At 72.6% G+C, this 111506-nt stretch carries 110 protein-coding genes, 1 tRNA gene, 1 other RNA gene and 1 riboswitch (2 of these 113 cut by a window edge); of the genes, 54 read left to right on the forward strand and 58 right to left on the reverse strand.

What is annotated here, in order from left to right; genetic code table 11:
* Positions 1–1497, reverse strand: the 5' portion of a protein-coding gene (gene aceE / locus CG740_RS20875; RefSeq protein WP_100576723.1) for a pyruvate dehydrogenase (acetyl-transferring), homodimeric type. 1236 nt of this gene lie to the left of the window's left edge; only the first 1497 of its 2733 coding nucleotides appear in the window; the start codon lies at positions 1495–1497; the stop codon falls past the left edge of the window.
* Between the two features lie 439 nt (positions 1498–1936).
* Here aceE and CG740_RS20880 point away from each other — a divergent pair, with 439 nt between their 5' ends.
* The 6 genes from CG740_RS20880 to CG740_RS20905 all read left to right on the forward strand — a co-directional run bounded on the left by CG740_RS20880 (position 1937) and on the right by CG740_RS20905 (position 6543).
* Positions 1937–2359 (forward strand): DUF3052 domain-containing protein, encoded by a 423-nt coding sequence (locus CG740_RS20880; RefSeq protein WP_100576724.1) that lies wholly within the window; start codon positions 1937–1939, stop codon positions 2357–2359.
* A 115-nt stretch (positions 2360–2474) separates the two neighbouring features.
* A complete protein-coding gene (locus tag CG740_RS20885) occupies positions 2475–2933 on the forward strand; it encodes a peroxiredoxin (RefSeq protein ID WP_100576725.1) in 459 nt (152 codons plus the stop codon).
* 173 nt (positions 2934–3106) lie between these two features.
* A complete protein-coding gene (locus CG740_RS20890) occupies positions 3107–3682 on the forward strand; it encodes a TerD family protein (protein WP_100576726.1) in 576 nt (191 codons plus the stop codon).
* A gap of 91 nt (positions 3683–3773) precedes the next feature.
* A complete protein-coding gene (locus tag CG740_RS20895) occupies positions 3774–4349 on the forward strand; it encodes a TerD family protein (RefSeq protein ID WP_053727176.1) in 576 nt (191 codons plus the stop codon).
* Between the two features lie 160 nt (positions 4350–4509).
* Positions 4510–5652, forward strand: coding sequence for a DUF475 domain-containing protein (locus CG740_RS20900; RefSeq protein WP_100576727.1), 1143 nt, complete (start codon positions 4510–4512; stop codon positions 5650–5652).
* Between the two features lie 153 nt (positions 5653–5805).
* Positions 5806–6543: a TerD family protein gene (locus CG740_RS20905; RefSeq protein WP_100576728.1), complete on the forward strand. Its 738-nt coding sequence runs from the start codon at positions 5806–5808 to the stop codon at positions 6541–6543.
* A 37-nt stretch (positions 6544–6580) separates the two neighbouring features.
* Here CG740_RS20905 and CG740_RS20910 read toward each other — a convergent pair whose 3' ends face one another.
* A complete protein-coding gene (locus tag CG740_RS20910; protein ID WP_100576900.1) occupies positions 6581–7384 on the reverse strand; it encodes a TerD family protein in 804 nt (267 codons plus the stop codon).
* Positions 7385–7593: 209 nt separating this feature from the next.
* Here CG740_RS20910 and CG740_RS20915 point away from each other — a divergent pair, with 209 nt between their 5' ends.
* The 4 genes from CG740_RS20915 to CG740_RS20930 all read left to right on the forward strand — a co-directional run bounded on the left by CG740_RS20915 (position 7594) and on the right by CG740_RS20930 (position 12991).
* A complete protein-coding gene (locus CG740_RS20915; protein ID WP_100576729.1) occupies positions 7594–8757 on the forward strand; it encodes an HpcH/HpaI aldolase/citrate lyase family protein in 1164 nt (387 codons plus the stop codon).
* 87 nt (positions 8758–8844) lie between these two features.
* Complete coding sequence (locus CG740_RS20920; protein WP_100576730.1) at positions 8845–11334, forward strand: phosphoribosyltransferase; 2490 nt, start codon at positions 8845–8847, stop codon at positions 11332–11334.
* A gap of 158 nt (positions 11335–11492) precedes the next feature.
* On the forward strand, positions 11493–12290 hold the full coding sequence (locus CG740_RS20925) for an HAD family hydrolase (protein ID WP_100576901.1): 798 nt from the start codon (positions 11493–11495) through the stop codon (positions 12288–12290).
* A 41-nt stretch (positions 12291–12331) separates the two neighbouring features.
* A complete protein-coding gene (locus CG740_RS20930; RefSeq protein WP_100576731.1) occupies positions 12332–12991 on the forward strand; it encodes an O-methyltransferase in 660 nt (219 codons plus the stop codon).
* A 239-nt stretch (positions 12992–13230) separates the two neighbouring features.
* On the opposite strand, the gene CG740_RS20935 is transcribed toward CG740_RS20930, so the two are convergent.
* From CG740_RS20935 to CG740_RS20955, 5 genes are all read right to left on the reverse strand, one after another.
* Entirely contained in the window at positions 13231–13449 is a 219-nt protein-coding gene (locus CG740_RS20935; protein ID WP_100576732.1) for an FmdB family zinc ribbon protein, read from the reverse strand.
* A 115-nt stretch (positions 13450–13564) separates the two neighbouring features.
* Positions 13565–14494: a sugar kinase gene (locus CG740_RS20940; RefSeq protein WP_100576733.1), complete on the reverse strand. Its 930-nt coding sequence runs from the start codon at positions 14492–14494 to the stop codon at positions 13565–13567.
* Positions 14491–15186 carry a FadR/GntR family transcriptional regulator gene (locus CG740_RS20945; RefSeq protein ID WP_100576734.1) on the reverse strand — a complete coding sequence of 232 codons (696 nt, stop codon included), beginning with the start codon at positions 15184–15186 and terminating at the stop codon, positions 14491–14493. Before CG740_RS20945 ends, CG740_RS20940 begins: the two co-directional genes overlap by 4 nt.
* A 184-nt stretch (positions 15187–15370) precedes the next feature.
* Complete coding sequence (locus tag CG740_RS20950) at positions 15371–15889, reverse strand: DUF4383 domain-containing protein (protein WP_100576735.1); 519 nt, start codon at positions 15887–15889, stop codon at positions 15371–15373.
* 100 nt (positions 15890–15989) lie between these two features.
* On the reverse strand, positions 15990–17351 hold the full coding sequence (locus tag CG740_RS20955) for a hypothetical protein (RefSeq protein WP_100576736.1): 1362 nt from the start codon (positions 17349–17351) through the stop codon (positions 15990–15992).
* Positions 17352–17533: 182 nt separating this feature from the next.
* Between CG740_RS20955 and CG740_RS20960 the strand changes: the two genes are divergently transcribed.
* A tRNA-Val gene (locus CG740_RS20960) sits at positions 17534–17605 on the forward strand.
* Between the two features lie 71 nt (positions 17606–17676).
* Here the strand turns inward: CG740_RS20960 and CG740_RS20965 are convergent.
* Positions 17677–18201 (reverse strand): MarR family winged helix-turn-helix transcriptional regulator, encoded by a 525-nt coding sequence (locus CG740_RS20965; protein ID WP_100576737.1) that lies wholly within the window; start codon positions 18199–18201, stop codon positions 17677–17679.
* Positions 18202–18320: 119 nt separating this feature from the next.
* Here CG740_RS20965 and CG740_RS20970 point away from each other — a divergent pair, with 119 nt between their 5' ends.
* The 4 genes from CG740_RS20970 (at position 18321) to CG740_RS20985 (ending at position 22484) form a co-directional block, all read left to right on the forward strand.
* Positions 18321–19820: an MFS transporter gene (locus CG740_RS20970; protein WP_442802843.1), complete on the forward strand. Its 1500-nt coding sequence runs from the start codon at positions 18321–18323 to the stop codon at positions 19818–19820.
* 195 nt (positions 19821–20015) lie between these two features.
* Entirely contained in the window at positions 20016–20465 is a 450-nt protein-coding gene (locus tag CG740_RS20975) for a hypothetical protein (protein ID WP_100576739.1), read from the forward strand.
* Positions 20466–20728: 263 nt separating this feature from the next.
* Positions 20729–21313 (forward strand): DUF1990 family protein, encoded by a 585-nt coding sequence (locus tag CG740_RS20980; RefSeq protein ID WP_234376407.1) that lies wholly within the window; start codon positions 20729–20731, stop codon positions 21311–21313.
* Between the two features lie 85 nt (positions 21314–21398).
* Positions 21399–22484 (forward strand): magnesium and cobalt transport protein CorA, encoded by a 1086-nt coding sequence (locus CG740_RS20985; RefSeq protein WP_100576903.1) that lies wholly within the window; start codon positions 21399–21401, stop codon positions 22482–22484.
* 18 nt (positions 22485–22502) lie between these two features.
* Here the strand turns inward: CG740_RS20985 and CG740_RS20990 are convergent, their stop codons facing one another.
* Positions 22503–23039: an RNA-binding S4 domain-containing protein gene (locus CG740_RS20990; protein ID WP_442802844.1), complete on the reverse strand. Its 537-nt coding sequence runs from the start codon at positions 23037–23039 to the stop codon at positions 22503–22505.
* A 9-nt stretch (positions 23040–23048) separates the two neighbouring features.
* Here CG740_RS20990 and CG740_RS20995 point away from each other — a divergent pair, with 9 nt between their 5' ends.
* Positions 23049–23279 (forward strand): DUF2277 domain-containing protein, encoded by a 231-nt coding sequence (locus CG740_RS20995; protein ID WP_100576741.1) that lies wholly within the window; start codon positions 23049–23051, stop codon positions 23277–23279.
* 40 nt (positions 23280–23319) lie between these two features.
* Here the strand turns inward: CG740_RS20995 and CG740_RS21000 are convergent, their stop codons facing one another.
* The 4 genes from CG740_RS21000 to CG740_RS21015 form a co-directional block, all read right to left on the reverse strand.
* On the reverse strand, positions 23320–23958 hold the full coding sequence (locus CG740_RS21000; RefSeq protein ID WP_100576742.1) for a DedA family protein: 639 nt from the start codon (positions 23956–23958) through the stop codon (positions 23320–23322).
* Between the two features lie 229 nt (positions 23959–24187).
* Positions 24188–24646 (reverse strand): DoxX family protein, encoded by a 459-nt coding sequence (locus tag CG740_RS21005; protein ID WP_100576743.1) that lies wholly within the window; start codon positions 24644–24646, stop codon positions 24188–24190.
* A gap of 81 nt (positions 24647–24727) precedes the next feature.
* The gene (locus CG740_RS21010) at positions 24728–26404 is read right to left on the reverse strand and encodes an alkaline phosphatase D family protein (RefSeq protein ID WP_100576744.1); all 1677 of its coding nucleotides are present in this window, start codon (positions 26402–26404) and stop codon (positions 24728–24730) included.
* Positions 26405–26512: 108 nt separating this feature from the next.
* Positions 26513–27181 carry an HNH endonuclease family protein gene (locus CG740_RS21015; RefSeq protein ID WP_100576745.1) on the reverse strand — a complete coding sequence of 223 codons (669 nt, stop codon included), beginning with the start codon at positions 27179–27181 and terminating at the stop codon, positions 26513–26515.
* Positions 27182–27814: 633 nt separating this feature from the next.
* Here CG740_RS21015 and CG740_RS21020 point away from each other — a divergent pair.
* Together CG740_RS21020 and CG740_RS21025 are read left to right on the forward strand one after the other, a co-directional pair.
* Positions 27815–28567: an ABC transporter permease gene (locus CG740_RS21020; RefSeq protein WP_100576746.1), complete on the forward strand. Its 753-nt coding sequence runs from the start codon at positions 27815–27817 to the stop codon at positions 28565–28567.
* Positions 28568–28822: 255 nt separating this feature from the next.
* A complete protein-coding gene (locus CG740_RS21025) occupies positions 28823–29404 on the forward strand; it encodes a TMEM165/GDT1 family protein (protein WP_100576747.1) in 582 nt (193 codons plus the stop codon).
* A 114-nt stretch (positions 29405–29518) separates the two neighbouring features.
* Here the strand turns inward: CG740_RS21025 and CG740_RS21030 are convergent, their stop codons facing one another.
* Both CG740_RS21030 and CG740_RS21035 read right to left on the reverse strand, forming a co-directional pair.
* Positions 29519–30193 (reverse strand): HAD-IA family hydrolase, encoded by a 675-nt coding sequence (locus tag CG740_RS21030; RefSeq protein ID WP_100576748.1) that lies wholly within the window; start codon positions 30191–30193, stop codon positions 29519–29521.
* 224 nt (positions 30194–30417) lie between these two features.
* Complete coding sequence (locus CG740_RS21035; protein WP_234376408.1) at positions 30418–31284, reverse strand: peptidoglycan-binding domain-containing protein; 867 nt, start codon at positions 31282–31284, stop codon at positions 30418–30420.
* A gap of 194 nt (positions 31285–31478) precedes the next feature.
* On the opposite strand from CG740_RS21035, the gene CG740_RS21040 reads away from it, so the two are divergent.
* Together CG740_RS21040 and CG740_RS21045 are read left to right on the forward strand one after the other, a co-directional pair.
* Positions 31479–33539 carry an MFS transporter gene (locus CG740_RS21040; protein ID WP_100576750.1) on the forward strand — a complete coding sequence of 687 codons (2061 nt, stop codon included), beginning with the start codon at positions 31479–31481 and terminating at the stop codon, positions 33537–33539.
* Positions 33540–33592: 53 nt separating this feature from the next.
* Positions 33593–34096, forward strand: a complete 504-nt coding sequence (locus CG740_RS21045) for a GNAT family N-acetyltransferase (RefSeq protein ID WP_100576751.1) — start codon at positions 33593–33595, stop codon at positions 34094–34096.
* Positions 34097–34389: 293 nt separating this feature from the next.
* Here the strand turns inward: CG740_RS21045 and CG740_RS21050 are convergent, their stop codons facing one another.
* From CG740_RS21050 to CG740_RS21060, 3 genes are all read right to left on the reverse strand, one after another.
* Positions 34390–35100 carry a pyridoxamine 5'-phosphate oxidase family protein gene (locus tag CG740_RS21050; RefSeq protein WP_100576752.1) on the reverse strand — a complete coding sequence of 237 codons (711 nt, stop codon included), beginning with the start codon at positions 35098–35100 and terminating at the stop codon, positions 34390–34392.
* Positions 35101–35222: 122 nt separating this feature from the next.
* Positions 35223–36158: a phosphotransferase family protein gene (locus CG740_RS21055; protein WP_100576904.1), complete on the reverse strand. Its 936-nt coding sequence runs from the start codon at positions 36156–36158 to the stop codon at positions 35223–35225.
* 123 nt (positions 36159–36281) lie between these two features.
* Positions 36282–37529, reverse strand: coding sequence for a cytochrome P450 (locus CG740_RS21060; RefSeq protein ID WP_100576753.1), 1248 nt, complete (start codon positions 37527–37529; stop codon positions 36282–36284).
* 236 nt (positions 37530–37765) lie between these two features.
* Here CG740_RS21060 and CG740_RS21065 point away from each other — a divergent pair, with 236 nt between their 5' ends.
* Together CG740_RS21065 and CG740_RS39785 are read left to right on the forward strand one after the other, a co-directional pair.
* Entirely contained in the window at positions 37766–38935 is a 1170-nt protein-coding gene (locus CG740_RS21065) for a steroid 3-ketoacyl-CoA thiolase (RefSeq protein ID WP_100576754.1), read from the forward strand.
* 531 nt (positions 38936–39466) lie between these two features.
* Positions 39467–39643 carry a hypothetical protein gene (locus CG740_RS39785; RefSeq protein WP_159030373.1) on the forward strand — a complete coding sequence of 59 codons (177 nt, stop codon included), beginning with the start codon at positions 39467–39469 and terminating at the stop codon, positions 39641–39643.
* Here CG740_RS39785 and CG740_RS21070 read toward each other — a convergent pair.
* The 7 genes from CG740_RS21070 to CG740_RS21100 form a co-directional block, all read right to left on the reverse strand.
* Positions 39589–40011: a lytic transglycosylase domain-containing protein gene (locus CG740_RS21070; RefSeq protein ID WP_100576755.1), complete on the reverse strand. Its 423-nt coding sequence runs from the start codon at positions 40009–40011 to the stop codon at positions 39589–39591. The two genes, CG740_RS39785 and CG740_RS21070, sit on opposite strands and share 55 nt — an antisense overlap.
* Positions 40012–40317: 306 nt before the next feature.
* On the reverse strand, positions 40318–41154 hold the full coding sequence (locus CG740_RS21075; RefSeq protein WP_100576756.1) for an ECF transporter S component: 837 nt from the start codon (positions 41152–41154) through the stop codon (positions 40318–40320).
* On the reverse strand, positions 41151–42845 hold the full coding sequence (locus CG740_RS21080; RefSeq protein ID WP_100576757.1) for an ABC transporter ATP-binding protein: 1695 nt from the start codon (positions 42843–42845) through the stop codon (positions 41151–41153). The genes CG740_RS21075 and CG740_RS21080 overlap by 4 nt, the downstream gene beginning before the upstream one ends.
* Positions 42842–44113, reverse strand: coding sequence for an energy-coupling factor transporter transmembrane component T (locus CG740_RS21085; RefSeq protein WP_107488370.1), 1272 nt, complete (start codon positions 44111–44113; stop codon positions 42842–42844). Before CG740_RS21085 ends, CG740_RS21080 begins: the two co-directional genes overlap by 4 nt.
* A 7-nt stretch (positions 44114–44120) precedes the next feature.
* Positions 44121–44768: an SCO2322 family protein gene (locus CG740_RS21090; protein WP_100576759.1), complete on the reverse strand. Its 648-nt coding sequence runs from the start codon at positions 44766–44768 to the stop codon at positions 44121–44123.
* Complete coding sequence (locus tag CG740_RS21095) at positions 44768–46036, reverse strand: prenyltransferase/squalene oxidase repeat-containing protein (RefSeq protein ID WP_100576760.1); 1269 nt, start codon at positions 46034–46036, stop codon at positions 44768–44770. The genes CG740_RS21090 and CG740_RS21095 overlap by 1 nt, the downstream gene beginning before the upstream one ends.
* A gap of 131 nt (positions 46037–46167) precedes the next feature.
* A riboswitch (cobalamin riboswitch) is annotated at positions 46168–46237 on the reverse strand.
* A gap of 418 nt (positions 46238–46655) precedes the next feature.
* Entirely contained in the window at positions 46656–47840 is a 1185-nt protein-coding gene (locus CG740_RS21100; RefSeq protein WP_100576761.1) for an MBL fold metallo-hydrolase, read from the reverse strand.
* A 262-nt stretch (positions 47841–48102) separates the two neighbouring features.
* Here CG740_RS21100 and CG740_RS21105 point away from each other — a divergent pair, with 262 nt between their 5' ends.
* Positions 48103–49563, forward strand: a complete 1461-nt coding sequence (locus tag CG740_RS21105; RefSeq protein ID WP_100576762.1) for an aldehyde dehydrogenase — start codon at positions 48103–48105, stop codon at positions 49561–49563.
* Positions 49563–49796, forward strand: coding sequence for a ferredoxin (locus CG740_RS21110; RefSeq protein WP_100576763.1), 234 nt, complete (start codon positions 49563–49565; stop codon positions 49794–49796). Before CG740_RS21105 ends, CG740_RS21110 begins: the two co-directional genes overlap by 1 nt.
* Before the next feature lie 258 nt (positions 49797–50054).
* Here the strand turns inward: CG740_RS21110 and CG740_RS21115 are convergent, their stop codons facing one another.
* Positions 50055–50681: a TetR family transcriptional regulator gene (locus tag CG740_RS21115; RefSeq protein ID WP_100576764.1), complete on the reverse strand. Its 627-nt coding sequence runs from the start codon at positions 50679–50681 to the stop codon at positions 50055–50057.
* 235 nt (positions 50682–50916) lie between these two features.
* On the opposite strand from CG740_RS21115, the gene CG740_RS21120 reads away from it, so the two are divergent.
* The 4 genes from CG740_RS21120 to CG740_RS21135 all read left to right on the forward strand — a co-directional run bounded on the left by CG740_RS21120 (position 50917) and on the right by CG740_RS21135 (position 54894).
* Positions 50917–52239 carry a glycosyltransferase family 4 protein gene (locus CG740_RS21120; protein ID WP_100576765.1) on the forward strand — a complete coding sequence of 441 codons (1323 nt, stop codon included), beginning with the start codon at positions 50917–50919 and terminating at the stop codon, positions 52237–52239.
* Positions 52240–52312: 73 nt separating this feature from the next.
* On the forward strand, positions 52313–53056 hold the full coding sequence (locus CG740_RS21125; protein ID WP_100576766.1) for a class I SAM-dependent methyltransferase: 744 nt from the start codon (positions 52313–52315) through the stop codon (positions 53054–53056).
* Complete coding sequence (locus tag CG740_RS21130) at positions 53053–54129, forward strand: prenyltransferase (RefSeq protein ID WP_100576767.1); 1077 nt, start codon at positions 53053–53055, stop codon at positions 54127–54129. The genes CG740_RS21125 and CG740_RS21130 overlap by 4 nt, the downstream gene beginning before the upstream one ends.
* Positions 54130–54324: 195 nt before the next feature.
* Positions 54325–54894: a hypothetical protein gene (locus CG740_RS21135; RefSeq protein WP_100576768.1), complete on the forward strand. Its 570-nt coding sequence runs from the start codon at positions 54325–54327 to the stop codon at positions 54892–54894.
* A 7-nt stretch (positions 54895–54901) separates the two neighbouring features.
* Here the strand turns inward: CG740_RS21135 and CG740_RS21140 are convergent, their stop codons facing one another.
* The 5 genes from CG740_RS21140 to CG740_RS21160 form a co-directional block, all read right to left on the reverse strand.
* Positions 54902–55912 (reverse strand): LLM class F420-dependent oxidoreductase, encoded by a 1011-nt coding sequence (locus CG740_RS21140; protein WP_100576769.1) that lies wholly within the window; start codon positions 55910–55912, stop codon positions 54902–54904.
* Between the two features lie 100 nt (positions 55913–56012).
* Positions 56013–56882, reverse strand: a complete 870-nt coding sequence (locus tag CG740_RS21145) for a DUF5336 domain-containing protein (RefSeq protein ID WP_100576770.1) — start codon at positions 56880–56882, stop codon at positions 56013–56015.
* Between the two features lie 144 nt (positions 56883–57026).
* Positions 57027–57995: an N-acetylmuramoyl-L-alanine amidase gene (locus tag CG740_RS21150; RefSeq protein WP_376214740.1), complete on the reverse strand. Its 969-nt coding sequence runs from the start codon at positions 57993–57995 to the stop codon at positions 57027–57029.
* A gap of 56 nt (positions 57996–58051) precedes the next feature.
* Positions 58052–58645 carry a class I SAM-dependent methyltransferase gene (locus CG740_RS21155; RefSeq protein ID WP_100576906.1) on the reverse strand — a complete coding sequence of 198 codons (594 nt, stop codon included), beginning with the start codon at positions 58643–58645 and terminating at the stop codon, positions 58052–58054.
* A gap of 319 nt (positions 58646–58964) precedes the next feature.
* Entirely contained in the window at positions 58965–59375 is a 411-nt protein-coding gene (locus CG740_RS21160) for an Imm10 family immunity protein (protein ID WP_100576771.1), read from the reverse strand.
* Positions 59376–59652: 277 nt separating this feature from the next.
* On the opposite strand from CG740_RS21160, the gene CG740_RS21165 reads away from it, so the two are divergent.
* The 3 genes from CG740_RS21165 (at position 59653) to CG740_RS21175 (ending at position 64829) form a co-directional block, all read left to right on the forward strand.
* A complete protein-coding gene (locus CG740_RS21165; protein ID WP_100576772.1) occupies positions 59653–61809 on the forward strand; it encodes an acyl-CoA dehydrogenase in 2157 nt (718 codons plus the stop codon).
* Positions 61810–61835: 26 nt separating this feature from the next.
* Positions 61836–63023, forward strand: coding sequence for a lipid-transfer protein (locus CG740_RS21170; protein ID WP_100576773.1), 1188 nt, complete (start codon positions 61836–61838; stop codon positions 63021–63023).
* 366 nt (positions 63024–63389) lie between these two features.
* Complete coding sequence (locus CG740_RS21175; protein ID WP_100576774.1) at positions 63390–64829, forward strand: MFS transporter; 1440 nt, start codon at positions 63390–63392, stop codon at positions 64827–64829.
* Positions 64830–64844: 15 nt separating this feature from the next.
* Here CG740_RS21175 and CG740_RS21180 read toward each other — a convergent pair whose 3' ends face one another.
* The 4 genes from CG740_RS21180 to CG740_RS21195 form a co-directional block, all read right to left on the reverse strand.
* Entirely contained in the window at positions 64845–65477 is a 633-nt protein-coding gene (locus CG740_RS21180; RefSeq protein WP_100576907.1) for a response regulator transcription factor, read from the reverse strand.
* A 48-nt stretch (positions 65478–65525) separates the two neighbouring features.
* Complete coding sequence (locus tag CG740_RS21185; RefSeq protein WP_100576908.1) at positions 65526–66728, reverse strand: sensor histidine kinase; 1203 nt, start codon at positions 66726–66728, stop codon at positions 65526–65528.
* Positions 66729–66835: 107 nt separating this feature from the next.
* Positions 66836–67558 (reverse strand): ABC transporter permease, encoded by a 723-nt coding sequence (locus CG740_RS21190; protein ID WP_100576775.1) that lies wholly within the window; start codon positions 67556–67558, stop codon positions 66836–66838.
* The gene (locus CG740_RS21195) at positions 67558–68529 is read right to left on the reverse strand and encodes an ABC transporter ATP-binding protein (protein ID WP_442802845.1); all 972 of its coding nucleotides are present in this window, start codon (positions 68527–68529) and stop codon (positions 67558–67560) included. The genes CG740_RS21190 and CG740_RS21195 overlap by 1 nt, the downstream gene beginning before the upstream one ends.
* A gap of 315 nt (positions 68530–68844) precedes the next feature.
* On the opposite strand from CG740_RS21195, the gene CG740_RS21200 reads away from it, so the two are divergent.
* The 3 genes from CG740_RS21200 (at position 68845) to CG740_RS21210 (ending at position 71831) form a co-directional block, all read left to right on the forward strand.
* Complete coding sequence (locus CG740_RS21200) at positions 68845–69699, forward strand: MaoC/PaaZ C-terminal domain-containing protein (protein WP_100576777.1); 855 nt, start codon at positions 68845–68847, stop codon at positions 69697–69699.
* A gap of 67 nt (positions 69700–69766) precedes the next feature.
* Positions 69767–70843, forward strand: a complete 1077-nt coding sequence (locus tag CG740_RS21205; protein WP_100576778.1) for a Zn-dependent alcohol dehydrogenase — start codon at positions 69767–69769, stop codon at positions 70841–70843.
* Between the two features lie 43 nt (positions 70844–70886).
* Complete coding sequence (locus CG740_RS21210; RefSeq protein WP_100576779.1) at positions 70887–71831, forward strand: 3-oxoacyl-ACP reductase; 945 nt, start codon at positions 70887–70889, stop codon at positions 71829–71831.
* Positions 71832–71895: 64 nt separating this feature from the next.
* On the opposite strand, the gene CG740_RS40410 is transcribed toward CG740_RS21210, so the two are convergent.
* The gene (locus CG740_RS40410; protein ID WP_199846530.1) at positions 71896–72042 is read right to left on the reverse strand and encodes a hypothetical protein; all 147 of its coding nucleotides are present in this window, start codon (positions 72040–72042) and stop codon (positions 71896–71898) included.
* A gap of 54 nt (positions 72043–72096) precedes the next feature.
* On the reverse strand, positions 72097–73230 hold the full coding sequence (locus tag CG740_RS21215) for a hypothetical protein (protein ID WP_100576780.1): 1134 nt from the start codon (positions 73228–73230) through the stop codon (positions 72097–72099).
* A gap of 263 nt (positions 73231–73493) precedes the next feature.
* Here CG740_RS21215 and CG740_RS21220 point away from each other — a divergent pair, with 263 nt between their 5' ends.
* The 4 genes from CG740_RS21220 to CG740_RS21235 all read left to right on the forward strand — a co-directional run bounded on the left by CG740_RS21220 (position 73494) and on the right by CG740_RS21235 (position 77591).
* Positions 73494–74546: an ABC transporter substrate-binding protein gene (locus CG740_RS21220; protein WP_100576781.1), complete on the forward strand. Its 1053-nt coding sequence runs from the start codon at positions 73494–73496 to the stop codon at positions 74544–74546.
* A 91-nt stretch (positions 74547–74637) separates the two neighbouring features.
* Positions 74638–75486 (forward strand): Nif3-like dinuclear metal center hexameric protein, encoded by an 849-nt coding sequence (locus CG740_RS21225; RefSeq protein ID WP_100576782.1) that lies wholly within the window; start codon positions 74638–74640, stop codon positions 75484–75486.
* Positions 75483–76226 carry a zinc ribbon domain-containing protein gene (locus CG740_RS21230; RefSeq protein WP_100576783.1) on the forward strand — a complete coding sequence of 248 codons (744 nt, stop codon included), beginning with the start codon at positions 75483–75485 and terminating at the stop codon, positions 76224–76226. Before CG740_RS21225 ends, CG740_RS21230 begins: the two co-directional genes overlap by 4 nt.
* On the forward strand, positions 76227–77591 hold the full coding sequence (locus CG740_RS21235; RefSeq protein WP_234376410.1) for a bifunctional RNase H/acid phosphatase: 1365 nt from the start codon (positions 76227–76229) through the stop codon (positions 77589–77591).
* A 139-nt stretch (positions 77592–77730) separates the two neighbouring features.
* On the opposite strand, the gene eda is transcribed toward CG740_RS21235, so the two are convergent.
* Together eda and yaaA are read right to left on the reverse strand one after the other, a co-directional pair.
* A complete protein-coding gene (gene eda, locus CG740_RS21240; RefSeq protein WP_100576785.1) occupies positions 77731–78381 on the reverse strand; it encodes a bifunctional 4-hydroxy-2-oxoglutarate aldolase/2-dehydro-3-deoxy-phosphogluconate aldolase in 651 nt (216 codons plus the stop codon).
* Positions 78382–78452: 71 nt separating this feature from the next.
* Positions 78453–79253 (reverse strand): peroxide stress protein YaaA, encoded by an 801-nt coding sequence (gene yaaA, locus CG740_RS21245; RefSeq protein ID WP_100576786.1) that lies wholly within the window; start codon positions 79251–79253, stop codon positions 78453–78455.
* A gap of 259 nt (positions 79254–79512) precedes the next feature.
* Here yaaA and CG740_RS21250 point away from each other — a divergent pair, with 259 nt between their 5' ends.
* Positions 79513–80952 carry an RNB domain-containing ribonuclease gene (locus CG740_RS21250; protein ID WP_100576787.1) on the forward strand — a complete coding sequence of 480 codons (1440 nt, stop codon included), beginning with the start codon at positions 79513–79515 and terminating at the stop codon, positions 80950–80952.
* Positions 80953–80963: 11 nt separating this feature from the next.
* Here the strand turns inward: CG740_RS21250 and CG740_RS21255 are convergent, their stop codons facing one another.
* Positions 80964–81572 carry a hypothetical protein gene (locus CG740_RS21255; protein ID WP_100576788.1) on the reverse strand — a complete coding sequence of 203 codons (609 nt, stop codon included), beginning with the start codon at positions 81570–81572 and terminating at the stop codon, positions 80964–80966.
* Positions 81569–82345 (reverse strand): MerR family transcriptional regulator, encoded by a 777-nt coding sequence (locus CG740_RS21260; protein WP_100576789.1) that lies wholly within the window; start codon positions 82343–82345, stop codon positions 81569–81571. Before CG740_RS21260 ends, CG740_RS21255 begins: the two co-directional genes overlap by 4 nt.
* A 107-nt stretch (positions 82346–82452) precedes the next feature.
* Here CG740_RS21260 and rnpB point away from each other — a divergent pair.
* The 4 genes from rnpB (at position 82453) to CG740_RS21275 (ending at position 85300) form a co-directional block, all read left to right on the forward strand.
* Positions 82453–82850: RNase P RNA component class A (gene rnpB, locus CG740_RS21265), an RNA gene on the forward strand.
* 260 nt (positions 82851–83110) lie between these two features.
* Positions 83111–83305 (forward strand): hypothetical protein, encoded by a 195-nt coding sequence (locus CG740_RS39790; protein WP_159030374.1) that lies wholly within the window; start codon positions 83111–83113, stop codon positions 83303–83305.
* Positions 83298–84044, forward strand: coding sequence for a hypothetical protein (locus CG740_RS21270; protein WP_199846531.1), 747 nt, complete (start codon positions 83298–83300; stop codon positions 84042–84044). Before CG740_RS39790 ends, CG740_RS21270 begins: the two co-directional genes overlap by 8 nt.
* Positions 84041–85300: a sensor histidine kinase gene (locus tag CG740_RS21275; RefSeq protein ID WP_324901138.1), complete on the forward strand. Its 1260-nt coding sequence runs from the start codon at positions 84041–84043 to the stop codon at positions 85298–85300. The genes CG740_RS21270 and CG740_RS21275 overlap by 4 nt, the downstream gene beginning before the upstream one ends.
* Here the strand turns inward: CG740_RS21275 and CG740_RS21280 are convergent.
* The gene (locus CG740_RS21280) at positions 85297–85695 is read right to left on the reverse strand and encodes a MazG-like family protein (RefSeq protein ID WP_100576790.1); all 399 of its coding nucleotides are present in this window, start codon (positions 85693–85695) and stop codon (positions 85297–85299) included. The genes CG740_RS21275 and CG740_RS21280 overlap by 4 nt on opposite strands.
* A 108-nt stretch (positions 85696–85803) precedes the next feature.
* On the opposite strand from CG740_RS21280, the gene CG740_RS21285 reads away from it, so the two are divergent.
* The gene (locus CG740_RS21285; protein ID WP_100576910.1) at positions 85804–86127 is read left to right on the forward strand and encodes a hypothetical protein; all 324 of its coding nucleotides are present in this window, start codon (positions 85804–85806) and stop codon (positions 86125–86127) included.
* A 60-nt stretch (positions 86128–86187) separates the two neighbouring features.
* Here CG740_RS21285 and CG740_RS21290 read toward each other — a convergent pair whose 3' ends face one another.
* Together CG740_RS21290 and CG740_RS21295 are read right to left on the reverse strand one after the other, a co-directional pair.
* Entirely contained in the window at positions 86188–87066 is an 879-nt protein-coding gene (locus CG740_RS21290) for a PhzF family phenazine biosynthesis protein (RefSeq protein ID WP_376214709.1), read from the reverse strand.
* A gap of 182 nt (positions 87067–87248) precedes the next feature.
* Entirely contained in the window at positions 87249–88010 is a 762-nt protein-coding gene (locus CG740_RS21295) for an SDR family oxidoreductase (protein WP_100576912.1), read from the reverse strand.
* A 168-nt stretch (positions 88011–88178) separates the two neighbouring features.
* Between CG740_RS21295 and CG740_RS21300 the strand changes: the two genes are divergently transcribed.
* Together CG740_RS21300 and CG740_RS21305 are read left to right on the forward strand one after the other, a co-directional pair.
* Positions 88179–89531 carry a Bcr/CflA family multidrug efflux MFS transporter gene (locus tag CG740_RS21300; RefSeq protein ID WP_100576791.1) on the forward strand — a complete coding sequence of 451 codons (1353 nt, stop codon included), beginning with the start codon at positions 88179–88181 and terminating at the stop codon, positions 89529–89531.
* A gap of 10 nt (positions 89532–89541) precedes the next feature.
* Positions 89542–90561 (forward strand): small ribosomal subunit Rsm22 family protein, encoded by a 1020-nt coding sequence (locus tag CG740_RS21305; RefSeq protein WP_100576792.1) that lies wholly within the window; start codon positions 89542–89544, stop codon positions 90559–90561.
* A 277-nt stretch (positions 90562–90838) separates the two neighbouring features.
* On the opposite strand, the gene ddaH is transcribed toward CG740_RS21305, so the two are convergent.
* Both ddaH and CG740_RS21320 read right to left on the reverse strand, forming a co-directional pair.
* Positions 90839–91738, reverse strand: coding sequence for a dimethylargininase (gene ddaH, locus CG740_RS21315; protein WP_442802846.1), 900 nt, complete (start codon positions 91736–91738; stop codon positions 90839–90841).
* A 76-nt stretch (positions 91739–91814) separates the two neighbouring features.
* On the reverse strand, positions 91815–92000 hold the full coding sequence (locus CG740_RS21320) for a DUF6243 family protein (protein WP_100576795.1): 186 nt from the start codon (positions 91998–92000) through the stop codon (positions 91815–91817).
* Between the two features lie 123 nt (positions 92001–92123).
* Between CG740_RS21320 and CG740_RS21325 the strand changes: the two genes are divergently transcribed.
* Both CG740_RS21325 and CG740_RS21330 read left to right on the forward strand, forming a co-directional pair.
* A complete protein-coding gene (locus CG740_RS21325) occupies positions 92124–92834 on the forward strand; it encodes a TetR/AcrR family transcriptional regulator (protein WP_100576796.1) in 711 nt (236 codons plus the stop codon).
* A gap of 210 nt (positions 92835–93044) precedes the next feature.
* Complete coding sequence (locus tag CG740_RS21330; protein WP_100576797.1) at positions 93045–93782, forward strand: bifunctional DNA primase/polymerase; 738 nt, start codon at positions 93045–93047, stop codon at positions 93780–93782.
* Positions 93783–94269: 487 nt separating this feature from the next.
* Here the strand turns inward: CG740_RS21330 and CG740_RS40415 are convergent, their stop codons facing one another.
* From CG740_RS40415 to CG740_RS21365, 7 genes are all read right to left on the reverse strand, one after another.
* Positions 94270–95241, reverse strand: a complete 972-nt coding sequence (locus tag CG740_RS40415; RefSeq protein WP_199846535.1) for a hypothetical protein — start codon at positions 95239–95241, stop codon at positions 94270–94272.
* On the reverse strand, positions 95129–96103 hold the full coding sequence (gene efeU, locus CG740_RS21340; protein WP_100576799.1) for an iron uptake transporter permease EfeU: 975 nt from the start codon (positions 96101–96103) through the stop codon (positions 95129–95131). The genes CG740_RS40415 and efeU overlap by 113 nt, the downstream gene beginning before the upstream one ends.
* Positions 96104–96112: 9 nt before the next feature.
* Entirely contained in the window at positions 96113–97378 is a 1266-nt protein-coding gene (gene efeB, locus CG740_RS21345) for an iron uptake transporter deferrochelatase/peroxidase subunit (RefSeq protein ID WP_100576800.1), read from the reverse strand.
* 25 nt (positions 97379–97403) lie between these two features.
* Positions 97404–98549, reverse strand: coding sequence for an iron uptake system protein EfeO (gene efeO, locus CG740_RS21350; RefSeq protein ID WP_100576801.1), 1146 nt, complete (start codon positions 98547–98549; stop codon positions 97404–97406).
* 125 nt (positions 98550–98674) lie between these two features.
* Entirely contained in the window at positions 98675–99574 is a 900-nt protein-coding gene (locus CG740_RS21355) for a heme ABC transporter ATP-binding protein (RefSeq protein ID WP_100576802.1), read from the reverse strand.
* Entirely contained in the window at positions 99571–100662 is a 1092-nt protein-coding gene (locus CG740_RS21360) for a FecCD family ABC transporter permease (protein ID WP_100576803.1), read from the reverse strand. The genes CG740_RS21355 and CG740_RS21360 overlap by 4 nt, the downstream gene beginning before the upstream one ends.
* Positions 100659–101672 carry a heme/hemin ABC transporter substrate-binding protein gene (locus CG740_RS21365; protein ID WP_442802847.1) on the reverse strand — a complete coding sequence of 338 codons (1014 nt, stop codon included), beginning with the start codon at positions 101670–101672 and terminating at the stop codon, positions 100659–100661. The genes CG740_RS21360 and CG740_RS21365 overlap by 4 nt, the downstream gene beginning before the upstream one ends.
* Positions 101673–101870: 198 nt before the next feature.
* Between CG740_RS21365 and CG740_RS21370 the strand changes: the two genes are divergently transcribed.
* From CG740_RS21370 to CG740_RS21380, 3 genes are all read left to right on the forward strand, one after another.
* Positions 101871–103304: an HtaA domain-containing protein gene (locus CG740_RS21370; RefSeq protein WP_100576805.1), complete on the forward strand. Its 1434-nt coding sequence runs from the start codon at positions 101871–101873 to the stop codon at positions 103302–103304.
* Between the two features lie 49 nt (positions 103305–103353).
* Entirely contained in the window at positions 103354–104877 is a 1524-nt protein-coding gene (locus CG740_RS21375) for an HtaA domain-containing protein (protein WP_100576806.1), read from the forward strand.
* A 66-nt stretch (positions 104878–104943) separates the two neighbouring features.
* A complete protein-coding gene (locus tag CG740_RS21380; RefSeq protein WP_442802848.1) occupies positions 104944–105699 on the forward strand; it encodes a PhzF family phenazine biosynthesis protein in 756 nt (251 codons plus the stop codon).
* Between the two features lie 83 nt (positions 105700–105782).
* Here the strand turns inward: CG740_RS21380 and CG740_RS21385 are convergent, their stop codons facing one another.
* The gene (locus tag CG740_RS21385; RefSeq protein ID WP_100576808.1) at positions 105783–106445 is read right to left on the reverse strand and encodes a biliverdin-producing heme oxygenase; all 663 of its coding nucleotides are present in this window, start codon (positions 106443–106445) and stop codon (positions 105783–105785) included.
* A 152-nt stretch (positions 106446–106597) separates the two neighbouring features.
* The gene (gene map / locus CG740_RS21390; protein WP_100576809.1) at positions 106598–107467 is read right to left on the reverse strand and encodes a type I methionyl aminopeptidase; all 870 of its coding nucleotides are present in this window, start codon (positions 107465–107467) and stop codon (positions 106598–106600) included.
* An 80-nt stretch (positions 107468–107547) separates the two neighbouring features.
* On the opposite strand from map, the gene CG740_RS21395 reads away from it, so the two are divergent.
* Positions 107548–107778 carry a hypothetical protein gene (locus tag CG740_RS21395; protein WP_100576810.1) on the forward strand — a complete coding sequence of 77 codons (231 nt, stop codon included), beginning with the start codon at positions 107548–107550 and terminating at the stop codon, positions 107776–107778.
* A 93-nt stretch (positions 107779–107871) separates the two neighbouring features.
* On the opposite strand, the gene CG740_RS21400 is transcribed toward CG740_RS21395, so the two are convergent.
* Both CG740_RS21400 and CG740_RS21405 read right to left on the reverse strand, forming a co-directional pair.
* Positions 107872–109170 (reverse strand): MFS transporter, encoded by a 1299-nt coding sequence (locus tag CG740_RS21400; protein WP_100576811.1) that lies wholly within the window; start codon positions 109168–109170, stop codon positions 107872–107874.
* A 116-nt stretch (positions 109171–109286) separates the two neighbouring features.
* Positions 109287–109889 (reverse strand): hypothetical protein, encoded by a 603-nt coding sequence (locus tag CG740_RS21405; protein WP_100576913.1) that lies wholly within the window; start codon positions 109887–109889, stop codon positions 109287–109289.
* 95 nt (positions 109890–109984) lie between these two features.
* On the opposite strand from CG740_RS21405, the gene npdG reads away from it, so the two are divergent.
* Complete coding sequence (npdG, locus tag CG740_RS21410; protein ID WP_100576812.1) at positions 109985–110698, forward strand: NADPH-dependent F420 reductase; 714 nt, start codon at positions 109985–109987, stop codon at positions 110696–110698.
* Between the two features lie 175 nt (positions 110699–110873).
* Positions 110874–111062: a hypothetical protein gene (locus tag CG740_RS21415; protein ID WP_100576813.1), complete on the forward strand. Its 189-nt coding sequence runs from the start codon at positions 110874–110876 to the stop codon at positions 111060–111062.
* Positions 111063–111104: 42 nt separating this feature from the next.
* Here CG740_RS21415 and CG740_RS21420 read toward each other — a convergent pair whose 3' ends face one another.
* Positions 111105–111506 carry the end of a site-2 protease family protein gene (locus CG740_RS21420; protein WP_100576814.1) on the reverse strand. Its footprint extends 402 nt past the window's final position, so the window shows 402 of its 804 coding nt (coding positions 403–804); its start codon lies off the right edge, out of view; the stop codon is at positions 111105–111107.

The raw sequence follows: 111506 nt of genomic DNA on the forward strand, positions 1-111506 counted from the left end.
CACCGCGTACGTCTTGTCCTCGGGCAGGGCCAGCGGCTTCGAACGCACCACACGGGTCGGCACGTAGCCGCCGAGCCCGCGCCGGCGGTCGTGCATGTACTGGATCTCCTCGGACTTGCGTCCGGGGTGGTAGTACGGCGGCGCGCCGGACTCCAGCTCCTGGTCCGTGATCGGGATGTGCAGCCGGTCCCGGAAGCCCTTGAGGTCGTCGACCGTCAGCTTCTTCATCTGGTGGGTCGCGTTGCGGCCCTCGAAGTTCGGGCCGAGCGTCCAGCCCTTGACGGTGTGCGCCAGGATCACGGTCGGCTGGCCCTTGTGCGCCTTGGCCGCCGCGAACGCCGCGAAGATCTTCTTGTGGTCGTGGCCGCCGCGCCCGAGGTGCAGGATCTGCTGGTCGGTCATGCCCTCGACCATGGCGCGCAGCCGCTGGTCGTCGCCGAAGAAGTGGTCCCGGATGTACCCGCCGGTCTCGGTGGCGTAGGTCTGGAACTGGCCGTCCGGCGTGGTGTTCATCCGGTTGACCAGGATGCCGTCCCGGTCCTGAGCCAGCAGCGGGTCCCAACTGCGGTCCCAGATCAGCTTGATGACGTTCCATCCGGCGCCGCGGAACTGCGACTCCAGCTCCTGGATGATCTTGCCGTTGCCGCGCACCGGGCCGTCGAGGCGCTGGAGGTTGCAGTTGACGACGAAGGTCAGGTTGTCCAGGTTCTCGCGGGCCGCGATGGACAGCTGGCCGAGCGACTCGGGCTCGTCCATCTCGCCGTCGCCGAGGAACGCCCACACGTGCGACTTGGAGGTGTCGGCGATGTCGCGCGCCTGCATGTAGCGGTTCATCCGCGCCTGGTAGATCGCGCCGAGCGGGCCGAGGCCCATCGAGACGGTCGGGAACTCCCAGAAGTCCGGCATCAGCCGCGGGTGCGGGTAGGACGAAAGCCCGTACGGGGCCTTCGACTTCTCCTGGCGGAACGCGTCCAGCTGCTGCTCGCTGAGCCGGTCGAGCAGGAAGGCGCGGGCGTAGATGCCGGGCGAGGCGTGGCCCTGGAAGAAGATCTGGTCGCCGCCGTCGCCCTCGTCCTTGCCCCGGAAGAAGTGGTTGAAGCCCACGTCGTACAGGGAGGCGGAGGAGGCGAAGGTGGCGATGTGACCGCCGACGCCGATGCCCGGGCGCTGCGCCCGCGACACCATCACGGCCGCGTTCCAGCGGGTCGCGTTGAGGATCTTGCGCTCGATCTCCTCGTTGCCGGGGAAGAACGGCTCGTCCTTGGTGGCGATCGTGTTGACATAGTCCGAGCTGCGCATCTCGGGCACGGCCACGCGCTTCTCGCGGGCCCGCTCGATCAGCCGGAGCATCAGATAGCGGGCTCGTTCCCGGCCGCGCTCGTCGACGGCGGCGTCCAGGGAGTCGAGCCACTCCTGGGTCTCTTCGGGATCGAAGTCCGGGACCTGGCTCGGCAGGCCGCCAATGATGATCGGGTTGCGATCGGATCCGGAAGCCACGCTGTTCCTTCACTGTCGGGGGATGCGGAAGACAGCCAATTCTGCGCCGCATCCCATCGTGTACCGCTGGGGCGCAAACGTCATCTCTACTGAGAGGTAACTGAGAGGTAACCGTCACCGGAGCAGGAAGTAGGCTCAGGGCCTGGACGGGTCGGGCCAAATCGCAACCTTACGCTCAACCCGGCCACCAGTTCCCGAAGGGTGTTCGGCCCCGATTGGAGTACCCAAAGGAACACAACGGTGCAAACAGTCACCAATCGTGTGGGATGAATCACCGGCGGGGATGCGGATGTCCCTGAACACGGCCACACTGGCCCCCAAAGGGCGGGTTCGGGGGCCGGGTACTTGCGAGATTCGTCCCGCCCGTGTGGACTACGCCCAATGCCACGCGCCTGCGCGCGGCTGCAGAACTTACCGAATCAAGATCAGGAGGCAAGCCGTGAGCGCGACCGCGGACCACGCGGAGGAGCGGACCAACCCGGCCGGAAGGCTGGGGTTCGAGCCCGGACAGGTGGTCCAGGAGATCGGTTACGACGACGACGTCGACCAGGATCTCCGCGAGGGCATCGAGTCCCTGATTGGCCAGGATCTCGTCGATGAGGACTACGACGACGTCGCCGACGTCGTACTGCTGTGGTTCCGTGACGAGGACGGCGACCTTACGGACGCCCTGGTGGACGCCATCGGCCTCTTGGAGGACGCCGGTACGATCTGGCTGCTGAGCCCCAAGACCGGCCGGGACGGATACATCGAGCCCAGCGACATCCAGGACGCCGCGCAGACCGCCGGCCTGTCGCCGGCCAAGAGCGTCAGCGTCGCCAAGGACTGGTCGGGCACCCGCCTGAAGTCCGGCAAGCGCTGATCCACCCCTCACGCCCCACAGGGCCCCCTCAGGCACAGCCTGAGGGGGCCCTGTGCTTACAGGGGTGCGTAGGGTGGGTGTCACCAGATCGGCCCATTGAAGGGAAGGCGTTTCCATGGCTATCGAGGTCGGCACCAAGGCCCCGGAGTTCGAGCTCAAGGACAACCACGGCCGGACCGTGAAGCTCAGCGACTTCCGCGGCGAGAAGAACGTGGTGCTGCTCTTCTACCCGTTCGCCTTCACCGGCGTGTGCACGGGCGAGCTGTGCGAACTGCGCGACAACCTGCCGAAGTTCGTCAACGACGACACCCAGCTGCTCGCCGTGTCCAACGACTCCATCCACACCCTGCGCGTCTTCGCCGAGCAGGAGGGCCTGGAGTACCCGCTGGTCTCCGACTTCTGGCCGCACGGCGAGGTCAGCCGCGCCTACGGCGTCTTCGACGAGGACAAGGGCTGCGCGGTGCGCGGCACTTTCATCATCGACAAGGAGGGCGTGGTCCGCTGGACCGTCGTGAACGGCCTTCCGGACGCGCGCGACCTGAACGAGTACCTCAAGGCGCTCGACACCATCTGAGCAGCTCGACCCGGGTGCACCACCGGCCGGTGACCGGCCGACACCGCGTGATCATTCGGCCGAATCGTCTGTTTGACCCGGGAACCGGTTACTAGGATCCATTCGTTGATCCGATGCCAACGCACGACGGGGACGCTGACCAAGCCGGCCCCCTCACACCATTGGGAGGACTCGTGGGAGTCAGCCTCAGCAAGGGCGGCAACGTCTCGCTGACCAAGGCCGCCCCCAACCTGACCGCGGTCATCGTCGGTCTGGGCTGGGACGCACGCACCACCACCGGGGGTGACTTCGACCTGGACGCCAGCGCCCTGCTGACCAACGAACAGGGCAAGGTCACCAACGACTCGAACTTCGTGTTCTTCAACAACCTCAAGAGCCCCGACGGCTCCGTCGAGCACCAGGGGGACAACCTCACCGGTGAGGGCGAGGGCGACGACGAGGTCATCAAGGTGAACCTGGCCGCGGTTCCGGCCGATGTCGCCAAGGTCGTCTTCCCGGTCTCGATCTACGAGGCCGAGAGCCGCCAGCAGTCCTTCGGCCAGGTCCGCAACGCGTACATCCGCGTGGTGAACCAGGCGGACAACAGCGAGCTGGCCCGCTACGACCTGAGCGAGGACGCCTCGACGGAGACGGCGATGGTCTTCGGCGAGCTGTACCGCAACGGCGCGGAGTGGAAGTTCCGCGCCATCGGCCAGGGTTACGCCTCGGGCCTGCGCGGCATCGCGCAGGACTTCGGCGTCAACGTCTGAGCCGATCCGCTCCTCCGTCCGGCGCCGCACCCCTGTGGTGCGGCGCCGGACGCGCTCACCACCTGTTCCACTTCTCGGGGAGGACACGATCATGGGCGTCACGCTCGCCAAGGGAGGCAATGTCTCCCTCTCCAAGGCCGCACCGAACCTCACCCAGGTGCTCGTCGGTCTCGGCTGGGACGCGCGCTCCACCACCGGAGCCGACTTCGACCTCGACGCCAGCGCCCTGCTGTGCGCGAACGGGCGGGTGCTCGGCGACGAGTACTTCGTCTTCTACAACAACCTCAAGAGCCCCGAGGGCTCGGTCGAGCACACCGGCGACAACCTGACCGGCGAGGGCGAGGGCGACGACGAGTCGCTCATCGTCGACCTGACGAAGGTGCCCGCCGCCTGCGACAAGATCGTCTTCCCCGTCTCGATCCACGACGCGGACAACCGCGGCCAGACCTTCGGGCAGGTCGCCAACGCCTTCATCCGCGTCGTCAACCAGGCCGACGGCCAGGAGCTCGCGCGCTACGACCTGAGCGAGGACGCCTCGACCGAGACGGCGATGATCTTCGGCGAGCTGTACCGGTACGGCGGCGAGTGGAAGTTCCGTGCGGTTGGTCAGGGGTACGCATCGGGTCTGCGGGGCATCGCTCTAGACTTCGGGGTCAACGTCTCCTAAAGAGATCGCCCGGTTGCGTTCAAATCGAGTGCAGGCCGGGGCGTTCCCTTCCGGGGGCCTGGGGGTCATCCCCCGGGAGACAGCAGCGCAAAGCCGTGCGCGGTGCGGGGGGACCTCCGCTCTACGTGGGGTCGGCCCGCTCTACACGATGGGGAAGTCAGTGCTTCTGAAAACCTTCGGCTGGTCATTCGTGATCACCGCGATCGGCCTGGCCCTGGCCGTCCTTTACGACGGGTGGGCGGCCCTCGGCGTCGTCGCCATCCTGGCCGTGCTCGAAATCTCGCTGTCCTTCGACAACGCGGTGGTCAACGCCGGAATCCTGAAGAAGATGAATGCCTTCTGGCAGAAGATCTTCCTCACCATCGGCGTCCTCATCGCCGTCTTCGGCATGCGACTGCTCTTCCCCGTCGTCATCGTCGCGATCAGCGCCAAGGTCGGCCCGATCGACGCGGTCGACCTGGCGCTGAACGACGCCGACCGCTACCAGCAGCTGGTGACCGACGCGCATCCGTCGATCGCCGCCTTCGGTGGCATGTTCCTGTTGATGATCTTCCTGGACTTCATCTTCGAGGACCGGGACATCAAGTGGCTGGCCTGGCTGGAGCGCCCGCTGGCGAAGCTCGGCAAGATCGACATGCTGTCCGTCTGCATCGCGATGATCGTCCTGCTCGTCGCCTCGATGACCTTCGCCACCCACGCCCACCAGCACGGCGGAGCCCACGTCGACAAGGCGCAGACGGTGCTGATCTCCGGCATCGCCGGCCTCATCACGTACCTGGTCGTCGGCGGCCTCTCCGGCTACTTCGAGAACCGTCTGGAAGAGGACGAGGAGCGCGAGCACGAGGCCGAGGAGGAGGCCAAGCGCACCGGCAGCAAGGTTTCTGCGGTGGCCATGGCCGGCAAGGCCGCGTTCTTCATGTTCCTCTACCTGGAGGTCCTGGACGCGTCATTCTCCTTCGACGGTGTCATCGGCGCCTTCGCCATCACCAACGACATCGTCCTGATGGCGCTCGGCCTCGGCATCGGCGCGATGTACGTACGGTCCCTCACCGTCTACCTGGTCCGCCAGGGAACCCTTGACGACTACGTCTACCTGGAGCACGGGGCGCACTACGCGATCGGTGCGCTGGCCGTGATTCTGCTCGTCACCATCCAGTACGAGATCAACGAGGTCATCACCGGCCTGGTCGGCGTCGTCCTCATCGCCTGGTCCTTCTTCTCCTCCGTGCGCCGCAACCGGCGTCTGGCGGCGGCCGGCCAAGGCGGCGCGGGCGAACCGGCGGAAGTCGGCTCCGGGGTGTGACCCCGGTGCTTCCGGAGCGCACGCCCAGGCGCGTGTGATCCGGCCCGGATTGAGGAACGCTCTCTGCGGGGCGGTCACGAGGCTCCGGCCTCGCCGGCCGCCCCGCAGTGCATGGTGTGCGGGGACGGTTCACGGACCTATGGGGTGGGGGCAATGGCGTTCTGGGACGGCCTGTGGCGAGGCAGGGCCTCACAGTTCGACTCGGGCAGCGCGGCGACCAACACGATCGAGCTGACCCGACGGCACAACACGGTCTCCCTCGGCAAGCAGGGGGCCAACACCGGCAGTCTGCGGGTCAACCTGTCCTGGCGGATGCGGACCTCCGACTTCGGCGGAAAGCCGGAGCAGGGCGGGCGGCTGCTGCGCCATCCGCTCCAGTTCTTCAAGCCGGAGATGGTCCAGGGCCACACCCAGTCCATGGTCAACGTCGACCTGGACCTCGGCTGCCTGTACGAGCTCCAGGACGGCACCAAGGGCGTGGTCCAGCCGCTCGGCAACTTCTTCGGCGCCACCAACAAGCCGCCCTACGTGGAGTGCAGCGGCGACGACCGGTTCGGCTCGGCCTCGGGCGAGACGATCTTCGTCAACCTCGACCACCGCGACGAGATAAAGCGGCTGCTCGTCTTCGTCTACATCTACGACCAGACCCCGGCCTTCGACCGCACCCACGCCAAGGTGACGCTCTACCCGAGCAACGGCCCGCGCATCGAGATCGAGCTGGACGAGCGCGCCCCCGAGGCCCGCTCCTGCGCGGTGGTCTCCATCGAGAACGTCAAGGGCGACATGGTGGTGCGGCGCGAGGTGAAGTTCGTCTACGGCTTCCAGGCGGAGCTGGACCGGCTGTACGGCTGGGGGCTCCAGTGGGGCCGCGGCTACAAGACCAAGGCCTGAGCCGCGCCTCCCGGCCCACTGGCGGCTGACTCCCGGCCTACTGGCGGATGAACTGCGGCCCCATCGGCGGCAGGACGAACGTCGGATCGGGCGCCGGCACCGGCACCGGGGCGGGCTGGGGGTAGCCGTACGCGGGCTGCGGCGAGGCCGGCTGCGGATAGCCGTAGGACGGCTGTACGACCGGCGGGTGCGCCGGGGGAGCGGGATGCGGGTAGCCGTACGCGGGCTGGGCCATGTGCTGCGGCAGCGGCTGGGGCACGGACGAGGCGCCGGGCGTGCTCGGCGCGCTGTCGTCGTCACCGTCGTCCACCGAGATGCCGTAGTCGGTGGCGAGGCCCACCAGGCCGGTCGGATAGCCCTGGCCCACCGCGCGGAACTTCCAGCCCTCGCCGCGGCGGTACAGCTCGCCGCAGATGATCGCCGTCTCCTCGCCGGTCTCCGGCCTCACATCGAACAGGGCGACCGGATCGCCGCCCGACACCGCCGCGTCGAACAGCAGGATCCGCAGGTCGCGTACGGCACGGAAGGTGGCGCCGTCGGACGAGGCGGTGATCAGCACCCGGTCGACGGACCGGTCGAGCGCGGCAAGATCGGCCTCGACGGTGTCGGTGAGCCCCTCCGCGACGCGCTTCTTGGGCAGCCTGCGCACCAGGCCCGAGGGGTGGCGCGGCTGGTTGTAGAAGACGAAGTCCTCGTCCGAACGCACCCGGCCGTCGGTACCGAGCAGCAGTGCGGAGGCGTCCACGTCCGGGACGTCGGCGCCCGGCGACCAGCGGAGCACCGCGCGTACGGCCGGGGCCTCCAGCGGGACGTTCGATCCCTTCAGCATCGCGTGCGTCATGCCCGTCATCCTGCCTTCCCGCAGGCCCCCCGGACAACGCGGGGCCCGGCCGGATAGGGCTCGTGGCGTGGCGGCGGAGCCCGTACGGGGCGGTTGATGCAGACGAGTTACCTGAATTTCACGCACTTGGGGAACTCTTGACACGTGTTCCTACGTACTATTACCGGCCACCCAAAATCTCGGCCGTCCAGGCAGTACGGGGGATGTATATGCGGCATTTCGGGCACCTCCCGCCGGCTGAGCGGAAGCGCCTCTTTCATCAGGAGCCCTGCGAGTTCACCGCGGGCTCCCCGGCGCGCACGCTGTCGGCAGCCCTCGGCGCCACCCTCTACAGCCCGGCGACGCGCCCCGCGCTCGCCGACGACGTCCTGAAGCAGGCCCGCCGCGGTGTCGTGTCCATGGTGCTCTGCCTGGAGGACTCGATAGACGACGCCGAGGTGGTGGCCGCCGAGGCCAACCTGGTGCGCCAGTTCGCCGAGCTCGACGCCCGTGGCGAGGAGGTCCCGCTCCTGTTCGTACGGGTCCGCGCCCCGCTCCAGATACCCGACCTGGTGCACCGCCTCGGCTCCTCGGCCCGACTGCTGTGCGGCTTCGTCCTGCCGAAGTTCACCGAGGACCGCGGCATCGGCTTCCTGGAGGCGCTCACCGCGGCCGAGTCCGCGAGCGGCCGCCGGCTCTTCGCGATGCCCGTCCTGGAATCGCCCGAGCTGCTCCACCTGGAGACCCGCCCCGAGACCCTGGCCGGAATCGCTCGTACGGTGGAGAAGTACCGCGAGCGCATCCTGGCCCTGCGCCTCGGCGTCACCGACTTCTGCTCCGGCTACGGACTGCGCCGCTCGCCCGACATGACCGCCTACGACGTCCAGATCGTGGCCGGCGTCATCGCGGACGTGGTGAACGTCCTGGGCCGGGCCGACGGCACCGGCTTCACCATCACCGGCCCCGTATGGGAGTACTTCCGGCTCCAGGAGCGGATGTTCAAGCCCCAGCTGCGCCGCAGCCCCTTCCTGGAGGGCCGCGCCGAGGAGCTGCGCACCGCCTTGATCGAGCACGACCTGGACGGCCTGCTCCGCGAGATCGAGCTCGACCGCGCCAACGGCCTGCTCGGCAAGACCTGCATCCACCCCTCGCACGTGATGCCCGTGCACGCCCTGTCGGTGGTCAGCCACGAGGAGTTCACCGACGCGGCGGACATCCTGCGGCCCGAACGGGACGGCGGCGGGGTGCTGCGCTCGGCGTACACCAACAAGATGAACGAGGTGAAGCCGCACCGGGCCTGGGCCGAGCGCACGCTGCTGCGGGCCGAGGTGTTCGGGGTCGCCGCCGCGGACGTGGGCTTCGTCGACCTCCTCACGGCCGGTCTGGCCCTTTGACGAACCGGACGGACCGACGGGCGGTCCGGCCTCCGGCGTACCAGCAGGACGTACCAGCAGAACGCACCAACAGAAGGACACAGCAACGTGGTTGAGTGGTCGGGAACGTGGGTCGCCGAGCGGCTCGGGGTCGAGCTGGTCGGGGACGAGCGGCTGAGCGCCCTGCTGGGCCTCGCCCTGCGCCGCAACCCGAAGCGCGCCCATCTGCTGGTCTCCAACGTCCTGGGCAAGCACGTGCCGCAGCGCCCCTCGGTGGTGTGGGGTGCCGGTTATGAACTGGGCGTACGCGCACGGCAGTTGCTCGGCGACGAGGCGGCCGCGCGGGCCGTGGTGCTCGGGTACGCCGAGACCGCGACCGGGCTCGGCCACTCGGTCGCCGACGGCCTGGGCCTGGCCCCGTATCTGCACTCCACCCGCCGCCCGGTCCCGGGCGTGGCCGCGGCCGGCGGTTTCGAGGAGGCCCACTCCCACGCCACCTCCCACCTCCTGCTCCCCGAAGACCCCCGACTCCTCGCGGGACAGGGCCCGTTGGTCCTGGTCGACGACGAGTTCTCCACCGGCAACACGGTCCTCAACACCATCCGCGACCTGCACGCCCGCCACCCCCGCGGCCACTACGTGATCGTCGCCCTCGTCGACATGCGCTCCCCGCGGGACCGCGACCGCCTCACCGCCTTCGCGGCGGAGATCGGCGCCCGCGTCGACCTGATCGCCTCGGCGTCGGGCACGGTACGGCTGCCGGAGGGGGTGCTTGAGAAGGGGCGGGCGCTGGTCGAGGAGTACGAGACGGCGGCCGCCCCGGGCCCGCTTTCGCCGGGAGGCGCCCAGGACGGGGTGGGCGAGGAGGCGGCGGGCCAAGGACCTCTGCTGTGTGAGAACGGCGCTCGGCCCGTGGGCCATGCCCGCCGCGTCGACCTCCGCTGGCCCTCCGGCCTTCCCGACGGCGGGCGGCACGGGTTCACCCCGGCCCACCGGTCCGTCCTGGAGGCGGCGCTGCCGGACCTGGCGGGCGGGCTGGCCGAGGCGCTCGGGGCCGGGGGCGACACCCCGCGCCGCGTGCTCGTCCTCGGATTCGAGGAGCTGATGTACGCCCCGCTGCGGCTGGCCGTCGCCCTCGAAGAGCGCGGCGACGCCGAGGTGCGCTACTCCACCACCACCCGCTCGCCCGTGCTCGCCCTGGACGACCCCGGGTACGCCATCCGCACCAGGCTCGCCTTCCCCGCCCACGACGACCCGGCCGACGGTCCCGGCGAGCGGTACGCGTACAACGTCGCGGACGGCGGCTTCGACGCGGTGGTCGCCGTCGTCGACTCGGCCGCCGACACCCCCCAACTGCACGCCCCCGACGGCCTGTTGGCCCAGCTCGCCGCCCACATCCCGCACGTCGTGCTCGCCGTGCTGCCCTCGTACGTACCCGAAGGTGCCCCCATGCCCGAGCCGCTGCGCGGTCCCGCCTTCTCCTCCTACGCCCCCGACGAGGTGGGCTGGCTGCTCAAGGACCTGTCCGGGGTCGAGCTGGAGGCCCCCACCGAGGAGCGCGAGGAGGCCATCCAGAGCGGCGGCGCGCACTACGCGGAGTCGCTGCCGGTCGAGTACCAGCCGAGCCCCCAGTACCAGGAGCTGTTCCGCGCCGCGCTCGACGCCTCGGCCGACCGGATCGCGCGGGCCGTCGGCGTGGTCACCGAAACGGTCCTGGCCGAGCGCTCGCCCCGCCCGGTGCTCGTCTCGCTGGCCCGCGCGGGCACGCCCGTCGGTGTGCTGATGCGCCGCTGGGCCCAGTACCGGCACGGCCTGGACCTGCCGCACTACGCGGTGTCCATCGTGCGCGGCCGGGGCATCGACCCCAACGCGCTGCGCTGGCTCGCCGCCCACCACGACCCCGCCGACGTCGTGTTCGTCGACGGCTGGACGGGCAAGGGCGCCATCACCCGCGAACTGGCCGCTGCCATCAGGGAGTTCCCCGAGTTCGCGGGGTTCGACCCGGAGATCGCCGTGCTCGCCGACCCCGGCTCCTGTGTCCGCACGTACGGCACCCGCGAGGACTTCCTGATCCCGTCGGCCTGCCTCAACTCGACCGTTTCCGGGCTCATTTCGCGCACCGTCCTGCGCCGGGACCTCATCGGTCCCGGCGACTTCCACGGCGGCAAGTTCTACCGCGAGCTGGCCGGCGCCGATGTGTCGGGCGACTTCCTCGACGCCGTGGCCGCCCGCTTCGACGCGGTCGCCGACGCGGTGGACCGCGAGGCCAAGGCGCTGCGGGACACCGACCGGACCCCGAGCTGGGGGGGCTGGGCGGCCGTCGAGCGGATCAGCGAGGAGTACGGCATCCACGACGTCAACCTGGTCAAGCCCGGCGTCGGCGAGACCACCCGGGTGCTGCTGCGCCGGGTCCCCTGGAAGATCCTGGCCGGGCGCGGCGCCGGGGCCGACCTCGACCACGTACGGCTGCTCGCCGAGCAGCGCGGGGTGCCCGTCGAGGAGGTGGACGGCCTGCCGTACAGCTGCGTCGGCCTGATCCACCCCCAGTACACCCGGGGCGCCACCGGCGCCGACGGCAAGGCGGTGGCCGCCAAGTGAGCACCCCGCCCGTCCCGGCCGCCGGCGCCCCCGATCGCACCCCGCCCGTCCCGGCCGCCGGCGCCCTCGACCGCACCCCGCCCGTCCCGGCCGCCGGCGACCCCGATCGCACCCCGCCCGTCCCGGCTGCCGGCGCCCTCGACCGCACCCCGCCCGTCCTGGTCGCCAGCGACCTCGACCGCACCCTGATCTACTCGGCCGCGGCTCTCGCCCTCACCATGCCCGACCACCGGGCGCCCCGGCTCCTGTGCGTCGAGGTGCACGAGCACAAGCCCCTGTCGTACGTCACCGAACACGCGGCCCGGCTGCTCGCAGAGCTGAAGTCGGCGACCGTGTTCGTGCCCACCACGACCCGTACGCGCAAGCAGTACCAGCGCGTCCAACTCCCGGGACCGCCCTCGCCGTTCGCGATCTGCGCCAATGGCGGGCACCTGCTGGTGGACGGGGTGTCGGACCCGGACTGGGCGCGTTCGGTGACCGACCGGATCGCCGCGGAGTGCGTCTCCCTCGACGAGGTGCGGGCCCATCTGCGGGCCGTCGCGGACCCGGTCTGGCTGCGCAAGGAGCGGATCGCGGAGGACCTCTTCGCCTACCTGGTGGTCGAGCGGGAGCTGCTCCCCGAGGGCTGGATCAAGGAGCTGGCGCTCTGGGCCGAGCCGCGCGGCTGGACCGTCTCCCTCCAGGGTCGCAAGATCTACGCCGTACCGAAGCCGCTCACCAAGAGCGCGGCGGTCCGCGAGGTCGCCCGCCGCACCGGCGCCGAACTCACCCTGGCCGCCGGGGACTCGCTCCTCGACGCCGACCTGCTGCTCGCCGCCGACCAGGGCTGGCGCCCCGGCCACGGCGAGCTGGCCGAGGCCGGCTGGCAGGCGCCGGGCACCGAGGCGCTGGCCGAACGCGGGGTGCTCGCGGGCGAGGAGATCCTGCGCCGTTTCCTGGCCCGCGCGGCTTCCTGAGGGGCGTGCCGTAGCGGTGCGGTATTGGGTACGGTCGCCGCATGACCAAGGGAAACAGCACCAAAATCACCGATGAGCTGTACGCCTACATGCTGGCCCACAATCCGCCGCTCGACGCGATCCAGCGGGATCTGGTGGAGACGACGTACGCCCGGCTCCCGGAGCAGGCGGGCATGCAGTCGGCCGAGGAGCAGGCCCCGCTCCTGGCCTTCCTGGTACGGCTGGTGAATGCCCGTCATGTCGTGGAGGTCGGCACCTTCACCGGGTTCTCGGCCCTGGCCATGGCGCAGGCGCTGCCGGCCGACGGAAAGCTGATCGCCTGCGACGTCTCCGAGGAGTGGACGGCGTACGGCAAGGAGGCGTGGGCGAAGGCGGGTGTCGCGGACCGCATCGAGCTGCGGATCGCGCCGGCGCTCGACACGCTGCGGGCGATGCCGGCCGAGCCGCACATCGACTTCGCGTATCTCGACGCGGACAAGGGCAACTACATCGCGTACTGGGAGGAGTTGGTGCCCCGGCTGCGGCCCGGGGGCCTCATCGCCACGGACAACGTGCTGTTCCACGGGCGCGTTCTGGACCCCGACGCGACGGGGGCGCCGGCGGCGATCCGGGCGTTCAACGACCATGTCGCAGCGGACGAGCGGATGGACAGCGTGCTGCTGACCGTGGCGGACGGGCTGACGCTGTCCCGGCGGCGGTAGCCCCCCGGGGCTGGGGCGCGGGCCTGTTCCTCGGGCCGCGGGTGGTTTGTTGCGCAGGTCCCCGCGCCCCTGGGGTCGGTGTGGTCGGTTGTCCGCGGATCGTGGGTGACTGGGCGCGCAGTTCCCCGCACCCCTGAGGGGGTTGGGGCTGGTCGCGTTCGTGTGGGGGAGCCGCAGTGGGTGGCAGCCCTCGCCCGTGTCGTGGGCCCGTCGTGTTGGAGCTCGCCCTGCCCGGAGGGCTAGCCGCAGCAGCCGCCTCCGCAGCAGCCACCGCCACCACCACCGGAGGGAGCCGCCGGGCCCTGCTTGGCGGAGCCGCCCACGGCCACAGTGGACAGCAGCTTCACCGTGTCGTCGTGGCCCACCGGGCATGTCGCGGGGGCGGCGGACTCGGCCATCGGGCGGCTGAGTTCGAACGTGTCGCCGCAGGCGCGGCAGCGGTATTCGTAGCGAGGCATGGGGCAAGACTAGGGGAGACCTGGGGCCGGGGGTCCGTCCACCTCCGGCCCCAGGGGCGGGCCTCCGGGCGGGCCACCGCCGTAGCCCGGCCCGGAGGGGTTCGAGGGGCGCGGCTCAGCCCGTCGGCAAGGCGAGTTCGGCACGGGTCGGTGTGCCCTCCCAGCCGCCGGGTGAGGCGGTCGCGAAGGCCTCCGCCGCCGTCGCGCGCTCCAGGCGGGCGGCCGTCGGGACGCCGTCGAGCAGCCCCGAGAGGTAGCCCGCCACGAAGGCGTCGCCCGCACCGGCCGCGCCCGGGGCCCGTGGTGTGCGGGCGGGGCGGTGGAGCCGGCCCTGCGCCGCGTACACGGTTGCCCCGGCCGCGCCCCGCTTCACCACGATCTCGCCCACGCCCAGCGCGAGCAGCTCCTTGGCCCGCTGCTCGGTGTCGTCCGGGGCGCTTTCGGGCAGGCAGAGCGCCAGCTCGTCCTCGGTGGCGACGAGGACGTCGGCCTTGGGCGCCCACTGCCGGAGCACCTCGGCCGCCTCCTGTGAACTCCACAGCTCCGGGCGGTGGTTGACGTCCAGGCAGACCATCGCCGAGTGCTCGGCGGCGAGTTGGAGTGCGAGGCAGGCCGCCGACTGCGCCGAGCGGCCGAGCGCCGGGGTGATGCCGGTCAGGTGGAGCAGGGCGGGCGGGGCGGCGGCGAAGGCCTCGGCGATGGCGCAGCCACGGATGCGGGGTGCGGCCGAGCCCGCTCGGTAGGGGTGCGCCCGGGTGGGGCCGGGCAGCCGGGGCGCCAGGAGGACGAGGCCGGTGGGCGCTCCCTCGTCGCGCGAGGCCGCCGACACGTCGACGCCTTCGGCCTCCAGCGTACGCAGCACGAGTTCGCCCGCCTCGTCGGCGCCGACCGCGCCCGCCCAGCGCACCTGGTGCCCGAGCCGGGCGAGGCCCGTGGCCACGGTGGACTCGGCGCCGGTGATCGTGACGTCCATGGCGCCGCCGAGCCTGAGCGGCCCGCTGCCGCGCAGCGCGAGCACCGTCTCGCCGAAGGTGAACACGCTCATGCGCCGGCCCCCTGGCCGCCCGCGGGAAGGTCGAGCAGTTCGAGCACGGCCATGTAGGCGCCGTCCCCGTCGCCCTCCCGTACGGACCGGACGACCTCGGCATGCGCCGGGACCGGGCCGGGCCGGCCGTCCGAGCGGCCGTGGCCGCCCCGCGCCACCAGCGCGGGCACGATCACCCGGCGCAGCTGGAGGAAGAAGCGGTTGTGCGAGGCGGTGAGCAGGGCGCTGTGGAACGAGGTGTCCGCCCGCACCGCGAGCACGGGGTCGCTCCCGGCGGCCCGCATGGCGGCCAGCGAGCCGTCCAGGGCGGCCAGGTCCTCGTCCGTGCGCTGCTCGGCTGCCAGCGAGGCGGCGGCCGGCTCGATCGCGCGGCGCAGTTCCAGGACGTCGGCGAAGAAGTCCGGCGGCGCACCGGCCGCCAGCTTCCAGCGCAGTACGTCGCTGTCGAGCAGGTTCCAGTCCGCGCGCGGCCGGACGAAGGTGCCGCGCTTCTGCCGGGCGTCGAGCAGCCCCTTCGCCGTGAGCACCTTGACGGCCTCGCGCAGCACGGTCTGGCTGACGCCCAACTCGGCCATCAGCGCGGGCAGTTCAAGGGTGTCGCCCTCGTCGTACGTCCCGTCGAAGATCCGCCGGGCCAGGCCCTCGACGGCGGTCCGGTGGACCCCGCGCCCGACGTAGGCGGCCTCGCTCACGTGGTGGCTCCTCTGCGCTCGCCGGGACCGGCTTGGGTCAACGATTCCTCCAGGTCGGGTAAAGCGTTGCACAAGTACTGGTTAATTAGCAATTAATCGGTACTCCCTGCGCACGGCCCGGCCCGGGAGCCTCAGGGCGTCCCGGGCCGGGCCGTGCACGCGAGCGGAGTGGGGCAGGGGTGGGTCAGCGGTGTTCGTCGGCCTGCTCGTGGCGAGCGCGCCAGTACGGGTTGTCGTGCGGCAGGAAACCGGTGACGCGGCCGTACATCCCGAAGACCATCAGGAGCAGCCCGGCCACGAAGCTGAAAAGGACGTTCTGCATCCGGAACGCCAGGATGTTGTGCGAGGTGTCGAGCAGCGCGAGGTTCACGAACCCGCTGATCAGGAACAGCACGCCGAGGGCGATGTTGAGCGTGGAGGCGAAGTTGCCGCCGCGGAAGGCCCCGTACAGGAGCAGCAGGCCGGCGACGATGGAGATGACGCTCAGCGCGCCGTTGGTGTTGAGCCCGGCGACGGTGTCCCCGCCGGTGTCGAAGAAGCCGATCCGGTGGATGAGGCCGAGGATGCCGAAGACCAGCAGGATGACCCCCATGGCTCCGGCGCCGTAGCGGTAGACGCGGTTCAGGCGGTGGTCGACCGGCAGATGCTCGTTGAGCGAGACGCGGCTGTGGTTGAAGCGCTGCGAGATCGTATGGGTGGCCATAGCGGGGGCCCTCCTCATTCCTGGGCACGCAGGCGTACGTACTCAAGGATCCGCCCGGGCGGGGCCCGCAACAACTCAGCGGCGGTCGGTCGCTCGCGGATCAGGCGCCGTGGCCCAGCTCCTCGCGGATGCGGGCCACCACGTCGGCCACCGTGCGCCGCACCGCCTCGGTCTCGGTCAGGAAGTGCCAGTAGTCGGGGTGGCGGCCTTCGAGCGTGCCGATCGCCCGCTCCAGGCGCGCCACCGACTCGTCCAGCGGCCCGGCGTGCCGGGGGTCGGGAGTGTTGCGGCCGGACATCGCCAGGCGCTGGGCGTCGCGGATCGCGAACCGGGTGCGCTGGATCTCCTGCTGCGGGTCCTTCGCGACCGCGTTGAGCCGCTGGAGCCGGTCGCCCGCCGCCGACACGGCCTCGTCCGTGGAGTTGAGCAGCGCCCGTACCGTGCCGAGCAGCGACGTGGCGTCCGGCCAGCGCTGCTCCTCGCGCGCCCTGGCCGCCTCCTTGAGCTTGTCCTCCGCCTGCCGTACGGAGGCGGCGGCCTGCTCGGGGACCTGCTGGAGGTCCTGCCAGCAGGCGGCGGAGAAGCGCCGGCGCAGCTCGCTGAGCACCGGGTCGACCCCGCCCGCCCGGGTGGTGAGCGCCTGGGCGCGGGTGCGGAGCGAGACCAGCCTGCGGTCGATCTCGGCGGCCTTCTCGGGCAGCTGCTCGGCCTCGGCCCGCAGCGCCTCGGCGTCGCGCAGCACCCGGTCGGCGCGCTGGAGCGTCTCGGCCACGCCGTGCCGCCCCGCGCCCTGGTTCAGCTTGGTCAGCTCGGGCCCGAGGGCGGCGAGCCGGGCCGCGAGGTCGTCGGCGCGCAGCCCCGTGCCGCGCACCGCGTCCAGGGCCGTGCTCGCGCCGAGCAGCGCGTGCCGGGCCCGCTCGATGGCGGGGGCGAGCCGGGCGAGCTGGGTCTCGGCGGTGTCGAGCAGTGGCCGCAGGTTCTGCTCGTAGCGGTCCAACTCGCCCTTGACGCGGACGAGTTCGTCCTTGGCGGCGGTCAGCTCGGTCCGGGCCCGGGCGGCGACCGAGGCGTCCAGGTCGTCCCGGTCCAGATCGTGGGCGTCGACCGCGGTGATGTACTGGTTGGAGACCTCGTCGATGCGGCGGCCGAGGGCGGCGAACTCGTCGACGGCACGCTGGGCGGCCGGCGAGCTGTCCACGGCCGTGATGGTCTCGATGGAGATCCGCAGATCGCGCTGGGCGGTGTCGAGCTCGTAGAACGCCGCGGCCGCCGCGTCCTTGGCCGCCTGCGCGTCCGCCCGCACGCTCTCGCCGCGCCCGCCGAACCAGCGCCGCGTACCGCCGCCGGCGAAGGAGCCCGGCAGCGCCGCGGCGCCGAGCACCACGGGGAACGCGATCAGCGCCAGCACGTCCCGGACGGTGGCACCCGCTCTGCTGTACGGCCGCGCGTGTGTCCCCGTCACATCCCTCTCCCGTGCTGTCCGGCCCTGCCCGGTCCATTCTCCCACCCGGTAGGGACGAACACACGGCCCGGTCAGTTCACGCTTCCGAGCCCCTTCCCCGCCGCCTCCCCGCCGCTGCTCCCGCCCGGGATTCGGGTTTGCGGCGGCACCCCCGGGGCCATGTACGCTGTTCCCTCATCCACGGGTGTGTAGCTCAGGGGTAGAGCGCTGCTCTTACAAAGCAGATGTCGGCGGTTCGAAACCGTCCACGCCCACCGTGCCGATCAGGCACCCAGTAGGTGAAAGGCCCTCCGGACGCGGTCCGGGGGGCCTTTTTGATGCCCGGTCAGCGAGTGCCGCTCCCGGGGGCCCCGGGGGAGTGCTGCGGAGGGGCGCTCTCTTCCTTCAGGTGGGTTTCCATGGTGCCGTTCAGGTCGGCCAGGAACGCCTCGAACTGCTCCAGGAGCCGGGGCGGGTAGTGGGACATCGCGGTGTCCATGCGGTGGGCGAGCGGGCCGAAGAACTCGTCCGCCCGTTCCTGGATGTGTCCGCCGCTGCGCAGGGTGACCACGCGCCGGTCCGAGTGTTCACGGGCGCGGGTGATGTGCCCCGCCGCTTCGAGGCGGTTCAGCAGTGCGGTGGTGGCTCCCGTAGACAGGGAGATCCGCTCGCTCAGGCGCGCCGGCGACAGGGGGGTGCCGCGCTCCTCGGCGGCGGCGATCTCCAGGACCGCGGTCGCGTCGGTGGAGTGCAGGCCGAGCCAGGCGGCGAAGCGGCGGCCGAACTCGGTGTAGTGGCCGCCGTAGACCCGCAGCGACTCCATCAGCCGCTCACGCCGCTGTGCGACACCGTCCCGCACGGCTTCCTCCATGGCCGACCCTCCACCCTTCTGCCCTGCTCGTGCGGTCCGCCCGGAGCCGCCGTTTTTGACAACCTACCGCCATCACTTTACCTTCACCGTAAAGATACTTCACCGTGGAGGTAATTGGCGTGAGCACTCCTTCCCCCGGCCCGGACGGGGCGGCCGGGCCCCATCGCCGGCGATGGCTGATCCTGGTGGCGATGCTCGTCGCGGAGATCATGGACCTTCTCGACGCCTCGATCGTCAACGTCGCCGGCCCGGATCTGGAGCGGTCCCTCGGGGCCGGTTCCGTCGGCCTGCAATGGGTGATCGGCGGCTACGCCCTGACCCTGGGGGCCGGTCTGGTCCTCGGGGGCCGGCTCGGTGACCGCTACGGCCGGCGCCGGATGTTCCTGATCGGCCTGGCGTCCTTCACCGCGAGCTCGCTGCTGTGCGCCGTCGCGCCGGGCATCGGGTCGCTGATCGCCTTCCGGCTGCTCCAGGGCATCGCCGGGGCGATGCTCCTGCCCCAGGGCCTGGGCCTGCTCCGGGAGAACTTCTCCGGCTCCGAACTCACCAAGGTCTTCGCGGTCTTCGGGCCCGTCCTGGGCCTGGGCGGCATCGTCGGCCCCGTACTCGGCGGCTTCCTCATCGAGGGCGACTTCTTCGGCCTGGGCTGGCGGTCGGTGTTCCTCGTCAACCTGCCCATCGGCATCGCCGCACTGATCGTCGCCGCCAAGTTCGTGCCGAGGAGGGCGGGCGACCGCACGGTGCGGGTCGACACGACCGGGGCGGCCCTGGTGGTGGCGGCCTGCGCCCTGCTCGTGCTGCCGCTGAACCAGGGCCAGGAGGACGGCTGGCCGCTGTGGACCTGGCTGTGCATGGCGGCGTCGGCGGCCGGGTTCGCCCTGTTCGCCGTGCAGCAGCGCCGAACGGCGGCCGCCGGCCGCGAACCGCTGGTGACCCCGGGCCTGCTGCGCAAACCCGCGTTCACCGTCGGACTCGGCGGCATCGCCCTGTTCTTCGGGGGACTGATCGGCACCCAGCTCGTGCTGACCCTCTACCTCCAGATCGGCCGGCACTTCACCGCAGGCGACGCGGGACTCGGCAACCTGCCGCTCGCCGTGGGAACCGCGGTCGGCGGTGCCGTCAGCGGGGCGTTCCTCGCGGACCGGATCGGCCGCAAGGTGCTCCAGATCGGGCCGCTGGTCCAGCTGGCGGGCGCGGCCCTGCTGTGGTTCGAACTCGACGGGCTCGACGCCACCTCGTTCTCGATCCGGGACATCGCCCCCGGCGTGGCGGTGGCCGGCATCGGCGCGGGCATGGTGATCGCCGCCCTGTTCGGGTTCATCCTCGCCGCGGTCGACGACGACGAGATCGGGTCCGCCTCGGGCGTCCTGTCGGCGGTCCAGGCGGTCGGCGGCTCCATCGGCGTCGCGGTCTTCGGCTCGGTGTTCTTCGCCCGGGCCAGGACCGGGGACTTCATCACCGGTTTCCAGCACGCGCTGATCGTCCAGGCCTGCCTGCTGGCGGCCTTCCTCGCGATCACCTTCCTGCTGCCCGGGCAGGCCCGCCCCGAGGAGGAGCAGCACGGCACCGCTCCCGAGGCCGCCGCCGGCGACTCCGACCGCCGGCACCTCGCCGTCTGAAACCCGGCCCGCGCCCCGCGGGCGCCCGCGCGGCGCGCGGGGCAGCGGGCTCGGCCCGCACGCGGAGTACCTGGCTCCCGCCCGCCCCCGCCGCGCGGTCGCGCCGCGCGGCGGGATGCGGACAATGGGAACTGCGCCGCCCCCGGCACTCGCGCGGCGCGACCCGCTTCGAGCTGGAGTGTCCGAGGAGCAGACATGGGTCGGCAGAAGGTCAAGTCAGCGGTCCTCATCGGCGCGGTCGCGGCCCTGGTCGCGGCGGTCGGGCCGGCCGGCCCCGCCGTCGCCACGGGTGGGGCGGGGGAGCCCCACACCGTCGTGGTCGACTGCTCCGGGCAGCCCCAGGTGCGGCCGAGCAGCTATCTGATCGCCTGCGGTGACGGAAACAACGGGCTCGTCTCCCTGGAGTGGACGCAGTGGGGAGCGGCGTCGGCCGAAGGCCGTGGCTCGGACGTGGTGAACGACTGCATCCCCTACTGCGCGGCCGGCCGCTTCCACACGTACCCCGTGACGGTCCGCCTCGACACCGTCCGCCCGAGGCCCGGCCAGTCCGGTCAGCCGTACTTCACCGTGCTGCATGTGCACTACACGGCCGACACCCCCGCCCGGACGCCGCGCGACGCGACGTATTCGATCGTCGGAGTGTGACGGCGGGAAGCCCCGTCAGGGTGCGGACGGGGCTTCTCGGCCGGCACCGCCGCGTGCTCGGGGGTCAACGCGCGGCGCCGGGATCCGGCGGGTCAGGAGCGGGGAGGACACCGCCGGATGGCTGAGATTACGCCCGTACTTGGCTGAAACGTAACCCCTGTGCATGATGAGGGCCCGACGGAGCCGCGAGGCCCCGGGGGCTTGGTGGTTCCGGTGTGGTGGTGTGCGGTTCCCGCGCCGGAGCCGGGGGAGAGGGGGCGGTTGTGAGGACGGTCGGCGGGGGACTGCGGGCGGCCTACCTACGGGCCTGCGCGGCGCAGCCCGGATACCCGGAGGTCGGCGCGACCGACCGGCCGGTGCTGCCCGGCGCCGAGGCCGGATACCGCGTGTTCCGGCACCGGGTCCGCATCGGGTACGGCCAGGAGGCCTTCGAGCGGGCCGGGGACTGCGTCATGGGGTGGGGCGTGCAGCGCGGCGCCGGGTTCGGGGTGTACCCGGGCGCGCCCGCCGTGCCCGGCGCGACCGCGCTGGTCGTCCTGCGGCTGCCCGGGCTGCCGTTCCCGCGCGTTGTCATCCCGTGCCGCGTGGTGTGGACCGTACGCGCCGCCGAACGCGTCGGATTCGCCTACGGCACGCTCCCCGGCCACCCCGAGCGCGGCGAGGAGTCCTTCGTGGTGGGGCGCGAGGCGGACGGGCTCGTGTGGTTCGAGGTCGCCGCGTTCTCCCGGCCCGCCCGCTGGTACGCCCGGCTCGGCGGGCCCCTCACCCGGCTGTGCCAGGACCTGGCCACCCGCCGCTACCTCCGGGCCGTGTCCCGGGCCGCCCGCGGGGGAACGCGGCAGCGGTGAGGCGCGTCTCCCAGGGGGCGCGTGGACGTACAGGAGGCGGTGGCACACTGGCCGCTCATTCGGTGAAGGGAAGCTGGTCGTGGCGATGATGCGGAACCTGCGGAGGGCGGTGCGCCGCGCCTACCGGCGGACCGTCGACCTCAGCCATCCGGCGCGCTCGCCCCTGGGGAGCGCGGTCGTCAACTGTGCCGTGTACGTCGACGGGGTGCGGCAGAAGGGCGACTGCCCGGTCGAGGAGTCGCTGCGCCGGGTGCGCGGGCTCGGGGAGGGGGCCTTCGTCTGGATCGGGCTGCACGAGCCGACCGAGGAGGAATTCGCCGGCCTGGCCCGGCTGTTCGGGCTGCACCCGCTGGCCGTCGAGGACGCCGTCACCGCCCACCAGCGCCCCAAGGTGGTGCCGTACGACGACACCCTGTTCTCGGTGTTCAAGACGTGCCGGTACGTCGAGCACGAGGAACTGACCGCCAGCAGCGAGGTGGTGGACACCGGCGAGCTGATGGTGTTCACCGGAGCCGACTTCGTCATCACCGTGCGGCACGGCAGGCACGGCTCGCTGGGGCCGCTGCGCGAGGAACTGGAGCGGGAGCGCGAGCAGTTGGCCAAGGGACCCGCCGCGGTGCTGCACGCCATCGCCGACCATGTCGTCGACGAGTACCTCGCCGTGGTCGACGCCATGCAGAGCGACATGGACGCGGTCGAGACCGCGGTGTTCGCCGAGAACGCGGGGCGCGGCGACGCGGGCCGCATCTATCAGCTCAAGCGCGAACTCCTCGAACTCAAGCGGGCGGTCGGGCCCCTGGACCGGCCTCTCCAGAAGCTCGCCGGTGAGCCGGTGCCCTCCATCGACCCGCAGGTCAGGCCGTACTTCCGGGACGTGGCCGACCACCTGCTGCGCACCACCGAACAGATCGCCGCCTTCGACGGGCTGCTCGACTCCATTCTCCAGGCCCACCTCGCCCAGGTCACGGTGGCCCAGAACGAGGACATGCGGAAGATCACGGCGTGGGCGGCGATCGTCGCCGTGCCGACCATGGTCTGCGGGATCTACGGCATGAACTTCGAGAACATGCCCGAACTGCACTGGCGCTACGGCTACTTCATGGCACTCGGGCTCATGGCGGCGGCCTGCTTCGTCATCCACCGCGGCTTCCGGCGCAACGGCTGGCTGTAGCCGGGTCCTGGACGGGCCTCAGCCCGCGCTGCGCCGGCTCTCCGAGAGGCCGCGCAGGCGTTCCATCTCGCGGCGGTCGCGCTTGGTGGGCCGGCCGAGGCCCCGGTCCCGTACGCCGGCCGCGAGGATGTCGGCGCGGGCGGGCGGCGGCGGGCTCTTGTCGATGTAGGCCTCGACGGCTACGGGGGCGCCGACCCGCTTGCGCAGCAGCGTGACGACCTTGACGATCCGCTCCCGGCCGTCCGTGCGCAGCCGCACCTCGTCGCCGACCTTGACCTGGTGGGCCGCCTTGACCCGCTCGCCGTTGACCTGGACGTGCCCGGCCCGGCAGGCCGTGCCCGCCTGGGAGCGCGTCTTGGTGAGCCGGACCGACCAGATCCAGCTGTCGACGCGTACGGGGCCGGTGCTGGTGCCGTTCGCTGCTTCCGCCATGCCGTCGACTCTAATCCGCGGACGCGCCGGAGCCTCGCGCTTTTCCGACCCGGAGGGGGATCGGGGACCGGTCCGGGGGCCCGGCCGGAAGGGCCCGGGGCCGTTGTCAGTGGTGTCGGTCACACTGGAGGCATGTGCAGAAGCATCAAGACCCTGAGGCCCCCGGCCATGCCGGAGGAGGCCACCGAGGACGACATGAGGGCCGCCGCCCTCCAGTACGTGCGGAAGGTGTCCGGTTTCCGGGCGCCCGCCGAGCACAACAGGGAAGTGTTCGAGCGTGCGGTGGACGAGATAGCCGAAGCCACCCGCGCGCTGCTCGACGGCCTTGAGGTGCGGGGGGCCGCGGCGCGGAAGCCGGCGTAGCCGACGAGCGAAAGGCCGGGGGTGCTCGGCCCGCGCCCGCTCAGGCCGCCGGTGCAGCCGTCGCCGGGCCCGGGCGCTTCACGACGTACGCCGCGAGGCCGCCCGCCGCGAACAGGGCGAGCAGGGACACGCCCGTGCCCAGCCAGGTCGCGCCGAGCCACTGCCCGCCGAAGTAGCCGAGCCCCACGCTGTAGGTGGCCCAGGCCACGCCCGCGAGCGCCGACCAGGGCAGGAACTCGCGGACCTTGCGGTGGGCCGCACCCGCGCCGAGGGAGACCACGGAACGCCCGGCGGGCGCGAAGCGCGCGATGACGACGAGGCTGCCGCCGCCCCGGCTGAGCGCCATGCCGAGTCGTTCCTGCGCGCGGGTCAGCCGGCGGGAGCGGGCGATCGCGCGCTCCAGGCGGGCACCGCCGCGCAGGGCCAGGCGGTAGGCGACCAGATCGCCGAGGACGGAGGCGGTGGCGGCGCAGGCGGCCAGGGCCAGCAGATCGGCGTGGCCGGCCTGGGTCGCGGAACCGGCGCCGGCCGCGGTGGCGGAGCCGGCGGCCGTGGTCGCCGCGGTGATCACCAGGACGCCGCTGGGCAGCACGGGAAGGAAGACGTCGAGGAGGACGCAGAGGGTCACGACGGCGTAGATCCAGGGGCTGGACGTCAACGCCCCCACACTCTCCAGCACGTTCGCTCCTCTGCGGCTTGTCGGTTCCCCGGGACTGAATACCGCGGTGTCGCGGGGAAGCGGCAGGGGCGGCGGTACAGCCGTACAGCGTACGCCCGGCCGTGCAGAAGTTTTCTGCCAGGGGTGGTGCCGCGGTGCGACGGCGCGTCGCGACACGCCGCTGCCCGGAGTTCGGGGACCGAACTCCGGGCAGCGGCAGGCGCGTTGAGTGCCGGGACGGTGCGTCCGCTCAGGCGGCGACGGTCTCGCGCTGGGTGTCGGAGGCCGGCCGGGCGGTCCGGCGGGCGCCGAGGAGCTGGTCGAGCGCGAGCGCCCCGGGGCCGGTGAAGACCAGCAGCAGGAACGCCCAGCAGTACATCGCGGAGGCCTCGCCGCCGTTCTGCAGCGGCAGCAGCGCGTTCGACTGGTGGACGCTGAAGTAGGCGTACGCCATCGAGCCGGAGGAGACCAGGGCCGCGGCGCGGGTGAACAGACCGGTCAGCACCAGGATGCCGCCGACGAGCTGGATCACGGCCGCGTACCAGCCGGGCCAGGTGCCCGCGGGGATCGAGCCGCCGCCCATCGCGCCGCCGAAGACGCCGAAGAGGGAGGCCGCGCCGTGGCACGCGAACAGGAGGCCGATGACTATGCGGAAGAGGGCGAGCGCATAGGGGCGCGCGCGCTCGGCGTCGAGCGTGGGGGAAGCCATGGGGGCTCCTTCGGTTGGGGACGTGACCGATGGGGTCCACAGGTTAGGCAGCCCTCATTTGTGCTTGCAAGTTCAACATTCTTAATGTCTTGTTTCGGCTGGGTGAATTGAGCCAGGTGTGCCGTCGGGCGCGATCGGCCGGTCCATGACGGTCCTTAGTTGGACTGGACCACTGCGCAGAGGGCCGGTGCGGCGCGCCCGATCCAGCCGCAGCCGTGCGGAACGGCCGTGCAGCGTAAGGGTCATGAGCTGGTTGCCGAACCACGGCCCGCCGGTCTTGCGCCAGTCGAACACCGGCCGAACCACGCGCGCGTGCCGCGCGAGGGCGTGGCCGAGACCCCGCCCCAGACGGCTCCAGCCGAAGCGGAATCCGGCCTGCACCGGGGCCGGAACCGAGTTGTGGACCGGCGAACACGTGAACTGGCAGACACGGGCAGTGGGTTGGGGCACGGAATTTGGCCAGAAGGGCTGGGCCACGTATGCGTGGTGTACGTCACCCGACAGGACGCTGATGGTGGCGGGCGCGCCCGGACCCGAGCCGGTGCGGGCGATCAGTGCGGTGAGGCGCTCGAACGAGGCCGGGAACGCGGCCCAGTGCTCCAGGTCGGCCCGCCGGCGCAGCCGCTCGCCGAAGCGTGCCCAGCGCCGGCCGCGCGAGCCCGCGCACAACGCCGCGTCCCACTGCTCCGCGTCATGGACGAGCGGCGGCAGCAGCCATGGCAGGGACGTCCCGATCAGGAGGTGGTCGCACTCGTCGGGGCCCGGCATCTGCTCGCCCAGCCAGCGCTCCTCGCCCTCGTCGAGCATGGCCCGCCGCCCCTCCTCCAGGACCCGGGCGGCCCGGCTGTCCACCATCACGAGCCGGGTGCGGCCGAAGTCGCGCCGATAGCTCCAGCGCACCGTCGCCGGGTCCCGGTCGGCCAGGGCCGCGAACGCGCGCAGCGCCTCGGTGCCGTCCGGCGTGCCCCGTACCGCCGTATACAACGGATCGTCGGCGAGCTCGGCGGGGGAGAGGTTACCGAGGTGCTGGTGGACCCAGTACGACATCAGGCCGCTGAGCACCCGCTCCTGCCACCAGGGCGTCGCACGCATCTCGGCGAGCCAGGCGGCGCTGGTGTTCCAGTCGTCGATCACGTCGTGGTCGTCGAAGATGTGGCAGCTCGGCACGGTGGAGAGGAACCAGCGCACCTCGGGGTCCAGCCAGGTCTCGTAGTACAGCCGGGTGTACTCCTCGTAGTCCGCCACCTCGGCGCCCGGCGCGTCGCGCAGGTCCCGGCGGGCGGCCAGCCAGCGGCGGGTGTCCGGCGAGACGTTGTCCGCGTACACCTGGTCGCCGAGGAGCAGCAGCAGATCGGGCCGCTCGGCGTCGGGGTCGGCGGCGATGCCGGTGGCGAGTGCGTCGAGCGCGTCCGTGGCGGTCGGATCGGGCGCGCGCCGGCAGGAGCCGAAGGCGACGCGGAGCGGGGCGTCGGCCGCCGGGACGCGGATGGTGCTCGGCGGGAAGCGCGAGTCGGGCGGCGGCCACACCGGATGCCCGTCGAGCAGCACCTCGTACGGGGTGGCGGTGCCCGGCGTCAGGCCGGCCAGTGCGATCAGGGCGTAGTGGTGCCCCGCGATCTGGAAGGTGCCGGACTCGCCCTCGGTGCCGTCGGCGCAGCGCACCCGGGCGGTGCAGGGCCGGTCGGCCTCGACCCACACCGTGGCGGCCCCGTGCGGGTCCAGATGTCGCAGCAGCGGCCCCAGGCGCAGCCCGGCCATGTGATGCCCCCTCCGTCGCCGGTCCGTTCGTACGGTACGGAACGACGGAGGGGTACGACAGGTTTCAACGGCCTTGTGACGTAAGCCTGTTGTCCACCCGCTCCGATGTCAGCAGCCGTTGAGGATGCCCTGGAGCGCGTTCTTCTCGGCGGAGTCGACGGTCAGGCTGTAGTAGTGCTTCACATCGACCCACATCCGGGCGTACGTGCAGCGGTAGGAGGTCAGCGACGGCAGCCACTTGGCGGGGTCCTTGTCGCCCTTGGCCTGGTTGACGTTGTCGGTGACCGCGATCAGCTGGGGACGGGTCAGGTCATTGGCGAAGCCCTGGCGCTGGGCGGTGGTCCAGGTGTTCGCCCCGGAACGCCAGGCCTCGGCGAGCGGCACGATGTGGTCGATGTCCACGTCGGAGGCGGCGGACCAGGTGGCGCCGTCGTACTCGGAGTACCAACTGCCGCTGGTCGCAGCACAGTTGGAGTCGGTGGTGACGTTCGTACCGTCGCGCTTGAGCACGACCTCGCGGGTGTTGCAGGTGCCCGACTGGGTGATCCAGTGCGGGAACTTGTCCCGGCTGTAGCCGGTCAACGAGCCCTCGGCCTGCACGGTGAGCTGGCCCAGATAGGTACGGGCGGTGGCGGCGCTCACCGGGGTGGGCGGCGAGGCCTCGGCGGCCGGGGCGGTGATCAGGGCGGCGCCCGCGGCGAGTGCGGCAGCGGCGGCGAGGACGGCGGAGCGACGCGCGTAGACGCGGGGCGTACGCGTTCCTATGGCGGCTGACATGCGAACTCCCTTGAGATGGGGGGTATGTGACCGGCCGCGGGATGGGCGGCCCGGCCAGCGTGACGGCGCCGGGTTGCCTGGGGATGGGCGCCAGGTAACAGCGTGGCGACATGGGCACGTCAGATCAAGAGTCCGGACGCCCCGGAGGAACAAGGGAGTTGACGCACCGTCGGCGCGGGACCGGCATCCGTCGGCGCGTACGCCGGACCGACGCCACGGGCGCACGACGGGAGCGACGGGCCGCCCCGAAGGGGCCCGCGGTGGGAGCGACAGCCGCCTCCACGCGGCACGCCGGGCGGGCGCGGCCCGAGCCGTTCGACGCCCGCCGGGCCGGATGCCGGGCCGGCTTGGCCCGAGCCGTTCGACAGCGGCTGGCCCGGATGCGGCCCGAGCGGTTCTGCACCCGCCGGGCCGGATGCCGGGCCGGCTTGGCCCGAGCCGTTCGACAGCGGCTGGCCCGGATGCGGCCCGAGCGGTTCTGCACCCGCCGGGCCGGGAGCCGGGCCGGCTTGGCCCGAGCCGTTCGATGCCGGCGCCCCCGGACGTCGGGCGGGCGCCGCCGCAGCCGTTCGACACCGGCTCGCGCTGGGAGCGTCTGCCCTCGCCGGGGGCCGTGCGTCGTACGGTGGGCGCGTGCTGCTGCCCGTGAACGTCACGCTCGGGGCCGTTCTGGTCGTCCTGCTCCTCGCCGCCGCCGGTGTCGCCGCGGCCGCGCACCTGGGGCGCCACCGCGAGATCCTGATCGCCGGGGTGCGGGCGGCGGTTCAGCTCACCGTGGTCGCCCTCGCGATCCACTGGGTGGTCGGCTCGGTGCCGCTGCTGCTCGGGTTCCTGGCGCTGATGTTCGCCGTCGCCGTGCGCACCGCGGGCCGCCGGATGACCGCGAACGCCACCTGGTGGTGGGCGGCCGCCCCCATCGCGGCCGGGGTCGCGCCCGTGGTGGCGGCGCTGCTGCTCACCGGGCTCGTCCCGGTCAAGGGCATCGCGCTGATCCCGGTCACCGGCATCCTCATCGGCGGCGCGCTCACCGCGACCGTGCTCGGCGGGCGGCGCGCGCTGGACGAGCTGACCGCGCGGCGCGGCGAGGTGGAGGCCGGGATGGCGCTCGGCCTGCTCGACCGGGACGCCCGCCTGGAGATCGCCCGGCCCGCCGCGTCCGACGCGCTCCTTCCCGGCCTCGACCAGACCAGGACGGTGGGCCTGGTCACCCTGCCCGGCGCCTTCGTCGGCATGCTGCTCGGCGGCGCCTCCCCGGTCCAGGCGGGCGCGGTCCAGCTGTTCGTGCTGGTCGCGCTCATGTGCGTCCAGGCGATCGCGGTGTCGGTGGTGCTCGAACTCGTGGCGCGCGGCAAGGTGCACCGCGAGGTCCGGGACCTTGGTCCCTGATGGGGCGCGCGCGGCATGCCGTACCCTTGAGGGCGCAGAAGGGGAGTAGCTCTTCGCCGGAACGTCGACATACTGCCGAGTCCCTCAGGGGTTCTTGGCCGGCGCCCGGAGGCGAGTGCCCGCAAGGGACCCGCCAGCGAGACCTTCGGCCGCAGTGACATGACCATTCATGGCGCTGCCGTGCCGAAGCGACCCCGAATCCAGCTCGGAACTGCTCTCGGTGCGGCCCGCCCGACCGATTGAGGAACTCCTTCCGTGCTCAGCCTTACGATCATGGCGATCACCTTCGGTGTGATCTTCCTCGCCGAACTCCCCGACAAGACCGCGCTCGCGGGACTGATGCTCGGCACCCGCTACAAGGCCTCCTACGTCTTCGTCGGCGTCGCCGCCGCCTTCGCCGTCCACGTCGTCCTCGCCATCGCGGCGGGCAGCGTGCTGACCCTGCTGCCGCAGCGGCTGCTCCAGGCGATCGTCGGCGTCCTCTTCCTCGCGGGCGCGGCGATGCTGCTCTTCAAGAAGGGCGAGGACGACGAGGACGTGAAGCCGCCCGCCGACCAGTCGTTCTGGAAGGTCTCCGGAGCGGGCTTCATGCTGATCCTGGTCGCCGAGTTCGGTGACCTCACCCAGATCATGACGGCCAACCTGGCCGCCCGTTACGACAACCCGCTGTCCGTCGGCATCGGCGCGGTGCTCGGCCTGTGGGCCGTCGCGGGCCTCGGCATCCTGGGCGGACGGACCCTGATGAAGCGCGTGCCGCTGCGCCTGATCACCAAGGTCGCGGCCTGTCTGATGCTGGCCCTGGCCGGCTTCAGCCTCTTCGAGGCGATCGCGGGCTGACCTCCTCTGCCCCCCCGGCTGATCCCCGCCGCCCGTACGCGGATGACGAAAACGGCCCCCGTGGTAGGACGGGGGCCGTTCGTTCTCGGGGCGGGTGCCTTGGAGGGCGCCCGCTCAGCCGGTGATCTCCAGGCGCAGGGTGCCGTCCGCCTCGGCGGTGACGGTGAGGTGCGTGAGGTCGGGAACGTGCGCGGTGGGCTCGTGGGCACCGGCCCGGGGGCCCACGCCGATGACCCGCATGCCGGCGGCCCGGCCGGCCGCGATGCCGGCCTCGGAGTCCTCGAAGACCACGCAGTCCGCCGGGTCGAAGCCCAGCTCGGCGGCGCCCTTGAGGAAGCCCTCCGGGTCCGGCTTGCTCGCGCCGACGCTCTCGGCGGTGACCCGCACCTCGGGCATCGGCAGTCCGGCGGCCGTCATGCGGGCCCGGGCGAGTGCCGCGTCGGCCGAGGTGACCAGGGCGTGCGGAAGGCCGGCGATGGCGGCCATGAAGGCGGGGGCTCCGGCGACCGGGACGACACCGTCGGTGTCGGCGGTCTCCTCGGCGAGCATCACCTTGTTGTCCGCGTAGTTCTGTTCCATCGGCCGCTCCGGAAGCAGCACGGCCATGGTGGCGTAGCCCTGGCGGCCGTGCACGACCTTGAGGGCGGCCTCCGGGTCGAGGCCGTTGCGCTCGGCCCAGCGGCGCCAGCAGCGCTCCACGACGGCGTCGGAGTTCACGATCGTCCCGTCCATGTCGAGCAGGAGGGCGCGGGCGGTCAGGACGGTGGTGGTCGTGGTGCTGGCCGACATCGGCGGACTCCAGGGCACGGGAGCGGGTGGCACGGGAAAACAGACGGGCGGCTCGGAAACAGCCGGGTGGCTCGGAAAGACAAAGGTGACCCCCGCCCGCCGGTCAGGGAGTACAGGCAGGGATCACTTTGTTCCTCCACGATACAAAACGCGAGGGGGGTTGTGCCACCCGGCCCCCTTGTGCTTGGCGGACGGGTGCCCCGGCGGGCGCGAGCACCGCGTTCTCAGGGTCGCCGGGTGACCGACTCCAGGGCCTGGCGGGTAGCCGGTCCGTAGACCCCCGCCGGGTCGCCGTCGACGCCCAGGTACGACTGGAAGGCACGCACGGCGCGCTCGGTCCGGGAGCCGAAGCCGCCGTCGATGCTGCCGGAGTAGAGCCCCAACTGGGCCAGCCGCTGCTGGAGTTCGAGTACCCCCGGGCCCTTGTCGCCGCGCCGCAGCGGGCCGCTCGCGGGCGGTACGAGCGGTTCGGGTGCGGGGGAGTGCGAGGGCTGCGCGGACGGGGAGGCGGAGGGCGTCGGGGCCGGCTTGGACGGGGTCGGCGAGGCCGGCCCGGACGCGGACGGCGGCGCCGAGGGCCGCGCGGAGGCCGGCCGGCTCGGGCTCGGCCTCCTCGTACGGGATGCGGCGGGCGAGGGCGCCTCGGCGGACGGCGAGTCGTCGCCGCTGTACGGGGCGACGGTCCCGGCGGCATCCGGCACTGCCCGCTTCGGGGTCGCGTCATTGGCGAACAGCGTGCTCGCGAACGCCGCCGTGGCGACCACGACCACCGCGACGGCGCCGACGGTCACCGCGGCCAGCCGGCGCCCGCGGGGAGCCCGCCCGGCGCCCGGGGGCGCGGAACGCTCCGCCGGACCGGGCGCGGGCTCCGCCGGGGGAACCACCGCCCCCAGCCGCATCGTCCGCTCGGCGGGCGCCTCCGGCACGGCCCGGGCCCCCTCCTCAGGCTCGGCCGAGGCGTTCGGCAGCAGCACGTACGGCCGGATCCGCAGCGGGTCGAAGTCCTCCGAGGCGGCCGCCTCGGCCGAGCATTCGGCGTGCAGTGTCCCGGCGGCGCGCTCGGCGCAGACGCAGCCGGGTCTGCCGTCCACCCCGCGTTCCGCACCGCATGCGGGACAGCCCTGTCGGGTCATCGTCGGGTCCCCTCCCCAAGAAACTCCGAGCGATTATGCCGGGCGGGGCGCGGGCGCCGGGGGCCGTGTGGCCGGTCCGGCAGGCCATTTCCGTACATTCCGATCAAGATGGTGGGAGCGAGTCGGAGCACACACACGGATGGGACGTGGCCATGGCTCAGGGAACCGCTCCCGCCACCGTCGCCCCCGGTGCGGGGCAGGAACGGCGGACCGTACTGGTCGCCATCGGCGCGCTGCTGCTCGGCATGCTGATCGCCGCGCTCGACCAGACCATCGTCTCGACCGCGCTGCCGACCATCGTCAGCGACCTGGGCGGCATGGAACACCTGTCGTGGGTCGTGACGGCGTACATGCTGGCCTCGACCGCGGCGACGCCCCTGTGGGGCAAGCTCGGCGACCAGTACGGTCGCAAGAAGCTGTTCCAGGTCGCGATCGTCATCTTCCTCGTCGGCTCGGCGCTGTGCGGCATCGCGCAGAACATGGGCCAGCTGATCGGCTTCCGCGCGCTCCAGGGCCTGGGCGGCGGCGGACTGATGGTGCTGTCCATGGCGATCGTCGGCGACCTCGTCTCGCCCCGCGAACGCGGCAAGTACCAGGGCCTGTTCGGCGCCGTCTTCGGCGCCACCAGTGTGCTCGGGCCGCTGCTCGGCGGGTTCTTCACCGAACAGCTCAGCTGGCGCTGGGTGTTCTACATCAACCTGCCCATCGGCGTGATCGCGCTGCTCGTCATCGCCGCCGTCCTGCACATCCCGGCGCGCGGCACCCGGCACACCATCGACTACCTGGGCACCTTCCTCATCGCCTCCGTCGCGACCTGCCTGGTCCTGGTCGCCTCCCTCGGCGGCACCACCTGGCCCTGGGCCTCGGCGCAGATCATCGGGCTCGCGGTGCTCGGCGTGGTGCTGCTGGTGGCGTTCGTCGCGGTGGAGCGCAGGGCCGTGGAGCCGGTGCTCCCGCTCAAGCTGTTCCGCATCCGCACGTTCACCCTCGTCGCGGTCATCAGCTTCATCGTGGGCTTCGCGATGTTCGGCGCGATGACGTACCTGCCCACCTTCCTCCAGGTCGTGCAGGGCATCTCGCCGACGATGTCCGGCGTGCACATGCTGCCGATGGTCCTCGGCCTGCTGCTGACCTCCACGGCATCCGGCCAGATCGTGTCCCGCACCGGGCGCTGGAAGGTCTTCCCCATCCTGGGCACGGCGATCACGGCGATCGGCCTGCTGTTCCTGCACCGGCTCGACGAGACGAGCTCCACCTGGGAGATGAGCGCCTACTTCTTCGTCTTCGGCGCCGGGCTCGGCCTCGTCATGCAGGTCCTGGTCCTGGTCGTCCAGAACGCGGTCGACTACGCCGACCTGGGCGTGGCGACCTCGGGAGCCACCTTCTTCCGCTCCATCGGCGCCTCGTTCGGCGTGGCCATCTTCGGCACGATCTTCACCAACCGGCTCACCGGCAAGCTCTCCGACGCCCTGGCCGGGCAGTCGCTGCCGCCCGGCGTCGGCCCCTCCACCATCTCCGCCGACCCGCACGCCATCGCCCAACTCCCGCCCGCCGCAAGGCCGCCGGTGCTGCACGCCTACTCCTCGTCCATCACCGACGTGTTCCTCTACGCGGCCCCGGTCGTCCTCCTCGCCTTCGTGACGGCGTGGTTCCTCAAGGAGGACAAGCTGCGCGGCGCGGTCACCGCGCCCGACGCCAGCCAGACCCTCGCCTCCAACCCCGTCGAACGGTCCTCCCACGACGAGTGCGCGCGGGCCCTCTCGGTGCTCGGCACGCGCGAGGGACGCCGGGAGATCTACCGCACGATCACCGAGAAGGCGGACCTGGACCTGCTCCCGGCGGCGAGCTGGCTGCTGCTGCGCATCAGGAAGTACGGCTCCGCCGACCCCGCGGTGCTCGCCGAGCGCGCCCCCGTGCCGCTGCACGTCATCACCGAGGCGGCCCGCCAGGTGGAGGGGCGCGGGCTCGCCCGGCGCGACGGGCTGCCGCTGGTGCTGACCGATGAGGGCCGCGAGATCGCGGTGCGCCTGTTCGCGGCCCGCGAGGAGTCACTGGCCGAGCTGCTCGGCGACTGGTGGGGGCCCGAACGCCCCCGGGACCTGGTGAAACTGATCGAGGAGCTGTCCTCGGAGCTGTCCGGCTCCGAGTCGGAACGGCCGACGGGCCCGGCCGCCCCGCGCGACCACGCCGCGGGACGCGACCATGCGTCGTGAGCCGCCCGTTAATTGGGTGGCAGGGTCGGTGCTGCCCGGGATAGGCAGTGGCCATGAGTTGGATCATGGCCACCGAGCGGCCCGACACCCCCGACGCGAGCCTGCTGCGGCGCGACTACTACGACGAGGTCGCGAGCCGGTGGTACGGCAGACCCGCCACCGACGCGGAGATCGAGCAGGGCCTCACCGACGACGGCTCCTCCCAACTCCGGTTTCCCACAGGGGACTTCGTGGTCGGCCGGTACGGGGGGCGGCCCGCCGCGTGCGGGGGCGTGCTGCTGTGCGCCGAGGCTCCCGTGATCGACGGTACGGCCCCGGCGACGGCCGAGCTCACCCGCGTCTACGTCCGCCCCTTCGCGCGCGGAACCGGCGGCGGCGGGGCGCTCCTCATGGCCCTGGAGGACGCGGCTCGGCGTCTGGGCGCGCGGCGGGTCGCGCTGGATACGCGCCACGATCTGGTCGAGGCGCGCGGCCTCTACGCGAAGCACGGCTTTCGCGAGGTGGCGCCGTACCGCCAGGGCCCGTACAGCGAACGCTGGTTCGCCAAGGAACTGTGAGGACCACCCTCCGACCCCGCTCTCGACCCCGGGCCGTGGGGGCCGTTCGCGCAGTTCCCCGCGCCCCCCGTCCGTACCGGTGCGGGCCGGTACGGGCATTTCCAGCCCGTCATGGGGGAGTGCGAGGACGAGCGCGCTCAAGGCGCGAACGGGGTCGGGGGCGGAGACCCAGGAAGGGGGTATCAGAGGCCGAGACCCCGAGTCCGTGGTCGACTGCCGGGAGCTACGGCGGCGTCGCGGGGCGGATGGTTCCGCCGTACGCCCCGCGCCGGGCCGGATCGCTGCGGACGCGTTCAGCTGTCGGGCCTGCCGCCGCCCAGCGCCTGGATGTGGACCGGCGTCGAGATGCCGGCGGGCAGTGCCGGATCCGCCTCGGGCGCCCCGAAAGAGGTGTGCAGCGGCACCACCCCCGCCCACAGGCCGAGCTTCCCGTCGGGCCCGTCCCCGTCCTCGGGCGGCCCGGAAGCCGTCTTCACGGACGCCTCGTCGAGGGGCAGGGCGAGCAGGGAAGTGGCCGCCAGTTCCTTGGAGTTGGGGCTGCGGGCGTAGTCCCACTGGCCGGGTGCGCAGTGCTCGGTCAGCACCCGCAGCCCGTGCAGCAGCTCGTCCCCGTCGGTGATGAGCCGGGGTACGCCGTAGACCATCGCGCTGCGGTAGTTGACCCCGTGCTCGAACACCGAGCGGGCGAGCACGAGCCCGTCGATGTGCGTCACGGTCACACAGACCTCGGCCTCGGGCGCCCGCACGATGCTGCGGCTGGCGACCGACCCGTGCACGTACAGGGTGCGTGTGCCGAAGTCCACGCCGTACACGGTCGGCACCACCATCGGGGTGCCGTCGACGAGGACCCCGAGGTGGCACACGAAGCCGCCGCGCAGGATCGCGTCCAGATCGGCGGTCCGCGTACTGCCCTGCTCGCGCAGGCGCCGATGCCGGGTCCGCTCGGTGACGGCCAGCTCCGCCGAACCCTGTCCGGGGTGCTGATCCGGTTGCTTTACGTCCATGTTCCTGCCGATTCGGTCGCCGAGTGGGGGCTCTGGCAACTGTTTCAGTAGGAGGGGTGGTGCATCAAGGGCTATTGGCCCCGGGCGGGCGAGCGGGGCGTCGGGCGAGCGGGCGGGGCGGATCAGAGGGTGAGGTCGAGCACGGCCTGGAGGTAGTCCTCCAGGCGCTCCCCGACGAGGCCCGGCGCGAGGTCGGTGCGGCCGAGCGTGCGCCAGGGGACGGCGACCTTCTCGGCGTCGGGGGCGAAGGCCAGCGCGTCCAGGAGCAGCCAGTGGGCGAGGTCGTGCGGGTCGGCGGAGAGCCGCCCGCCGGCGGCGGTGTACTGCCCGGGGAAGGCGAGGCCCGCCGGGACGCCGTAGAGCAGGGCGAGGTTGGTCGAGCAGTGGGCCACGTCGAGGTCGGCCGGACCCCAGGACGTCTCGACCCAGTCGACGACGCCGCTGACGCGCGGCTCGGCCGCGTCGCCGGTGAACAGGACGTTGCCTGGATGGAAGTCGCGGTGCAGGAAGACCGGCCGGTGGGCGGGCGGATCGTTCCGGATGACGTCGACGGCACGCCGCCAGAGCGCGGGCCGGCGGGTGCCTTCGGGGATCCGTACGCCGTCGGGGGAGGTCCAGGGCTCGTAGGTGCGCGGCCGGTCCGCCTCGTTCACCTCGACGCGGTGGATGTCGAGGAGCTGCCGGGCGAGCAGCGGTGTGCGCCGGTCGGCGCCGGACGGGTCGATGCGCACCTCGCCCGGCAGCAGCGACATGAGCAGCGAGGGGTGCTCGCAGTGCGCGCCCTCGGGATCGACGGCGATGAGCTCGGCGGCGGGCACGTCGGTGCGGGCAAGGAGTGTCAGCACGTCGGCCTCGCGCCGGAGCAGTCCGGGGGCGTGCCTGAGGTAGAACTCCTTGACGAAGGAGCGGAGCACCACGGAGCGCGGCCGCTCGCCGCCCACGGACAGGCGCCGCATCTGGGAGGTCCAGCCGCCGTGCAGCGCGACCGTCCCCTCCACGGGCGCGCCCACGTTCTTCTCGACCCAGCGCAGGGTCGCGTTCCGGTCCTGATCACTCATGCGGCGAGCGTAGTTGTCGCGCAGTTGTCGCCCCACAGCCTCGCCCTGGAGTTCCGCCGGGGAGGAGACAGGGGCGGGGCGTAGGGGGGATGGCCCCTGCCTCCCGGTTCCGGGCCGGGCGGGTCAGCCGTGTGTCACCTGGAGGCCCTTGATGCCGTTCAGCCAGGCCGACCGCAGCCGGCGGGGGTCGCCCGCGAGGCGCAGGTCGGGCAGGACGTCGGCGATCGCGTTGAAGATCAGGTTGATTTCGAGCACGGCCAGGGACTTCCCGAGGCAGAAGTGCGGGCCGCCGCCACCGAAGCCGAGATGGGGGTTGGGGTCGCGGGTGATGTCGAAGCGGTGCGGCTCCTCGAAGACCTCGGGGTCGTTGTTGGCCGAGGAGTAGAAGATGCCGACGCGGTCGCCCGCCTTGATCTTCTGGCCGCCCAGTTCGGTGTCCTGGGTCGCCGTGCGCTGGAAGGCGACGACGGGGGTCGCCCAGCGCACGATCTCCTCGGCGGCGGTCGCGGGGCGCTCGCGCTTGTAGAGCTCCCACTGCTCGGGGTTGGTCAGGAAGGCGTGCATGCCGTGGCTGATCGCGTTGCGGGTCGTCTCGTTCCCGGCCACCGCGAGCAGGATGACGAAGAAGCCGAACTCGTCGGAGAGCAGATTGCCCTCGCCCTCGGCCGCCACCAGCTGCGAGACGATGTCCTTGGCCGGGCACTCCTTGCGGGCCGCCGCGAGGTTCATCGCGTAGGAGACCAGCTCCATCGCGGCCTCGGCGCCGATCTCCTCGGTGATCGCGTACTCCGGATCGTCGTACGCCGCCATCTTGTTGGACCAGTCGAAGATCTTGGTCCGGTCCTCCTGGGGGACGCCGATCAGCTCGGCGATGGCCTGGAGGGGGAGTTCGACGGCGATGTGGGTGACGAAGTCGAAGGTGCCGTTGTTCCTGTCGGCCTCCGCGAGCGCCGCGTCCACGATGGAGCGGGCGCGGTCGCGCAGGGCGCCCTCCAGGGAGCGGATCGCACGCGGGGTGAAGCCGCGCTGGACGATCTGGCGGACCCGGGTGTGCTCGGGCGGGTCCATGTTCAGCATGATCAGCTTCTGTACGTCGATCTGCTCGCGGCTGATCGACTCGTTGAAGCGGATCACCGCGGTGTTGGTGGTGGAGGAGAACAACTCCGGGTGCGTGGACACGTACTTGACGTCGGCGTGCCGCGTCACCGCCCAGTAGCCGTCGTCCTGGAAGCCGGAGATGCCGGTCGGCTGGGCGCACCACCACACCGGGGCGGTCCCGCGCAGCTCGGCGAACTCCGGGTGCGGTACGCGGGATTGGAGCAGGTCCGGGTCGGTGAAGTCGAACCCGTCGGGCAGGTGGGGGCAACGCATCGGTCACTCCATGTCTGACGGTCCATCAGAAGTTGTCCGAAAGGTAGTAACGGGTTCTACAACAAGCAAGGCTCGCGGCAGCATCTGTTGCCACTGAACTCCCCATGCGGGGCGTGCACAACCCTTGCGTACCCGGGGTAGCTCTCATAAGACTGCACTCAGAACTAGAACGCGTATCAGTTCGTGGCCGTGCGGTGCCGGGACACCCAGCGGCTGTGTCAGGAGAGGACGAGCTCATGGCCGCGGAACCCGTCATCGTCGAAGCCGTACGCACGCCCATCGGCAAGCGCTCGGGCGCGCTCGCCAATCTGCACCCCGCCTATCTGCTCGGCGAGACCTACCGCGAACTCCTCGGCCGCACCGGCATCCACGCCGACTGCGTCGAGCAGGTCGTCGGCGGTACGGTCACCCATGCCGGCGAGCAGTCCATGAACCCGGCGCGCACGGCCTGGCTCGCGGTCGGGCTGCCGTACGAGACCGCCGCGACCACCGTCGACTGCCAGTGCGGATCCTCCCAGCAGGCCAGCCACATGGTCGCGAACATGATCGCGGCGGGGGTCATCGACGTCGGCATCAGCTGCGGTGTCGAGGCGATGTCACGGGTGCCGCTCGGCTCCGGCTCCAAGCACGGCCCGGGCAAGCCGTGGCCCGACGAGTGGAACGTGGACCTGCCCAACCAGTTCGAGGCGGCCGAGCGGATCGCCCGCAAACGGGGGCTGACCCGGGAGCGCGTCGACTCCCTCGGCCTCCTGTCGCAGGAGCGGGCGGCCACGGCCTGGAGCGAGGAGCGCTTCAAACGGGAGACGTTCGCCGTGCAGGTGCCCACGACGGAGGAGGAGCAGGCCGCCGGGCAGGGCATGTGGCGGTTGGTCGACCGTGATGAGGGGCTGCGCGACACGTCCATGGAGGCGCTCGGGCGCCTCAAGCCGGTCATGCCGACGGCGGTGCACACGGCGGGCAACTCCTCGCAGATTTCGGACGGTTCGGCCGCCATTATGTGGGCCTCCAAGCGGATGGCCCGCGCGCTGAAGCTCAAGCCCCGGGCGCGGATCGTGGCGCAGGCGCTGGTCGGATCCGACCCGCACTTCCATCTCGACGGGCCGATCGACGCGACGCGGGCGGTGCTCGGCAAGGCGGGCATGTCCCTGCGGGACATCGACCTCGTCGAGATCAACGAGGCGTTCGCTTCGGTGGTGTTGAGCTGGGCGCAGGTCTTCGAGCAGGACCTGGAGAAGGTGAACGTCAACGGGGGTGCGATCGCGCTCGGGCATCCGGTCGGGGCGACCGGGGCTCGTCTCATCGCGACGGCGTTGCACGAGCTGGAGCGGCGGGACAAGGAGTTCGCGCTGGTCACGATGTGTGCGGGTGGGGCGTTGGCTACGGCCACGATTTTGCAGCGCCTGTAGGGGGGTTGCCCGCCCGCCCCTTGCCCGGGGTTGATCGGTCCCGGGTCCCCCTGGGGCTCCGCCCCAGACCCCGGGCACCTCGCCCGCCCTCCCGCCCGTACAGGGAGTCGAAGGGCTCGGCCCCTGGGGCTGCGCCCCAGACCCCTGCGGGGGCTCCGCCCCCTGCACCCCCGTTCGCGCCTAAAGGGCGCTCGTCCTCAAATGCCGGACGGGCTGAAGGTGCCGATGCTGGCCAGCGCCGAGGTATTTAGGGGCGCGGGGAACTGCGCGAGAAGCGACCACGGTCCGCGGACGAACAGGCGGGGCTCGGGGCTTTGGTTCGGCCCCCCGGAGGCCTGAAGGGCCAAGGGGGACCCCCTTGGCGGGCTGAAGGTGCCGATGCTGGCCAGCGCCGAGGCATTTAGGGGCGCGGGGAACTGCGCGAGAAGCGACCACGGTCCGCGGACGAGCAGGCGGGGCTCGGGGCTTTGGTTCGGCCCCCCGGAGGCCTGAAGGGCCAGGGGGGACCCCCATGGCGGGCTGAAGCGCCCGATGCCGGCCGCACACGGGACGAAGGCCCCGGTGACCGACCGGGGAGCGGTCGGCCACGACGGGGCCTTCGAGGAGTCGGTGCCGCAGATCGTGCGGCTCTTCGACTCGGTTGCCGGTACGGCTCAGTACCAGCTGTTCTGCTGCCAGAAGTTCCAGGCGCCGCACGGGCTGCCGTAGCGGTCGTTCATGTAGTTCAGGCCCCACTTGATCTGGGTGGCCGGGTTGGACTTCCAGTCGGCACCGGCGGAGGCCATCTTGGAACCGGGCAGGGCCTGGACCAGGCCGTAGGCGCCGGAGGAGGAGTTGGTGGCGGACGGGTTCCAGCCGGACTCGTGGGTCACGATCTTGCTGAAGCACTGGAACTGGTCGGACGGCATCATCTGCTGCGCGATCGCCTGGGCGCTCGTCGGTGCGGCCTGAGCCGGGACGGCGGCCATGGCGATGCCGGAGGCGGCAAGGAGCGTGGCGCCTGCGGCGGCGATGGACTTCTTGCGAGCGGAGATGCGAGCGGCGAAAGACAACGCGAAACCTAACTTCGGGGACATGGGGGTCGCGCTCCGCCGGAGGTTCAAGGACCTCCTTGGCGAGGGAACCCGATGTGTGTGGCCCGTGGGTGGACCGTGCGGTTCCGGCGACTCGAACAGTTGTAACCGGGTCGCCAGGGGGTCCGCAATCACCCCATTTACTAGTGGGAGTCGCATGGGGGGTGGAACGTCCCCGGGGGTGTAAGGGATGCATAAGTCCAGGTCAGCCCGGCCGCGGGAGGGCCGCTGGATCATGGTTCCGGGCCCCTATTCCGGCTCGTAGAGGACGAAGGTCCTGTGGGGCGCCTCACCCCGGAAGGACCCTTTTCAGGCCTCGAATGTGACCTGGGCCTCGAAGGCGGCACGCCTCGTCGCGCGGCGCAACGCCTTGAGGACGGTCGCGCCGAGCGTCAGGGTCAGCACCACCGTGAGCGCCGCGCGGCCCAGGTCCCAGCCGAGCGAGGTGGCCGCGCAGTACGTGAAGAAGCGGACCAGGTTCTCGGACAGCGGGGCGCCGGGGTGGAAGGAGACGCCCGAGGACATTCCGCCGATGAAGGTCCAGCCCTGGAGGTTCATGACCGTCCCGTACGCGAACGAGGCGAGCGCGCCGTACAGCGCGAGCAGGACCAGTTCGGCCCGGCCGCGCAGGCGGTGCGGGCCCGGCAGCAGGCCGGCGCCCATCGTGAACCAGCCCATCGCGAGCATCTGGAACGGCATCCACGGGCCGACCCCGCCGGTCAGCAGCGCGGAGGCGAACATCGTCACCGAACCGAGGACGAAGCCGAAGCCCGGGCCGAGGACCCGGCCGCTCAGCACCATCAGGAAGAACATCGGCTCCAGGCCGGCCGTGCCCGCGCCCAGCGGGCGCAGCGCGGCCCCGACCGCGGCCAGCACGCCGAGCATCGCGACGGCCTTGGCGTCCATGCCGTCGTCGGCGATCGTGGCGACCACCACACCCACCAGGAGCGGGAGCAGCGCGGCGAAGAGCCAGGGGGCGTCCCGGGCGTGGGCGAGACCGGAGTCGGCGTCGGCGAGCAGCGGCCAGCCGAAGGCCGCGATGCCGATGAGGGTGATGAGGCAGAGGGCCACTACCGCGCGGGGGCCCAGGCGGACGGCTCGGGCCGCCTTCGTACCGCCCTGGCCCATGGGGCGAACGGGGCTCATGAGAGGGCCTCGCGTACCTGCGCGACGGTGAGCCAGTGCTGAGGGGCCAGGACCTTGGCGACCTGGGGGGCGAAGGCCGGTGAGGAGACGACCACCTCGGCGGTCGGGCCGTCCGCGACGACCTCGCCGCCCGCCAGGATCACCACCCGGTGGGCGACCTCGGCGGCCAGCTCCACGTCATGGGTCGCGAGCACGATCGCGTGCCCCGCGGCGGCGAGCGCGCGCAGCACGGTGACCAGGCGGGCCTTCGCCGCGTAGTCCAGGCCGCGGGTCGGCTCGTCCAGCAGGAGCAGAGGAGGACGGCCGGTCAGGACGATCGCCAGCGCGAGGGCGAGGCGCTGGCCCTCGGACAGGTCGCGGGGGTGCGTGTCGTCCGGTACGCCGGGAAGCAGCGTGGACACCAGCTCGCGGCAGGTTCCCGGGGCCGCCCCGGCGTCCTGGTCCGCGGCGGCGCACTCCGCGGCGACGGTGTCGGCGTACAGGAGATCGCGCGGTTCCTGGGGTACGAGGCCGACCTCGCGGATCAGTTCGCGCGGCGGGGTGCGGTGGGGGGTGCGGCCGGCCACCGCCACCGAGCCCGAGGTGGGCTCGATCATGCCGACGAGGGTGGCCAGGAGGGTGGACTTGCCGGCGCCGTTGCGGCCCATCAGGGCGATGGTCTCGCCCGGGGTGACGGTCAGGTCCACGCGGCGCAGGGCCTCCACCCGGCCGCGTCGCACACCGAGGGCGGTGACCGTGGCCGTCGCGGCGGGGGTGCCGGGGCGGCCCGGCGGGCGGCGGAAGAGGGCGGCGAGGGTGCGCCTCGCCGCCGCGGGCCGAGGGGCAGGCACACGCGGCGGCTCGGTGCCTTCGGCGGTGGGGGCACAGGGCGTACGCGTCGAGAGCCGGTCGCGCAGCGGGCCCGCCATACGGCGGGCGTCCCGTACGGAGAGCGGGAGCGGGGTCCACTTCGCGAGGCGGCCCAGGGCCACCACCGGCGGCCGGACCGGGGAGACGCGCATGATGTCGGCGGGGGTGCCGAGGAGCGGGGGCTCGCCGGGGGAGGGGAGCAGGATCACCCGGTCCGCGTACTGGATCACCCGCTCCAGGCGGTGCTCGGCCAGCAGGACCGTGGTGCCGAGGTCGTGCACGAGGCGCTGGAGGACGGAGAGGACGTCCTCCGCGGCGGCCGGATCGAGCGCCGACGTCGGTTCGTCCAGGACCAGCACCTTCGGGTGCGGGGTGAGGACCGAGCCGATCGCGACCCGCTGCTGCTGGCCGCCGGAGAGGGTGGCGATGGGGCGGTCGCGCAGCTCGGCGAGGCCCAGCAGGTCCAGGGTCTCCTCGACACGACGGCGCATCACGGCGGGGGCGAGCCCCAACGACTCCATGCCGTAGGCGAGTTCGTCCTCGACGGTGTCGGTGACGAAGTGCGCGAGCGGATCCTGGCCCACCGTGCCGACCAGGTCGGCGAGTTCGCGCGGTTTGTGGGTGCGGGTGTCGCGGCCGTCCACCGTGACCCGGCCGCGCAGGGTGCCTCCGGTGAAGTGCGGGACGAGCCCGGAGACCGTGCCGAGGAGCGTCGACTTGCCGACCCCGGACGGGCCGACGACCAGGACCAACTCGCCTTCGGGCACGGTCAGTTCGACGCCCCGTACGGTCGGCCCGGGCGCGGAGTCGTAGGTGACCGAGACGTTCTCGAACCGGATCACGCGGACTCCTTCGGTGGCGCGGCCGCTCCGGTGGCTGCCGCGGGTGGTGGGGCCGGTACGGGTGCGGCGAATGCCGGGAGCAGGCCGACGAGCAGGGAGAGCGCGGGCCACAGGGGCAGGGCCGGTGCGCTCAGGGGGACGACCCCGAGGGTCAGGGCGTCGGGCGCGTACCCGCCCGCCCACAGCATCAGCGCCGCGACCGCCGCGCCGGAACCCGCCACCAGCCAGGACCGGGCGCCCCAGCGGTCGGGCCGGTAGCGGGTGCGGAGCTGGCGGCGGCCGCCGAGCCGGAGCCCGGCGAGGGAGGCGGCCAGCCCCGCCGCGAGGACGGGGATGCCGTACCCGGCGCCCTCGGAGGCGAGCAGTCCGTACGTCCCCGCGCAGACGCCGAGCAGCCCGCCGAGGGTCAGGACGGTGGTCAAGTGGCGTACGGAGGCGGGTACTTGGGCGGTGCGGCCGTAGCCGCGGGCGTCCATCGAGGCGGCCACCGCGACCGAGCGCTCCAGGGCGCCTTCGAGCACCGGAAGGCCGATCTGGGCGATCGCCCTGATGCCGCCGGTGGGGCGGCCGCGCAGCCGGCGCGCGGTCCGCAGCCGTACGACGTCGGCGACCATGTTCGGCGCGAAGGTCATCGCGACGACCACGGCGACGCCCGCCTCGTACAGCGCGCCCGGCAAGGACTTGAGGAGGCGGGCGGGGTTGGCGAGCGCGTTCGCGGCGCCCACGCAGATCAGCAGGGTGGCCAGGCGGGCGCCGTCGTACAGCGCGAAGAGCATGCCCTCCGCGGTGACCCGGCCGCCGACGCGGATGCCCTTCGCCCAGTCGGGGAGCGGGAGTTGGGGCAGCGTGAACAGGGTGTGGCTGCCGGGGATCGGGGAGCCGAGCACCAGGTTGAAGACGAGTCGGATGCCGACGACGAACAGGCCGATCTTGATGAACGCCGTGTAGGACCGGGCCCAGGGGGCGTCGGTCTTGCGGGCGGCCACGACATATCCGGCGACCCCGACGAGGAGGCCGAGCAGGAGGGGGTTGTTGGTGCGGGACGCGGCCGTGGCGAGCCCGAGCGCCCAGAGCCACCAGGCGCCGGGGTGCACGGCGTTGCTCCGGCTCGCGAGGGGCGCGGCCGGCGTCCGCCGCCGGCGGGGGGAACGTCGTGCGGACGCGGGCCGCCGGGGGAACGCCCGGCCGCCGGCCGGGTCGTGTTCCCCACCCGCACCCCGCGTGCCCGCCTCCGGTCCGCGTCCGGCGTCCTCGTTCTGGAGAGGCATCGCCGGGTCAGTCTCCGCGGCGACGACGGCGGGCCTGCCAGATCGCCGCCCCGCCCAGGGCGAGGACCGCGGCCGCTCCGGCCAGGAGTCCCACCGACGGGCCCGAGCCCGGGCTGTCCTTCGTGGCGGGCTGCGCGCTCGCCGCCGGGCCCTCCACCTGCTCGCCGCACCCGGTGCGCGGGTAGCCACCGATCGCGCACAGCAGGGCCGCGCTGTTGTAGCGCAGCGGCTTCGCCACCGCGGCCAGGGCGTCGGCGGTGGTGGCGTCCGGGGCGACCTGGGCGCAGGCGGTGCGCGGGGCGGGCGGGGTTTCACCCGGGGCCGCGTCCTGGGGCGTACCGAAGTCGATGACGAGCGCGACCCGCTTGGTGTCCTCCTTGGTCGGCGTCGTACCGCACACCGCCTCGAAGGACGGTGCCGTACGCGGCTGGGTCGCGTCCTTGGAGTCCGCGCTCACCGCGAAGCGGAAGCCCTCCACCGAGCCGTCGCCGGGGTGCGCGGAGGCCGGGCCCTGGGTGGCGTACGTCCAGGCGACGCCCGTCAGGTCCCAGAACGACCAGTACCGGTAGCCCGCCGCCTGCGCGGGACCCGCGCCGGTGGCGAGGACCACCACGGCGAGGAGCAGCGCGGCGAACGGGGCGAGTCGCGTCCGCATCACAGCTGCTGGTTCTTCTTGCGGCCGCTGATCAGGAAGCCGACGCCGATACCGGCGACCAGGCCGACGCCGACGATCCACCAGACGGAGATGCCGTCGTTCTTGTCGTCCGACTTCTGGTCCGACTTCTCGGACGAGGGGGCCGGCGAGGCCGCCGACTCCGGGGCCGGGCCCGTCGCGTTCAGGGACTTGACCAGGTTCACTCCGCCGAAGTTCGTCGGGTCGGCACCGGTCGCGTCCGCGGCGAAGATGAGCTGGGCGTAGGCGGCGGGGCCGCTCTCCTTGGCCCAGGCGGTGGCGTTCTTGGCGAGCCAGTCGGCGGACGCCTTCGCCTGCTGGGACAGTCCGTCGGCCGCGAGGGCGACGACCGCGTCCGCGGTGTTGCCGAAGTCGGGCTGACTCTCGGCGCCCGGCATCGCGGACTTCAGGAACCCGGTCGGGGCCAGCGTCCTGGCGAGGTAGGCGGCGCCGTTGTGCGCGGCCTGCTCGGGCGTGGTGGCCTTCTCGCAGGCGGTGCCCTTGGCGTCGGCGGGCCCGGCGGTGGCGGTCAGGCCCTTGCCGAGCGAGCCGGTCACCGCGGCGGCGGTCGCGTCCGCGTTGGCGTACAGCTTCCCGGTCTTCAGGTCGCCCTGGTAGGCGAAGGCGCCGCCGTTGGGGTCTCCCCCAGCCCCTTCAGAGCTGGGGGAAGGGCCGTCGCAGGGCAGCGCGAAGGTGAGCAGACCGTCGAACGGGGACTTGCCGCCCTTGGCCGACTTCACCTCGGCGGGCTTCTCGCCCGCGGCGGCGAGTGCGCCGATGACGATCGCGGTGGAGTTGGCGTCGCTCTTCGAGCCGGGGTTGTAGGCCCAGCCGCCGTCGTCGTTCTGTACGGACTTCAGCCAGCCGATGCCCTTCTTCACGGCGTCGTCGTGGCCGCCGAGCGCGACCAGCGCCTGGACGGCGGCCGAGGTGGCGTTGGTGTCCAGCATCGCCTTGGGGTCGCACGGCTTGGTGGCGTCCGCGCGGAACGCGGTGAAGGCGCCGCTCTCGCACTGCTGGCCGGTGAGCCAAGTGACGGCCTGGCCGGCGGGCTTGACGCCCGCCTTCTCCTGGGCGAGGAAGGCGAGGGACTGCCGGAAGACGCCGTCGTACTGCGGGTCCTTGGTTCCGTACAGGCCCGGCGGGACCGCCGCGGGGGACGGCGTGCCGTCGGCGAATGCGGCCGGGGCGGCGCCGCCCAGGACGGCGGTGGCGGCGGCGAGCGCTGCGGCGCAGCGGCGTACGGTCATGGCGGGCGGTGCCTCTCCTGCGGGGGGCGCGGGCACGGGCGCGCGCTGGCACCCGGCTCGGGCCCCGTATACCTCGACGGTGCGGGTCACCTGCGGTGTGCGGGTGACGGGTGAGCCGGTCATGCGGGACGGGGCATTCCGGCTTGCCACCGGGGTGGCCTCACGGCTGCGGGTCAGCGCCGGATTCGCACCGGCTTCCCCCCGTACGGGCATGACGACCCGCCCACCCTACCCCGGCGGGTGAAGGCCCCTGGGGGCTCCGCCCCAGACCCCGGGATCGCCCCCACCCCGCCCCTTCCCTCAACCCTCCGGGGGTGGAACGGGGGTGGGTGCGCTTCCGGGGGCTGCGCCCCGGGGCCCCCTTGGTTCATCTGCGGGCCGTGCGTGGCTGGTCGCGCAGTTCCCCGCGCCCCTAAATGCCTTGGTGCGGGCCCGCACCAAGGCATCTTCAGCCCGTCCGGCGATTGAGGACGAGCGCCGTTCAGGCGCGAACGGGGGTCTGGGGGCGGAGCCCCCAGGGTCCTTCAACCCCCGGAGGGTTTAGGGAAGGGGCGGGGAGGGGCCGAGACCCGGGGCCTGTGGCAGAGCCCCAGAGCGCCCCAGCCGGGCTCGGCCGGGTTCAGCCGGGCTCGGTCGAGCGGAAGCGGACCACCCCGCCGCCCGGCACCCGCTCGACCCTCCCGAGTTTCTCCAGGCGCCGCACATGCGCCTCCGCCTCCGACACCGCGATCGTGCGCGAACCGTACGGAATCTCCGACCAGGGCCGGTTCCACTCCATCCGTTCCGCCAGCTCCCACGGTGTGAGGGGGACGGCGAGGAGGGACAGCAGACCCGTCAGGCGGTCCTCGTGGTGGGACAGGAGTTCGCGGACCCGCGCCCCCGCCGTGGTGAACGCGTGCTGGTGCGCGGGCAGGACCTCGGCGACCGAGAGCCGGCCGACGCGTTCGAGGGAGTCGAGGTAGTCGCCGAGGGGGTCGGTCTCGACCGCGTCGTCGGGGTCCTCGTACAGGCCGATGTGCGGGGTGATCCCGGGCAGCAGGTGGTCGCCGCTGAACAGGCGCCCGTTGCCGGGCAGTCCCGAGGGGTGCTCCTCCTCCAGGTGGAGGCAGACATGGCCCGGCGTGTGCCCCGGCGTCCAGATCGCGCGGAGCCGGCGCCCGGCCAGCGGCAGCAGGTCGCCCGGCACGATCTCGCGGTCCGGCAGCGCGGCCCGCAGCCCCGGCAGGGTCCGCGTGCGCCCGGACGTACGGGCCGCCCGCAGCGGGGCGAGATGCTCCTCCGGGGCGCCGACCGCCGTGAGCTTGGCGCACAAGTAGTCCAGCCAGACGCCCGGTTGGGCCTCCCGGGTGCGGCGCACCACGGCGGCGTCCGCCGCGTGCATGGCGATCCACGCGCCGGAGGCGTCCCGGACCTGGCCGGAGAGGCCGTGGTGGTCGGGGTGGTGGTGGGTGATGACGACCCCGTGCACGGCGGACACGTCCGTACCGAGGGCCCGCAGGCCGGCGGCCAGGGTGTCCCAGGAGTCCGGGTCGTCCCAGCCGGTGTCGACTAGCACCGGGCCCCGGTCGGTGTCGACGAGGTGGACCAGGGTGTGGCCGAGCGGGTTGTCCGGGATGGGCACCTTGATGGAGTGGACCCCGCCCCCGTGGTCGGTCACCTGAGGAGCGGCCGCCTCGGGAGCGGTCGGCACGGGAGCGGTCGCCTCGGGCGGGGCCGCCTCGGGCGGGGCCGGTTCCCGCGCCGGTTCCCACGTCGGCTCCTGTGCCCGCTCCCGTGCCCGCTCCCGTGCTGGCTCCTGCGGCATGGAGTCCTCGTCTCTCCGGATCCGTAACTCCGGGTCCCTGTGCGGCCGGCCGGCGCACACCCGGTCGAGTGGCACGCCCCGGTCACTATAACTAGAACTGGTTACAGTGGTCGCCCGGCTCGGTCAACTCCCCGGCGATCAAGTCGACCCGTGTGCGCATTCATCGCCCCGTCCCGGCCGTGGACTACTCCAACTAGAACTGGTATCAGTTCTGAAACAACGTCAGGCCACAGCGAAGCCCGCGCCGCAGGAGGCACCAGGCATGACCGAGCTCGTGGAACACGGACAGCTTTTCATCGGCGGGGAGTTGACCGACCCGCTCGGCTCCGACGTCATCGAGGTGATCTCACCCCATACCGAGCAGGTCATCGGCCGCGTGCCGCACGCCTCCCGGGCGGACGTGGACCGGGCCGTGGCCGCCGCGCGCCGGGCCTTCGACACGGGACCCTGGGCGCGGACCACGCCCGAGGAGCGCATCGAGGTGGTGTCCCGGATCAAGGACGCGATCCTCGTGCGGCACGAGGAGATCGCCCGGTCCATCAGCTCGCAGAACGGCTCCCCGTACTCCTGGAGCGTGCTCGCCCAGGCGCTCGGCGCGATGATGGTCTGGGACTCGGCGATCACCGTGGCCCGCCAATTCCCTTACGAGGAGCGGCGGTCGGGCGCGCTCGGCCCGCTCCTCGTGCGGCGCGAGCCGGTCGGCGTGGTCGCGGCCGTGGTGCCGTGGAACGTCCCGCAGTTCGTGGCGGCGGCCAAGCTGGGGCCCGCGCTGCTCACCGGCTGCTCGGTGATCCTCAAGCCGTCCCCCGAATCGCCTCTCGACTCCTACATCCTCGGCGAGATCGCGGCCGAGGCGGGCCTGCCGGAAGGGGTGCTGTCCATCCTGCCGGCGGACCGCGAGGTCAGCGAGTACCTCGTCGGGCACCCCGGCGTCGACAAGGTGTCCTTCACCGGTTCCGTCGCGGCCGGCAAGCGCGTGATGGAGGTCGCCGCGCGCAACCTCACCCGCGTCACCCTGGAACTCGGCGGCAAATCGGCCGCGGTGATCCTGCCGGACGCCGACCTCGAAGCGACCGTCGCGGGCGTCGTCCCGGCCGCCTGGATGAACAACGGGCAGGCCTGTGTGGCCCAGACCCGCATCCTGGCTCCGCGCAGCCGCTACGAGGAGATCGCCGAGGCGTTCGCGGCCGCCGCGGGCGCGCTCGTGGTGGGGAACCCGCTGGATGCGGCCACCCAGGTCGGCCCACTGGTCGCCAAGCGGCAGCAGCAGCGCTCGCTCGACTACATCCGGATCGGTCAGGAGGAAGGCGCCAAGATCCTCACCGGGGGCGGGCGTCCGGCCGGTCTCGACCGGGGCTGGTACGTCGAGCCGACCCTCTTCGGCGGGGTCGACAACGCGATGCGCGTCGCCCGCGAGGAGATCTTCGGGCCGGTCATCTGTCTGCTGCCGTACGGGGACGAGGCGGAGGCGCTCAGGATCGCCAACGACTCCGATTACGGGCTCAGCGGCAGCGTGTGGACCGGGGACGTCGAGCACGGCATCGACTTCGCACGCTCGGTGCGCACCGGCACCTTCAACGTCAACACCTTCAGCCTCGACATGCTGGGCCCGTTCGGCGGCTACAAGTCCTCCGGTCTGGGGCGGGAGTTCGGGCCCGAGGGCTTCGGCGAGTACCTGGAGCACAAGATGATCCATCTGCCGGCCGGACACGGGGGCGAGTGATGGGCGACCGCTGGCACGTCGAGGTCGACCGGAGCGTGTGCATCGGGTCCGGCATGTGCGTGGGCCACGCCCCGGCCGGATTCGAGCTCGACTCCGCACGTCAGTCCCACCCGCGCACCCCCGACACCGACGCCAACGAACAGATCCTGGCCGCCGCCGAGGGCTGCCCGGTGGAGGCCATCCTGATCACGCTGCTCGACTCCCGGGAGCCCGTGTTCCCGCCCGAGGACTAGTGCCAACGCGCGGCCTCCAACTCCCGTATGAATCGCGTCTGTCGACCCCTGCGAACACAGGTTGATCGATGCGTGGCGCACGGTGACCTGATGACGCGCGTCCCGGCGGGTGAGGGACTGCGCGGGTGCCCGGCACCGACTTTTCGGCTGCGGACCGTGCGTGGCCGGCCGCGCAGTTCCCCGCGCCCCTGGCGGAGCTGGGCCGGCCGGCAGGGGGTCGCGGGGCCGGTGGGTTGGCCCGTGAGCAGGGCCGCAGGGCTAAGGGCGCTGGGACTTTGTCGGCGCCGTGAGGTCGATGAGCTTGCAGACCGTTTCGATGTCGATCTTGACCTGGGCGATGGACGCCCGGCCCGAGAGCCAGGTGATCAGCGCCGAGTGCCAGGTGTGCTCGATGACCCGGACCGCCGAGAGCTGCTCGGGGGTGGGGTGCTCAAGCCCCATCGCGTCCAGGATGATCGCCGTCGTCTGCCGCGAGACCGTGTCGACCTCGGGGCTCACCGAGCGGTCCGCGAAGGTGAGGGCGCGCACCATCGCGTCGGCCAGATGCGGCTCGCGCTGGAGCGCGCGGAAGGCCCGCATGAGGGTCTCGGCCACCCGCTCGGCCGAGCCGGCGCCGGACGGCGGGTGCTTGCGCAGGGTGCCGTGCAGGTGCTGGAGCTGGTCCTGCATCGTGGCGACCAGGAGATGGATCTTGGAAGGGAAGTACCGGTACAGCGTGCCGAGCGCGACCCCCGCGGCCTCGGCCACCTCGCGCATCTGCACCGCGTCGAAGCCGCCGCGGCTGGCCAGCTGGGCGCTCGCGTGCAGGATGCGGCGGCGCCGGGCCTCCTGGCGTTCCGTCAGGGGAGGGGTGGCCGGGGTGGCCGCCTTGGCTTCCGCTGTCATGTGTCCCGTTCCGTTTGTCCGGTTCTCTGCCGCGGTGTTCGGCGGCCCAGCATGGCAGGGGCCCCGTCGTGGCGCGAATCACCTGATCCGGCTCTTACAGTCGCGCTACCTGCCGGTAGATTCGATGCTCCTTGAGTGATCGAAGTACGCTCAAGAAGGATCAAGTCTGGAACTTGTTCTAGATTAGCGCGAGCGGTTACGCTCCGGCGAAACGCAGTGATGAAGGGGGCCGCGTGTGACCGCTGAGGCCATCGAGGCAAGCCCCCGCGCCGGGGGCGCCGACCGTGCGGGCGATCGCCCGCTGCGGATCGCGCTGCTCACCTACAAGGGGAACCCGTTCTGCGGCGGCCAGGGCGTCTACGTCCGCCACCTCTCGCGCGAACTCGCCCGGCTCGGGCACTCCGTGGAGGTCATCGGCGCCCAGCCCTACCCCGTGCTCGACGAGGGCGTCCCGCTCACCGAGCTGGCCAGCCTCGACCTGTACCGCTCGCCCGATCCCTTCCGCACGCCCGCCAGGGACGAGTACCGGGACTGGATCGACCGCCTTGAGGTCGCCGCCATGCGCACCGGCGGCTTCCCCGAACCGCTCACCTTCTCGCTGCGCGCCCGCCGTCATCTGGCGGCCCGCCGTGGCGAGTTCGACGTCGTCCACGACAACCAGACGCTCGGCTACGGGCTGCTCGGTGATGTCGGCGCGCCCCTGGTGACCACGATCCACCACCCCATCACCGTCGACCGCCGGCTCGAACTGGACGCGGCGCCGGACTGGAAGCGCCGCGCCTCGGTGCGCCGCTGGTACGGCTTCACGCGGATGCAGAAGCGGGTCGCCCGCCGGCTGCCGTCCGTGCTCACCGTCTCGGGCACCTCCAAGGGCGAGATCGTCGACCACCTCGGAGTGCGCGAGGACCGCATCCAGGTCGTGCACATCGGCGCCGACACCGCGCTGTGGTCCCCGGACCCGGCCGTCGCCGAGGTGCCCGGCCGGATCGTGACCACCTCCAGCGCGGACGTGCCGCTCAAGGGCCTGGTCTTCCTCGTCGAGGCCCTCGCCAAGCTGCGCACCGAGCACCCGTCGGCCCATCTGGTCGTGGTCGGCAAGCGCGCCGAGGACGGGCCGGTCGCCCACGCCATCGAGAAGTACGGGCTCGGCGACGCCGTCGAGTTCGTCAAGGGCATCACCGACGCCGAACTCGTCGACCTCGTACGCTCCGCGCAGATCAGCTGTGTGCCCTCGCTGTACGAGGGCTTCTCGCTGCCCGCCGCCGAGGCCATGGCGACCGGCACCCCGCTGCTCGCCACGACCGGCGGGGCCATCCCCGAGGTCGCCGGCGCCGACGGCGAGACCTGCCTCGCGGTGCCGCCGGGCGACGCGGGGGCACTGGCCGCCGGGCTCGCCCGCCTCCTGGAGGACCCGGCCCTGCGCGCGAAGCTCGGCGCGGCCGGCCGCGAGCGGGTCCTGGAACGCTTCACCTGGGCCCGCGCCGCCCGGGGCACCGCCGAGCTCTACCGCGAGGCCATCGAGGCGCAGGGCCGCACGGCCCGGAAGCCGGCCAGGTGACCGGGCGCCCCGCGCCCACGACTACCGGCCGCTCCGCGGCCACAGGTGATCTCCATCGGAAAGGGCAGACCCCGTGCTGACCGTCGACTTCTCCCGCTTCCCGCTCGCCCCGGGCGACCGCGTGCTCGACCTGGGCTGCGGCGCGGGCCGGCACGCCTTCGAGTGCTACCGGCGCGGCGCCCAGGTCGTGGCGCTGGACCAGAACGGCGAGGAGATCCGCGAGGTCGCCAAGTGGTTCGCCGCGATGAAGGAGGCGGGCGAGGCGCCCGAGGGGGCCACCGCCACGGCGATGGAGGGGGACGCGCTCAACCTCCCCTTCCCCGACGAGTCCTTCGACGTCGTGATCATCTCCGAGGTGATGGAGCACATCCCCGACGACAAGGGCGTGCTCGCCGAGATGGTCCGCGTCCTGCGGCCCGGCGGCCGCATCGCGGTGACCGTGCCGCGCTACGGGCCCGAGAAGGTGTGCTGGGCGCTGTCCGACGCGTACCACGAGGTCGAGGGCGGCCACATCCGCATCTACAAGGCGGACGAGCTGATCGGCAAGATGAAGCAGGCGGGCCTCAAGCCGTACGGCTCCCACCACGCGCACGCGCTGCACTCGCCGTACTGGTGGCTCAAGTGCGCCTTCGGCGTCGACAACGACAAGGCGCTGCCGGTGAAGGCGTACCACCAGCTCCTGGTCTGGGACATCATGAAGACGCCCGGCATCAGCACCGTCACCCGGCTTGCCGAGCGCGCCCTCAACCCGGTCGTCGGCAAGAGCTTCGTGGCGTACGCGACCAAGCCGCACCTGCCCGTGAGCGCCGCCAAGTGACCTCTCCGGAGCGCACCGAGCACCTCGTCCTGCCCGGAGTTCTGACGGCACATCAGGCCGGGCAGACGGTGGCGGCGCTGCTCGCCGTGCAGCGCCCCGACGGCGCCATCCCCTGGTTCCGCGGCCACCACCTGGACCCCTGGGACCACACCGAGGCCGCGATGGCGCTGGACGCGGCGGGCGAACACGCCGCCGCCGAGCGCGCCTACGAGTGGCTGGCCCGGCACCAGAACGACGACGGCTCCTGGTACGCCGCCTACCAGGACGGCGAGCACGACCGGGTCACCGACCGCTGCCGCGAGTCCAACTTCGTCGCCTACATCGCGGTCGGGGTCTGGCACCACTACCTCGCCACCGGCGACGACACCTTCCTCGACCGGATGTGGCCCAAGGTCTTCGCGGCCGTCGAATGGGTCCTCGCGCTCCAGCAGAGCGGCGGGCAGATCGGCTGGAAGCGCGAGGCGGACGGCACCGCCGTCACCGACGCGCTGCTCACCGGCAGCTCCTCGGTCCACCACGCCCTGCGCTGCGCACTCGCCATCGCCGAGCAGCGCGAAGAGCCGCAGCCCGACTGGGAGTTGGCGGCCGGTGCGCTCGCGCACGCCGTCCAGCACCACCCCGAGCGCTTCCTGGACAAGTCCCGCTACTCGATGGACTGGTACTACCCGGTCCTCGGCGGCGCCCTCACCGGCGTGGCGGCCAAGGCCCGTATCGACGCGATGTGGGACGACTTCGTGGTGCCCGGCCTCGGGGTGCGCTGTGTGCTGCCCAACCCGTGGGTCACCGGCGGCGAGAGCTGCGAGCTGGCCCTCGCGCTGTGGGCGACCGGCGAGTCCGACCGGGCCCTTGAGGTCCTCCAGTCCATCCAGCACCTGCGCGACCCCGCGTCGGGCCTGTACTGGACGGGTTATGTCTTCGAGGGCAACCGCGCGGTGTGGCCCGAGGAGCTCACGACGTGGACGGCGGGCTCGCTGCTGCTCGCGGTGGCGGCCCTCGGCGGCGACGAGGCGACCGGGGCGGTCTTCGGCGGCGATCGGCTCCCCAGGGGGCTCGCGCCCTACTGCTGCGGATAGCGCGGGCCCGTACGGGACCGCCTTGCCGCGGCAGGGGAGACCTGTACGGGACCGCCTTGCCGCGGCCCGGGGGAGGCCGGTGCGGAAAAGCCTTGCGGCGGTTGGGGCGGAACCCGTACGGAGTCGCCCGGGTGGCGCAGTGCGGTGGGGCGGGTGAGGCTGCCGGGGAGGCCGACACATCCCCCGGAGGTCATCGTGCCCACTACGTTCCCCATCCGCCGCATAATCGTGGCGGTCGTCCTGTCCTGCGCCGTCCTGGTGTCGACGACCGCCTGCGGAGGAGAGACCAGGTCCACCCAGCGCGCCGCGCTCACCGCGGCCGAGAGCACCCCCTCGCCGACCGCGTCGGCCGAGCGGCAGAAGCTCGCCAAGACCCGCTTCGTCGCCAACGCCGGACTCGCCGCGGGCGCCGCCTACCAGTGGATCATCAAGCCGTACAAGGCGGGCAAGTTCAAGAAGGGCGCGAAGGGCCGTACGTTCGCCCTCGTCAAGGCCGGTCTGGCCGGTGCCTTCACGTACAACCGCCTGAAGGCGGCGACCGAGAACGCCAAGGGCGACCCGCTGCTCTCGAAGGCCGTGGCACCCCTCACCTCGGGCATCGACTCGCTCAAGAACCTGAGCGGCAAGCTGCGCAAGGGCGACGCCAACGACTCCGACGTCGGCATGTTCGAGAACATGATCAACGGCGTCAAGGACGCGGGCCAGAAGGCGGGTGCGCCGGTCAAGGACCAGGTGCCCTCCGCGGGCCAGCTCGCCGGCGGCTGACGCGCGGCTAGGAGTTCAGCTCCGCCAGCGTGCGCAGCGTCAAGGGGTCCGGTGAGGTGACCAACAGGTCCGTCACCGGGCCCTTTCGCCACAACTCAAGCCGTTCCGCGATGCGTTGACGCGGGCCCACCAGGGAGATCTCGTCGGCGAACGCGTCCGGCACGGCGAGCACCGCCTCCTCGCGGCGGCCCGCGAGGAACAGCTCCTGGATGCGGCGGGCGGCGTCCTCGTACCCCATGCGGGCCATCAGGTCGGCGTGGAAGTTGCGGGCCGCGTGGCCCATGCCGCCGATGTAGAAGCCGAGCATCGCCTTCACCGGGAGCAGCCCCTCCGCGAGGTCGTCGCAGACCTGGGCCCGCACCATGGGAGCCACCAGGAAGCCCTCGCGCAGCTCCGTCAGCGAGGCCTCGTAGACGCCCGTGCGGGTCGGCGACCAGTACAGCGGGAGCCAGCCGTCCGCGATGCGGGTGGTCTGGGCGATGTTCTTGGGGCCCTCGGCGCCGAGCAGTACGGGGATGTCCGGACGCAGGGGGTGGGTGATGGCCTTGAGCGGCTTGCCCAGACCGCTCCCGTCCGCGCCCGCGTAGGGATGCGCGTGGAAACGGCCGTCGAGCTCCACCGGGCCTTCGCGGCGCAGCACTTGGCGGATGACGTCGACGTACTCGCGGGTCGCGGTGAGCGGGCTCGACGGGAACGGCCTGCCGTACCAGCCCTCCACCACCTGCGGCCCCGAGAGCCCGAGGCCCAGCATCATCCGGCCGCCCGAGAGGTGGTCCAGGGTGAGGGCGTGCATGGCGGTGGCGGTGGGGGTGCGCGCGGCCATCTGCGCGACCGCGGTGCCGAGCCGGATGCGGGAGGTGTGCGCGGCGATCCAGGTCAGCGGGGTGAAGGCGTCCGAGCCCCAGGCCTCCGCGGTCCACACCGAGTGGTAGCCCAACTCCTCGGCCGTGCGCGCGAGTTCGAGGTGGGCGGGGTTCGGTCCGCGCCCCCAGTAGCCGAGTGCGAGTCCCAGGCGCATAGGGCGTCCCCTCCAGTGATCTGACGATCCGTCAGGGGACTGTAGGGCAACGGCCCCCCGCCCGGAAGGGGCGGGGGGCCGTCGGAGCGCTACGGGGCGATCAGCCGCGCTGGATGCCGGTGGTGTCCTGGAGGACTCCGCGGCGGCCGTCCTGGGTCTGGGCCACCAGGCCGGGACCGCGCTGGTCCACGGCCAAGTACCAGGTACCGGGGGCCAGTTCGGCGATCGGGGTGGGCGAGCCGTCCTCCGCGTACAGCGGGCGGGCGACGGGGACCGCGAACCAGAACGGGGCGAAGTCGCCGGCCGGGGCGGCCGCGGCGGGCTGCGCCTGGGCGTCCTGGTGCGGCTCGGCCGCGGCGGGCGCCTGCGCCTGCGCGCCGAACGGCTGGGCCTGGGCCTGGGCGTGCGGGTGGCCGCCGAGGCTCGGGTCGCCGGGCTGTGCGCCATAGGGCTGCTGGGCGGCGCCCGGGTAGCCGTAGCCACCGGCCGACTGGGGTGCGCCCGGGTAGCCGTAGGGCTGCGGGGCGGCCGGCTTCGGGGCGCCCATCAGCGGCGCCTTGAGCGCGGCCACCAGCGGGGTGGCGACGGCGGCCGCGGCCAGCACGAGCGCGGCGATCAGGCCGAGGATCAGGCCGGCGCCGGAGCCGTGTGCGTCGATGACCGTCCAGAACGCGGTCCACGCGGCGAAGACCGTGAACGCGACACCGAACTGCGTGAGGTCCAGGCCCGCGATCTGCTTGGGCTGCGGCAGCGAGCGACCGACGACGACCAGGACCGCACCGATGATGCCGGCGAGGAACATGCTCATCAGGAGCGAGAGCGAGTCCCAGGCATTCGGCGCTTCGATGCTCGGGCAGAACTGGCCGGAGCAGCTCGGAGCGGATGTGAGATTCAGGAACGAGGCGATGAACAGCACCACCGCTGCACCGATCACCACGCCGTCGCCTCGTGTGAGGGAGCGGATGTTCACGTAAAAGTCCTCTTTTGTGTCGTCTCGTCGGGGCGGTCATCGCTGCCGCCGGTGTACGTGCACACGGCGTGAAGCTCTAGGTGGTTCCCCCTGTGCGGATGAATCTATCGTCTGGAACTGTGGGCCGTACGGCGGGTCGGGAGCCTACCCGCCCAGGAACGCCGTAATGCCGTCGGCGATCCCCTGCGCCGCCTTCTGGTGCCAGTCCGCACTCTTGAGAAGTGCCGAATCCCGGGAATCGCGCATGTTGCCGCACTCGATGAACACCTTGGGAACGGTCGACAGGTTGAGACCGCCGAGGTCGCTCCGGGTGTCCAACGCGGTTCCGCCGCCCACGTAGTTGGAGGCGTTCATGCCGGTGTCCTGGACGAACTTCCCCGCGATCCGCACACCGAGTTCACGCGAGGGCCCCACGATCGGGGCGGTGTCGGCGCCGCCGCCCTTCACCTTGGCGGGCAGGATGACATGGAAGCCGCGCTGGCCCTGGGCGGCACCGTCCGCGTGCACCGATACGACGGCGTCCGCCTTCGCCCGATTCCCGATCCGGGCCCGCTCGTCCACGCACGGCCCGAATGTCCGGTCGCCGTCGTGGGTGAAGACGACCTTGGCACCCTGCTTTTCCAGGATCGCCCTGATCCGGTGCGACACATCAAGGGTGAACTCGGCTTCCGTATAACCGTCGTTGGTCTCCGTGCCGGTGGTGTCGCATTCCTTCTCGTTCGTTCCGATGTCCACCGGCTGATTGATCTCTTTTGTATGCCGGAAATTATTCGGATTGTGACCCGGATCGATGACGACGGTCTTTCCGGCGAGCGTCCCGGTGCCGGAGCCGCCCCCGGGCGGCGCCGAGGGGGCGGGGGAGGAGGGGCTGCCCTGCGGGGTCGGGGTGCCGGTGGCGGTGCCGGTCCCGGGGCGCGAGGACTGCACGGTGCGGCTGGGCAGGGGCAGGACCTGCGGCGGCTTGTCGTCATGGCCGCCGGTCCCCTCCATCGCCTGCCACACGAGCCAGCCCGCGAGGGCGGTCGGCGCCAGCGCGGCGAGGGCGACGAGGGCCCGGCCGCGCACGCGGCGCGACCGGCTGTCCTGATTCGATGACTCGCTGTCGTACGGCACGAGCCGATGCTAGCCGCGCCCTTCTCCCGCGCCCCGGCACTCGGTTCCGCGCCGTGTCACCAGGCGGCGGGCGTGCGGCGCAGGACGCGCAGCGAGTCGGTGGCCGAGACCTCGGTGAACGCGCCGGACTCCAGGGCCCGCAGATAGACCCGGTACGGCGCCTGGCCGGTGAACTCGTCCAGCGGATCCGGGAAGACGTCGTGGATGACGAGGGTGCCGCCCTCGGCGAGCTTCGGCGCCCAGCCCTCGTAGTCGGCGTTCGCGTGCTCGTCGGTGTGGCCGCCGTCGATGAAGACGAGGCCGAGCCGGCCGCCCCACGCCCGCGCGACCTGCGGGGAGCGTCCGACCACCGCGATCACGTGGTCCTCAAGGCCCGCCGCGTGCAGGGTCCGCCGGAAGGTGGGCAGCGTGTCCATCCGGCCGACCTCCGGGTCGACCACCGTCGGGTCGTGGAAGTCCCAGCCCGGCTGCTGCTCCTCGCTGCCGCGGTGGTGGTCGACGGTGACCGCGACCGTGCCGCTCTCGCGGGCGGCCTCGGCGAGCAGGATCGTGGAGCGCCCGCAGTACGTGCCGACCTCAAGCAGCGGCAGCCCGAGCGCACCGGCCGCGGCGGCCGCCTCGTACAGGGCGAGCCCTTCGCGTACCGGCATGAAGCCCTTGGCCGCCTCGAAGGCGGCCAGGATCTGAGGCTTGGGAGTGGCCACGGCCCGGCTCCTCGGGGTCGTAGGTGTGTGGGCGGTCCATGGTGCCGTACGCGTCCGGGGGCGCCCCCGGCGGGCGGGGTCCGGCAGGGGGGCGGGCGGAGCCGGGGCCCGGCGGGGTGCCCTCTCCGACTTCACTTGGCGAGCGGGGCGTGAGCTGACCTGCGGCTCGCAAGCTTCGGTTGGAAGTCGAAGCCTCGGACCGTCCAGGTTTAGGTGGCGAAATCGAGGGTGTCTTCGACGGCATGTTCTGGCCCCACCCCTCTCGTCAGACTGCCAGCCGCGTGGGCACGGCGTCCGCCCGCCCGTAGGCGAGCACCTGGGCAAGGATCTCGCGGAACCGGGTGACATCTTCGGCCGGAGCCTCGATGACGGCCTCGATCTCGCCCTCGTCCAGCCGAAGGCTCTCCAGCGCCTCGGGATCCAGTGAGATGCGGAGGATGTTGCCGTCCAGGACGGCTTCCCGCACGCATCCGTATGCCGTCCCCTGGCTAGCGGTGACGAGGCAGTGCGTGTCCATTCCCAGCGCGACCTCCTGGTCATCGGGCTCTTCTTCGCCCGCCATGAACATCAGGATGAAGCCGCTGCCATCCTCGCCCTCCGCGAGGGCGGCCTCGGTGAAGTAGCCATCAGGATCGATCTCCGTGGTAGCGACGCGAGCGGTGAATCGGTACGTCATGACGAGGTTGTATCAAGGCGGTCAGACAGGGCGTCCAGGAGGGGCGTCGACGTCATCACAGCCAAGGTGGGGCCACTCCAAACCGTTCGCAAGGTTGTCGCGGAACTCGCCACTTCCCTAGCAAGGTCGATCTGGAATTCGCCAGGTTCACGCGTGCAGGAGACGGGGGCCGCGCGGGGCCGGGCCGGCAAGCTCACAGTTATCTGACCTTCCGTCAGATTGAAACGTGTTCTACTCTTGCGCCGTTCTTCAGGACCGGCGACGGGTGAGGGCGTCCATGGGCATCGCGATCACGCAAGAACAGCGGGAGCTGGCCGAGGCGGTACGCGGCTGGCTCGCCCGGGCCGTGCCGGTGGAGAAGGTGCGCGGGCTCCTGGACGCGCCGGGGGCCGCGGAGGGCCGCCCGCTGTTCTGGGACGGGCTCGCCGCACAGGGGCTGCTCGGCATCCACCTCGGCGAGGAGTTCGGCGGGGGCGGCCTCGTGGAACTCGCGGTCGTCCTGGAGGAGGCGGGCCGCGGGCTGCTGCCCGGCCCCTACCTCTCCTCGGTGCTCGCGGCCGAGCTGCTGCGCCGCGCCGGACGGCACGCCCTGGCCGCGGACGTCGCCGGGGGCCGCACGACCGCGGCCGTGGCACTCGGCGCGGGCACGCTCTGTGCCGTCGAGGGAGCGGGCGGCTGGCTCCTGGACGGCACCGCGCCACCCGTACTGGCCGCCGGGCAGGCCGAGTTGGTGGTCCTCGCGGCCAAGGCCCACCACCGCACGCTGTGGCTCGCCGTCGACGCCGAGGCGCTGGGCGTGCGCACCCAGCACAGCACCGACCCGACCCGGCCCACCGCCGAGGTCCGGGCCGAGGGAGTCGTGGTCCCGGCGGACCGGATCCTGGACGTCGACTCGGCGCTGGTGCGCGACCTCGCCGCCGTCCTCTTCGCCGCCGAGTCCTGCGGCACGGCGGCCCGCACGCTGGAGATCGCGGCCGAACACGCCAAGGTGCGCGAGCAGTTCGGGCGCCCCATCGGCCAGTTCCAGGCGGTCAAGCACCTGTGCGCGGACATGCTCGTACGCGTGGAACAGGCTCGCGCGCTGGTGTGGGACGCGGCCCGTGCCATGGACGAGCCGGCCGAGGTGCGCGGCCTGGCCGCTTCGCTGGCCGCCGCCACCGCCGTGGACGCGGCCTGCTCCTGCGCCAAGGACTGCGTCCAGATCCTCGGCGGCATCGGCTTCACCTGGGAGCACGACGCCCACCTGTATCTGCGCCGGGCCCTGGTCGCCCGCCAGCTCCTGGGTGCCGGGGACGGCCACCGGCTGCGGGCGGTGCGCCTCGCCGGTGGGGGCGCCCGGCGCGAGCTGCGCATGGAGTTGCCGCCCGAGGCCGAGAACTTCCGCGGGCCCGCCCGTGCGGTGATCGACACCGCACGGGGCCTCGACCCGGGTGCGGCGCGCCGCGCCCTGGCCCCGACCGGCTACGCGGCCCCGCACCTGCCGGCCCCTCATGGCCTGGGCGCGGGGCCGGTCCAACAGCTCGTCATCCAGGAGGAGTTGAGGAGGGCGGGGGTCAAGGTGGGCGACCTCGGGATCGCCACCTGGGTGGTGCCCTCGCTGCTCGCCCACGGCAGCGGACCCCAGCAGGACCGCTTCCTCGCCCCCACCCTGCGCGGCGAGCTGCTGTGGTGCCAGCTGTTCTCCGAACCCGGCGCCGGCTCCGACCTCGCCTCGCTGCGCACCCGGGCCGAGCGCACCGACGACGGCTGGCGGGTCACCGGACAGAAGGTGTGGACGAGCGCCGCGCAGTGGGCGGACTACGGCATCCTGCTGGCCCGCACTGATCCGGCGGCCCCCAAGCACCAGGGGCTCACCTATTTCCTCGTCGACATGAAGCGGACCGAGGGCATCGACATCCGCCCCCTGAAGGAGATCACCGGCGACTCCCTCTTCAACGAGGTCTACTTCGACGGGGCGCTGCTGCCGCCCGACGCCGTGGTCGGCGAGGTGAACGGCGGCTGGCAGGTGGCCCGCAACACGTTGGGCAACGAACGCGTCCACATGGCCGACCAGGTCGCCTTCGACACCGGTCTGGAGGCGCTGATCGACCGCGCCGACGGGCTCGACGGGGCGTACCGGGCGCGGATCGGCGCGCTCGCCGCCGAGGCGCACGCGCTGGCCTGCATCGGCCTGCGCACCACCATGCAGCAGGTGTCCGGCCTGGAACCGGGCGCGGGGGCCAGCGTCCGCAAGCTCGTCCAGACCCCGCACCAGCAGAAGGTGGCGGAGCTCACGCTCGAACTCCTCGGCCCCGAGGGCGCGGTGGCCGAGGGCCCCGGGGAGCGGGCCGTGCACGGCTTCCTCATGTCGCGCTGCCTGACCATCGCGGGCGGCACCACCCAGGTCCAGCTCAATGTCGTCGCCGAGCGCATCCTCGGCCTGCCCCGAGACTGAAGGGTTCCGTTGCCGTGAAGAGTGCGATGAAGAGTTACGTCGTCGGTGTCGGCATGACGAAGTTCGAGAAGCCGGAGTCCCGCGACTGGCAGTACTGGGACATGGCGAAGGAGGCGGGCAGCGCGGCACTCGCGGACGCGGGCGTCGACTACGCACTGGTGGAACAGGTCCCCGTCGGCTACTGCTTCCAGGCCTCGACGGCCGGCCAACGCGCCGTGTACGAACTGGGGTTGACGGGTGTGCCCGTCTACAACGTCAACAACAACTGTGCGACCGGGGCGAGCGCGCTGATGCTGGCGCGGCAGTTCGTCGAGGGCGGCGTCAGCGACTGCGTGCTCGCGCTCGGCTTCGAGAAGATGAAGCGGGGCGCCCTGGGCGGCGGCTCGGACGGGGGCGACTTCGCGACGTCCCCCGTGGCCCGCCACTACGGGATCATGGCGGCCCGGCACGGCTTCGAGATGACCCCGCCCACCGCGCAGATCTTCGGCAACGCGGCGCGCGAGCACATGGAGCGGTACGGGACGACCGCGGCGCAGCTCGCCGCGGTGGGCGCCAAGAACCACCGGCACTCGGTGAACAACCCCAACGCCCAGTTCCGGGACGCCTGTTCGGTGGAGGAGGTGCTCGCGGCGAAGACCATCCACCGGCCGCTCACCAAGCTCCAGTGCTCACCGACGTCGGACGGGGCCGCGGCGGCGGTCGTCGTCTCGGAGCGATTCGTGGAGCGGCACGGGCTTGCCGACCGGGCGGTGGAGATCGCCGGGCAGGCGATGACGACGGACACGGAGGAGTCCTTCGCGTCGGGGAGCTGCATCGACGCGGTGGGGGCGCCGATGTCCCGGTCGGCCGGGCGGCAGGCCTTCGAGCGGGCGGGCCTCGGCATCGAGGAGGTCGACGTGATCGAGCTGCACGACTGCTTCTCGATCAACGAGCTGCTCACCTACGAGGCGTTGGGGATGTGCGGGGCGGGGGAGTCGGGGAAACTGATCGAATCCGGCGCGACGACGTACGGCGGGCGGTGGGTGGTCAACCCCTCCGGGGGCCTGATCTCGAAGGGCCATCCGCTGGGCGCGACGGGGCTGGCGCAGGCGGCCGAGCTGGTGTGGCAGTTGCGGGGGGCTGCGGGGGCGCGGCAGGTGCCGGGCGCCCGGGTCGGCCTCGCCCACAACATCGGCCTCGGCGGCGCGGCGGTGGTGACGGTGCTGCGCCGCTGAGTCCTCCCCACCCCGCCCCTTCCCGCAACCCTCCGGGGGGTGAAGTGCCCTTGGGGGCTCCGCCCCCAGACCCCCAGTCGCGCCTTAAGGGCGCTCGTCCTCAATCTCCCCCAAGGCCTTAAGGGCCAGGGGGGACCCCCATGACGGGCTGAAGATGCTCGTGCGGGCCAGCACCGAGGCCTTTGGGGGCGCGGGGAACTGCGCGATCAGCCACGCACGGCCCGCAGCCGAACTCGCACCCAGACCCTCCCATACCCCCCCCGAGGGTCGGGAAGGGGCGGGGCGGGGCGACTCCCGGGGTCCGGGGCGGAGCCCCAGGGCCCCTCAGCCGAAAGGGGCTGTAACGGGCGCCCGCCCCGTGCGACCATGACCCGCATGGCTCACGCGTCCGCTGACACCCACATATCCACCCCCACCCAAACCCCCCGCACCTGGCCCGTCGTCCTCGCGGCCTGCGCGGGCCAGTTCCTCGTCGTGCTGGACGTGTCCGTCGTCAACGTGGCCCTCCCCTCCATGCGCACCGGCCTCGGCATGAGCGCCGGCGGGCTCCAGTGGGTGGTCAACGCGTACGCCATCGCCTTCGCCGGGTTCATGCTGCTCGGCGGCCGCGCCGGCGACCTCTACGGGCGCAAGCGGATGTTCCTCGTCGGGCTCGGCCTGTTCACCGCGGCCAGCCTCGGCGGCGGCCTCGCCCAGGAGGGCTGGCAGCTGCTGCTCGCCCGCGCCGCACAGGGCCTCGGGGCCGCGGTCCTCGCCCCGGCCACCCTCACCATCCTGACCGCCGCCGTCCCGGAGGGCGCCGCCCGTACCCGGGCGATCGGCACCTGGGCCGCGGTCGGCGCGGGCGGCGGGGCCGCGGGCGGCCTGGTGGGCGGGGTGCTCACCGACGTCCTGTCGTGGCGCTGGGTGCTGCTGATCAACGTGCCCGTGGGCGCGCTCGTCCTGGTCGGCGCGGCGATCTGGATCACCGAGTCCCGGGCCGGGCTGCGCCACCGCCTCGACCTGCCCGGCGCCGTCCTCGTCACGGCGGGGCTCGCGACCCTCTCGTACGGCATCGTCCAGACGGAGCAGGGCGGTTGGGGCGCGGCCGGGACGCTGGTCCCGCTCATCGGCGGCATCGTGCTGCTGCTCGGGTTCCTCGCCGTGGAGAGCCGTACCGCCGCGCCGCTCATGCCGCTCCGGCTGTTCCGGCTGCGGGCCGTATCCGCCGCGAACGCGGTGATGTTCGTCTGCGGCTCCGCGATGTTCAGCACCTGGTTCTTCATGACCCTGTACGCGCAGAACGTGCTCGGCTACACCCCGCTCGGCGCGGGGCTCGCCCTCATCCCCAGCTCGCTCAGCGTCGTCATCGGCTCGAAGCTGGCGCCGCGCCTGATGCCGAGGGCGGGGGCGCGGAACCTGACCGTGCTCGGGGTGCTCGTGACCGCGGCCGGGTTCGGCTGGCAGTCCACGATGCGGGCGGACGACCCGTACTGGATGTCGATCCTGGTGCCCGGCATCCTCATGATGACCGGCGCGGGGCTTGCCACAACTCCCCTTGCGGCACTGGCCACTTCGGGAGCCGCGCCGAGTGAGGCGGGCCTGGTGTCGGGGCTGATCAACACCTCCCGCACGATGGGCGGGGCGCTGGGGCTCGCCGTCCTGTCCACGGTCGCCGCCTCACGGACCGGGGTGGTCCAGAGCGCCGGGAACCTCACCGCCGGGTATGCGCTCGCCTTCCGCATCGGCGGCTTCGTCCTGCTCGGCAGCGTGGCCCTCGCGCTGGTGTGGCTGCCCCGGGCGGCCGGGCCGGCCCGGCGCGCCTGACCATGCGGGCCGGCTCTACAGCCAGCCCTGCTGACGGGCCGAGCGGACGGCCTCCATGCGGTTGCGGGTGCCCGTCTTGCCGATCGCGGACGACAGGTAGTTGCGGACCGTCGACTCCGACAGGTGCAGCTTGCCCGCGATGTCGGACACCGTCGCGCCGTCCACCGAGGCGTTCAGGACATCGCGCTCGCGGGCGGTCAGGGGGCTCGGCCCCGCGCTGAGGGCGGCCGCCGCGAGCGCCGGGTCGATGACCGTCTCGCCGCGCAGCACCCGCCGGATCGCCTCCGCGAGGTCCTCCACCGGACCGTCCTTGACGAGGAACCCGGCGGCCCCCGCCTCCATCGCGCGGCGCAGATAGCCGGGGCGGCCGAAGGTGGTGAGGATCAGGACCCGGCAGTCGGGGACCTCCGTACGCAGATCCGCCGCCGCGTCGAGCCCGCTGCGGCCCGGCAGCTCGATGTCGAGCAGCGCCACGTCGGGCCGCGAGACGAGCGCCTCGGGGACGATCCGGTCGCCCGCCGACACCTGTGCGACGACCTCCATGTCCTCCTCAAGGCCGAGCAGCAGCGCGAGCGCGCCGCGCATCATGCCCTGGTCCTCGGCGAGGAGAACGCGTACGGATTTGGCGGGTCGGTGATCCTGGGGCATCTCGTCCACGGGGAAGTCCACGGGCAAAGGGTATGCGGGCCCGGGGGGTCAGCAGGTGCCGGGGGCGCCGGTGAGTTCGGCGTCCAGGGCGGTGTCCTCGGGGTCCACCGGGAGTTCGGCGCTCACCTGGAAGCCGGTGCGGGGTGCGGGGCCCGCGGTCAGGGAGCCGCCCGCCGCGGCGAGGCGTTCGGTCAGGCCCGTCAGGCCGTTGCCGCCGATGCGGGGGGTCGGCGCGGGCGCGGCGGGCGCGCCCCTGCCGTCGTCGGTGACCGTGAGGGTGACCCGTTCCGGGGTGCCGTCGACCACGATCTCGCAGCGGCTCGCGGCGCTGTGGCGCACGACGTTGGTGACCGCCTCGCGGACCACCCAGCCCAGCAGCGCCTCGGCCTGCGCGGGCAGCGGCGGGCCCGACTGGCGTACCACCGGCTCGACTTCGGCGGCGCTCAGGGCCGAGCGGGCCCGGTCGAGCTCGGTGGCGAGGCTGCCCTCGCGGTAGCCGGTCACCGCCTCGCGGATCTCGGTCAGGGCCTGGCGGCCGACCGCCTCGATGTCGGCGACCTGGCCGAGCGCCGCGTCCAGGTCGCGCGGTGCGATGCGGCGGGCGGCCTCCGACTTCACCACGATCACGGACAGCGTGTGGCCGAGCAGGTCGTGCAGGTCGCGGGAGAAGCGCAGGCGCTCCTTCTCGACCGCCGTACGGGCCAACTCCTGCCGGGTGTCCCGCAGTTCGCGGACCGTCTCGGACAGCGAGAGCAGCGCCGCGATGACCATGCCGGACAGGAACGTCCCGTACGCGATGGTCATGTTGTCCCAGGGGTCGCCCGTCTTGATGCCCGAGATCACGCCCACCGAGACCGCGAGGGTGAGGATCACGTAGCCGAGCCGCCGGTCCCGCAGGGCCGCGCCGCAGGTCAGCGAGAGCAGCGGGAAGAACAGCAGCCACACCCCGCCGTAGCCGAGTCCGAGGGCGTAGGTGACGGCGGTGAGGGCGCCGAGCAGGACCAGGGTCGGCCGCTGTGCGCGCCGGCGCTTGTCCAGGGCGCGGAAGGCGACCAGGGCGTACAGGACGGCGAAGGCGAGGATGCCGAGGCCGCCGAGCACGGGGTGGGCCACTTTGCCCTTGGCCACCTCGACCACCGGTCCGGTGCCCATCAGGAGCCACGGCAGGAAGGTGTAGCCGTTGGCGGGCGGGCCGGGGAGCTCGGTGGCCTCCTCGCCCCGCGAGGGCAGCTTCGGCAGCAGTGGTGGCATCTGGTTCTCCCCGTACTGAAGGCTCATGGGCTCGCCCGGTCCCCGGCGCCCGGCGCTCACGCGGTCCGCGTGGTGCCCGCCGTGCACGTGTTCCGCCGGCCCGGCGCTCACGCGGTCCTCGCGGACCGACGATAGGAGACCACGGCGTAGGCGCCGAAGGCCACCAGCCAGGCTCCCATCAGCGCGACGGTGGCCAGCCCCGGGGCGTGGCCCTGCGAGGTGGCCCAGCCGAGGTCGGCGAAGCGGTGGGTCGGAGTGTACTCGGCGATCCCTCGCAGCCAGCCGGGGAAGGCGGAGACCGGGAACCACAGACCGCCCAGGATCGCGAGCCCCATCAGACAGGCCACGTTGACCACGCCGGTGGCCTGCGCGGACAGCCGGTAGCCGTTGCCGAGCCCGAGCATCGTGAAGGGCAGCGCCCCGATCCACAGCAGCAGCGTGAGCACGATCCACTGCCAGGCGTCCAGGCGTACGCCGTTGATCAGCGCCCCGGAGAGCAGCACCGCGAGGATGCCGGGCAGCACGGTCACCGAGCCGCTGATCGCGCGTCCGGTCACCACCCGGGTCGGCGCCAGCGGCGCGATCCGCAGCTGCCGCAGCCAGCCGATCGCCTTGTCGGCGGCGACCCCGGTCCCGGCGTTCATGGCGGCGCCGAGCGCCCCGTAGGCGGCCATGCCGATCATCGACTGGACCTTCCAGTCGTCGCCGTTGCCGCCGCCGCCGATGTTGGTGAAGAGCAGGTACATCAGCACCGGCATCCCGATGCCGAAGACCACGAACGAGGCGTCACGGAGCGTGCGCCGCATCTCCAGCTTGATGTACTCGAACATCAGACGGTCTCGCTCTCGGGTGCGGCGGTGAGGGGCTGGTGTGTGGTGCCGGTGCCGTGTGTGGCGCCCGGTCCGTGCGAGGTGAGGGAGAGGAAGGCGTCCTCCAGGCTGGCGGGGGCGACCTCCAGGCGGCGCACCGCACCCATCGCGACGAGCGCGAGGACGGTGGCGTCCGAGTCGTCGGTGCGCAGCCGTGCCCGGTCGCCGTGCACCTCGACGGCGACGACGCCCGGAAGCAGCGACAGCCCCTCGGTGGCCGTGCCCGCGAGGTCGAAGGAGACCAGATTGCCGCCGGCCGCGCGCTTGATGGTCTCGCCGGGGCCGTCGGCGACGATCCGGCCCCGGTCGATGACGACGATGCGGTCCGCGTTGTCGTCGGCCTCTTCGAGGTAGTGGGTGGAGAACATCACCGTGTTGCCCCGGTCCGCGTAGGTGCGCATCGACTCCCAGAACGCGCGGCGCGCCTCCACGTCGAGCGCCGCGGTGGGCTCGTCGAGCAGCAGCAGCCCGGGGTTGCCGGCCAGCGCCGTCGCGAACCGCACCCGCTGGGTCTGGCCGCCGGAGAGCTTGTCGACCCGGCGGTCGGCGAACTCGGTGAGCCCGGCGAGGGCGAGCGCCTCGGCGACCGGCATCGGCTCCGGGTACATGCTGCCGATGAAGGACACCAGCTCCCGCACGGTCACCCGGGGGATCGGCTGCCCGTCCTGGAGCATCGCCCCGACCAGCCCCTCGCGTACCGCCCGCTGCGGGGTCCGGCCGAAGATCCGCACCTCGCCCGCGTCCGGCTCGTTCAGGCCGAGCAGCAGGCTGATGGTGGTGGACTTGCCGGCCCCGTTGCGGCCGAGCAGGGCCACGGTCTCGCCTCGCCCGATGGTCAGTTCGGCGCCGTTCACGGCCCGGACCGCCCCGTAGGACTTGACCACCCCGCCGAAGTGGACCGCGGTGGCGCTCTGTGTCGTCATCTGCGTCATGCCCTGAACGCTACGGAGCGCGCGGGCCCCGCCCCAGATGCGGTTGTACGGACCTGGGCAGGACAAATGTCCTGGGGCACCCCCGCCGAAAGTGGTGGGTGGCCGTTCACCCCAAGGGATCTGACGGAACGTCAGTAGCCTTCACAACTGCCGGGCCGTGCGCTATACCTAGGGGCCATCGGCCTAGAACGCGTTCTAGAACGACGGACGGGTCCTCGGTCCGGTCCAGTACGACCTCGGTGCGGCCGACGGTGCGGACGGCCGCACCGAGGTCTTTTCCCCGTGCCCGCACAACGCTCAAGGAGCAGCATCCACATGCCCATTGATGCCGCGAAGGCGATCGCCGCCGAGCCCCGGTCCACCGAGATCACCTGGGACCACAAGGACGTACAGCTCTACCACCTGGGTCTGGGCGCCGGTACGCCCGCCACCGACCCCGACGAGTTGCGCTACACCCTGGAGTCCCGGCTGCATGTGCTGCCCTCCTTCGCGACCGTCGCGGGCGCCGGCATGGGCGTGGTCGGGGGGCTGTCCGCGCCGGGCATCGACGTGGACCTCGCCGCGGTGCTGCACGGCGGCCAGGCCATCACCGTGCACCGGCCCATCCCGGTGGGCGGAAGGGCCACCTCGACCTCCAGGGTCGCGGCCGTTTACGACAAGGGCAAGGCCGCCATCCTGGTCCTGCGCACCGAGGCCGCCGACGCGGACGGCCCGCTGTGGACCAGCGACGCGCAGATCTTCGTCCGCGGCGAGGGCGGCTTCGGCGGCGACCGGGGGCCCTCGGTCCGCGTCGAGCAGCCCGACCGGGATCCGGACCAGGTCGTCGAGCGGCCGGTCCGCGAGGAACAGGCGCTGCTCTACCGCCTGTCGGGGGACTGGAACCCGCTGCACGCCGACCCCGACTTCGCCAAGCTGGCCGGCTTCGACCGGCCGATCCTGCACGGGCTCTGCACCTACGGGATGACGCTGAAGGCCGTCGTGGACACGCTCCTCGGCGGCGACGTGGCCCGCGTCCGCTCGTACGCCACCCGCTTCACCGGAGTCGTCTTCCCGGGCGAGACCCTGCGGATCCGGATGTGGTCGGGCCCCGGCCGCGTCCAGGTGTCGGTGACGGCCGTCGAGCGGGACGACGCGCCGGTCCTCTCCGACACGGTCGTGGAACACAACTGAGCCGTTTCTTCCGGCACTTGACGCACCACATGTTTCGGTACTTGAGGGGATCGAGGGGAGCCGCACCATGCGCGCAGCCGTACTGCACGAGATAGGCCAGGACAAACTCGACGTGGTCGACGACATGGAGGCGACCGGCTTCGGCCCGGGGAAGGTCAAGCTCCGCGTCCGCGCCACCGGCCTGTGCCACTCCGACCTCTCGGCGATGAGCGGGGTGCTGCCCCAGCCCGCGCCCTTCGTGCCGGGGCACGAGGGGGCGGGCGAGGTCATCGACGTCGGCGACGGCGTGACGAGCCTCCAGCAGGGCGACCGGGTCCTGATGTGCTGGCTGCCCGCGTGCGGGGCGTGTCCGTCCTGCAAGCGCGGCCAGACCCAGCTCTGTCTGGCCGGGTTCATGAACGCCGGCACCCCCAACTTCCGCCGCTCCGGCGGCGATGTGTTCGGCTTCGCGGGCACCGGCACCTTCGCCGAGGAGGTCGTCGTGGCGGCCGGCTGCGCGGTCCCCATCCCCGACGACGTACCGTACGAGATCGCGGCCCTGATCGGCTGCGGGGTGACCACCGGGCTCGGCGCGGCCATCAACACCGCGAAGGTGGAGGCCGGTTCGTCGGTGGCGGTCATCGGCTGCGGCGGCGTCGGCATCTCCACCATCCAGGGCGCCCGGGTGCAGGGCGCCGCCCAGATTGTCGCCGTCGACCCGGTCGCATCCCGGCGCGAGGCGGCGCTCAGGTTCGGGGCCACCGAGGCCGTCTCGCCCGAGGAGTTCGCGGACGCCAAGCAGCGGATCACCGCGGGCGAGGGATTCGACTACGTCTTCGAGGTGGTCGGCCGCTCCGCGACCGCCCGCACCGCGTACGAGAACACCCGGCGCGGCGGCACCCTGTGCGTGGTCGGCGCGGGTGCCATGGACGACTTCTTCCAGGTCAACATGTTCGAGCTGTTCTTCGACGAGAAGCGCATCCTGCCGTCCATGTACGGCGGCGGCGACGTGCTGCGCTCCTACGAGCGGGCCATCGCGCTGTGGCGGGCCGGCCGCATCGACCTGGAGGGCCTCATCACCCACCGGGTGCAGCTCGCCGGGATCAACGACGCGCTCGACCAGATGCGCAGCGGCGAGGCCCTGCGCACCTGCATCGCGATCTGACCCCATTCACCGATCCATCCGACTTCGAGAGGATCCAACCGGCATGGCAGCACAGCCACTTGAAGGCCTGTCCGCGATCGTGACCGGGGCCGGCCGCGGGCTCGGCCGGGCCGAGGCGCTGGAACTGGCCCGGCTCGGCGCGGCCGTCGTCGTCAACGACTTCGGACAGCCGGGCCGCGACGGCTCGGGCCAGGCCTCGAAGGGCCCCGCCGAGGAGGTCGCCGCCGAGATCCGCGCCGCGGGCGGGCAGGCCACCGCCCACACCGGAGACGTGGCGGACCACCAACAGGCCCGGGAATTGGTTCAGTTGGCGATCGACACGTACGGCAAGCTCGACATCCTGGTCAACAACGCGGGCATCCTGCGGGACCGGATGATCTTCTCGATGAGCGAGTCCGAGTGGGACTCGGTGATCCATGTGCACCTCAAGGGGCACTTCAACACCACCCACTTCGCCGCGGCCCACTGGCGCGAGCGCTCCAAGGCGGCGGGCGGCCCGGTCTACGGCCGGATCGTCAACACCTCCTCGGAGGCGTTCCTCGCCGGGTCCGCCGGCCAGCCCAACTACGCGGCGGCCAAGGGCGGGATCGTCGGGCTCACCACCTCGACCGCGCTCGCGCTCGGCAAGTACGGGGTCACGGCCAACGCGATCTGCCCGCGCGCCCGTACCCGGATGACCGAGGACGTGTTCCAGGGCTTCCAGGAGCCGGGGGAGGGGCAGCTCGACCCGCTGGCGCCCGAGCACGTCTCGCCGCTCGTGGGCTATCTGGCCTCGCCCGCCGCGGCCAAGGTCAACGGGCAGTTGCTGGTGGTGCACGGCGGCATGGTCGCGATCGTGGAACGGCCCAAGGTGGCCGCCAAGTTCGACTCCGCGAAGGAGGTCTTCTCGTACCAGGAGCTGGACGAGCTGATCTCCCCCTACTACGCGGACAGGCCCGCGAACGAGACCTTCGCCGCGGCGGAGGTGCTCGGGCTCAAGCGGGACTGACCGGCGGAGGGGAAGGAGAAGGCCCCGGGGTGGTCCACCCCGGGGCCTTCTCCTGTACGGCCGGTCAGCCGTTCGTCCCCGTGCTCTCCTCGCGCCGGTGGCGCCCGTGGGCCGGCGTCGCCGAGTCCTCCGTGGAGGCCGCCCCGCCCCGGTGCTTACCCGCGCTGTCGGACCCCGTCTCCTGCGGACGGGTGTCGGTCTGGTTGGACATGAGCTGTGGTCACCCCGTAGTCGTCTTCGCTGGTGCGTCGTACAGCGGGCGATTCTAACGATCCCCTGACGGCTCCCGACGGCCGGTCAGGGGCGCCTGCCCGAGCGGTACGGGTTTGGCGGCGGCGGGTGGTGCGGGCTCCGGCGGCAGCGCGGGCGGGGCCGGCGCCGGGTCCGGCGGCGCGGGCACGTCGAGCAGCGCGCAAGGGCTTGCCTGTGTGGCGTACGGAAGCCTCAGCACCCCCTCCGGCGTCCACAGCCCGGCCCCCGTCAACCACCCCTGAGGGGAGGCAAGTTGGTGCAGATGGCGGCCCGCCGGGCGCCAGATGCCGACCCAGCTGCCGCCCGCCGCGTCGATGCGCAGCGCCACCGCGCAGGACTCCGGCATCAGGACCTGGCCGGGCTGTATGGCGAACGGCGTCACGGCCGCGTCCGCCAGGCGCAGGCACTCGGGGAAGCGCACCGGGAGCGCGGAGCCGAGCACGCCCCAGCCGAGCCGGTCGTGGCCCGGGGCGTCCGAGCGGATCAGGAGCAGCCCGCTGTCGGCGTCCGCGAGCAGCAGCCGGTCGTTGCTGTCGTCGGTGATCTGGAGCAGCTCGGTGACCTCCCCGCCGCGCTCCAGATCGACGGCGACCGCCTTGGTGCGCCCGTCGAGCTCCCGGTCCAGGGCCAGCATCCGGCCGGTGCGGTCCAGCCATGCCCCGCCCGAGCAGCGCCCCTTGAGCCGGGCGACCAGTTCGGGGCCGAACGCGCCGCCCGCCACCAGCCACAGCGCGGTGGAGTCGGCGTCCACCGCGAGCGCGTAGGCGCAGCTGCCGTCCGGGGACGGCGGGAGCAGCGTCAGCTCGTCCGGCCCGGCCTCGACCGCGCCGAGCGGCAGTTCGCCGGTGGCCGGTCCGGTCGGGTAGAGCAGGGCGAAGGCGTGCCGGTCGGCGATCCTGCGGTGGATCAGCACCCGGCCGTCCGCCATGGGCAGCACCCCGGCGTCGGGCTCCTCCGGCTGGTTGCCGGGGAGCGGCACCGCGTACGGCTCGGGGCCGTCGAGCGTCCAGCGCTCGGGGAACCAGGCGGCACCGCCGCCCTCGTCGCGTACCAGCCGCGCGGCGTACGCACCGTTCGCGGTGATCGCGAATCCCGTACCTCCGACCGCGCCGCCGTCGGCCGCGGTCTCGATGGCCAAAGCCGTCATCTGATGGCTCACCTCCGGCCACCGAAGCTAGTTTTCGCACTTCCGGGCGGACAACACGAGACCACTCGCTTCACACCAAAGGGTGGCGGCCGGACGATTCGCCTGTGTGGGGGGCGGGGGATGTGCAGGAACGATATATGTAAGGTTAGGCGAACCTAAGCCGCATTGGCCGGAACCTTTCGGCCGCCGGGGCCGTGCCCTGGTGTCCGCCGTTCCCGTCGTGTGCTTCCCGTCGTGCTTTCCCCGTCGTACAGGAGCCTGAGATGTCCCTACGCCGCCGCGGCACCGCCGCCGTAGCCCTCGCCGTGGCCGCCGGCCTCTCGCTCGCGGCCTGCGGAAGCGGCGACGGCGGGGACACGGCGTCCGCATCCGCCTCCGGCAAGGCGGACTCCGGTGGCAAGAAGTCCGTCGCGCAGGGCGGCAAGGACTTCGCGGCGGCGGCCGAGAAGACGGCGAAGATGGGCACCGACGCGGCTCCCGGCGCGTTTCCGCGCACGATCGACCACGCGATGGGCAGCACCGAGATCAAGGCGCGGCCCAAGCGGGTCGTCGTCCTGGACGTCGGCGAGTTCGACAACGTCGTCTCGCTGGGCGTCCAGCCCGTCGGGTACGCGCCGACCGAGGGCGACGAGGGCATCCCCAGCTATCTGAAGAAGGGCGCGGGCGACCCGAAGAACGTCGGCACGATCAACAGCCTCAACCTGGAGGCCATCGCCGCGCTCAAGCCCGACCTCATCCTCGGCAGCCAGCTGCGCGCCGCCGACAAGTACAAGGAACTCTCCAGGATCGCGCCGACGGTCTTCTCGATCCGCCCCGGCTTCCCCTGGAAGCAGAACTACCTCCTGAACGCCGCCGCCCTGGACAGGACCGCCGACGCCAAGGCGAAGCTCGCCGCCTACGAGACCAAGGCCAAGCGGCTCGGCACCGACCTCGGCGCCGACAAGCCGACCGTCACGATGCTGCGCTACATGCCGGGCAAGGTCCGCCTGTACGCGAAGGCCTCCTTCATCGGCACGATCCTCGACGACGCCGGCATCCCGCGCCCCAAGAACCAGCAGGCCGTCGATCTGGCGACCGAGGTCGGACCGGAGACCATCGACCAGGCGGACGCCGACTGGATCTTCACCGGCGTCTACGGCGACCCGAAGAAGTCCAAGCGGGACAGCGCCGAGTCGAACCCGCTGTGGAAGAACCTGAAGGCCGTCAAGGCCGGGCACGCCAAGGACGTGCAGGACGAGACCTGGTACCTCGGGCTCGGCGTCACCGCCGCCGACTCCGTCCTGGACGACCTGCGCGGCTTCCTCGTCAAGAAGTAGCCGGCTTCCCCGTCGCGGAGCGGGCGGGGGCTCCGGCCCCCGCACCCCGGCGGCCGGACGGCGGGGCGCGGCGCGCAGGTAACCTGTTCCCGTGCCCCGTCTGTCTGAAGTCATCGCCGCGCTCGACGCCCTCTGGCCGCCCGAGCGGGCCGAGGGGTGGGACGCCGTCGGCACCGTCTGCGGCGACCCCGAGGCCGAGGTGCACCGGGTCCTGTTCGCGGTCGACCCCGTCCAGGAGATCGCCGACGAGGCGCTGAAACTGGGCGCCGACCTCGTCGTGACCCACCACCCGCTCTATCTGCGCGGCACCACCACGGTCGCCGCCGGCCACTTCAAGGGCCGTGTGGTGCACACCCTGATCAAGCACGACATCGCCCTGCACGTCGCGCACACCAACGCCGACACCGCCGACCCGGGGGTGAGCGACGCCCTCGCCGGCGCGCTCGACCTGCGGGTCGTACGGCCCCTCGTGCCCGACCCCAGTGACCCCTCGGGGCGCCGGGGCCTCGGCCGCGTCTGCGAACTGGACCACCCGACCACGCTCCGGGACTTCGCCGCCCGCGCCGCCGCGGCCCTGCCCGCCACCGCGCAGGGCATCCGGGTGGCGGGCGACCCGGAGGCGCCGGTGCGCACGGTCGCGGTCAGCGGCGGCTCCGGCGACAGCCTCTTCGACGCCGTACGCGCCTCGGGCGCCGATGTCTTCCTCACCGCCGACCTGCGCCACCACCCGGTGTCCGAGGTCGTACAGCACGGACCGCTCGGTCTGGTCGACGCCGCGCACTGGGCCACCGAGTGGCCCTGGTGCGAGCAGGCCGCCGCCCAGCTCGACGAGATCTCCGACCGTCACGGCTGGGACCTCAGGGTCCACGTCTCGAAGACGGTCACCGACCCGTGGTCCGCCCACCACACCTCCCCTTCTATTGATGGAGCCCCCAACTGAACGCCGCGCCCGCCGACCAGATCCGCCTCCTCGACGTACAGGCGCTGGACGTACGCCTGTCGCAGCTCGCCCACAAGCGGAAGTCGCTGCCCGAGCACGCCGAGATCGAATCCCTGACCAAGGACCTCACGCAGCTGCGTGACCTACTGGTCGCCTCGCAGACCGAGGAGAGCGACACCGCCCGCGAGCAGACCAAGGCCGAGCAGGACGTGGACCAGGTGCGCCAGCGCGCCACCCGCGACCAGCAGCGCCTGGACTCCGGCGCGGTCTCCTCGCCCAAGGACCTGGAGAGCCTCCAGCGCGAGATCGCCTCGCTCGCCAAGCGCCAGGGCGACCTGGAGGACGTCGTCCTCGAAGTGATGGAGCGCCGCGAGGCCGCCCAGGAGCGCAACGCCGAACTCACCGAGCGGGTCTCCTCCGTCCAGGCCAAGACCGACGACGCGACCGCCCGCCGCGACGCCGCGCTCGCCGAGCTGGACGCCGAGGCCGCCTCGGTGACCAAGGAGCGCGAGATCGTCGCCGGTTCCGTGCCGGCCGACCTGCTCAAGCTGTACGACAAGCTCCGCGAGCAGCAGGGCGGCGTGGGCGCTGCCCGCCTCTACCAGCGCCGCTGCGAGGGCTGCCGTCTTGAGCTGAACATCACCGAGGTCAACGAGGTCAAGGCGGCCGCTCCCGACACGGTGCTCCGCTGCGAGAACTGCCGCCGCATCCTGGTGCGCACCTCGGAATCGGGTCTGTAAGTGCCTTCTGTGCCTGCCGCGGGCCGACAGTTCGTCGTCGAGGCCGATGGCGGCTCCCGGGGCAACCCGGGTCCCGCCGGATACGGCGCGGTCGTCCTCGATCCGGCGACCGGCGAGACGCTCGCGGAGGCCGCCGAGTTCATCGGCGTCGCCACGAACAACGTCGCCGAGTACAAGGGCCTGATCGCGGGGCTGCGTGCCGCGCGGGAGCTCGACCCGTCGGCGAGCGTCCGGGTCCGCATGGACTCCAAGCTGGTGGTCGAGCAGATGTCGGGCCGCTGGAAGATCAAGCACCCGGACATGCGGCCGCTGGCCGCCGAAGCGGCGCGGATCCTGCCGCCCTCGCAGGTGTCGTACGAGTGGATCCCGCGCGAGCGGAACAAGCACGCCGACCGGCTCGCCAACGAGGCGATGGACGCGGGCAAGCGGGGCGAGCGCTGGTCGCCCTCGCGGTCCACGGCCGACCTCCCGTCCGCCGCCGACGCGAGCGCGGCCCGGGTGGTCGGGGACGCGGCGGCCGGCGCGGCCCGGGCGCGGGCGGCGCTCGCGGGTGCGGGTGCGGGTGCGGGTATGGGTGCCGGCTCTGGCTCTCGTGCCGGTGCCGGGGCCGATACCGGTGCGCTGGTCTCGGCCGGCGTTCCGGTGGCCGCCGGGATGGCGGCCTCAACTTCCGCAACTTCCGCGCAGGGTACGGAGGTTGGGTCCGCGCCGAGCGTCGGCTGGGGGACCTCCGCCGATCTGGGGGCGCCCGCCACGTTCGTCCTGCTGCGGCACGGCGAGACGGCGCTCACGCCCTCGAAGCGGTTCTCCGGCAGTGGCGGGAGCGACCCCGAGCTCTCGGCGGTCGGGCGCGGCCAGGCCGAGCGGGCCGCGGCGGCCTTCGCCGAGCGCGGCACGATCGAGGCGATCGTGTCCTCGCCGCTGCGCCGCTGCCGCGAGACGGCGGCCGCGGTGGCGGCGCGCCTCGGGCTCGATGTGCACATCGAGGAGGGCCTGCGCGAAACGGACTTCGGCGCGTGGGAGGGGCTCACGTTCGGCGAGGTCCGCGAGCGCTACCCGGACGACCTCGACGCCTGGCTCGGCTCCGCCAAGGCCGCCCCGACGGGCGGCGGCGAGAGCTTCGCCACGGTGGCCCGGCGGGTGGCCGCGGCCCGGGACCGCCTGATCGCCGCGTACCCGCGCCGCACGGTGCTCGCGGTGACCCATGTGACCCCGATCAAGACCCTGGTCAGGCTGGCCCTGGGGGCGCCCCCGGAGTCCCTGTTCCGGATGGAGCTCTCGGCTGCCTCGATCTCGGCGGTCGCCTACTACGCGGACGGCAACGCGTCGGTGCGGGTGCTGAACGATGTGGGGCACCTGCGGTAGGGCTCGGCGGGGTGGGTCGTCCTTCGGGTGCGGGGCGTGGGTGGTTGCTCGCGCAGTTCCTCGCGCCCCCTGGCCCCGCTTGCGGTGACCTGGTCGCGCCCGCGCGGCGGAGCCGCAGGACGTCACGGCCTCGCGGCCCTCAAGGGCGCTGGAGTGCCGCGGCCTCACGGGCCAGGGTTTCCACGCGCGACCAGTCGCCCGTCGCCAGTGCGTCCTGCGGGAGCATCCATGTGCCGCCCACGCAGCCCACGTTGGGCAGGGCCAGGTAGGTGGGGGCCGAGGCGAGCGAGATGCCGCCGGTCGGGCAGAAGCGGGCCTGGGGGAGCGGGCCCGCGAGGGACTTCAGATAGGCCGTGCCGCCCGCGGCCTCCGCCGGGAAGAACTTCATCTCGCGCACGCCCTGTTCGAGCAGCGCCACGACCTCGGACGTCGTGGAGACGCCGGGCAGGAACGGCACCCCCGAGCCCTGCATCGCGTCGAGCAGCGCGGGCGTCCACCCCGGGCTCACCAGGAAGCGGGCCCCGGCGCCGATTGCCTTGGCGACCCCGGCCCGCGATATCACCGTGCCCGCGCCGACCACGGCGTCCGGGACTTCGGCGGCGATGGCGCGGATCGCGTCCAGCGCGGCCGGGGTGCGCAGGGTGACCTCGATTGCCGGGAGCCCGCCCGCCACCAGCGCCCGCGCGAGCGGCACGGCGTCGGCGGCGTCGTCGATGACCACGACGGGGACGACGGGCGCTAGGTCCAGGACGGAGACGGCGGAGGCGGAGGGCGCGGCGGAGGACGTCATGCGCCCATCCTGCCGGGCCCCTGCGACACGTGCAACGGACGTTGCGTATGTTGCAACGTAATTCCGGTGTACTAGTGGATCTGGGTCACGACCACGTCCAGGGACCAGGCGCGGCCCGCCTTCGCGGGGGCCTGGGCCTCCACGACGTGTCCGAGTCCGCGCAGGGTCTCGACGAGTTCGGCGGGACCGGCGGGGCTCGCCCCGGCGATGAGCAGGTCGCGCACGATCCGGCCCTTCGTCGCCTTGTTGAAGTGGCTGACGACCGAGCGCTTCTCGACGCCGTCGACGATCTGCGAGTGCAGCACCCGCACCGTGGCCGTGCGGCCCGCGACGTCGCCCTTCGGCTTCCAGGCGGCGGCGTACGCGGAGGAGCGGAGATCAAGGACGAGGCCGGTGCCCGCGGCCTCGGTCATCACCGGGTCCATCACGCCGCGCCAGTACGCCCCGAGCGCGCCGAGGCCGGGCAGCTTGACGCCCATCGAGCAGCGGTAGGAGGGGATGCGGTCACCGGTGTGCACCGCGCCCCAGAGGCCCGAGAAGACCAGCAGCGACTTCGCGGCCCGGCGTTTGGCGGCCGTGTCGAGCGAGGCGAGGTCGAGGGCGTCGTACAGGACACCGGTGTAGATCTCCCCGGCCGGCCGGGTGCCCGCGGTGCGCAGCTCGACGTTCTTGGCGACCTCGCCGCGCAGCCCCTCGCTGAGGCCGAGCACTTCGCGGGCCTTCTCCTCGTCGCCGGCGCACAGCTCGACGAGCTCGTCCAGGACGGCCGCGCGGGCCTCGGCGAGCCCCGGCAGGGACAGCGACTCCGCCTTCAGGGGCACCCCGCGCCCCGAAGCGGCCTTGCCTTCGGAGGGCGGCAACAGCACCAGCACGGCGATTCTCCTTCATGTACGTACGGGGGAGGGGGTGCGGCCCCTCGCGCCAGGGTACGGGGACGCTGCGCTGTGCTCGACCAGGCTTGGTGTGCCGGCCCAGGACCGGGGTGCGGGTACCGGGGTGCGGCCCGGAGCCGCACGGGGGCTCCGCCCCGGGCCCCGCTCCTCACACGCCGGAGGGGGCTGACTCTGCTTCCCGGCACGGGACGCGGGGTACGACATGCCGCGCCCCCCGCCCCGCCCTACGCTCGAAGACATGCCCAGCCGTCACCTCCGCGTACAGGGCGCCCCGGCGGCCCCGCTGTGCGCCGCGCTCAGTGCACTGCGTGCCTCGCTCGACGTGCCCGCGGACTTCCCTGCGGACGTCCTGGCCGAGGCGGAGCGGGCCGCCGCCGCGCCACGGCTTCCGTCCTACGACGCCACCGGCATCGAGCTGTTCACCATCGACCCGCCCACCTCCACCGACCTCGACCAGGCGATGTGCCTGGAGCGCCGGGCCGGCGGCGGCTACCGGGTGTACTACGCGATCGCCGACGTCGCGGCCTTCGTCACACCGGGCGGCGCCCTGGACGCCGAGGCGCACCGCCGGGTGACCACGCTCTACTTCCCGGACGAGAAGACCCCGCTGCACCCCGCCGTGCTCTCCGAGGGCGCGGCCAGCCTGCTCCCCGACGGGGACCGGCCCGCACTGCTGTGGTGCGTCGACCTCGACGCGGACGGCGCGACCACCGGCACCGATGTGCGGCGGGCCCTGGTCCGCAGCCGCGCCAAGCTCGACTACGAGGGCGTCCAGAAGCAGATCGACACCGGCACCGCGCCCGAATCCCTCGCCCTGCTGCGCGACATCGGCACCCTGCGCGAACAGCAGGAGGTCGCCCGCGGCGGGATCTCGCTCAACGTTCCCGAGCAGGAGATCGTCGAGCACGACCACCACTACGACCTCACGTACCGCGCCCCGCTGCCCGCCGACGGCTGGAACGCCCAGATCTCCCTGCTCACCGGCATCGCGGGGGCCCGGCTGATGCTGGCGTACGGCACCGGGATCCTGCGCACGCTGCCCACCGCCCCGGACGGCGCGGTCGCCCGGCTGCGCCGCTCGGCCCGGGCGCTGGGCATCGACTGGCCCCACCATGTCCCGTACGCGGCGGTCGTCCGCTCCCTCGACCCCCGCGAGCCGAACCACGCCGCGTTCCTCCAGGAGTGCACCTCGCTGCTGCGCGGCGCCGGGTACACCGTGTTCACCGGCGGTAGCGCGCCCGGGCTCGCCGTGCACGCGGCGGTGGCCGCGCCCTACACGCACTGCACCGCTCCGCTGCGCCGCCTGGTGGACCGGTACGCCGGTGAGCTCTGCCTGGCCGCGGTGGCCGGGCAGGACCCGCCGGACTGGGTCGCGGCGGCGCTCGACGAGCTGCCCAAGGAGATGGCGCAGGGCACCAGCCGCGCCAACACCGTGGAGCGCGAGAGCGTGGACATCGTGGAGGCGGCGCTGCTCAAGGACCGGGTGGGTGAGGTGTTCGAGGCGACGGTCGTCGACGTGAAGGACCAGCAACCGACCGTCGGGACCGTCCACTTGACCGATCCGGCGGTGGTCGCCCGCATCGAGGGCGGTGGGATCCTCCCGCTGGGCGAGCGTCTGCGCGTCCGCCTCACCCAGGCCGACCCGGGCACCGCGAAGGTCCTGTTCGCCCCGGCGTGAGCGCATCGCGGTCACGGCCGCGCGACGGCCGCTGTCAGCGCCTCGGCCAATTCCCCCGACTCGTCCGCGTGGAAGCGCACGGACGTCACCGCGCGCGGTTCTCCCAGGAGTCGTACGTGGGTGACGGGCTCGGTCAACTCCACGGTGAGGGAGGTCTGGGAGCCCACGGCAAGCTCCAGCACGTCCTCCGGCACCGCGCTGACCGCCCCTTGGAACGTCAACTCCCGCCGAACGCGTGCTATTCGGGCGAGCGGGATCACCAGGTCGACCCGGGCGCCCGCGCGGATCCGCAGCGTGTCGCGGCCGAGGACGTGCGGCCGGGTCACGGCCGCGGCCTGGATGCCGAGCACGACGACGACCGTGTACAGGTCGAGGACGAGCAGGACCGCGTGTACCGCGGGCCACTGCCGCACCATGAAGGACACCCCCACCGTCTCGATGACGCACACGAAGGCGATCCCGTACACCGTCGCCGCCTGCGGCCGCGCATACCCGAACGCCCTTTCCTGCGGCCCCACTTGGTGGGTTCGGCGTCCGATCCACAGGGCGAGGCTGTGGAGCACCCGCCCCTCGTGCGCGGCCAGCCGCCGCAGCACTCCGGGGTGCGTCGTACGTGTCATTCCCCCTCCTCCGTCGGCGTGACCCGTCGCATCGCCCGCCGGACCGCCTCCGCCTGGGCGGGCGCGAAATCGGCGAGGAACGCCTTGAGGAAACCCTGGGCGGTGGCCTCCGCGCCCGCGGGAACCTGCGCCGCGAGGTCGGGCGGCAGGCAGTCGGCGAGCGCCCGCGCGGCCGTCTCCACCCGGGGGTCCACCGGATCGGCGTCCGCGAGGTCGTCGAGCAGTGCGTACACCCGCCGCGCCCGCTCGGCGGCTCCGGGGGCGGCGGCCATGGAGCGCATCGCGGCCGCGATGCGCCCCCGCTCCTCGGGGGACGCGGCGGTCTCCATGAGGGCGAGCAGTTCGCGGTCCTTGGCCGCCATGGGGGAGTCGCTGTCCAGCGGCCCCAACTGGGCGCAGAAGTGCGCCAGTTCGGGGGAGAGCTCGTCCTCCGCGGTCAGGCGACCGTCGGCGGCCCGGGTGAGCAGCACGGCAAGGCGGGCTCGCCGGGTGCGGATCTCCGCCTCCTGACGGGCCAGGTCGGCGTCCAACTCGCCCAGCACTTCGGCCAGTTCGTGTCCCGCGTCGTCGGCGATGACGTCCCGCACCTCGTCCAGGCCGAGGCCCAGTTCCGTCAGTCGCCGGATCCGGGCGAGCGCGACGGCGTCCCGCACCGAGTACTGCCGGTAGCCGTTGGCGAGCCGGGCCGGCTCGGGCAGCAGGCCGAGGTGGTGGTAGTGGCGTACGGCACGCGTGGTCACCCCCACGAGCCCGGCGATCTCCGAGATCCGCATGTGCTCATTAGAAACGTTGACGCTGCGGCAGGGTCAAGTGCGCCCGACCGCGCCGGGCCGCGGCCTTCGTGGCACCTTGCGCCGGGTAGCATGGTCGGCACGGCAGACGAGCCGGGCGGGCGGCCGCGTGAAGATCTTCGATCTTCCCGAGGAACGTCCGGGCTCCACAAGGCAGGGTGGTGGCTAACGGCCACCCGGGGTGACCCGCGGGACAGTGCCACAGAAAACAGACCGCCCGGGACTTCGGTCCCGGGTAAGGGTGAAACGGTGGTGTAAGAGACCACCAGCGCCTGAGGTGACTCAGGCGGCTAGGTAAACCCCACCCGGAGCAAGGTCAAGAGGGAGCGCCTCGGTGCTTCTGCGCGGACGTTCGAGGGCAGCCTGCCCGAGTCCGCGGGTAGACCGCACGAGGCCGGCGGCAACGCCGGCCCTAGATGGATGGCCGTCGCCCCGACGACCGCGAGGTCCCGGGGTACAGAACCCGGCGTACAGCCCGACTCGTCTGCCCTTCGTCCCGCACGGCCCCGCCCGGGGAATCCCCGGGCGGGGCCATCGTGCTGGGGGAGTGGCGAGCGGGGCATGCGCCAGGCCGCGCGCTCGCGGCTCTCACCAGCGTCGATAGCTGGCCGTAACCACTCGCTCATCCTCCGTGTGGCGCAACCTCCGGCGTCGCCGTAGCGTGATCACCGGTACCGGAAGCCCGTACTCCGACGCGGGGGGCGGGGGTGCCGCACACGTCGACTCGGGGACACGAGGTGAAACGCCGTGCCTTCCCTGCACTTTCCCGTGATGCTGGCGCTCGCAGCCGGCGCCTTCTTCCTGCTCCGCAAAGGCGGCACCAAGCTGTCCCACGCGCTCATCTGCGCCGGGTTCGGCTTCTATCTCGCCGATACGGCGGTGGCCCCCTCGCTGCACACCGCGCTCAACTCCGTCACCGGCATGCTCGGACAGCTTGGCTGAGCGCGCCGGCGTCCGTCGCCGCTCCGCCCGACGCGTTCTTCCGGCCGTCGCGCTCGTCGCCGTACTGGCGGGCTGCGCGGACATGGAGGGCCTGCACCGCGACGGAGCGGCGGCGAGCGTCTCCCCGCCGGAACCGCTGTGGCCGCACTCCGTTCCCGCCCCGCCCGGCCCCGAGCAGCAGCGCGGCCGGCCCTTCGTCGTACCCGGGATCGCGCCCGTGGCTTCCGGTGATCTGCGGGACGTCGACCCGCTCGCCGTGGTCAAGGCCGACCTGGCCGCCACCGAGCGGGAGGACCAGGGCACCGGCCGCCTGGTGGACCGCCGGGCCGCCGAACGCGTGGCGAACTGTGCGCGGGCCGCGGACTGCGGGGTGCGCGAACCGGTCCTGCGGGACCTGACCGGCGACGGGCGCGCCGAACTGATCACCGCCGTCGACATCGACGGGCGGGCCAGCGAGATGCGGGTCTATCACGTGGTGGCCGGCCGGGTGATGCGGGTGTTCTCGCGGCGGGCCGTCCTCGAAGGCGTCGAACTCGCCGCCGGACACCTCGCGATCCGCGAACCCACCTCCAACGACCGGTTCGTGTACGTCTCGCACTACGGCTGGGACGGCTCGATGATGGCCCTCATCGAGCTGAAGCTCGACACCTGCCGTGCGGTCAAGCAGACCTCCGGCATCCCCTGCGCCTCCGCGTCCCCGTCCCGGTCGCCCTCGCCCTCGCCCGGGGGTGCCGTGTGACGTCCCGGTTCGAGCGGCTGCGGCCGGGCTGGTCGTACGGTCTGCGCTGGAAGATCATGCTCACCATCGCCGGGGTGGCCTGTGCGGTGGCCGCCATCCTCGGCGTGCTCGTGCACAACGTGCTGACCCGGCAGCGAGTCGACGAGATCCGCAAGGAGGCGCGGCAGAGCCTGGACGTCGCGCTCAAGGAGTACGCGTACGGCACCGAGACCACCGACGGGCACGGAGCGATCGTGGATCCTGTCGAACTTCCGTCTCCGCTGCGGAAGTTGGCGCTCGGGGGCGGGCGGGGTCTGATGGTCGGCGAGCAGGGCGGCACGGCCGTCATGTGGGCGGCGGCCCCGGCCGGCGGCCATGTGCTCGCGGTGTCCGTCCCGTACGCGAGCACCCGGGACCATCTGCGCCAGATGGACACCGCCATCCTCGGCTCGGCGCTGCTCGCGGCGGGCAGTGTGACCCTGGCCGGCAGCTATTTCGCCGGGCGGATCAGCCGAAGGCTCTACCGGACGGCGACGGTCGCGCGCCGGATCACCGACGGCGACCTCGACGTGCGCACCGGGATTCCGCCGGGCGGCAAGGCCGCCGAACACGACGCGGTGACGGCGGTCGCCGTCGCCCTGGACTCGATGGCGGCCTCCCTGCAACGCCGTCTGGAGTCCGAGAAGCGGTTCACCGCCGATGTCGCCCATGAGCTGCGCACGCCGCTCACCGGGATGCTGGCGGCGGCCGGGCTGCTGCCCGAGGGGCGCCCCAAGGAGATGATCAACGACCGGCTCAAGGCGCTGCACACCCTGACCGAGGACCTCCTGGAGATCTCCCGCCTCGACGCCGGCGCCGAGCAACCCGACTTCGCCGAGCACGAGTTGGGGCCGCTCGCCGAACGCGCGGTGCGGGCCACGGGCCTCGCCTGCGAGGTAGGTGTCCTGCGGGACGCGGCCGTGCGCACGGACCGGCGCCGCCTGGACCGGATCATCGCCAACCTCGTCGTCAACGCCCACCGGCACGGCGCTCCGCCGGTGACCCTCACCGTGGACGGCCCCGTCGTCGAGATCCGGGACCAGGGGCCCGGCTACCCCGCCGAGCTCATCGACCGCGGCCCCCAGCGCTTCCGTACCGGCGACCCGGGCCGCGGCAAGGGCCACGGCCTCGGCCTCACGATCGCCGTGGGCCAGGCCGAGGTCCTCGGCATCGCCCTGCGCTTCGCCAACGCGCCCACCGGCGGCGCCGTCACGACCCTGCGGCTGCCGAGCGCCTAGGCCTCGCTGGGCCGGCGCCGGCCGGGGCCCAGCGAGCGCTCGGCCACCTTGGCCAGATGGGTGTCGAAGACGTCGCCCGCGTCCGCAGTGAGCGCGGTCAGGGCGACCATCGCGGTGACGATCACATCGCACAGCTCGGACTGGACGTCCTGCCAGCTGTGCGAGACGCCCTTGCGGGGGTTCTGGCCGGTTGCCCCGATGACCGCCTGGGCGACCTCGCCGACCTCCTCCGACAGCTTGAGCATCCGTAGCAGCGTCTGCTGTTCGGGCGGTACGGGGCTTTCTTCCGTCAGCCATGCGTGCAAGGCGGCGACGGTGGGCCAGGGGGAGTCCCCGGAGGAGTTCCAGGCGGACTTCTGCGGGGAGTTCCGGGTGGTGCCTCGGGTGTCGTCCATACGGCCCACGGTGCCATCCGGCAGCGCACCGGTGGCGGACCGGAGCGACCTGAGGTGTTCTGGGAGGTGTTCTGCGGGGGAATCCTTGCGCACCGACCGGGAGAGACCGTGACCATCGCCCTCGACAAGCTGGCCGATCCGGCCGTCCGCGCCTTCGTCGGCGCCCTCAACTCCGGCGACCGGACGGCCTTCGCCGCCGCCCTGACCTCCGACGCCACGATGTCCGACGACGGCGCGGACCGCGATGTGGCCGACTGGACCGAGCGCGAGATCTTCTCCTCCGGCGGCCACATGGACATCGAGAGCCAGTCGCGTGACGGGCTCGGCCTGGTCGCCAACTACCGCAACGACACCTGGGGCGAGATGCGCACCGCCTGGCGCTTCACGGTGGACGGCGGCAAGGTCAGCCGCTTCGAGACCGGCCAGGCCTGAGCCCCGTGTCCTGATCGCGGCCGACCTCTCGGCGGGTGCATCACGCGGTGGTACCGGAGATCACACCGGAATACGGGCTCCGGTGCCGCTCACCCGCACCCGCGCGTCACCCGCGTGCAGTGCCACGGTGAGCACTCCGGGGCGCCCGAGGTCCTCGCCCTGATGGAGCGTCAGCTCCGACTCTGCTGCTACCAGGCCCAGTTCACGCGCGTACGCCCCGAACGCGGCGGCCGCCGCACCCGTCGCCGGGTCCTCGACGACCCCGCCGACCGGGAACGGATCACGCACGTGGAAGACCGACTCCGAGGCACGCCACACCAGTTGGACGGTGGTGAGGTCGAGCCGGTGCATCAGCGCGGCGAGCCGGTCGAAGTCGTAGGCGAGGTCACCGAGACGTTCCCGGGTGGCCGCGCCGAGCACGAGGTGGCGGGCGCCGGCGTAAGCGATCCGGGGCGGGATCGCGCCGTCGAGGTCCTCGGCCGGCCAGTTCAGAGCGGCCAGTGCCTCGGCGAGGTCCTTCTCCCCGACGGGCTCGGAGTGCGGTTCCACGCTGGTCAGCGTCGCGCGCAGGCCGCCGCTCGCCGGGTCCTCGGTGACGGTCACCGGGACCGTGCCGGCCGCCGTCGCGAACGTCAGGTCCCCGGTGCCGAGCCGCTCGCCGAGCGCGATCGCGGTCGCCACGGTGGCGTGCCCGCAGAACGGCACCTCGGCCTTCGGGCTGAAGTACCGCAGCGTGAACGCCCGCCCCGGCTCGCCGAGCCCCTCCGGCGGGGCCGTCAGGAACGCCGACTCGCTGTAGCCGAGCTCGGCGGCGACGGCGAGCATCGCGGCGTCGTCGAGCGCTGAGGCGTCCAGGACGACTCCGGCGGGATTGCCCCCGGCGGGGTCGCTGGAGAAGGCGGTGTAGCGGAGGATCTCGGTCCGGTCGTCGCTCGTCATGATCACCCCAACTCCCCTGCCGGCAGGCCTATTCCGCTTCCGGCGACCTACCGCCACCGGGCCCCGGCGGACATGGGACCCCGGTGGATGCATGGCCCCCGGGTCGGGCAGGAGTGGCCCCTTGGCCGGGCATGAGTGGCCCCTGGCCCGGGATGGACGCTTGGAACCCTGGCCCGGGCGGCTCAGCCCCGGCCGATGTAGGGCATGGCGGTCGCGAGCACCGTGACGAACTGGATGTTCGCCTCCAGCGGCAGCTCCGCCATGTGCAGCACCGTGCGCGCCACGTCCTGCGCGTCCATCACCGGCTCCACCGCCAGCTCCCCGTTGGCCTGCGGGATGCCGGTCTGCATGCGCTGGGTCATCTCGGTGGCCGCGTTGCCGATGTCGATCTGCCCGACCGCGATCCGGTACGGCCGCCCGTCCAGGGACAGCGACTTGGTGAGCCCGGTCATCGCATGCTTCGTCGCCGTGTACGCCACCGAGTTCGGCCGCGGGGCGTGCGCCGAGATCGACCCGTTGTTGATGATCCGGCCCCCCTGGGGCGTCTGCCCCTTCATCACCCGGAACGCGGCCTGGGCACACAGGAACGCCCCGTTCAGATTGACCTCGACCACCGAGCGCCATGCCTCGTACGACAGGTCCTCCACCGGCACCCCGCCCGGCCCGAACGTCCCCGCGTTGTTGAACAGCAGGTCCACCGTGCCGTACGCGCCCTGCGCCGCGGCGAACAGCGCGGCGACCTCGTCCGGCGAGGTCACGTCCGTGGGGACGCACAGCACCTCGGCCTCCGGCCCGGCGAGCGCCGCGGTCTCCGCCAGGGCCTCGGCGCGGCGCCCGGCGAGCGCCACCGACCAGCCCGCTCCGGCCAGGGCCAGCGCCACGGAACGCCCGATGCCGGACCCGGCTCCGGTCACGACGGCAGACTTCTGCGAGGTGATGTCCATGAGCCCGGAGCGTACGTGAGCGGCCGCCTGGTGAGACCCCGCGTCCGCCATGTGGGAGACCCGCGCGGATGTGACCCGTTCCTCCTTTCCCGTTCATCCCGAGTGGTGCCCCGCGCCGGAACCGGCTGAGAGCATGGTTATTCGATTCAACCTTCAGGAGAGAAACCGATGCCGGAGAGCGGCGGCCAGGACACCCAGGGCCCCATACCGACCACGGCCGACGCCGAGCCCGTCGAGGCTCCCGAGCCCCCGAAGGCGGCGGCCGCCGCCACCGCCGCCCTGCGCCGTACCAGCCTTCTGGTCACGCTCGTCCTCGGCGGCCTCACCGCGCTCCCGCCGCTCTCCATGGACATGTATCTGCCGGCGCTGCCCGAGGTCACCGACGCGTTGCGCTCGCCTGCCGCGACCGTCCAGCTCACCCTCACCGCCTGCCTCGCCGGCATGGCGCTCGGGCAGCTCGTCGTCGGGCCGATGAGCGACAAGTGGGGACGGCGCCGCCCCCTTCTCATCGGCATGGTCGTCTACGTCCTGGCCACGGCTGTCTGCGCCTTCGCGCCCAATGTCGAACTCCTCATCTCCTTCCGCCTGTTGCAGGGTCTGGCCGGTGCCGCGGGCATCGTGATCGCCCGGGCCGTGGTGCGCGATCTCTACGACGGAGTGGAGATGGCCCGCTTCTTCTCCACGCTGATGCTGATCTCCGGTGTCGCCCCCGTGGTCGCCCCGCTGATCGGCGGCCAGGTGCTGCGGCTGACCGACTGGCGCGGCGTCTTCGTCGTGCTGACCGTGATCGGCGTGCTGCTCACCGCCGTGGTGTTCAAGTGGCTGCACGAGACGCTTCCGGTGGAGCGGCGGCACTCCGGCGGCGTCGGAGAGGCCCTGCGCACCATGGGCGGCCTCCTCAAGGACCGGGTCTTCACCGGCTACATGCTCGCCGGCGGCCTCGCCTTCGCCGCGCTGTTCGCCTACATATCGGCCTCCCCCTTCGTGGTGCAGGAGATCTACGGCGCCTCCCCGCAGACCTTCTCCCTGCTGTTCGGTCTCAACTCCGTGGGCCTGGTCGTCGTCGGCCAGATCAACGGCAAGCTCCTCATCGGCCGGGTCAGCCTGGACAAGGCGCTCGGCTTCGGCCTGGCCGTGATCACCCTGGCGGCGACCGCCCTGCTCCTCATGACCTCCGGAGTGTTCGGCGAGGTGGGCCTGGCGCCGATCGCCGCCGGGCTCTTCGTGCTCATGTCGGCGATGGGTCTCGCCATGCCGAACACCAACGCCCAGGCCCTGATGCGTACCCCGAACGCCGCCGGTTCCGCCTCCGCGCTGCTCGGCACCTCCTCCTTCCTGGTCGGCGCGGTCGCCTCCCCGCTGGTCGGTATCGCGGGGGAGGCGACCGCCGTGCCCATGGCGGTCGTCCAGCTCGCGTCGGCCGTCGCCGCCCTGCTCTGCTTCCTGCTGCTCTGCCGCCCCTGGCAGCGGGGGCAGCAGCCGCTCACCGGGACGGCCGGGGACGCGGCGCCGCAAAAGTAGACTTCTGCCGGTGAACCACTCCCTCCCCGCCCCGGACGTCCTGCGCTCGGCCCTGGCCGGACTGCTCGACGGGCTGCCGCCCTCCCAGGCCGCAGGAGCCGTCGACCGGCTGATCAGTCACTACCGCGGCGTCGTCCCCACCAACGCCCCGGTGCTGCGGGACCGCTCCGATGTCGCCGCCTACGCCGCGTACCGGATGCCCGCCACCTTCGAGGCGGTGCGCTCCGCGCTCGGCGCGTTCCGGGACGCGGCCGGGCCCTGGACCCCGGCCACGCACACCGACATCGGCGGCGGCACCGGCGCGGCGAGCTGGGCGGTCGCCGAGGCCTGGGAGGACGCGGTGACCCCCGTGGCCACGACCGTTTTGGACTGGGCGGAGCCCGCGCTGGCCGTCGGCCGTGAACTCGCCGGGGCTTCCGGCCTGCCGGGCCTGCGCACCGCCCGCTGGGAGCGCGCCCGCATCGGCTCCACCCTCGCCCTGGAGAGCGCCGACCTGGTCACCGTCTCGTACGTCCTGAACGAACTCACCCCCGCCGACCGCGGTTCCCTGGTGGACGCGGTCGCCGCCGCCGCGACCGGTGCCGTCGTCATCGTGGAGCCCGGTACCCCCGACGGCTATGCCCGCGTCATCGAGGCGCGGGACCGGCTCATCGCGGCCGGCCTGCACATCGCCGCGCCCTGCCCGCACAGCGCCGCGTGCCCCATCGAGCCCGGCACCGACTGGTGCCACTTCTCGGCCCGGGTCAGCCGCTCCTCCCTGCACCGCCAGGTCAAGGGCGGCTCGCTGGCCTACGAGGACGAGAAGTTCAGCTATCTCGCCGCGACCAGGTTCGCGCCCGACCCCGCCCCGGCGCGGGTCACCCGGCGGCCCCAGATCCGCAAGGGCCAGGTGCTGCTCGAACTCTGCACGGCGCAGGAGCAGTTGCGCCGTGAGACGGTCAGCAAGCGGCACGGCGCGCTGTACCGGGCCGCCCGCAATGCCGAGTGGGGCGACCCCTGGCCGTCCCACCCCGCAGAGCCGGCCTCCTAGGGTCCGGCCGGAGCCGGAGCCGGAGCCGGAGCCGGGACCGGGACCGGGACCGAAGTCGGGGCCGGGGCCCGGTCCCGGGCCGCCACGGCCCGGACCGGGACTCGGTCCCCCTCCGGGGCTTGGTCCGGCCTCCGCTCCTGCCTGCTCCCGCACCGGCACGGGGACCCGCACCGGCACGGGGACCCGCACCGGCACGGGGACCCGCACCGGGACCCGGCCCCGCACCGGCACCCGGCCCCGCACCGGCACCCGGCCCCGCGCCGGATCCCGCGTCCAGTCAGGAACGCAGTTCCTGGGTGCAGCACTTCACGCTGCCGCCTCCCTTGAGCAGCTCGCCCAGGTCCATGCCGATCGGCTCGTAGCCCCGCGCGCGCAGCGGGTCGAAGAGGCCGACGGCACCCTGGGGGAGCAGTACGTGATGCCCGTCGCTCACCGCGTTGAGCCCGAGGGCGGCCGCGTCCGGCTCCTCGGCGATCAGGGCGTCGGGGAACAGCCTGGCCAGCACGGCCCGGCTGCCGGGCGAGAACGCCGGCGGGTAGTACATGACGTCGTCTGCGTCGTCGTCCAGGACGCACAGGGCCGTGTCCAGGTGGTAGTAGCGCGGGTCGACCAGGTCGAGGCCGATGACCGGGCGGCCGAAGAACTCCTGGGCCTCGTCGTGCGAGAGCGGGCTGGAACGGAAGCCGCGCCCGGCGAGCAGATAGGAGGCCGTGACGGCGAAGTCGCCCTCGCCCTCGTTGATGTGGGCCGGCTCGTGGACGGGGGTGAAGCCGTGCGCACGGAACCAGTCCAGGTGGACCTCGGCCTCCGCCGCGCGTTCCGGATACGCGAAGCGGGCGCCGAGCACCCGGTTGTCGATCACGGTGGCACCGTTGGCGGCGAAGACCATGTCGGGCAGGTCGGGGCGGGGGTCGAGCAACTCGACGGTGTGGCCGAGTGAGCGGTACCGATCGCGCAGGTCCTCCCACTGGGCCAGGGCAAGGGGCAGGTCGACCGGCTTCTCGGGGTCCATCCAGGGGTTGATGGAATACGTGACCTTGAAGTGTGCCGGTGGGCACATCAGATAGCGCCGGGGTCGGGCGGTTCTCTGGGAGCGGAGGTCACGGGCGTCACGAGGCAATGAGGGCTCCTCACGGGCGACTTGGGCTGCACGGGCGCGCAGCCGCGTGCAGCCCATGGTCCGCCGTGCGGGGCGTCCGCGCAGTGCACCGTCCGGGTGTTTTTCATCTGGCCCACCCGGTTCGTCCGCGCGTTCACGGCTCTTCCGGTGCGGTACGCCCCTCCTTCAACTTCCTTAGCAGTTCGCGCTTCTGGGCCAGCGGATCCACCCCGCCGCCCGGCCCATGGGCGCCGCCGGCTGCTCCCCGCATCGCCTTGCGCGACAGCCGGCTCCGGGTGCCGCCGACGCCCAGCATGTTTCCTGCTCCACCTCGGGTCATGGCACAGCTCCTTTCCCGCTCGGCGAGACGGGGCGTCTCGCTTCGTGATTCGAGTCTGAACGAGACGCTCCGTCTTGTCAATAGACGATACGTCTCGCCTCGTAGCGGGGTTAGGATCGGTCCATGGCAGAGAACAAGGCAGCGGGCAAGGCAGCGAGCGAGGCGGCAGGTGGGGCGGCAGGCGACGCGGCAGGCAGGGCGGTGAGCGAGGGAGCGGGCCGGGCCGGGGTGAAGCCGGTAGCCAAGACACCCGATGCCTCCCGCCGCAGCGAGCGGTCGCGCCGCGCGATCTACGAGGCCGCGCTCACGCTCGTGGGCGAGGCGGGGTACGGCAGGACGACCATCGAGGGCATCGCTGCGCGGGCCGGCGTCGGCAAGCAGACGATCTACCGCTGGTGGCCGTCCAAGGCCGAGGTCCTCCTTGAGGCCTTCCTCGACCGGGGGGAGCGGGCTGCCGAGGGCGAGGCGGCCCTGCCCGACACCGGCGACCTCGAAGCCGACCTCAAGCAGGTGCTGCGCGCCACCGTCGACGAACTCACCGACCCCGGCTTCGAGGCGCCCTACCGCGCGCTCGCGGCCGAGGGCGTCATCGACGCCGAACTCGGCGCCCGGTTCGTGACCCGGCTGCTCGAACCCGGGCTCCAGCTCTACGTCGACCGCCTCGGTGCGGCACGGGAGGCGGGGCAGCTCGCGCCCGGCGTCGACCCGCGCATCGCGGTGGAGCTCCTCGTCGGCCCGCTCACCCACCGCTGGCTGCTGCGCACGCTCCCGCTCACGCACGCCTACGCGGACAGCCTCGTCGACTATGCGCTGCGCGGAATCGTCCCGCGCTGATCGCGTGGGCGCCGGCCGGGGTGTCGGGTGCGCGCCGCGCGGAATCGTCCCGTACTGACCGCGTGCGCGTCGGCCAATGGTCACGGGCGGGTCATGTCACACACCCCGGATGTCCGGTGCGGTCACCCGGGGAGCAGGATGGTGGGACGATGTTCTCCAGGGTTCTCCCGGATGCGAGTCCCTGGGGTCGACGGTGAGGTGAGGGGATAGATGGGCGCTGAGTTCGGCCGTTCCCGCGGCGAGGAGAGCAAACTGTCCCGCTGGCTGCGCAGGCGGCCCAAGGACGCTCCGGGTGCGGACCAGGGCCGGCTCTCGCTGCTTCTGGCCGTGGCCGCCGCCGGTCTGCCCCTGGCTCCCGCCGCGTACCCCGTCGGCTACCGATGTTCCTGTGAGCGCATGGGCTGTCCCACGCCCGCCCGCCACCCCGTCTCCTTCGCCTGGCAGACCCAGTCGACCACCGACCCCGCGCAGATCGAGCGCTGGGCGCTCGGGCAGCCGGAGGCCAACTTCATCACCGCGACCGGGATGGTCCACGACGTCCTCGACGTACCGCTCGAAGCAGGGCGCGAGGCACTGGCCCGGCTGCTCTCCGAGGGGATCGACGTCGGGCCGGTCGCCGAGGCGGCCGGCGACGGTGATCACGGGCGGATGCTGTTCTTCACCGCGACGCGGGGGACGCCCGAGGACGAGGACGAGTGGTGGCCCTGCGAGTTGGACTGCCACCCCGAGACGATGGACGAGCATCCGGGGCTGCGGTGGCACTGCCGGGGGAGCTATGTGCTGGTGCCGCCCGCGCGGTTGCCGGGGGAGCTTGCGGTGGGGTGGGTGCGGGGGCCGGAGCTTGCGCTTCCGGATCCGCTGACGTTGCTTGAGGCGTTGACCGATGCGTGTGCGCGGTATGCGGGGGAGGCTGGGGCGTCGGCGGTTGCCTGGCCTCTCGGCCGGTAGGTCTCCCCTCCCCGCCCCTTCCCCAGACCCTCCGGGGGTGGGGTGGGTAAGGGTTGTTCCTGGGGCTGCGCCCCAGACCCCCTGAGGGGCTGCGCCCCTCGGACCCCCGCGGGGACTGCGTCCCCTGCACCCCTCCTCGGGGCTCCGCCCCGTATCCGGCCTCCCCGCGGGGACTGCGTCCCCTGCACCCCTCCGCGCGGCTCCGCCCCGGACCCCCGCGGGGACTGCGTCCCCTGCACCCCTCCTCGGGGCTCCGCCCCGGACCCCGGCCTCCCCGAGGGGACTGCCTCCTCAGAGCCGCGCCCCCGACCCCGTTCGCGTCTTGACGGCGCTCGTCCTCAAACTCCCCCAGGGCCTTAAGGGCCAGGGGGACCCCCCATGACGGGCTGAGGGTGCCCGGCATTCCCCAGGCACGCCGGACGGGCTGAGGCTGCCCGGCGGCTTGCCCGGCAGCACGCCCGGTGGCTCGCCGCGGAGGCGGCTGTCCCTACTCGCCCTTCGTTCCCACCAGCCCCTGGATCCGGTTGGTCACCACGACCGGGCCCTTGGGTGGCACCAGGGCCAGTTCGTTGGATATCCACTCCCGGGTCAGGGAGGTGTTGATCCGGCCGGTCAGCAGGGCCTTCTCGTCGGGAGAGATGTCCAGGCGGACGCCCTTCGCGGCGGTCTGGCGCTCGAAGTGGCGGGCGGAGAAGAAGACCAGGGCGCGGCCGTCGGCGGTGCGCAGGCCCAGGGGGGCGAAGTCGCCGTCGTTCAGGGGCTGGTCGATGAACTGGCTGACGCGTCCCGAGCGCACCGCGTTCTTCTGGCGCGCCTCGCGCCAGGCGCTGGTGTGGTCCCCGGGCGCGAACACCGGTGGCTTGCCGTTCTGGAGGTACGAGGCGTAGTCCGCGCTCAGGTCCTTCGGGGCGACCGCGAGCGAGGGGTCGTCCGGGCGCACCGGCTCGGCCCAGCCGTCCTTGTCGGTCTTGAAGGCGGGCACGTCCTTGGTGCCCAGGATCGACAAGTAGGCCAGCTTCCACACCTGTTCGGGGCCGGTGCGCAGGAAGAGCAGCAGCCAGCGGGTGTCGTTCGGGCCCTTGTCGTCCTGGTCGCGGTTGGAGTCCGCGTCGGCGACGAACCAGCGCGGCCAGCCGGACTGCTTGGGAATCGTGTACGCGGCGTCGCTCAGGGCGAGCGGCGAGTGCTGCGGGTTGCCGCCCGGGCTCGTCGTGTGGCGGACGGTGAAGCCCGCCTGGGTCGTGGCGCCGAAGGAGCCGGTGACCCGGCCCGCGTCGAGGGCCGGGTCGTAGGCCTTGTCGGCCTTGTTGTAGGCGTCGAGGAAGTCGGTGAGCGCCGTCGCGGCCTCAGCCTTCGTCGCCGACGGTACGACTTCCCGCTCCCCGTGCACCGTCACGCAGCCGCTCGCGGTCACCGTCAGTACGGTCACCGTCGCGAGCCCCGCCGTCAGCCGACTCACCCTGCTCATGGACCGCCTTCTGCCCCTCGACCCTCGTCGTCCCCTCGGACTTCCGGAACCCTACCGGGGCGAAGAACAACGCGAGCGTGGGGATCAGGTACAGGGCCCAGACGACGACCTGGACGACGGTCGGGTCGGGCTGGAAGTTGAAGACGCCCTTGAGGAGGGTGCCGTACCAGCTGTCCGGCGCGATCGTCGAACTGATGTCGAAGGCAAGGGAGTTGATGCCCGGCAGGAAGTCGGCCTCCTGGAGGTCGTGCACGCCGTAGGCGAGGACGCCCGCCGCGACGACCACCAGCATGCCGCCGGTCCAGGTGAAGAACTTCGCCAGGTTGATCTTCAGTGCGCCGCGGTAGAACAGCCAGCCCAGGAACACCGCGGTGGCGAGGCCCAGCAGGGCGCCGATCATCGGCTGGAAGGTGCCGTTGTCGGAGCCGGCCGCGTGCACCGACGTCCAGACGAACAGGGCGGTCTCCAGGCCCTCGCGGCCGACCGCGAGGAACGCGGTCGCCACCAGCGCGCCGGTGCCCATCAGCAGGGCCGAGTCGAGCTTGCCCTGGAGTTCGGTCTTCAGGTGCCGCGCGGTGCGCCGCATCCAGAACACCATCCAGGTGACCAGGCCGACGGCAATGATCGACAGCGAACCGCCGAGCGCCTCCTGCGCCTTGAAGGTCATCTCCTGCGAGCCGAATTCGAGGCCCGCGCCGAACGCGAACGCGACGAACACGGCCACCCCGACGCCGATCCACACCGGCTTGAGCGCGTCCCGCCGCCCGGTCTTCACCAGGTAGGCGACCAGGATGCACACGACCAGGCTCGCTTCGAGACCCTCGCGCAGGCCGATCAGATAGTTGGCGAACATGTCTCCCTCTCAGCCGAAGAGTCCCCGGCCCCACCAGTCGTCCTTGTCGCGGACGCCCGGCGGGACCGCGAAAATCGCCGAACCCACGTGCTGGATGTATTCGTTGAGCGCGTCATGGCGGGCCAGGGCCCGCTGGACGGGCAGGAAGCCCTTGCGTACGTCACGCTGGTACGCCAGGAAGAACAGGCCCGCGTCCAGGCGGCCGAGGCCGTCCGTGCCGTCCGTGAAGGAGTAGCCGCGGCGCAGGATCCGGGCCCCGTCGTTGGAGTCGGGGTGCGCGAGGCGGACGTGCGCGGTCGGCTTCATCGCCTTCAGGAACGGCTCGTCGCGCTCCTTGGCCTTGCCGACCGGGGCGCCCTCGCCCTTGTCGCGGCCGAAGACGTCCTCCTGCTCCTGGAGCGAGGTGCGGTCCCAGGTCTCGATGTGCATGCGGATGCGGCGGGCCACCAGGTAGGAGCCGCCGGTCATCCAGTCGGAGCCGTCCTTGGCGCCGACCCACACATGCTCGTCGAGCGCCTTGGTGTCGGTGCCCGAGACGTTCCGGGTGCCGTCCTTGAAGCCCATCATGTTGCGCGGGGTCTGCGCGTCCGGCGTCGTCGAGGACGTCTTGCCGAAGCCGAGCTGCGACCAGCGGATGGCGACCTTGCCCATGCCGATGCGGGCCAGGTTGCGGATCGCGTGCACCGCGACCTGCGGGTCGTCCGCGCAGGCCTGGACGCACAAGTCGCCGCCGCTGCGCGCCGGTTCGAGGTTGTCGCCGGGGAACTGCTCGATGTCGACCAGCGCCTCGGGGCGCTTGCCGTCCAGGCCGAAGCGGTCCTTGGCGAAGAGCGAGGGGCCGACGCCGAAGGTCAGGGTCAGCCGGCAGGGCTTGAGGCCGAGCGCCTCGCCGGTGTCGTCCGGCGGCGCCTCGGCGAGCCCGCCGTAGGCGCCCTCGCCGACCGTCTTGCCCTCGGTCATCGCGGCGGCGGCCACCGTCCAGTCCTTGAGGAGCTGGACGAGTTCGGCGCGGTCCTTCGTCGTCACGTCGAACGAGGCGAAGTGGAGGCGGTCCTGGACCGCCGTGGCTATGCCGGCCTGGTGCTCGCCGTGGAAGGGCACCGCGGCGCCCGCGTCCGCGGCCGGCACCGCGTCACCGCCACCGCTCTTGACGACGGCGACCGTGCCGCCGGCCGCGGCGGCGCCGAGCGCGAGGCCCGCCCCGCCCCAGCCGAGCAGCGCCCGGCGGGAGGGGGACCTGCCGGCGCCGGTGGCCTCGGGCGTCTGGTCACTCATGGCGGATCTCCTCCTGCTCCTGGTGTTACTTCGCGACGGCGGCGGCGAGCTTCGACAGCGGCTCGGCGAGCGCGTTCACGGTGTCGGAGAGCTGCTTGCGGTCACCCTCGCCGACCTTGTCGTACGAGGTGAAGTCGTAGGAGGTCTTGTCCGTGCGGTACTTGTCGAGCAGCGTGTTCAGGGCGGCGAACTGCTTGTCCAGCTCGGTGGTGAGCGCCGCGTCGTTCTTCGAGGCGACCGGCTTGAGCAGCTCGTACGCCTTCTGCGCGCCCTCGACGTTGCCCTTGAAGTCGGACAGGTCGGTGTGGCTGTAGCGGTCCTCCTCGCCGGTGATCTTCCCGGTGGCGACCTCGTCGAGGAGTTCCTTGGCGCCGTTGGCCATCGAGGTCGGGGTGATCTCGGCGGTGCCGACCCGCTTCTGCCAGTCGGTCAGGTCCTTGTCCAGCTCGGTGGCGAGGTTCTTCTCGTCGTCACCGATCTTGCCGTCGGCCCAGAGGGACTTCTCCAGGCGGTGCCAGCCGGTCCACTTCTGGCCCTTCTCCAGGCCGTCCTCGCGGGTGTCGGTCTTCGGGTCGATGTCACCGAAGGACTCCGCGACCGGCTCGGTGCGCTCCCAGCCCAGGCGCGAGGGGGCGAACGCCTTCTTGGCCGCCTCCAGGTCGCCGGCCCGCACCGCGTCGGTGAAGACCTTCACCTTGGGCAGCGTCTCGTCGGCCTGCTCCTGGGCGTACTTGCGGTACTCGGCCACGGCCGTGTCCAGCTGCGGGTTGCGCTTGGCGGCGCTGCCACCGGTGACGGTGACCTTCTGGCGGATGCCGTCGCCCTTCATGCCGGGCTTGCAGGCGACCTCGTACGAGCCGGCCTTGACCTCGGCGGTGAGCTGCTGCTTGAGGCCGGGGCCTATGTTCTCGCGCTCGGCGACGATGCGGTCGTCCGGGAAGAGCAGATAGACCTCGGTGACCTTGGAGCCCTTGTTCTCGATGTCGAACTTGACGTGTCCGGCCGGGAAGTCGGTCTTCGACAGCTTGCAGGAGTCGTCGGTGGCCGTCACCTGGACCGAACCGTCGGCGCCGCCGGCCTTGGCATCGCTCTTGTTGGCGCAGCCCGTGACGGCGGCCAGGGCCGCGACGGCCGCGGCGGCGGTGACTACGGAGGTACGGACGGGTCGCATGCGGGCTCCACGCTGGGTCAGGGTCGACAGGTCGACTGAGGCGGACCTAACTTAACCGAGGCTTACCTGACCGATACCCACCGGGTGCGTGATTCAGCTCTCACCGGTCACGACGGGGTCACGGATCACGTCCCTTCGGTCACGGCCCGGTCGAGGACCACGGCCCGCAGGTCGCGCCCGGGCCGGGGATCGCGCCGGGGGACCACCACCGGGGTGCCCGTGCGGGGGTGCGCGAGGACGTCCACGGGCTGTCGGTAGACCCGGCCGACCAGCTCCTCGGTGAGCACCTCGCGGGGCGGCCCCTCGGCCGCGAGCCGCCCCTCGTGCAGCACGGCGATCCGGTCCGCGTACGCGGCCGCGAGGCCCAGGTCGTGCAGCACCACCACGACGGCGTCCCCGGCGCGGGCCCGCTCGCGGCAGATCCGCAGGACCCGTTCCTGGTGGCGCAGGTCGAGCGCGGCGGTCGGCTCGTCGAGCAGCAGCACCGGTGCGCGCTGGGCGAGCACCCGGGCCAGGGCGACGCGGGCCCGTTCGCCGCCGGACAGCGCGTCGAAGGGCCGCCGGGCGAAGCCGGCCACCCCGGTGGCCGCCATCGCCTCCGCGACCACCGTGTCGTCCTCCTCCTCGCGCACGGTCCCGGCCCACGGCGCCCGGCCCATCCATACGACCTCCTCGACCGGGAAGGGGAAGGACAGCGCGGCCTGCTGCGGCAGCACGGCCCGGCGCAGCGCGAGTTCGGGCGCGGGCCAGTCGGCGAGCGGCCGCCCGTCGATCCATACCGTCCCCGAGACCGCGGCCGCATCGCCCGCGAGCGCGGCGAGCAGCGTCGACTTGCCCGCCCCGTTGGGGCCGACGAGCGCCACGACCTCGCCGGTACGTACCCGGAGCCCGACGCCGTCGAGAACGGCACGGCCGCCGAGCCACACCGACAACGCACGGGCATCCAGGGCCGGATGACCCGGCCCGGGCGGCACGGGGAGCTCGCGCGGGCCGCGTGCGGAGAACAGGGACTTCAGGGCGTTCATGCCCAACCTCCTTGTGTGCGCCGGGTCCTGCGCAGGAGCCAGAAGAAGAAGGGGCTGCCGAACAGGGCGGTCAGGACGCCCAGGGGCAGTTCGGCGGGGGCGGCCACGGTACGGGCCGCGAGATCGCCCGCCATCAGGACGACCGCGCCGCCGAGCGCGCTGCCGGGGACGAGGAAGCGGTGCCCCGAGCCGGCCGCCATGCGCAGCAGATGCGGTACCAGGAGGCCGACGAACGTGATGACCCCGGCCACCGCCACGGCTGCCGCGGTGAGCAGCGCGACGACCAGCACGAGCACCACGCGCAGCCGCTCGACGTCGACGCCGAGGTGTCGGGCGGGCCGTTCGCCGAGCGCGAGGAGGTCGAGCCTGCGGGCGTACAGAGGGGCGACGGCCAGGCCCGCCAGGGCGCACGGCAGCACGGCGAGCACCTTGGGCCAGGTCGCCTGGGCCAGTGAGCCCAGCTGCCAGAAGGTGATCTGGGAGATCTGGGCGCTGTCCGCGAAGAAGATGAACAGGCCGATCAGGGCGCCCGCGAACGCGTTCACCGCGATGCCGGTGAGGATGAGGGTGACGACCTCGGTGCGGCCGCCCGAGCGGGACAGGGCGTACACGGCGAGGACCGTGACCAGGCCGGCGGTGAACGCGCAGAACGTGATGGTCCAGTTGCCGAAGAAGCTCAGCCCGAGCGCGATGGAGCCGACCGCGCCGGCCGCCGCGCCCGCCGAGATCCCGATCACGCCGGGTTCGGCGAGCGGATTGCCGAACACGCCCTGCATGAGCGCGCCCGCGCAGCCCAGCGACGCGCCGACGAGCAGGGCGAGTACGACCCGGGGGAGCCGTACGTTCCACAGCACGCTCTCGCCGACCCGGTCGAGCCCGTGGCCGCCGAGCCCCGCGCGGTGGCGCACCGAGCCGAGCACGTCGTCGAGCGGGATGTGGTACGCCCCGAGCCCTGCGGACAGGAGGGCGAGCAGGGCGAGCGCGGCGAGCAGAACGGCCGTAAGGAGAAGGGGAGTCGAGCGTCTCCGGTTCGGCTCGGCGGGCTCGGGCGGGGCCGTCGTGCCGGGGGCCTCGGCCGTCGCGGTCACTTCGTCGGCTCCGCGTACAGCTGGTCCACGAGGGACCCCAGGACCCGGTCGGTGCGCGGTCCGTAGTTGAGCAGCACGCCGTCGTCGATGGACACCACCCTGCGGTCCAGGCCCGCCGGGGTCTCGGCGACGCCCGGCACCTTCAGGAGCCCGTCGATGCCGCCCACGGATGCGAGTCCCTTGCTCATCACCAGGATGGCGTCCGGGGCGGCCTTGGCGAGGGCCTCGCTGGTGATGGCGGTGAAGTCCTTCGACAGGCCCGACTGCTTGCCCGCGTCCACGCCGCCCGCCGCCTCGATGAGGGCGGAGGCGCCGGAGCCGGCCCCGCCGAGCAGATAGACGGATGCCGGCCCGCGCAGATAGAGGAACGCGACCCGGGGCTTTCCGGCGCCCTTCGGGACGGCGTGCCTGGCCGCCGAAATCCGCTGCTCGGTACGGGACTTGAGGGCGGCTCCGGCGTCCGGGACGCCCAGGGCGGCGGCCACCGCGTCGATCCTGCGGTCCACGTCGGCGAGGCTCTTGGCGGGCTCGACCACGACCAGCGGGATTCCGGCGGCGCGGATCTGGTCGACGGCCTCGGCCGGCCCGGTCGAGGTGTCGGCGAGCACGAGCGTCGGCTTCAAGGAGAGGACGCTCTCGGCCGAGACGTCGTGGGCCCGCGTCACCACCGGCAGCTTCGCGGCCTGTTCGAAGGTGGCCGTGATGTCCCGGGCCACCACTTGGCGGCCGAGCCCGAGCGTGAAGACGATCTCGCTGAGGGAACCGGTGAGCGGCACGATCCGGTCGCCGGAGCGCACCGCGACCTGTCGGCCGTCCGCCGACCGCACGGTGACAGGCATGCGGGGGACGGGAGTTGGGGAGAGCGGTTCGACCTGGTCCGCGGCGGGCGCCGCCCCGGAGGATCCGACCGTGCCCGTACCCGTACCCGTGCCGCTGTCGGTGCCGCAGCCCGTGAGGGCGAGGGCGAGCGCGGAGAGCAGCGCACCCGCGAGAAGTCCTGGTCTGCGCACCGGGTGCACCGTCCTTCGCTCGGTAGTGGTCGGCGCTGCGAGGGACTTCCGGCATCGCCACGAGATAGCTTAGGTTAGCCTTACCTAAGTCGCCAGACCGCATCTGCGGCCTGCCGTACGGCCCGTCTCCGGGCTGCCCCTGCCCGCCCGGCCTGCCCGGGCCGAGCGCCGCGCCGCCCCCTTACCGGAGGGATCTCCATGTCGTCGTCCAGACCCGCCCGGACACCCGTCCTCGCGCTGCTCGCGGTGCTCCTGGGGGCGGTCCTGGGGGCGCTGCTTCCGGCGGCATCCGCCCGTGCGGCGGACTCGGGGGAGCGGGCGGTGCGGGGCGGGCGGCTCGACTGGGGGATCAAGTCGTCCTTCCAGAGCTATGTCACCGGACCGGTGGCGCACGGCAGTTGGAGCCTGACGGGCGGTGCCGCCACCATCGACGGCGGCCGGTTCCGCTTCCACTCGGCGACCGGCTCCTACGACCCGGAAGGCGGCGGCTTCCGGGCCGCCTTCTCCGGTGGCGTCCACTTCACGGGCCATCCGAAACCGGACGGCACCCATGAACTCGACCTCGTCGTGGCGCGCCCCTCCGTGCGGATCGAGAACGGCAGGGGAACCCTCTGCGCCGATGTGACCAGCAAGGCGAAGGGCAGCGGGCAGGTCACGACCAAGTCCCAGGTTCCGCTCGCCTCGCTGGCGCTCGCCGGGATCGATCTGAAGGGCGGTTCCACCCCCGTCGCCCTCCAGAACGTCCCGGCGACGCTGACCTCCCAGGGTGCCGAGGCCTTCGCCGGGTACTACGCGGCGGGCACCGTGCTCGACCCGCTGAGCCTGTCGGTGGACATGGAAGCGCCGAAGGCCGCCGACTCCGCTTCCGCCGAACCCCGTTCAACTCCATCGCTCCCGGCGAGCCGGTCCGCCGGCTTCGCCGACGCGGCCGTCGACTGGGGGGTGCGCCGCACCTTCCGCGAGTACGTCGGCGGGCCCGTCGCGCAGGGCAGGTGGACGGTGTCGGCCGGAGCGCGGGACGGCGGGGCGCTGTTCCGCTTCCCCGGCGGCAAGGGCACGTACGACGAGCGCGCCGCCACCTTGGACGCGACTTTCACCGGAGCCGTCCGCTTCACCGGCAGGGAGCTCGACCTCACCCTCGACCGGGTCGCGGTGACGGTGGCCGACGGAACCGGCACCCTCTCGGCGGGCGGCCGTCCGGTCGTCACCTTCCCGGCGCAACTCGCCCTGAACAAAGGCCTGGTGAGCGTCGCCGAGGCGCCCGCGAAGCTGACCGCCGAAGGCGCCGAACTGTTCGGCGGGCGGTATCCGGCGGGCACCGGCATGGACCCGGTGTCCCTCGCCGTCGCCGTCGACCCTCAAGCGCGGCTGCCCGCCCTGCCCGACCTCGGCACCGGTGCGAGCGCCACGCCGTCGGCGGCGCCTTCGCCCGGCGCGTCCCCGCTCGGTGCGGAGCCGGCGGCCGGGGCCGCGTCCGGCTCGGGCCCGGGTGCGCTCGGCTGCGCGGCCTTCGGTGCGGCGCTCGTCGCCGTGGCGGGTGGCGCGTTCGCGGCGTTCGCCCTGGCCCGCAGGCGGCGGACGGCGCCGGCGACCCCCGAACCCCCCGCGGACGAACCCCCCACCGAAGCCTGACCGAACCTCCCTCCCCGTCCCTCGTAGATCCACCAAGGAGACCCGGCCGATGCCCGCAACTCCCTCTTCCTCCGTTCCACGCCGCCGCCGCCGGCGGTCGGCGCTCGCGGCGGCCGTCGCCACCGCCGCCTCGCTGGGCGCGGCCGTACCGGCCTTCGCGGCACCCGGTCCCGAAGGCGCCCCGCCCAAGCTGGAGTTGAAGGACGGCACCCTCGACTGGGGCTTTCGTGAAAGCTTCCGCAAGTACATCGCGGCGGCCGGCCGCATCACGGTCGCGGACGGCGCGAAGCAGGCGGCCGCCAACGGCGTGTTCACCTTCACCGGCGGCACGGGCACGTACGACACGGCGACGCACGGCACGAACAACGCCTTCAAGGGCAGCGTCCGCTTCGAGGCGCACGGCGGTGTCCTGGACATCAAGCTGTCCGATCTGAAGGTCGCCACCACCGGCACCAAGGGAACGATCACCGCCGACATCACCACCAAGGACCAGTCGGGCAAGGACCTGCTCAAGAACGACGTGGCGCTCGCCGACCTCGACCTGTCGAAGGTCCGGCCGGGTTCCGGCGCGGGCGGCGCGATGGTGTTCAAGGACATACCGGCCGCTCTCACCAAGGCCGGAGCGGCGGCCTTCAACGGCCAGTACAAGGAGGGCGACCCGCTCGACCCGGCGACCCTGACGGTCACCCCCGCGGCCGCCCCGGACAAGCCCGGGCCCTCCCAGAAGCCGAAGCCGTCGGACTCCCCGAAGCCGTCGAACCCACCGAAGCCGTCGAACCCACCGAAGCCCTCGGACAAGCCCAAGCCGTCGGACAAGCCCGTGCCGCCGACCGCGCCCACCCCCGGGCCGGCCGGGCAGAGCAAGGTCTCCGACGGCCGGCTCACCTGGGGTCTGAAGGAGTCCTTCCGCCGCTACGTCAACAGCGGCGGCGGCACCGGGGCGGCCGGCGGGGCGAAGAAGAACGGCGACCTCTTCGACTTCTCCCTCGGCAGGGCGGACCTCGACGCCCAGGCCCGTACGCTCGACGCGGCCTTCAAGGGGAGCATCAACTTCAGTTATCCGGCACACCAGTTGGACATGACGTTCAGCGATCTGAAGGTCAAGGCCGACGGCAGCAGGGGCACGCTGGTGCTCGACGTCACCACCCCCAAGGGCACGAAGGACGACATCGCCTTCGCGACGCTCGACCTCTCCCGCGCCGACTACACCGACAAGAGCGGTGTGGTCCGCCTCGCCGCCGTACCGGCCGCCTTCACGGCCGAGGGCGCCGCCGCCTTCGCCAACGACACCACGGGCTCGATGTACCGGGCCGGCGACGCGATCGACCCGCTCGACCTCGCCTTCACGGTGCGGGACGGCGTCCCGCTGCCCCAGGGCTCCGGCTCCGGCTCCGGCGCGGTCCCGGTGTCCGACACCACCCCGTCCGGCACGGTCGGGTCGTCCGTGGGCGGCACCGGGGCCCTGGCCGCCACCGGCGCCGGTGTCCCGGCCGGCGCGCTGCTCGGCGCGGCGGGCCTGGCCGCCGCCGCGGGCGGAGCGATGCTGTACGCCGCCCGGCGCCGCAAGGCCTGACCCCGTACGCCCGAGGGCCGCACCCCGATTCGGGGGTGCGGCCCTGTCTGCTGCTTCAATGCGTACGTGAATGCGTACGTGAGTGAGCAGGACGTACTGATCGACGTGCTCAGGGTCTTCTGCGGGCCCGACGGCGGTCACGGCAACGCGCTCGGAGTGGTGCGCGAGGGGGCGGACGTGCCGGGCGAGGCGGCCCGGCAGGAGCTGGCGCGTCAACTCGGCTTCAGCGAGACCGTGTTCGTGGACGATCCCGAACGCGGCACCGTCGACATCTACACCCCGGGGGTGCGTCTTCCGTTCGCCGGGCACCCCCTGGTCGGTACGGCCTGGCTGCTCGACCTGGAGGTTCTGGAACTGCCGGTGGGCGACGTACTGGCCCGCCAGGACGGCGAGTTCACCTGGATCACGACCCGCTCCGAGTGGGTGCCGCCGCGCACCCTGCGCCAGTACGCCTCGGCCGCCGAGGTCGACGCGCTCGCGGTGCCGGAGCCGGGGGAGTGGGTGTACGCCTGGGCCTGGCAGGACGAAGCGGCCGGCCGGGTCCGTGCGCGGGCGTTCCCCGGCCGCGGCGACGGCATCGAGGAGGACGAGGCGACGGGCGCCGCCGCCCTCCTCCTCACCCAGAGCCTGGGCCGGGCCCTGAACATCACCCAGGGAGCCGGCTCCCAACTCCTCACCGCCCCCGGCCCGGACGGCGAGATCGAACTGGGCGGCCGAGTACTCCTGGACCCGGCCGTACCAGCGCGCCACTCCGGTACACCTACGGGGGCGCGAGGAACTGCGCGAGCCACCACGCACGGTCCGCAGCCGAAAACGGGTTGAGGGCCCTGGGGCTCTGGCCCCAGACCCCGTTCGCACCTGAAGGGCGCTCGTCCTCGCACCCGAACCGGCCCACCCGCGGAGCGCTACGCGCTGAGCGGGAACTCCGAGCCCAGCTCTCTGAACACGGCCGTGTTCAGGGCGAAGGCCCGCTTGCACTCGTCGACGATCCGCTGCTTCTCCAGGTCGTCGACGCCCAGTCCGTCCAGCCGCTCGCGATAACTCCGCTTGAACGCCGCCGGGTTGCCGATCCCGTCGAAGACGTAGAACCGGACCCCGTCGCCCTTGCGGGCGAAGCCCCACGTGCGTTCCGCCTTGTCGCGGATGATCTGGCCGCCCGACAGGTCGCCGAGGTAGCGCGTGTAGTGGTGGGCCACATAGCCCGCGGGCCACGTCCGGGCGCACTGTGCGACGCGCTCCGCGTACGCGGCCGTCGAGGGCAGCGGGGAGGCGGTGCGCCGCCAGTCGGCGCCGCGCAGATGCGCGAGGTCCCGCTCCAGCTCGGCCGTGCGCATCAGCTCCGGCTGGATGAACGGCCCGGCGACCGGGTCGGCGGCGAGTGCCGCGGCACCCTCCTCCAGGGCCCGGTACACGAACCAGAGCTGCTCGGTGTAGCGGGCGTAGGCGTCGACGCCGAGCCGGCCGCCGAGCAGGTCCCCCATGAACGTCGAGGTCTCGGCCTCCGTGTGCTGCTCGTGCGAGGCGGTGCGGATCAGCGTGGAGAACGGCGTCGTCGCGCTGGTGGTCAAGGCGGGCCTCCGGGGACCGAGGGGTGCGGGAACCGGTCGGATCTTCTCAGGTTAGGGTTACCTAAGTCAATGGGTTCCCGACGTCCTGTCGGTAAAAAGGTACCCGCTGTCCCGCGACGGGACACCCGGTCGAAAAATGTCCGGCAGTCCCGCTACGGCAGGGTGAGGATCTCGGTGCCGGTCTCCGTGACCACCAGGGTGTGCTCGAACTGGGCCGTCCGCCTGCGGTCCTTGGTGACGACGGTCCAGCCGTCCTCCCACATGTCGTACTCGTGGGTGCCCAGGGTCAGCATCGGCTCGATCGTGAAGGTCATGCCCGGCTTGATCACCGTCGTGGCGTGCGGGGCGTCGTAGTGCGGCACGATCAGACCGGAGTGGAAGGCCGTGCTGATGCCGTGGCCCGTGAAGTCCCGTACGACGCCGTAGCCGAAGCGCTTGGCGTACGACTCGATGACCCGGCCGATGATGTTGATCTGACGGCCCGGGCGGACCGCCTTGATCGCGCGGTTGAGGGACTCCCGGGTCCGCTCGACCAGCAGCTTCGACTCGTCGTCGACGTCCCCGCAGAAGTACGTGGCGTTGTTGTCGCCGTGCACCCCGCCGATGTACGCGGTGACGTCCAGGTTCACGATGTCGCCGTCCTTCAGGACGGTCGAGTCCGGGATGCCGTGGCAGATGACCTCGTTGACCGAGGAGCACAGCGACTTGGGGAAGCCGCGGTAGCCCAGCGTCGACGGATAGGCGCCGTGGTCGCACATGTACGCGTGCGCGACCCGGTCGAGCTCGTCCGTCGTCACCCCCGGCGCGATGTGCTTGGCGGCCTCCTCCATCGCCCGCGCCGCGATCCGCCCCGCGGTCCGCATCAGCTCGATGGTTTCGGGGGTCTGCACTTCGGGGCCGGTGTACGGCGCGGGCATGGGCTTCCCGACGTACTCGGGACGCCGGATACGACCCGGGACGGAACGGGCCGGAGAGATCTCCCCGGGCACGAGCAGGGACTGCGACTTCGGCTGGCCAGACATGCCGGCGAGTCTATCGAGCGGGTGTGGGGCAGCATGGGCTTGAGGCCCCAGGCCACCGTCGTCCCAGGGAAGAGGCAGCCATGGCTCTGTTCAAGAAGCGCACCGTCGGCAAACCCGGCGAGTGGTACTACTGCCTGGTCCACCACAAGGTCGAGGAGGGCCCCGACTGCCCGGCCAAGGACCGCTTCGGCCCGTACACCTCGCGCGAGGAGGCCGAGCACGCGATGCAGAACGCGCAGGAGCGGAACCTGGAGTGGGAGAACGACCCGAAGTGGCACGACAAGTCCGCCCCGACGGACGGCACCGACTAGGCGGCACCGACTGGGGAGGCGCCGACCCCGACGCCATGACGGCGGCCGGCCGGGTGCGAGGACGGCGCCGGCCAAGCCCCCGTGGCGGCCCGGCTACGCCCCCGTGGTGGTGGGCTGCTTGGCCGCCCTGCGGCGGGCCGCGTCCTCGTCGGTCGCCGAGTCGTAGGTGATCAGCCTGGGCAGCGCCGCGGCGAGCAGCCCCACCGCGGCCACGCAGGCCACCCCGCCCGACCACACGGCCGCCCTGGTCCCGGTCCAGCCGGCCATCGCGCCGGCCCGCACCTGTCCGAGCTGCGGGCCGACGCTGTACGAGAGCACCTCTATCCCGGCCAGGCGGCCGCGCAGCTCCTCCGGGATGGTCTGGTTCCAGATCGTCGAGCGGCCGAGCCCGCTGAGCATGTCCCCGGCGCCCGCCACGGCGAGGCAGCCGAGCACCAGCCACACGTTGCCGATCAGTCCCGCCCCGGCCATCGCCGCGCCCCACACGACCGCGCCGACCACCACGAACAGGCCGTGCCGGCGCACCCGCGAGGTCCAGCCGCTGGTGAGGCTGAGCAGTACCGAACCGGCCGAGCCCGCCGCGTACATCAGGCCGAGCGACCAGTCGGCGTGCAGGCTCTCGGCGAGGAACGGGAAGATCGCGTTCGGGAAGGCGAAGAACATCGCGGCCAGGTCCACCGCGTAGGTCCCGAGCAGCACCGGCCGTGACCAAGCGTACCGCGCGCCCTCCGCGATGCCGCGCAGCGAGGGCTTCCGGGCGTCGTGGGCGGGCGGGGCCGGGGTCAGCCGGGCGCACATCACCACCGACACGGTGAACGTGCCGATGGTCGTGGCGTACGCCGTGGCCGTACCGGCGTACGCCACGACCAGGCCGGCCAGCGACGGTCCCGCGATCGCGCCGAGCTGCCAGCGCAGGGCGTTGAGCGCGGCGGCCGCGGTCAGCTGGTCGTGCGGCACGATCCGGGCCATCAGCGAGTCGAGGGCCGGGCGCTGGAGCCCGGCGAGCGCCGAGACGCCGGCCGCCACCACGTACAGCGGCCAGAGCACGGGGTTCGGGAGCAGCGCGTTGACCAGCAGGATCAGCGCGAGCAGACCGAGGCCCGCCTCGGTGGCGAGGATGACCTTGCGGCGGTCCACCGCGTCCGCGAGGGCGCCGCCGTACAGGCCGAACACGACCAGCGGGACGAGTTCCACGGCGCCCATCGCGCCCACCGCGAGCGGCGAGTCGGTCAGCTCCTTGATCTGCAACGGCAGCGCGACCATCGCCATGAAGCTGCCGAAGTTGGTGATCAGGCCCTGCACCCACAGCAGCCGGAAGTCGGCCGAGGCCCGCCAGGGGGCGAGGTCGGGCAGGATCGAGCGGAGTCGGGACGCGGGGGGTTCTTCGGGCACGAGCGGCCATGCTCCGGGCCCGGGACGCCGGGCGCAAACGAATTACGTGCGTGCGTGCCCCGCTGGACAGGCTCCCGTCCCGTGGCGCGGACCCCGGGCAGCTCGCCGATGCCCCGTCACCAGCGTCCCGGCGGCGGGGCCGTCAGCTGGTCGGCCAGGCGGCCGAGGCGGTCGCGGAAGCGGCGCGGGCCGCGCTGCGGCGGCAGGACGTTCTCGCCCGCGGCCGCGCTGACCAGGTGCTGCACGGTGTCGAAGTCGAGCTCCGCGTCCGGGGTCACGGTCAGCGACTCGTGGACGAGGCCCCGCACCTCACGGTCGCCGCCGTCCAGGGCGAGCACGGTCGCGCCCGCCCTCCGTGCGTCATGAACGCGTTCGAGGAGCCCTTCGGCGGGTCGCTCGGGCGCCACCACGAGCAGTGTCTCGCCGCGCCGCGCCGCCTCCAGGCGGCCGAGCCCGACCGACAGGTGCGGCGGGCCGCCCGGCTCGGTGCGGTGGCGCACCAGGGTCGGGCTCAGCTCGGGAAGCCCCGACCAGGCGGCCTCGTCGGTGAGATGGGCGGCCAGGTGCCAGGGCTCGTACGACTCGGTGCCGACCAGGAGGAGGCCGCCGCCGTGCGGCACGACCGAGGAGCGCAGGACGCCCGCGAAGCGGCGGGTGGCCCGCAGCCACTCCGTCCCGGCGAGCACTTCCCGCAGCAGTGCGACCCGTACGGCATCCATGCCGGAAGAGTGCCGCATCCGGGCCGCCCGCGGGCCGGAACGCGTCTTCCTCATCCGAACGAAGCCCTCGGCTACGGACGAGTAAGGTCGCCCTCATGACTTCCACTGACAACGCCGCCAACGCCGCGAAGCCCGCCGCGAAGGACCCCTGGGAGCTTCCGGACGTCTCCGGTCTCGTCGTCGGCGTGCTCGGCGGCACCGGCGACCAGGGCCGCGGTCTCGCCTACCGGCTCGCCCGGGCCGGCCAGAAGGTGATCATCGGCTCCCGGGCCGCCGAGCGCGCCCGGACCGCGGCCGAGGAACTCGGGCTCGGTGTCGAGGGCGCCGACAACGCGGAGTGCGCGCGGCGCAGCGACATCGTGATCGTGGCGGTGCCGTGGGACGGCCACGCCAAGACGCTCGAATCGCTGCGCGAGGAGCTGGCCGGCAAGCTCGTCGTCGACTGCGTCAACCCGCTCGGCTTCGACAAGCAGGGCGCGTACGCCCTGAAGCCCGAGGAGGGCAGCGCCGCCCAGCAGGCCGCCGCCCTGCTGCCCGGCTCCCGGGTGACCGCGGCCTTCCACCACCTATCGGCGGTGCTGCTCCAGGACGCCTCGGTCGAGGAGATCGACACCGACGTGATGGTCCTCGGCGAGGCCCGTGCCGACACCGACCTCGTGCAGGCCCTCGCCGGGCGCATCCCCGGCATGCGCGGCGTCTTCGCCGGGCGGCTGCGCAACGCCCACCAGGTCGAGTCGCTCGTCGCCAACCTGATCTCGGTCAACCGCCGCTACAAGGCGCACGCGGGGCTGCGCGTCACCGACGTCTGAGCCCGCCCGTCCGGCCGCACCCGGGCCGGGACGCGTGCGCCCGTGCCCGAGGTGCGGGGCGCCGACGGACATGGGGGACACTGGACGGGCGGGTGCCGAGCGCACCCGCCCGTCCCTTTCGTCCCGCTCGACCGCAGTGCCGCAAAGCAGCCGTACCCGACAGGAGCCGACCTCCATGCCCCGCCTCGCTCTGTACGCCCTCGCCGTCTGTGTCCTCGCCGCCGTCGCGGCCGTGGTCTCCTTCGTCCAGGGCAGCTGGCTCGGAATCGTCTGGGTGCTCCTCGTCGGGCTCTCGTCCAACATGTGCTGGTACTACCTGCGCCGGGCCCGCGCCGAGCGGACGAGCCCCAGCCCCGCGGAGTGAGGGCAGGCCCCCGCTCACCTGACAAGATCCGCTGGACAGGCCCTAGCGCTGCGGGGTGATCGAGAGGCTGCCGAGGTCCGGCCAGAACTGGTAGAGGCCGCGGCCGGCCGCCGCGGCCCAGTCCGGCACCCCGAGCCCGCTCAGGATCGCGTAGATCAGCCGGAAGAACTCCTGGTTGACCTCGGGGATCCACAGCAGCCCGAACACCGCGAGCAGCCCGAACGGGGCGAACGGCTCGACCTGGCGCCGCGCCGCGTGCGAGAGCCACGGCTCGATGATCCCGTACCCGTCGAGACCCGGCACCGGCAGGAAGTTGAGCACCGCCGCCGACACCTGGAGCAGCGCCAGGAACGCCAGCGCGTACCGGAAGTCGTCGGGCACCCCGTCCAGCGCGTGCAGCCAGAACGGGGCCGTGCACACCACGGCGAACAGCACGTTGGTGAG

It is taken from the genome of Streptomyces sp. CB01201 (assembly GCF_002803085.1).
Taxonomy (GTDB): domain Bacteria; phylum Actinomycetota; class Actinomycetes; order Streptomycetales; family Streptomycetaceae; genus Streptomyces; species Streptomyces hundungensis.

Bases quoted from the DNA above. Each gene is read 5' to 3' on its own strand.
- map (WP_100576809.1), bottom strand. From the start codon at position 107,467: ATGTCTGGCCAGCCGAAGTCGCAGTCCCTGCTCGTGCCCGGGGAGATC.
- CG740_RS21260 (WP_100576789.1), bottom strand. From the start codon at position 82,345: ATGCGGATCTCGGAGATCGCCGGGCTCGTGGGGGTGACCACGCGTGCC.
- CG740_RS21160 (WP_100576771.1), bottom strand. From the start codon at position 59,375: ATGACGTACCGATTCACCGCTCGCGTCGCTACCACGGAGATCGATCCT.
- CG740_RS21060 (WP_100576753.1), bottom strand. From the start codon at position 37,529: ATGCGTTGCCCCCACCTGCCCGACGGGTTCGACTTCACCGACCCGGAC.
- CG740_RS21030 (WP_100576748.1), bottom strand. From the start codon at position 30,193: ATGTCGGCCAGCACCACGACCACCACCGTCCTGACCGCCCGCGCCCTC.
- CG740_RS21355 (WP_100576802.1), bottom strand. From the start codon at position 99,574: ATGAACGCCCTGAAGTCCCTGTTCTCCGCACGCGGCCCGCGCGAGCTC.
- CG740_RS21005 (WP_100576743.1), bottom strand. From the start codon at position 24,646: ATGGCTTCCCCCACGCTCGACGCCGAGCGCGCGCGCCCCTATGCGCTC.
- CG740_RS21180 (WP_100576907.1), bottom strand. From the start codon at position 65,477: ATGCCCCAGGATCACCGACCCGCCAAATCCGTACGCGTTCTCCTCGCC.
- CG740_RS21050 (WP_100576752.1), bottom strand. From the start codon at position 35,100: ATGGACGTAAAGCAACCGGATCAGCACCCCGGACAGGGTTCGGCGGAG.
- CG740_RS21100 (WP_100576761.1), bottom strand. From the start codon at position 47,840: ATGCCGCAGGAGCCAGCACGGGAGCGGGCACGGGAGCGGGCACAGGAG.
- CG740_RS21155 (WP_100576906.1), bottom strand. From the start codon at position 58,645: ATGCCGGTACGCGAAGGGCTCGCCCTGTACGAGGCGGCCGCCGCGGCC.
- CG740_RS21070 (WP_100576755.1), bottom strand. From the start codon at position 40,011: ATGTCCCCGAAGTTAGGTTTCGCGTTGTCTTTCGCCGCTCGCATCTCC.
- efeU (WP_100576799.1), bottom strand. From the start codon at position 96,103: ATGTTCGCCAACTATCTGATCGGCCTGCGCGAGGGTCTCGAAGCGAGC.
- CG740_RS21015 (WP_100576745.1), bottom strand. From the start codon at position 27,181: ATGTCAGCCGCCATAGGAACGCGTACGCCCCGCGTCTACGCGCGTCGC.
- npdG (WP_100576812.1), top strand. From the start codon at position 109,985: ATGACTTCCACTGACAACGCCGCCAACGCCGCGAAGCCCGCCGCGAAG.
- CG740_RS21290 (WP_376214709.1), bottom strand. From the start codon at position 87,066: ATGACGAGCGACGACCGGACCGAGATCCTCCGCTACACCGCCTTCTCC.
- CG740_RS21375 (WP_100576806.1), top strand. From the start codon at position 103,354: ATGCCCGCAACTCCCTCTTCCTCCGTTCCACGCCGCCGCCGCCGGCGG.
- CG740_RS20940 (WP_100576733.1), bottom strand. From the start codon at position 14,494: ATGAGCGTGTTCACCTTCGGCGAGACGGTGCTCGCGCTGCGCGGCAGC.
- CG740_RS21405 (WP_100576913.1), bottom strand. From the start codon at position 109,889: ATGGATGCCGTACGGGTCGCACTGCTGCGGGAAGTGCTCGCCGGGACG.
- CG740_RS21415 (WP_100576813.1), top strand. From the start codon at position 110,874: ATGCCCCGCCTCGCTCTGTACGCCCTCGCCGTCTGTGTCCTCGCCGCC.
- CG740_RS21190 (WP_100576775.1), bottom strand. From the start codon at position 67,558: ATGTTCGAGTACATCAAGCTGGAGATGCGGCGCACGCTCCGTGACGCC.
- CG740_RS21325 (WP_100576796.1), top strand. From the start codon at position 92,124: ATGGCAGAGAACAAGGCAGCGGGCAAGGCAGCGAGCGAGGCGGCAGGT.
- CG740_RS21395 (WP_100576810.1), top strand. From the start codon at position 107,548: ATGGCTCTGTTCAAGAAGCGCACCGTCGGCAAACCCGGCGAGTGGTAC.
- CG740_RS21255 (WP_100576788.1), bottom strand. From the start codon at position 81,572: ATGACACGTACGACGCACCCCGGAGTGCTGCGGCGGCTGGCCGCGCAC.
- CG740_RS21065 (WP_100576754.1), top strand. From the start codon at position 37,766: ATGGCCGCGGAACCCGTCATCGTCGAAGCCGTACGCACGCCCATCGGC.
- CG740_RS21320 (WP_100576795.1), bottom strand. From the start codon at position 92,000: ATGACCCGAGGTGGAGCAGGAAACATGCTGGGCGTCGGCGGCACCCGG.
- CG740_RS21010 (WP_100576744.1), bottom strand. From the start codon at position 26,404: ATGGCCGGGCTGCGCCTGGGGCCGCTGCTGCGACATCTGGACCCGCAC.
- CG740_RS20975 (WP_100576739.1), top strand. From the start codon at position 20,016: ATGGGTCGGCAGAAGGTCAAGTCAGCGGTCCTCATCGGCGCGGTCGCG.
- CG740_RS21220 (WP_100576781.1), top strand. From the start codon at position 73,494: ATGTCCCTACGCCGCCGCGGCACCGCCGCCGTAGCCCTCGCCGTGGCC.
- CG740_RS21140 (WP_100576769.1), bottom strand. From the start codon at position 55,912: ATGCGCCTGGGACTCGCACTCGGCTACTGGGGGCGCGGACCGAACCCC.
- CG740_RS20910 (WP_100576900.1), bottom strand. From the start codon at position 7,384: ATGACGCACGCGATGCTGAAGGGATCGAACGTCCCGCTGGAGGCCCCG.
- CG740_RS21280 (WP_100576790.1), bottom strand. From the start codon at position 85,695: ATGGACGACACCCGAGGCACCACCCGGAACTCCCCGCAGAAGTCCGCC.
- CG740_RS20935 (WP_100576732.1), bottom strand. From the start codon at position 13,449: ATGCCTCGCTACGAATACCGCTGCCGCGCCTGCGGCGACACGTTCGAA.
- CG740_RS21295 (WP_100576912.1), bottom strand. From the start codon at position 88,010: ATGGACATCACCTCGCAGAAGTCTGCCGTCGTGACCGGAGCCGGGTCC.
- ddaH (WP_442802846.1), bottom strand. From the start codon at position 91,738: ATGGGCTGCACGCGGCTGCGCGCCCGTGCAGCCCAAGTCGCCCGTGAG.
- CG740_RS21185 (WP_100576908.1), bottom strand. From the start codon at position 66,728: ATGCCACCACTGCTGCCGAAGCTGCCCTCGCGGGGCGAGGAGGCCACC.
- CG740_RS20930 (WP_100576731.1), top strand. From the start codon at position 12,332: ATGACCAAGGGAAACAGCACCAAAATCACCGATGAGCTGTACGCCTAC.
- CG740_RS21085 (WP_107488370.1), bottom strand. From the start codon at position 44,113: ATGCCTCTCCAGAACGAGGACGCCGGACGCGGACCGGAGGCGGGCACG.
- CG740_RS20985 (WP_100576903.1), top strand. From the start codon at position 21,399: ATGATGCGGAACCTGCGGAGGGCGGTGCGCCGCGCCTACCGGCGGACC.
- CG740_RS20885 (WP_100576725.1), top strand. From the start codon at position 2,475: ATGGCTATCGAGGTCGGCACCAAGGCCCCGGAGTTCGAGCTCAAGGAC.
- efeO (WP_100576801.1), bottom strand. From the start codon at position 98,549: ATGCGACCCGTCCGTACCTCCGTAGTCACCGCCGCCGCGGCCGTCGCG.
- CG740_RS21040 (WP_100576750.1), top strand. From the start codon at position 31,479: ATGGCTCAGGGAACCGCTCCCGCCACCGTCGCCCCCGGTGCGGGGCAG.
- CG740_RS21115 (WP_100576764.1), bottom strand. From the start codon at position 50,681: ATGACAGCGGAAGCCAAGGCGGCCACCCCGGCCACCCCTCCCCTGACG.
- CG740_RS21210 (WP_100576779.1), top strand. From the start codon at position 70,887: ATGGCAGCACAGCCACTTGAAGGCCTGTCCGCGATCGTGACCGGGGCC.
- CG740_RS21165 (WP_100576772.1), top strand. From the start codon at position 59,653: ATGGGCATCGCGATCACGCAAGAACAGCGGGAGCTGGCCGAGGCGGTA.
- CG740_RS20915 (WP_100576729.1), top strand. From the start codon at position 7,594: ATGCGGCATTTCGGGCACCTCCCGCCGGCTGAGCGGAAGCGCCTCTTT.
- eda (WP_100576785.1), bottom strand. From the start codon at position 78,381: ATGACGTCCTCCGCCGCGCCCTCCGCCTCCGCCGTCTCCGTCCTGGAC.
- CG740_RS40410 (WP_199846530.1), bottom strand. From the start codon at position 72,042: ATGTCCAACCAGACCGACACCCGTCCGCAGGAGACGGGGTCCGACAGC.
- CG740_RS21090 (WP_100576759.1), bottom strand. From the start codon at position 44,768: ATGCGGACGCGACTCGCCCCGTTCGCCGCGCTGCTCCTCGCCGTGGTG.
- CG740_RS21195 (WP_442802845.1), bottom strand. From the start codon at position 68,529: ATGACGCAGATGACGACACAGAGCGCCACCGCGGTCCACTTCGGCGGG.
- CG740_RS21075 (WP_100576756.1), bottom strand. From the start codon at position 41,154: ATGAGCCCCGTTCGCCCCATGGGCCAGGGCGGTACGAAGGCGGCCCGA.
- CG740_RS21055 (WP_100576904.1), bottom strand. From the start codon at position 36,158: ATGAGTGATCAGGACCGGAACGCGACCCTGCGCTGGGTCGAGAAGAAC.
- CG740_RS21215 (WP_100576780.1), bottom strand. From the start codon at position 73,230: ATGACGGCTTTGGCCATCGAGACCGCGGCCGACGGCGGCGCGGTCGGA.
- CG740_RS21330 (WP_100576797.1), top strand. From the start codon at position 93,045: ATGGGCGCTGAGTTCGGCCGTTCCCGCGGCGAGGAGAGCAAACTGTCC.
- CG740_RS20965 (WP_100576737.1), bottom strand. From the start codon at position 18,201: ATGGAGGAAGCCGTGCGGGACGGTGTCGCACAGCGGCGTGAGCGGCTG.
- CG740_RS21370 (WP_100576805.1), top strand. From the start codon at position 101,871: ATGTCGTCGTCCAGACCCGCCCGGACACCCGTCCTCGCGCTGCTCGCG.
- CG740_RS21170 (WP_100576773.1), top strand. From the start codon at position 61,836: ATGAAGAGTTACGTCGTCGGTGTCGGCATGACGAAGTTCGAGAAGCCG.
- CG740_RS20995 (WP_100576741.1), top strand. From the start codon at position 23,049: ATGTGCAGAAGCATCAAGACCCTGAGGCCCCCGGCCATGCCGGAGGAG.
- CG740_RS21250 (WP_100576787.1), top strand. From the start codon at position 79,513: ATGCCCAGCCGTCACCTCCGCGTACAGGGCGCCCCGGCGGCCCCGCTG.
- CG740_RS20950 (WP_100576735.1), bottom strand. From the start codon at position 15,889: ATGGCCACCCATACGATCTCGCAGCGCTTCAACCACAGCCGCGTCTCG.
- CG740_RS21175 (WP_100576774.1), top strand. From the start codon at position 63,390: ATGACCCGCATGGCTCACGCGTCCGCTGACACCCACATATCCACCCCC.
- CG740_RS21105 (WP_100576762.1), top strand. From the start codon at position 48,103: ATGACCGAGCTCGTGGAACACGGACAGCTTTTCATCGGCGGGGAGTTG.
- CG740_RS21205 (WP_100576778.1), top strand. From the start codon at position 69,767: ATGCGCGCAGCCGTACTGCACGAGATAGGCCAGGACAAACTCGACGTG.
- CG740_RS20905 (WP_100576728.1), top strand. From the start codon at position 5,806: ATGGCGTTCTGGGACGGCCTGTGGCGAGGCAGGGCCTCACAGTTCGAC.
- CG740_RS20895 (WP_053727176.1), top strand. From the start codon at position 3,774: ATGGGCGTCACGCTCGCCAAGGGAGGCAATGTCTCCCTCTCCAAGGCC.
- CG740_RS21200 (WP_100576777.1), top strand. From the start codon at position 68,845: ATGCCCATTGATGCCGCGAAGGCGATCGCCGCCGAGCCCCGGTCCACC.
- CG740_RS21095 (WP_100576760.1), bottom strand. From the start codon at position 46,036: ATGACCGTACGCCGCTGCGCCGCAGCGCTCGCCGCCGCCACCGCCGTC.
- CG740_RS21300 (WP_100576791.1), top strand. From the start codon at position 88,179: ATGCCGGAGAGCGGCGGCCAGGACACCCAGGGCCCCATACCGACCACG.
- efeB (WP_100576800.1), bottom strand. From the start codon at position 97,378: ATGAGTGACCAGACGCCCGAGGCCACCGGCGCCGGCAGGTCCCCCTCC.
- CG740_RS21110 (WP_100576763.1), top strand. From the start codon at position 49,563: ATGGGCGACCGCTGGCACGTCGAGGTCGACCGGAGCGTGTGCATCGGG.
- CG740_RS21045 (WP_100576751.1), top strand. From the start codon at position 33,593: ATGAGTTGGATCATGGCCACCGAGCGGCCCGACACCCCCGACGCGAGC.
- CG740_RS39785 (WP_159030373.1), top strand. From the start codon at position 39,467: ATGCCGGCCGCACACGGGACGAAGGCCCCGGTGACCGACCGGGGAGCG.